The sequence below is a fragment of the Streptomyces sp. NPDC093094 genome (assembly GCF_044754345.1).
Taxonomy (GTDB): domain Bacteria; phylum Actinomycetota; class Actinomycetes; order Streptomycetales; family Streptomycetaceae; genus Streptomyces.
Map to the genome: position 1 here is coordinate 1 of NZ_JBIVOX010000018.1, position 110,237 is coordinate 110,237.

A 110,237-nucleotide genomic window follows, 5' to 3' on the forward strand; every position below is an offset into this window, starting at 1 on the left:
CGTGCGGAGCGCGTTCACGCTCCGCACGACGCCCCCTCGAAGGCGATCGGCCGGCCGGCCGGGCGGCCGGCAGGTCAGGCGGTCAGGACCGCGAGCCCTTCAGGTCCGCCATCCACGCCTCGACCTCGTCGGACCGGCGCGGAAGACCGGCGGACAGGTTCCGGTTGCCGTCCTCCGTCACCAGGATGTCGTCCTCGATGCGCACGCCGATGCCCCGGTACTCCTCGGGCACGGTCAGGTCGTCGGCCTGGAAGTACAGCCCCGGCTCCACGGTCAGGCACATGCCCGGCTCCAGCGTGCCGTCGACGTAGCTCTCCACGCGTGCGGCGGCGCAGTCGTGGACGTCCATGCCGAGCATGTGGCCGGTGCCGTGCAGCGTCCACCGCCGCTGGAGCCCCAGCTCCAGCACCCGCTCGACCGGACCCTCGACGAGCCCCCACTCGACGAGCTTCTCGGTGAGCACCCGCTGGGCCGCGTCGTGGAAGTCCCGGTACTTCCCGCCCGGCTTCACCGCGGCGATACCGGCCTCCTGGGCCTCGTACACCGCGTCGTAGATCTTCTTCTGGATCTCGGTGTAGCGGCCGTTGATCGGCAGGGTCCGCGTGACGTCGGCGGTGTAGTACGTGTGCGTCTCGACACCCGCGTCGAGCAGCAGCAGGTCGCCGGAGCGCACGGGGCCGTCGTTGCGCACCCAGTGCAGTGTGCAGGCGTGCGGGCCGGCGGCGCAGATGGAGCCGTAGCCGATGTCGTTGCCCTCCACGCGGGCGCGCAGGAAGAACGTGCCCTCGATGTACCGCTCGGAGGTGGCCTCGGCCTTGTCGAGGACCTTCACCACGTCCTCGAAGCCGCGCACGGTGGAGTCGACGGCCTTCTGCAGCTCGCCGATCTCGAACTCGTCCTTGACCAGTCGCGCCTCGGAGAGGAAGACCCGCAGCTCCTCGTCGCGCTCGGCGGTGACCTTGTCGGTCAGGGCGGCCTCGACGCCGGCGTCGTAGCCGCGCACGACGCGGACCGGGCCGGTGGCCTCGCGGAGCCTGTCGGCCAGCTCGCGCACGTCGGAGGCCGGGATGCCGTACAGCTTCCCCGCCTCGGTGAGGGAGTGACGGCGGCCGACCCACAGCTCGCCCTGGCCGGAGAGCCAGAACTCGCCGTTCTCGCGGTCGGAGCGCGGCAGCAGGTACACGGTCGCCTCGTGGCCCTCGCCCGCGGGCTCCAGGACCAGGACGCCGTCCTCGGTCTGGTTGCCGGTGAGGTAGGCGTACTCGACGGACGCGCGGAAGGCGTACTCGGTGTCGTTCGAGCGGGTCTTCAGGTTGCCCGCAGGGATCACCAGACGCTCGCCGGGGAAACGCGCGGACAGCGCGGCGCGGCGGGCGGCGGTCTCGGCGGCCTGCGGGATCGGCTGCAGGTCGTGCAGCTCGGTGTCGGCCCAGCCGGACTTCATGTTCTCGGCGAGCTCGTCGGACACGCCCGGATACAGGCCGTTCTTGCGCTGCTTGATCGGCTCTTCCTCAGAGTTTTCCGGGCCCGCTGCGGTAGCAGCTTCGGGCACAGCCGGGAGCTCTTCGGTCACGGTCATCCTCCTTGGACACGGCACTGGACCCCCTCCATCGTACGGTCGTACGGAAGGGGGCCCAGGGCGGAAGGACCTCTTACATGCAGTGCAGGGGGCGTCACTCGAAGCGGGCCGCCATCAGCACCACGTCCTCCTCGCTGTCGGCGGCGTCCAGCCCGTCCGGCAGCACCGTGCGCAGCACGTGGTCGAGGAGCGCCTCGGGGTCGCGGCGCAGCGCGCGGGGGGTTCCCGCGGCGGCCGCGTGCAGCCGGGCGAAGGCGCGGTCGATGGGTTCGCCGGTGCGGTGCAGCAGCCCGTCGGTGTAGAGCAGAACCGTCTCTCCTTCGTCCGCCTGGATCTCCACGCTGGGCGCCTCCCAGCAGGCGAGCATGCCCAGCGGCGCCGACACGGACGTCTCGGCGAACTCCGTGCGCCGCTCGCCGATCAGCAGCGGCGGGCAGTGTCCGGCCCCGGCGAGGGTGAGCTTGCGCAGCGCGGGTTCGCAGTAGGCGAACAGGGCGGTGGCGGAGCGGGCGGGCTCGGTCAGCCGGAGCAGCAGCTCCAGGTCGGACAGGACGGCGACCGGGTCCTCGCCCTCCATCACGGCGTACGCCCGCAGGGAGGCGCGCAGCCGGCCCATCGCGGCGACCGCGCTCGGCCCGGACCCGGTGACCGAGCCGACGGCGAGACCCAGCGCGGCGGCGGGCAGCGGCAGGGCGTCGTACCAGTCGCCTCCGCCGCGGGCGCAGGTGCGGTGCCGGGCGGCGAGCTGGACGCCGGTGACGCGGGGGAGCCGGGAGGGGAGCAGCTCCTCGGACATGGTGGCCATGCACGCGCGGGTGCGCTCGACCTCCAGCACCCGGGCGAGGTGCTCGGTGGCGTAGCGGGCGTAGAGGCCGACGAGGTGGCGCTGGCGCTCGACGGGCTCCGCGGGCTCGTCGTACAGCCACACCGCGGCACCGAGGCGGCCGGCCGCCTCGGTGGACAGGGGGAGCGCGTAGCTGGCGGCGAAGCCCAGGCGGTGGGCCACCTCGCGGTGGCGGGGGTCGAGGCCGTCCTCGGAGAGCAGATCGGAGCGCACGATTCCGGCCACGCCGCCGGGCAGTCCCGCGGTGGTGTCGAGGAGCTCGCCGTAGGGGAGGGAGCCGCGCGGCACCGTCTCGATGTGGCCGAGGTCGGCCTGCCCGAGCCCGAGGCCGACGGTGGTGCGGGGGCCGAGCCCGTCGCCGGGTTCCAGGACGACGAGACCGCGCCGGGCGCCCACCAGGGCGCCTCCGGCGCGCAGCAGTTCCTGGAGGGCGTCGGCCAGGGAGTCCGTGCGGACGAGACGCTCGGTGAGTTCGTGGAGGGTCGTGAGGTCGGACACCCAGCCCGCGAGGCGGTCCTGGAGCAGTGCACCGGCGTCCGCGGTGACCGGGGAGACGTCAGGTGCGGCGGGTGCGGGCGCGACAGTGTGTGCGGGTGAGGGAACCGTTGAATCGATTCCGGCCACTTTCGGAGGGTGGGGGGCGTTCATGGCGTCCGGCTTTCCGACCGGTGCGTTTTGCTCAGAAGCATCGCGAACCCCCATGTCATTCTGCGCCGCTAGCGGTGTCTCCACATGTACACGCACTCGTGAGGGGATGTCCAGCATTGTCCTGCGGGGATTCCTGGTGTCCATGAGGTTTCCGGGAAGGGTGGACGTTCCTCTTGAGGAAAGGCAAAGTTGGCTTAAAACAGCCTCGGTCGGCGCCCCTCTGCGGTCGACTGGGCTTGCTCGACGGAGCGTCACAGCGGTCGTGATGGGTACGTACTCGGTGAAGGCCAGGGGTGGTTGGGGCCACCCGGAACCTGGCGGCGGACCCGGGCGTCTTAGCCACCGACGACCGTGCCCCATCCTCCCGTGGTGGAGGCGGAGAGAAGTACGCGGAACGGCAAACGCCATACTTCGCCACCCCACGCCACGCACGTGCTGCGGACAGAACGAGTACGACGAGCGCGGCAAGCACGGTGAGTACGGACAGAACGGCAGGCCCGGCCATGACGGCCGGCCGCCTGCATCGGCCGTCTACACGGCCGAGGCCCGACACTCGATCCGTAGGGGAGATCCCCGCGTTTCTCGCAGGGGTGTGATGCGCCAGCAGGTACGCACAGTGCAGTGATCGACACATGGTGTGATGTGGTCCACGGTGTTGCCGGCGTGCAACGGAAAGGAACGAGCGCTCATGCGCGAGATCCTCGGAAGGCGACGCAGGCTCCTGTCCAGGCGCGGTGGCGGGAAGCCTGAGCTGATCGGCGCGGCCCTGACCTTCGCGACCCAGTGGCAGTGGCCCGTGCTCCCCGGTGTGGCGGCCGACGCGCAGGCACGTTCGCGCTGCGGCTGTCCCGACCCCGAGTGCACGGTGCCCGGTGCCCACCCCTTCGACCCGGGCCTGCTCACCGCCACCACCGACGAGCGCATGGTGCGCTGGTGGTGGACGAACCGGCCGGCCGCCCCGATCGTGCTGGCCACCGGCGGCACGGCCCCCTGCGCGGTCAGTCTCCCCGCGCCGGCCGCCGCGCGCGCCCTGGAGGCCCTCGACCGCACCGGCATGCGCCTCGGCCCGGTCGTCGCCTCTCCCGCCCGCTGGTCGATCCTCGTACGGCCCTACGGGATGGAGCAGTTGGGCGAACTGCTCTACACCAAGGACTTCGTCCCCGGCTCCCTGCGCTTCCACGGCGAGGGCGGCTACCTCGCCCTCCCCCCGTCCGCGACCGGTCAGGGCGCCATCCGCTGGGAGCGGGCGCCGCTGCCCGGCTCGGCCTCGCCCTGGGTCCCCGACGTGGAGGCCGTGGTCGACGCCGTCGTGGACGCCCTCACTCGTACGGGTGTGAGCGCGCCCGAGTTGTAGGGGTGTCGGGCGCGCGCGGAACCGGGCGCCCGTTTCCGCTGGTTATCGTCCCCTGCATGAACCTTCGTCTCCTCGCCCTCGCGGGCGTCGCGGCATGCGCGATCGCGCTGCCGCTGGCCGTGGCGTCCGCGGGCCCCGCGGACGACGGGGAGCGCATGATCGTACGGCTGCCCGCGCCCGGGCCCGGCCCGTCCCGCCTGCTCCGGACCGGTGCGGCCGACGAGGACGACGAGACCGACGCCAAGGGGCCGTCCGCCGGACCGCCCCGGCCGCCCGGCGGGCCCGGTTCGCACGAGCGGGCCGGTGCCCCGCTGCTGCTCGGCCTGGGCGCGGCCACCGCCGCCCGCTGCGGACCCGAACTCAGTTCTCCCGAGGGCGTGGAGGCGCAGACCTGTGTACTGACCCAGGGCGAGGACACCTGGGCACGCACCTACTACCGCAACGCCACCGGTGAGACGCTCCAGGCCGTGCTGAGCCTCATGGGGCCGGAGGGGCGCACGGTGCAGATGCGCTGCGCGGTCGGGGCGGGCGACGAGCCGGCCTCCTGCGAGACACCCCGCGAGCGCACTCTCGGGGAGGCGATCCGATATACCGCGGTCGCGGAATTCGCGGGCGTGCGGCCGGACGGACCGCTGATGCTGCGATCGGGAAGCAATCCCTAGATCCTGTCCGGCGGGCCGCGGCGCCGAGGCGCGGGATCCGGCCCTGTCGGCCAAATCCCCTCTGCTCGCGGCGAGTTGACGGGCGGCCGCGTTCCGTGCGCAGGGCCGCAGACACGAAGACCCGGTTGCTGGCGACGGGGGATGCACCAGCAACCGGGCTACTGGAACGGTAACAAGAGATCGGCTGTTCGCAAATTCGATCTCTGGTTTTCCTCGGCTATTCGGACACCGATCGACCTTTTCTCGAGCGGGAGTTGTGATCGAGGTCCGCCGGGAGCCGTGAGGGCGGGGCGGCTGACCGACCGGTCAGCCGCCCCGCCCTCACAGCGGGTGTCAGCTGAGCGTGACCTGTCGGTTGGTGAGTCCGCCCCGTGCGCGGCGCTCGTCCGCCGTGAGCGGCGCGTCCGTCGCGAGGGCCGCGGCGAGGCGCTCGGCGAACTCGGCGGCCGGCTTCTCCACGTCCTGTGCGCCGACCTCGCTCGGCAGGTCCCAGACCGGGACCGTGAGCCCGTGAGCACGGAAGGAACCGACGAGACGGGTGCCCTCACCGAGGCTGGAGCGGCCCGCGGCGTGCAGCCGCGCGAGCGCGTCCAGAAGCTGCTCCTCGGGATGCGGCATGACCCACCGCAGATGGTTCTTCTCCGGCGTCTCGCACCAGTACGCCGCGTCCACGCCGGTGAGCTTCACGGTGGGGATGGCGGCGGCGTTGGCCCGCTCCAGGGACGCGGTCACGTCCGGCGTGGCGTTCTCCGAGTCCGGCACCCAGAACTCGAAACCGCTGTGCACCTCCGGCTCGAACGGGGCCTCGGGGTCCAGCAGGTCCTGGAGGCGCGGCCCCTCGGCCGGGGCGCGACGGCCCTGCACCGGGGTGCCCGGCTCGGCGTCCAGCGCGCGCCGCAGGGTGTCGGCCAGGTCGCGGCTGATGTCGCCCGACGACGTGTCGTTCTGCAGGCCGAGCAGCACCGAGCCGTCGTCACGGCGCAGCGCGGGCCAGGCCATCGGCAGCACGGTGGCCAGCCGGACCGAGGGGACGCCCTCGGGCAGGCCGCCCTTGAGGGTCAGCTCCACCGTGGCGGCCGGCACCAGCTCGCGCAGCGCCACCCAGTCGCACTCGCCCGGCAGGCTCTCGAACGGGCGGTGCACCAGCTCGGTCGCGGCGTGCGACGCGGCCCGGCCGTGACACGCCTTGTAGCGGCGGCCGCTGCCGCACGGGCAGGGCTCGCGGGCGCCGACGACCGGGATCTCTCCGTCGGTGATCTGCTGCGGCTTGGCCTTCGTCTGGGGTCGCTTCTTGGCCATCGTGGGGTCTCCCGGTTACGGCTCGTCTCGTACGGGCGCGAGCCTAGCCGTTCGAGCCATGAGCGACGCGACCCTGTGGACGACGGAGGGTCGTCGGACCGATCCTCCCGCCGAGCGGGTGAGCCGCGAGCGCCCCGGCCCGGGCCGGCCCGCCCCGGCTCAGTCCAGATCGTCGAAGACGTCCCCGAAGTCCAGGTCCACGATGGCCGAGACCGACGGGGCTGTGACGCGCGTAGCGAAGTCGTCGCGGCGCCGGGCGGCAGCCCGGTCGTGAACGCTCTCGTGGACCACGACCCACACGGTGACCTCGCCGCGGGCGTCGTCCCGCACCCCCCAGTCGTCGGCGAGCGCGGTGATGATGTTCAGCCCCCGGCCGCCGTGGGCGGTGACCGACGGGGTGGCGGGAGCCGGGCGGGTCGGTCCGCCGCCGTCCGTCACCTCCACGACGAGCCGGCCGCCCGGGTCCACGCGCCATGAGGCCCGGACGTCACCGTCTCCGGCCAGGGCGCCCCCCAGTGGCCGGCCGTGTTTGCACGCGTTGCTCAAGAGCTCGGAAAGGATGAGCACGGCGTCGTCGATGACCGTCTCCGCGACGCCGCCGCTGCGCAGCTGCGCGCGCATCCGGTGCCGTGCTTCCCCCACGCCCGCAGGGCCATGGGGTACGGCCATGCTCGACGACGTGGGCACCTCCTGTGCCACCACCAACGCCACCCCCGAGACCTCCTTCGCCCCACGCCACGGTGTGAATGCCCTCTTGGCCTGTACCGGAAACCGGCCAATGCGGTTCCGGTGACGCATTCGCAACGACCGGACACGGAGCGAACGCGCCGGTGCACTCCCTGTGATCACAAAGGGGGTGAAGGTGCTCTGACCAGGCGAGAACGGACCGTCCGAGGGGGGTGCGACGGACGGCCGAGAACCGACCCGGGGCCGGGGGGGAGGGGGTCAGCGGCCCAGGAGCCGGGCCACCGCGAGCGGCCGGTTGGTGATGATGGCGTCGACGCCCAGACGCAGGCAGAGCTCCACGTCCTCGGGCTCGTTCACGGTCCACACGTGCACCTGGTGGCCGGCCCGCTTCAGCCGTTCCACATAGGCGGGGTGGCTGCGCACGATCCGGATGGAGGGGCCCGCGATGCGCACTCCGGCGGGCAGCCGGCCGTCGCGCAGCCGGGGCGAGACGAACTGCATGAGGTAGACCGTCGGCAGGGTCGGCGCCGCGGTCCTGACGCGGTGCAGCGAGCGCGCCGAGAAGCTCATCACACGCACCGGGGACTCCTCGGGCGCGGCGGGGGAGTGCAGTCCGAACCTCTTCAGCAGGAGCAGCAGCCGCTCCTCGACCTGCCCCGCCCAGCGCGTGGGGTGCTTGGTCTCGATCGCCAGCTCCACCCGGCGCCCGGCGTCGGCGACGAGTTCGAGCAGCCGCTCCAGCGTGAGCACCGAGGTGTCCGCCGGGTCCTCGGGTCTGGCCTCCCAGTCGGGCTCCTCCTGGCCCCGCTTCCAGGAGCCGAAGTCGAGGGCGGCGAGGTCGGCCAGTTCCAGCGCGGACACCGCTCCGCGGCCGTTGGACGTACGGTTGACGCGGCGGTCGTGCACACATACGAGGTGCCCGTCCGCGGTCAGCCGCACATCGCATTCGAGGGCGTCCGCGCCGTCCTCGATCGCCTTCCTGTACGCGGCGAGGGTGTGCTCCGGGGCGTCCTCGGAGGCGCCGCGGTGGGCGACGACCTGGATGTGGTGCTGCCGTGCGTGGGTCACCGCGTCATGGTGCCACCGTCAGGGGGTATCCGTGACGTCCGAGTGGCGTCCCGGCCGCCTCCGGGATGCGTCCTATATGCGAAGAACATCCTATATAAAGGATGACCCCGGACCCACAGGCACCGCTTATGGCGCTCTGACGGCCGGTGGGAAAAGCTGGCGGCATACAAAAACGCCCCTGCGCAGCGACGACAGCCGTGGATCGAGGAGAGAAGCTGTGAGCACCGAGAACGAGGGCACCGAGGTTCCCCCGGCCCCGTCCGCACCTCCCGTGCCGGTGGACACTTCCGCGTCCTCCCCCCGGACGCCCGAGCACGCCGTCCCGGCAGCGCCTGCGGCCCAGCCGGCCCCGGCCGCCCCGCAGCCCCCGGCGTACGGCGCGGCCGCCTCCGGCCAGGAGCGGGACCCCGGGGCCACCCTCGGGTACGGTGCCCCGGCCCCGCAGCCCGGACCCGCCGGGCAGAGCGCACCCGACGCGGCCTGGCCGCCCCCGCCGGCGCCGGCGGCCACGCCCGCCTACGGCGGCGGGTACGGCGGCGGCCAGGGCGGCGCCCACGGTGGCGGAGGCTTCGACGGCGGTCACGGCGGCGGGGACCCCGTCCCGGCCTGGGGCGACTCCTATCAGGCCGGACAGCCCCCCGTTCCGAAGCAGCGGCGCGGCCGCGGCGGGATGCTCGCGGGCGTGCTGGTCGCCGCGCTGGTCGCGGGCGGCCTGGGCGGCGGGCTCGGCTACACGCTCGCGAAGAACGACGACCGGACCAGTTCCACCACGGTCTCGGCCGCGGACAGCGGCGGCGACCTCAAGCGCGACCCGGGCACCGTGGCGGGCGTCGCGGCCCGGGCGCTGCCGAGCACGGTCACCATCGAGGCCGAGTCCAGCAGCGGCGAGGGCGGCACCGGCACCGGCTTCGTCTTCGACACCGAGGGTCACATCGTCACCAACAACCACGTGGTGGCCGACGCGGTCGACGGCGGCAAGCTGGCGGCGACGTTCCCCGACGGCAAGAAGTACGACGCCGAGGTGGTCGGCCACGCCCAGGGCTACGACGTGGCGGTCATCAAGCTCAAGAACGCCCCCTCGGACCTGAAGCCGCTCACCCTCGGCAACTCCGACGACGTGGCCGTCGGCGACTCCACGATCGCCATCGGCGCCCCCTTCGGTCTGTCCAACACCGTCACGACCGGCATCATCAGCGCCAAGAACCGCCCGGTCGCCTCCAGTGACGGCTCCGGCAGCCAGGCTTCCTACATGAGCGCCCTGCAGACCGACGCCTCCATCAACCCGGGCAACTCCGGCGGTCCGCTGCTGGACGCCAAGGGCAACGTCATCGGCATCAACTCCGCGATCCAGTCCAGCAGCAACGGCGGCTTCGGCGGCTCCGGCCAGTCCGGGTCCATCGGCCTGGGCTTCGCGATCCCGATCAACCAGGCCGAGTACGTCGCCAAGCAGCTGATCAAGAGCGGCAAGCCCGTCTACGCCAAGATCGGCGCGTCCGTCTCCCTGGAGGGCACCACCGGCGGAGCGAAGATCACCGACACCGGCGCGGGCGGCGCCGACCCCGTCGAGGCGGGCGGCCCCGCCGCCAAGGCCGGCCTCAAGCCGGGCGACGTCATCACCAAGCTCGACGACCATGTCATCGACTCCGGTCCCACCCTCATCGGTGAGATCTGGACCCACCAGCCCGGCGACAAGGTCACCATCACCTACGAGCGCGGCGGCAGGACCGACACCGTCGAACTGACGCTGGGTTCTCGAACGGGCGACAACTGACCCCCGCCCGGACAGGACGACCCGTTACTCTTGTCCCCGCGCCGCCCGCCGGACCGTGGGCGACGCGGGGAGGCGTGCCCGAGCGGCCGAAGGGAACGGTCTTGAAAACCGTCGTGGCAGCGATGTCACCGTGGGTTCAAATCCCACCGCCTCCGCGTAGAGAGCAGTGAGAACGGCCCCTGACCAGGTAAATCGGTCGGGGGTCGTTCTCATGTGCGCTGTCCGTCAGTCACCGTGGTTCCCCGTCGGTTACCGGTCGATCGGGCACGGCAGGGGCATGTACCTGCTGATCCGAAGTCGTATCGGGAGCGTGCAACATCTGTCAGAGCCCCGCCCATCTGGGCACGTAGGGCGCGCGGATACGGCACGCTTGTGACCCGTTGCTGGCGCTCTTTACAGGCGGAGTCCTCTGGTGAAGTTACAAGACATCGTCCCAGTCGTCGTAGCGTTCATCACGCTGGCTGGAGTCCTTGCTCAACTGCGACGCAGACGTCCCAAGATCAGGGAAAGCGTCAGGCATGATGCGGAACTACTTGCCCTCCTTCCTGAGGAGAGCGAGGGGAGACGAATCCTCCAAGATCACATCGACAATGCGATCCGAATGATGGTCCAGGTCGAGGATCACAAGACGATTAATCCCGGTGGAGCCTTCGGCGCTGCGTCCATGTTCGCGATCGGTGCGGGGGGCCTGGTTGCCTTGTATGTGTGGGCACCCTTCGATGCCTGGTGGTGGTGGGTGTTCGTTTGCCAGGCCGGTATGGCGGTCCTTGGTGGCGTTCTGGGCGTCGTTGACGAACTGACCCCGAAGCACCGCGACATCAGAGGGCGACCCTTGCAGCTCCGGAACCGTTGATCGTGCGGTACTTCTGATTGGGGCACTTTGCCAAGTCGGCTACAGATGGCCGATCGACGGCATCATGCCTTCACCACCACCCACCCCAGCTCCCATCCCGTCCGCCGTCGACCCACACACCGTGGAGCGGACGTGGTTCATGGCGTCCAGGTGGAGCGCGCCACTGTACGAACGACCTGGACGCCATGGGCCGCGTCTGCTCGGCTCTGCCTGGGTCGGCGGTGGACGGGATGGGAGCCCCCACGCACGCCACTACGTGCCCGCGGCCGGGTTCGGCGCCCCTCCCACCCGGTGCCGGCCGATCCCCCGCCGGAGGCATTGTCCTGATCAGGGGCCGCAATGTGTGGGTGATCGACTCAGGGCCGTTGGCCCTATCCACACGTGGGCGTGCGTCGGCGCAGCGTGCGCGGAGCGGGCCGAAGGCAGGAGCGCAGCGCGCAGCGGAGCCGGGAGCGCGCCCGGCGGAGCGGAGCGCAGCCGGGGCTTGATGAGGTAGAGAAACCTGTAACAACCCTGCTCAGCCGAGAGCGTCGGTCCGCTCGGCAAGAGCCCTCAGCTCGTCGGATGCGGCTCGCCCGGCGACGAGAATCAGTTCCCTGATGACATCCCGCGCCGCGATGTGCGTGTGGATCATTTCCGGGGCCAGTTCCTCGGCTGCCAGTAGACAGCTCAGGGCATCGCCGAAGTGCCGCCGCTGAGCATGGGCTCGCCCCAGGTCCATGAGCAGCCGTGCTTGCCGTTCGATCGACATGCTGCTGGCGTCGAGCCGTTCACCGATGTCCAGGGCCTCGCCCGCATCGCCTAGATCTACAGCCGTCGAGACGGCCTGGATCTCGACGTTGGTGGGCCCGAACTCCAGGTTGAAGTCGTTGCGGTCTTCGCCGAGTCGCTCTGCGACCTCTCGGGCCTGGCCGATCTGCTCACGGGCGGCAGACCGCTCCCCGGCTCGGGCGTGCACGAGAGCCAGCATGAGGTGCAGGGAACCCAGCACAGATAGGTGCTGAGGCTCTGGCTCGTGATCTCGTACGTAGCTCTGGAGCGCGTTGACGGCGGTAGCTGTGGCGTGTTCGGCCTGGTCGAGATGCTTGAGCCGTACGAATGCATGGGCGAGCCGGTAGATACCAGCGAAGACCCCGAGGGACTCGCCGGAAAGCTCGGCCTCTCGGATCGCGCGGTCTGCTGCGACCCATGCGGCGTCAGCTTCGTTCTGCCGCACGAATGCGGCCGCGAGGGCCTGGTATGTACGTGCGGTCAGACCGTGCAACTCGGCGCGGTACTCCGGCGGAGCCGTGCGGGTAGCTCGCTCAAGCCGTGGCACGAGCGGTCCAAGAGCGGCGCTAAGTTCGGCGAACTGATCGGTGTGCGTAAGGTCCCAGATCCGTGCGGTTGCTTCGCGTAGATCGTCCATCGTGCTCGCCCGGAAGTCCTCGCGCGGACTGAGCAGGATGTCGACTGCGGGATGACCCGACAGGACGAGTCGGGCCTGATCAAGGTCGTTGGTTTCGGCCTGGGCTGCTGGCTCTTGCTCGGCGGGTAGTGGTGCATCCGGTTGAAGAACCTGGAGCGGCACGCCAAGGCCATCGGCAAGCAGGCGAAGCACGTCGAGGCGGTTGACGGGTTGGATTCCTCGCTCCACCTGAGAAAGCCAGCTCGACGTGCGTCCGATCGCCGCAGCTAGTTCGCCCTGGGTCAAGCCGCGCTGCTTCCGCAGCTCGGCCACTCGCGCGCCGAAGACGCGCCGCTCCTCGGAACTCACTGCCTGCCAGCCACCTTCCCTGCGATCGCGTCGAGGAACGTCACCTCGACCCCGGAAAGGTACTGCTCGCGCTCGGCGAGGAAGTGCTTGGTGTGGGTCTGCGCCTCGTGCTCATCGAACGCAGCACGGTCGGCATACAGCTCGTAGAAGACCCGCACCAGCGGCTCGCCCTCGGGTGTGTGGGTGACGTAGGTCAGTGTGCCGGGCTCGCTGGACTTGATGCCCTCCAGCGTGCGGGCGCACAGGTCGTCGAACTCCCCTGCGGCTTTCTCGTCGCGCAGCGTGAAGCGGACGACCAGGCCGAATCCCTCGCTCATGTGCACTCCCCTCTCAGTCGCAGACAGTCTCGCAGGACTTCAGAGTTCCTGCGAGTAGCAGAATTCCTTGACTCGCAGATTTTCTGTGAGTACGGTCGTAGTGAAGCTGCTACCTGGCGTGCCGGGTGGCTAACTGCTGCGTCGAGGAGACGAGTTCATGCCGTCCTTCAAGATCGATCTTTCGTCTGCTGTGGTGTTCGTGGCGACCGCGCCGACGCCGAAGCTGGCGAACGCGAAGACCGGTGAGCGTGCGATGGACCGGGAGACAAGTGCGCCGCTGTCGACGGTGGGTCTGCTGGTCTCGGACGAGGGGGAGGGGAACCTCTACCAGGTGACCATCCCGGAGACGGGCTACCCGGAGGGCCTGGCGCCGGGCATGCCGGTGCGGGTGGTCGGGCTCAAGGCCCGTGACTGGGAGAACGAGTTCAACGGCCAGAAGCGCCACGGCATCTCGTTCCGCGCGGTCGCAATCACCGCGGTGGCCTGACATGCCGGACGTGACGATGATGCTGGAGGCCACGGGCGCGTTAGGCGCCGCGGGTGGTCTCGGCTACGCGAAGCACCGGGCGCCGCGGGTGTACTGGTCGCTGGTCGGGCTGCCTGCCGTCGTGGGCCGGCTCACCTTCACCTACCGGGCGACCATGGATGTGTGCGGGCTGACGGTGCAGCCCTCCCGGCTGCGGGCATTCATGACCCGCAACGTCGCCCGCCGGGAAGTCCAGCCGGTGCCCCCGCGCATCCGCCGGATCCGCGGCACCTCGACCGGGCTGCGGGTGACCCTGCGGCTCCCCGCCGGACTGGAGCCCGCGGACGTGATCGCCTCCTCGGAGCGGCTGCGTCACGCCTGGGGTGTGCACTCGGTGACCGTGGTGGAGACCCGGCCGGGCTTCGTCGAACTGCGCATGACCGGCTACGACGTACTGCGCCGGGTCCGTATGCCCCGCCGGGCCACCCCGCACGACATGGTGGTGCCGGTCGCACTGCGGGAGGACGGGACCGCGTTCGAGCGGGACTACCGCAAGGCACCGATGGCGCTCACCCTGGGCGCGAACGCCTCCGGCAAGTCCATGTACCAGCGCAACCTGATCAAGGGACTCGCCCGGCTCCCGGTGGCCCTGGCGGGTATCGACTGCAAGCGCGGGGTGGAACAGTCCGCCTTCGCGCCCCGCCTGTCGGCGCTGGCCACCACGCCCGATGATGCCGCCTCGCTGCTGGCGGTGCTGGTCGCGGAGATGGAAGACCGCTTCGACCTGCTCAGCGCGCATGGCGTCTCCGACGTGTGGGAGCTGCCCGAGCACCTGCGGCCGGTCCCGGTTGTGGTCCTGGTCGACGAGGTGGCAGAGCTGTTCCTGATCTCCTCCCGCAAGGACGAGGAACGGCGGGAGCGGATCGTCACCGCGCTGATCCGCCTCGCGCAGATGGCCCGGGCGGCCGGGATCTACCTGGAGATCTGCGGCCAGCGCTTCGGCTCCGACCTCGGCAAGGGCGCCACCATGCTGCGCGCCCAGCTCACCGGCCGGGTCGTGCACCGCGTCAACGACAAGCAGACCGCTGAAATGGGCCTCGCCGACGTCGCCCCCGACGCCGTCCAGGTCGCGACCCTGATCCCGATGGAACGCCCCGGCACCGCCGTCGCCGCGGACTCCTCCGGTGGCTGGTCGAAGATCCGCACCCCGCACACCACCCGCGACGAAGTCATCGCCATCTGCCGGGAACACGCTCACCTCGTCCCCGGCCTCCCGGCCCTGGACCCCTTCCGCCCGCCCGTGCCCGCTGAGCCGTCGGCGCCGGTCCCCTCGCTGCTCAAGCCCTTCCCGGCCACCGACTAGCAACCCCTCATAACCCGGTCGGCGCGGCCGTCTCCGCGCCGGGTCCCTACCCCCGCCATGCCGAAATCGAAAAGGAGTGCGCCGTGACCGTCGTCCCGTTCCCCGACTCCGTTCCGGACCGGACCCCGGAGCCGTACGACCCGCTGGAGTCCGCCCTGCTGTCCGCGTTGAACAACGCGCCGGAGGCCATGGACGCCTACCGCGACGAGCCCGCCGAAGCCTCTGACGCCAACTCCCCGTGGGCCTGGTGATCTCCATGGCCGAACGGAAGACCACCCGCCGCCGCAAGCCCGCACCGAAACCGTGCCCGGACTGCCGGGCCGGACAGACCTCGGAGTCCTTCCGGGTCGGCGGCCGCCGCAAGCACATCAGCAACGACCGGCAGGAAGCCCTCTGCCTGACCTGCCTCGGCACCGGCCACGCCCCCGACTGAACCCCGCCAGGGCCGGGCGGCCAGACACCGCTCCCCGCCCGCCCCTGGCCCAACCACCCCCGGAAGGGAGGTGCCCCATGTCCCGCTCGCTCCGTCCGGACGCCGTCCTCATCCAGGCCGTCATTGCCGGTGCGCTGTCCTTCGCACACCTGCATGACCTGGCTGCCGCGGCCGGGCAGTCCGGATGGAAGGCATGGGCCTACCCCGTCTCCGTCGACCTGCTGCTGGTCGCCGCCTGGCGCCGACTGCGGACCGCCCGCCGTGACCGCTCGGCCTGGACCTGGTTCGTGATCGCCCTCGCGGCCTCGCTCGGCGCGAACATCGCCACCGCCGGACTCCTCGACCTGCACCAGGTGCCGTCCTGGCTGCGGATCCTCGTCGCGGGCTGGCCCGCGCTGGCCTTCCTCGGCGGAACGCTCCTGGTCCACACCCCCGCCGAACTGCCCGTTCCTGCACAGCCTGTGCGTGAGCCGGCCCCCGTGACAGAGATCGAGTTGGACCGCACCGACACCCCGGAGCCCTTGCCGGAGCTGGACCCCGCACCACCACCTCGGCCGGTGTCCGCCCCGGTGGTTCCGGCCGCGTTGCTGGACCACGCCCGGAAGATCGCCGACGCACACCGTGCCGCCACCGGCACCGAGATGCCCGCGGATGCGCTGGCGGCCCGGCTGGGTCTGCCCGCCGACATGACCGCAGCCATCGCCGCGCAACTCCAACCCGCCTGACCCGAAACGAGGTTCGCTCGTGAGTGCCTTCCGCCGCTTCCGCGACCGCATCCGCATTGGCCCCGTGGAGGTCGCCACGTACTACGACGGCCGGGGCCGCGACAAGCACACCGCGGCCTGCACCGCCCCCGGCTGCGGCTTCTCCGGCGACTACCACGACCGCGCCGGTGCCGAACTCGCCGCCCGCGCCCACCGCTGCAAGTCCTAGAAGGGATCTGGCCGTGGACGTTCCGCTCTGGCTCGCCCTGCTCGCCGTCGGATGGCTCGGCGTCAAGCTCGCCCGCCCGCCCTGGTGGCTGGTCGCCGTGCTCCTCCTCGGCGGCTACCTCGTCGCCGACAGCTTCCTCAGCCCCGCCCTCAACACCGTCGTCAAGTAGCCCCGAAGGGACACCGATCATGCTCACCCCGAAGTACCCGCCGCACGACACCGCACCGCCCGCGGCCACCGCCGCCCCGACCGGCAAGAGCCCGGCCCCCGCCGTTCCCGCCCCGACCCCGATCGCCACCCGGCCCACCGTGCAGCTCACCCCGGGCAGCGCGCTCGCCCTCGCGGCCGGTGGCGGCGCGGTCGTCCTCGTCGTCGGCGCGGTCCTGGTCTCGCTCCTGCTGGCCGTGGCCATCACCGGCGTCTCCATCGCCGTGGTCGCCGTCGTGCTCCGCCTCCTGGTCAAAGACCTCCACAAGGAGCGGTGACCGACATGGACACTCACGTGATCGCGGCCGGGTTACCGGCCCTGGGCTGGGCCGTGCACGGCGGCATGCTCCTGCGCCGCCTCGGCTCCGCCCGCCGTGACCCGCTGACCGGCCTGCACACCCGCGCCGGATGGACCACCCGCGCCAAATACCTGATCGCCAGGCACCCCCACGCTGTCGTGGTCCTGGTCGACTTGGACGACTTCAAGGCCATCAACGACACCCACGGCCACGCCGCCGGGGACACCGTGCTCACCGCGACCGCCCGCCGCCTCACCGACTGGTGCGGACGCCACGGGATCGCCGCCCGCCTTGGTGGAGACGAGTTCGTCGCCATCGTCACCGACCCCCACCGCACCCCGGGTCTTCCCGCCCTGCGGATCGCCCTGAACCGGCCCGTCCAGCACAACGGCCACGTCCTGCCGGTGGCGGCGTCGGTCGGCCACTGCCACCGAGGACGGCTCCTGGTACCGACCCTCACCGACGCCCTGTCGGCCGCCGACGCCGCGATGTACGCGGACAAGGGCCACGGCAGGCGCAACACCCGCCACTGACCACAAAGGAGATCACGTCCATGGGCATCTTCCGCCGCAAGAGCGACCCCGAACCCGCCCGCAACGAGCAGATGGTCGAACTCGGCCGCGACTACGCCATCGCACGGCGCCACCGCGACACCAAGGCCATGAACCGGATCATGCGTCAGATCGGTACCGACAAGGACGTCACCGACCTGAGCGACTTCCGCGAAGGCCAGGAGTCCTACGACTCCATCCCGCCCATCCCGCGCGGCCGCAACCGCCGCCGCTGACGGCCCCGGGGCGGCTCTCTCGCCAAAGACCGCCGCCCCGGCGCCTTCCCTCCACTTCCAGATCCAACGGACCCGAAAGGGAAGCCTCATCATGCCCCAGCACGCCCCCAAGACGCGCGTCTGCCGCGACTGCGACGGCTTCGCCACCGCCGCCATCACCACCGGCCTGCGCCACACCGACGGCACCCGCGCCACCCTCCACGTGCCCTGCCCGGCCTGCCAGGGCACCGGCCACACCCTGCCCGCCGCCTACACCCGCGCCGGGCGGTGAGCCTTGTGGCCCTCCTCGACTGGCGCTCGCCCGAGCACTACGACCACACCGGCGACAAGCCGTGCGTGATCTGCACCAAGCCCACCCCGCTGCGTTCCGACCGCGGCAAGCCCGTCCACAAGGTCTGCGCCGAGCAGTGGATCGACGCGCACCCGCCCAAGGAGGAGCAGCGTTGACCCACTCCGCCACCGCGGCGGGCCTGGACCCGGCCACCCTCGCTGACGTGCTGAGGCTGGCCGGGTCCACCGGCTTCGGCCGCATCCAAGAGCAGATCCGCCGCACGGGAGGATGCGCCGACCCGATCCACCTCCAGGGCGCCACCGTCACCCGCGACCGCGCCACCGGCCAGGTCCTGCACTCCTACTCCACCGACACCGAGCCCGGCGGGCGTCTGCGGATCGCCTGCGGCAACCGGCGTGCCTCGCGCTGCCCGGCCTGCGCCTGGACCTACGCAGGCGACACCTACCACCTCATCCGCGCCGGACTCACCGGCGACCCCGACAAGGGCACCCCCCACACCATCCGGGATCACCCGCGGGTCTTCGCCACCCTCACCGCACCCTCGTTCGGCCCCGTCCACAACCGCCCCGGAAACCGGCCCTGCGCCTGCGGCACCCGCCACCCCGACGACGCCCCCGAACTCGGCACCCCGCTCGACCCCGACACCTACGACTACGCGGGCGCCGTGCTGTGGAACAACTACGCCTCTGACCTGTGGCGATACTTCACGATCTACCTGCGCCGGGAGATCGCCAAGAGGGCCGGCCTCACCCAGAAGGAAGCCCACGAAGCCTCGCGCGTCGCCTTCGGCAAGGTAGCCGAGTACCAGAAACGCGGCGCGATCCACTTCCACGCTGTGATCCGCTTCGACGGCCCTGAGGGACCCGAATCGCGGCCCCCGGCCTGGGCCACTCTCGACCTGCTTACCGACGCAATCCGAGCGGCCCGTGCCCGCGTCGCCGTTGACGTGCCCAAGGCCGGAGACCAACCGGCGCGCGTCCTGCGCTGGGGCAGCCAGCTCGACATCCGCCCCATCCGCGCGTTCGGCGACGGTGAAGAGATCAGCGAACAGGCCGTGGCCTCCTACGTCGCCAAGTACGCCACCAAGGCCGCCGAGACCACCGGCACCGTCGACCGCCGCATCGGCAACAAGGAAGCCCTCGCGTTACTCGGTGTGCCGGACCATCCCGCCCGGCTCATCGCGGCCTGCCTCGACCTGCACCCGCTCTACCCGGACCGCAAGCTCCGCGACTGGGCCCACATGCTCGGCTTCCGCGGCCACTTCTCCACCAAGTCCCGCCACTACTCCACCACCCTCGGCGCCCTCCGCCAGACCCGCGCCGACTACCGCGCCGCCCAGCAGCGCCAAGCCCTCGGCCTGCCCGACCCCGACGACCCGGAGGCCACCACGCTCACCCTCGCCCACTGGACCTACGCCGGACACGGCCACACCCCCGGCGAATCCTGGCTTGCCGCCAACACGCGCCGGGAGATCGAGCACAACCGTGAGATCGCCCGCGAAGTCCGGGCCGACCTGGAAGCACGCGAGACAGCGGGAGCGTGGTGATCGTGGATCGACTCCTCAGCGTGGAACAGGTCGCCGAGCGTCTTGGTACGACCGTGCGCTTCCCTCGACGCCTCATCGAAGAACGTCGCATCACCTTCGTGAGGGTTGGTCGGCACGTCCGCATCCCGGAGAGCGCCGTCGACGCGTACGTGACCGCCAACACCGTGCAACCGATCGCCCTGCGACCGACGGGCCTCAGGAGGGTGGCCTGATGGCTGGCAAGCGCAAGTCCCGCCGGAACTTTGGCCGTGTTCGCAAGCTGCCCTCAGGTCGCTTCCAAGCCCGGTACCCAGGGCCTGACGGCGTGCTCCGCCCTGCTGACCGGACCTTCGCCACCTCAACGGATGCCGACCGCTGGCTGATGAGGAAGCGCATCGAGATCGAGGAAGGGCGCTGGCTCGACCCGACTGAGGGACAGGCAACCGTGCGCGACTGGTCGGCCCGGTGGCTCGCGGCCGTCTCCCCGCAGCTCAAGCACAAGACGCAGGCGTCGTATCGCTCTCTGATCAACTCGCTGATCAATCCGGCGCTCGGTGATCGTGAGCTGTCCAGCCTGCGACCGATCACCATCTCTGAGTGGGTCGGCGGGATGAGTAGCAAGGGCCTCAGTGCCTCACGGATTCGGCAGGCGTACCGGGTGCTGTCACAGGTCATGCGGGCGGCCGTCGACAACGACATGATCGCGCAAACGCCGTGCCGGGGCGTGAAGCTGCCGCGGATGCCGCAGACGGAGCCGCACATCCTCACCCCGCTCGAAGCCTCGCGGATCGTGCAGAGCGCTGCCAAGCCACATGATCTGCTGATCGCACTGCTCGCCTACGCGGGCCTGCGAGTTGGCGAGGCGTTCGCCCTTCGGCGCGTGGACATCGACGTCTCGGGCGGCTTCGTCCTGGTCGACGAGAACCTGGCCGAAGCCAACGGTACCTTGGTCTTCGACACCCCGAAGACGCATCAGAAGCGACTCCTTCGGATCGGCCCGGCGCTCGGCAAGCGGCTCGCTCGGCACCTGGAGACTCTGCCCGGTGGAGACGACGAGCTGCTGTTCACGACGCCCGCGGGCAAGCCGCTGCGCTACAACCAGTGGCGCAAGGCGTACTTCGACCCCGCTGTGTCGGCGGCCGGGCTGACCGACGTCACCCCGCACGATCTTCGGGCGTCCCACGGTACTTGGGTCGCCGACAGGTACGGCGTGATGACCGCCGCTCACCGGCTCGGCCACTCGAACGCGAGCGTCACGACCCGGCACTACGCCCGGCCGGTTGCCGGTCGCGATGAGCAGGTCGCTGAGGCATCGGACTCCTGGCTCGACGGGCACGAGCATGCCCCTGGGGCACGTAGCGGGCACGAAGACGGTGACGATGGCTCCGCCGGGGTTCTTGCACCGGCCTGACCTGCGGCGGACCGGTCAGGCAGCCTGACGGCCGAAAGGTCTTGAAAACCGTCGTGGCAGCGATGTCACCGTGGGTTCAAATCCCACCGCCTCCGCGCAGGTCATGAGCATTGCAGGTCGGAAGGGGTGCCTCTCGCCGAGAGGCACCCCTTCCACGTGCCTTCCGCTGCCGGCGGCGGGTCAGGTGCGGGCGCCGGCGGCCGGGTCGTGCAGGCAGAGCGCGATGTTCCGCACCGCGGCGGTGAGTTCCTCGATCACCCGGGCCGCCTGCTCGGCGTTGTGGAAGGCCGGGCGCCCGGCCAGCGACAGGCCCAGTTTCTCCGCGGCCTGGAGGGCCTGCCCGGCGCCCTCGGCGGGAGAGAGGGGGCCGGGGGCGGCCGTCTCGGCCGCGAGAGGCGGTTCCGGCACGGCGGCAGGCCGGCCCGCCGCGACCGCCACGGGCGCGTCGGAGACCGACGGCGCACCCGGGACCGACGGCGTACCGCAGACCACGGGCATCGGCTCGGGGGCGGCCGGCGTCGAGGGGCCGGTCGGGACGGAAGGTCCGGCCGACATGGAGGAGCCGGTCGGCATCGAAGGGCCGGCAGGCATCGCGCCGCTGTGCGCCTCCCCCCGGTACCGGTCGAACGAGACGTGGAAGGCGTCGGAGTCACCGGTCATGGAGACGCGGTCCTCGTTCTCCGGCCTCGGCGGTGCGACCGGCAGGGGGTACGGGTTGCGGGAGGTGTGCTCGGCGTGCGGGGCCAGGTCCGGCGCGTTGCGGGTCCGGGGCAGCACGAAGTGCTCGAAACCCGGGAACGCCAGGGCGGCGGAGTGCGCGGCGGGACGCGGGCTGTACTCGGTCTGCCACTGCATGCGGTAACAGTCGACCTGGTCGGCGCAGGCGGCGCGGGCGTGGAAGACCGCCGTGTCCTCCCCCAGGGGCGGGTACCAGAGGTTCGGCCCCGGGAAGCGCACGGTCCGCACCCGCGGCCTGATCGGCTCGGCGCACCCCATGCAGCAGCCCTCCGGCACCATGAGCGGGATGCCGCCGTTCTGCTCGGGCCAGCGAGGGCCGCCCTCCCAGCGGTACTCCCCGTGACGGCAGGGCGGCAGCTCGCCGCAGGCACGGCAGACGGCGTAGTGCTCCGGGAGGACCTGCCAGTCGTGGCTGGCGGGGGCGCACCAGTGCTTCGGCGTGGACCGGGGAAGGTTCTCGTTGCGCAGGACGAGGATCACCGGGCGCTTGTAGAACTCGGCCCGCTCGGGAGCGGGTTTGACCCCCTGGTCGTTGGCCCGGCGCAGTTCGTTGGCGTGCCACCACAGCTCCACGTGGTCGCGCCATGCCTTCTCGTAGATGTCCGGCCACCGGTCGCCGGCATAGCTGTTGATCTCCAGGATCCGCCACGCCTGCCGGTCTAGTACCACGATGGAGCCGGCCCGCAGCCGCATGTGCGTTCCGTTGTCACCCTCGTCCGGCCAGTCGTGCCGGCCGATACGAGTGGGCTGGTCTGGGTGCCACCTGCGAGCCTGCATGTCATGCTCCTCGGCACGAAACTTCATAGTTTCAACTGGGCCAGTTGGTGACATTCTGAACAATCAGGACGTTTACCTCGGTGTAGACACGCGCACACCGTTGACCGAAGACGCTCGGAAACGCTTTTCCCGCGACACCGATTCCTTCGGAAACACCCATGGATGCGGGCTTTTTCGGCCCTCGGGGCATCACCGGACCCCGGCGTCCCGCGGAGCACGGAACAGCGACCCCGTACCCTCGCGTCCTGTCTCGAAGCCCACCGTACGGGTGATGACGCTTCGGTGGACGCACCCCGTACGTGTGTATTGCCCCGTGTCTCCCGTCACCGGACGCCGCGCGGAGACGCGTACGCGGGATCCCGGGCCCGTGTCCGAACCGCCCCGGTACGGGCGAGCCCTCAGTACGTGGCCCAGTAGACGTAGCAGGTGAACCCGAATCCGGCGCTGCCCCGGGCCTTTGCCCACGCGCCGGCGTCCGCGTACTGCCTGTCGCTCGCATCGCCGGTGATCGCCATGGCCGAGTGGTACAGGCTCGGGTGCGTGTAGTGGGAGTGACAGCCCTTCAGGAGTCCGTCGACCTCCGTGCCGTAGCTCCAGGTCCCGCCGCCCACCTGGACGACGTCGAGGGGGGCGGCCGTTCTTCCGGCGGGGTCGGCGTCGATGGCGACCATCCCCCATTCCCTGGGATTCCCGAGGAAGTCGGGGGCGCTCGGCCCGGGGTCGGACGCCGCCGCGCCCGCCGGTGCCGTGAGAGCGCCGACGGCCAGGACGGTGCTCATGACGGCGAGAGCGAAGGGCCTGCCGAGGTTCTTCATGAAGCCGGCCATCTCCTTCTGGTCTCCCCGGGGTGCGGCCGGGTGAGGGGCACGGACTCGGGGAACGGCGTTCGGTCGGAGACGTTATGCCCGGTACACATGTGTGAGGTGTCGCCTGTTCGGGTCACGAGGGGGTGCGCCGGGGCCCGGGCCGCCCTTCGCAGTGCGCCGTTCTCCCGCCCGTCGGCACGACGGGGTCCCGTGACACCGGTCCGGGATCCGTGACGGGCTCGTCCCGGCTCTGTGACGCCCGGCTTCTCCCTGTTCCGGCAGGTCGGGGCCGTTGCCACGGTCCCTCCCACCCGACGCGGCCGGGCGGCCGCGCCGGAGACAGGGGGACGAGACGATGAACACCCGACGCCGCCGCAGACACGCCGCCGTCGTCCTCACGGCTGTGGCGCTCGGTGCCGTGCTGACCGGATGCAAGGGGGACGAGGGCAGGGCGCGGGGCGCCGGCCCGGCGGATCCGGGGCCCGCGGCCGAGGCCGGTGCGACACCGGGCGGCACCTCCGCGCCGACCGGCACCCCCGCACCGCCGAGCGGCACCGGAGGCGGAGCGGGAAGTGCCGCCGGGGGCGGAACCGGAAGCGGCACCGGAAAGGGCGAGGGGCCCGGCGGCGCGAAGCCGGGCGCTCCGGCCGGGCCGGCCACCACCCCGCCGGCCGGAGCCGGGGCCGCCGGCTGTGTCTCCGGGCCCCCGGTCCCCGACGACTACGACCCCGACGAGTTCGCCCTCTACGGCTACGAGGAACTCGCGGGCGTCACCGACAAGGTGAACCTGATCGTCCGGCACGGTGCGTGGGGCTGCCCCGGGCCGGACACCGACGGGGCCCCCTTCGTGGTCTCCGGCGAGGAGTCCCGCTGGGCCCTCGGCCAGGGCGCGTACGTCACCGCGACCAACCCGGTCGTGGAGAGCACGGAGAACCGGCGGATCGGGGTCCAGGAACTGCTCGACTGGCTCGACGCCCACCCCGGCTCCGGCCTGGTCTTCCGGTACGAGACCGGCGACGACGAGGCGGTGCACCGCCTCGACGAGGTCTTCACCCCGTAGGGGCCGGGCCCTGCGGGCCCCGCGTCCACGTCATCCGCTCCGCCGAGGCGAGCGTCGCCCGCGCCTCCCGTTCCGTCAGCCCCGTCGCGCACGCCGCGTCCGTCAGGGCGTCGGCGAGCGCGGGCCCGATGCCGTTCTCGTAGGCGCGGCACGCCGCCCAGAAGAGGCGGGTGTTGCGCTGGCCCCGGTGCGCGGCCAGGACGAACTGGATCAGTCCCCGGCCGTGTCCGTCCCCGGCGGCCGCCGCCGGACGGGCTGTCGCCGCGGTGTCCGTCGCCGAGGCGCGCGGGGGCGGCAGCAGCAGCCGCAGCAGGGCCGACGGGCAGGGCGCCGACGGCAGCAGGGCCGTGCCGGGCGCGGCCGTGTACACCCCGTGGTCCGTCCGGGAGCCGGGGCCGACCAGGTAGCCGCCCGCGCCGCGGATGTCGATGCCCGGGGCGAGGCGGCCCGCGGAGTTGGGGACGACGACGTCGGGCGGGCCGGTGAGCCAGAGATGGCGGCCGCCGGACGGGGTGAGCACGACGACGGTCGGCGGGATCGTGAACCGGTGGCGCAGGGACAGCTCGCGCAGGGCGCCCGGCGCGTCCGTGCCGGACTTGGTGTCCAGGTCGACGCCGACGAGATGGTGCGGCGGCAGACCGCAGGCGATGCCGTAGCCGGTGGCCCAGGGCGCGGCGGCGAAGAGGGCCCGGACGCGGGCGGGGTCGGTGGAGGCGTCGTGCACGCCGTGCCCGAAGCGTCCGCACTCGCCGCGGCAGGGCGGGCCCGCCGGGACGGTGCGGCCACGGTGCGGCGAGGGCAGGGCCGGGAGCTTGGTGCGGGACAGGGGGACGACTGCCAGTCCGCGTTCCGCGGCCGACAGCGCGTGTGCGAGGGCCAGCGTGGTGGCCTGCCGGTCGATGGTGGCCATGACCCCATGTTCGTACGAATGTTCGAAGAAGGGAAGAGCGGGTCGGTGCGGCGCGCCCGGGGCGACGAGAACGGCCGGAACGCATCGGAACGCGCCGGAACGCGCCGGAACGCCTCCCCTCCCGCGATGCTCGGCGCGGAGTCGCCCGAACGGCCCTGACCTGCGGCTTCACCGACAGAAAAGGTGCCGAAAGGGGTTTATCGACTTGTCATCACGCTTGAGGGCGAATCGGTGCTTCCGGGGCGGTTCGCCGGTGATCCGCTGGGCAGCTCTGGACTCGCGACGTCGAGCAGGACGCCGGGACGGTCGGCCGACTGCCCCGGCGGAAGCCGTACTTCACGCGCCGAAGGCCCCCGGCGGCCGGTGCGCATCCGTTCTGGAGGACATACACATGGCAAGCATCCGTACCGTCCGCGTCGTCGCCGCCGTCTCCGCTCTGCCGCTCGCGGCCGTCCTCTTCTCGGGCGTCGCGGCGGCGGACGACGGCGCGTTCGCGGACAACGGATCGAGCGCGGCCGTCACCCACGCGTCCCAGGGCGTCATCGGCAGCGGCGTCGGTGGCGGCAACAGCGGCAACTCGTCCACCACGCAGCAGCAGGCGATCGGTTCCGGCACCTCGAACCAGAGCAACACGGCCCAGGCCGACGGCTCGGCCTTCACCGCGGTCAACCAGGGCAACGGCAACGTGGCCGTCGGCTTCACGCCGCCGTGGTGGTGAGGTGAGGAGGGGGCGGCGTCCGGCCCGCCGCCCCCAAGTCCCTTGTGCCGGGCTCTCTGTGTGGGGGGCGGTGACTGCGCGGCGGTGCTCCGGTGCCGCCGCGCGGCCGTGTTCTTGACACCGCACCGTATCTGACGGACAGTCAGAAACCGTCGGGTGCAAGGCTCCGGTACGGGAGGAGGCGTGTCGTGACCGACGACCTGGCCGCGCGGCTGACGGCCTACGAGGGGCGGCCCGCCGTCGCCGGGGCCACCGGGAAGGACCCCGTGAACGCGCCGATGATCCGGCACTGGTGCGAGGCCCTCGGCGACACCCACCCCGCCTACACCGGACCCGACGCCGTCGCCCCGCCCGCCATGCTCCAGGTGTGGACGATGGGCGGGCTCGGCGGCCACGACCGGCGCACCGACGCCTACCAGGAACTCCTCGCCCTGCTCGACGCGGCCGGCTGCACCGCCGTCGTCGCCACCGACTGCGAGCAGGAGTACCTGCGCCCGCTGCGGCCCGGTGACCCGATCACCTTCGACACCGTGATCGAGTCGGTCACCGGTCCCAAGTCGACCCGGCTCGGGCGGGGCTGGTTCCTCACCACCCGTACCGACATCCGCGCGGACGGCCGCCTCGCGGGCGTCCACCGCCTCCGCATCCTCAAGTACGCGCCGCACCGCCCGGCCCGCGCCCCGGGCGAGCGCCGCCCGCGCCCGGTCGTCAACCGCGACAACGCCGGGTACTGGGAGGGCGTCGGCCGCCACGAACTGCTCGTGCAGCGCTGCACGGCCTGCCGCGCCCTGCGGCTGCCCTGGCTGCCGGGCTGCCCGGACTGCGGCTCGCCCGGCTGGGACACCGTCCGGGCGAGCGGTGAGGGGACCGTCTTCAGCTACGTCGTGCTGCACCATCCGCCCTTCCCGGCCTTCGCCCCGCCGTACGCGGTCGGTCTGATCGAGCTGGCCGAGGGCGTCCGGATCGTCGCGGACGTGGTGGGGGTGCCGTACGACGCGGTGCGCGTCGGGATGCCGGTGCGGCTGGAGTTCCTGGCCTGCGACGAGGAGCTCACCGTGCCGGTGTTCCGGGTGCGGGAGGCGGCGGCATGAGGGCCGGGTACCGGCTGCCTCCGCTGGACATCGAGGTGACCCGCACACTGATCGTCGCCGGGGCCCTGGCCTCGCGCGACTACCAGGACGTCCACCATGACCCGGAGGCCGCCCGACGCGGCGGCGCGCCCGACGTCTTCATGAACATCCTCACCACGAACGGCCTGGTCGGCCGCTATGTCACCGATGCCTTCGGACCCACTTCCGTGCTGCGAAGGCTCGCGCTGCGGCTCGGCACGCCCAGTCACCCCGGCGACACCCTGCGGCTGGCCGGCACGGTCGAGAAGAGCGAGGGCCGCCGCGCCGTCGTCCGGGTGACCGGGGACAACGCCGTCGGGCGGCATGTCACGGCCACCGTGGAGGTGAGCTGGTGAGCGCCCGCGCGAGGGCGGCGATCGCCGGTATCGGCGCGACCGTGTTCTCCAAGGACTCCGGGCGCAGCGAGCTGCGGCTGGCCGCGGAGGCGGTGCGGGCGGCGCTGGCGGACGCGGGGCTGACCCCCGCCGACGTCGACGGCCTGGTCACCTTCACCATGGACACCAGCCCCGAGATCACCGTGGCCCAGGCGTGCGGGATGGGTGAGCTGTCCTTCTTCTCCCGGGTCCACTACGGCGGCGGCGCGGCCTGCGCGACCGTGGGGCAGGCGGCGATGGCGGTCGCGACGGGCGCGGCCGAGGTGGTCGTCTGCTACCGCGCCTTCAACGAGCGCTCCGGCCGCCGCTTCGGGTCCGGCGTACGCCACCGGGAGCCGACCGCGGAGGGCGCGGCGCTGGGCTGGGTGATGCCGGCCGGGCTGCTCACCCCGGCGTCCTGGGTGGCGATGGCCGCGCGGCGCTATCTGCACGTGCACGGGCTGACCCCGGAGGCGTTCGGGCCGGTGGCGGTCACCGCACGCCGTCATGCGGCCGTCAACCCGGCCGCCCATTTCCACGGCCGGCCCATCACCCTCGCCGACCACGCCGCCTCGCGCTGGATCGCCGAGCCGCTGCGGCTGCTCGACTGCTGCCAGGAGACCGACGGCGGACAGGCCCTGGTCGTCACCACCCTCGACCGCGCCCGCGGCCTGCCCCGTCCGCCGGCTGTGATCGCGGCCGCGGCCCAGGGCGCGGGCCGGGCCCAGGAACAGATGACGGGTTTCCACCGGGGGGACCTGACCGGGCTCCCCGAGGCGGAGGCCGTGGCCCGCCGGCTGTGGGCCACGACGGGGCTCGGGCCGCAGGACATCGATGTGGGGATCCTCTACGACCACTTCACCCCGTTCGTGCTCATGCAACTGGAGGCGTACGGGTTCTGCGGGCCGGGCGACGCCGCCGCGTTCGTCGCCGAGGAGCGGCTGCCGCTGAACACCCACGGCGGCCAGCTCGGCGAGGCGTATCTGCACGGCATGAACGGGATCGCGGAGGCGGTGCGGCAACTGCGCGGCACCTCGGTGAACCAGGTGGCAGGGGCGGAACGGGTGCTGGTGACGGCGGGTACGGGGGTGCCGACGTCGGGCCTGGTGCTCACGGCGGACACCTGAGCGGCACGGGCCCTGCGCCGGGCCTCCGCCGTCCCGGCGCCCGGGCCTCCGCCGTCCCTGCGGCCGGGCCTCCGCCGTCCCTGCGGCCGGGCCTCCGCCGTCCCTGCGGCCGGGCCTCCGCCGTCCCTGCGGCCGGGCTGGCACCGGCTCCGGGGCCGGACCGCCGCCGGCCGTGTGCCCGGGCCGCCGAAGCGCGCGGCGGCGGGCGAACCCTCAGGGCGGACCCTGAGCCCACCCGTACGACGTCTCCACCCCTCGTCCACCTTCAGGAGGTGTACCCGGCACCACCCCTACAACCTGAGGGGGACCGCGCTTCGGGACCTGCGGCCGATCCGCGCGCCCGGCCGCGCTCCTAGCGTGGACGACATGACCACACTCGTCTGCACCAGCGCCCCGGAGACCGCCGGACCGGCGGGGCGGGCGCTGCCGTACACGACGTACCCGTCGTTCTCCTCCTACGTCAGGGCCCGCCGCCCCGTGCTGCTGCGCACCGCGCGGTCGCTGACGTCGAACGCGAACGACGCCGAGGATCTGCTGCAGACCGCGCTGACGAAGACGTACGTCGCCTGGGAGCGCATCGAGGACCACCGCGCGCTCGACGGCTACGTCCGCCGCGCTCTGCTGAACACCCGCACCTCGCAGTGGCGCAAGCGCAAGGTGGACGAGTTCACCTGCGACGAGCTGCCCGAGCCGGAGCCGTCGGCCGGCCAGGCCGACACCGCCGAGCGGCAGGCGCTGCACGACGCGATGTGGCGGGCGATCCTGAAGCTGCCGGCCCGCCAGCGGGCGATGGTCGTGCTGCGCTACTACGAGGACCTCAGCGAGGCCCAGACGGCTCAGGTCCTCGGTGTCTCGGTGGGCACCGTGAAGTCGGCGGTCTCACGGGCTCTGGGCAAGCTGCGCGAGGACCCTGAGCTGGGCCTCACCCGCTGACCGCGGCCCGCCCGCCGGCCCCTCGGGGCCCCTTCCGGCACGGTCCCGGGAGGCCGTTCGTGCCCGACGTCACCTGATCGATCATTACTCCCTAGTGACATACCGCGTGGTATGTGCGCAGAATCAGCGCATCCCTTACCGCCGCGTAGGCAATGTCGCCCCGGGAGGACGCCGTGCTGAGCACCATGCAGGACGTACCGCTGCTGATCTCAAGGATCCTGACCCATGGGTCCACGATCCACGGGACATCGCAGGTGACCACCTGGACCGGCGAGGCCGAGCCGCACCGCCGCTCCTACGCGGACGTCGGCGCCCGCGCGGCGCAGCTGGCGCACGCCCTGCGCGAGGACCTCGGGGTGAGCGGCGACGACCGGGTCGCGACCCTGATGTGGAACAACGCCGAGCACGTCGAGGCGTACTTCGCGATCCCCTCCATGGGCGCGGTCCTGCACACCCTCAACCTCCGCCTGCCCGCCGAGCAGCTGGCCTGGATCGTCGACCACGCCGCCGACAGGGTCGTCATCGCCAACGGCTCCCTGCTGCCGCTGCTGGCCCCGCTGCTGCCGCACCTGAAGACGGTCGAGCACGTCGTCGTCTCCGGCCCCGGCGACCGCTCCCTCCTCGACGGCGCGACCGCGCAGGTGCACGAGTACGAGGACCTGATCGCGGGCAAGCCGGACACCTACGACTGGCCGGAGCTGGACGAACGCCAGGCCGCCGCCATGTGCTACACCTCCGGCACCACGGGCGACCCCAAGGGCGTGGTCTACTCCCACCGCTCCATCTACCTGCACTCCATGCAGGTCAACATGACCGAGTCCATGGGTCTGACCGACCAGGACACCTCCCTGGTGGTGGTCCCGCAGTTCCACGTCAACGCCTGGGGCCTGCCGCACGCCACCTTCATGACCGGCGTCAACATGCTGATGCCGGACCGCTTCCTCCAGCCGGCCCCGCTCGCCGAGATGATCGAGACGCAGAAGCCGACCCACGCCGCCGCCGTCCCCACCATCTGGCAGGGCCTGCTCGGCGAGCTGACCGCCCGGCCGCGTGACGTGTCCACCCTCGGCCAGGTCACCATCGGCGGCTCGGCCTGTCCGCCCTCGCTCATGGAGGCGTTCGACCGGCTCGGCATGCGCGTCTGCCACGCCTGGGGCATGACCGAGACCTCGCCGCTCGGCACGGTCGCCCGTCCGCCGGCCCACGCGGCCGGCACCGACGAGGAGTTCGCCTACCGCCTCACCCAGGGCCGCTTCCCGTCGGGCGTCGAGGCCCGGCTCACCGGCCCCGGCGGCGAGCGCCTGCCCTGGGACGGCGAGTCGGCGGGCGAGCTGGAGGTCCGCGGCCCGTGGATCGCGGGTGCCTACTACAACGGCCCCGACGCCGAACCCCTGCGCCCCGCCGACAAGTTCAGCGAGGACGGCTGGCTGAAGACCGGCGACGTCGGCATCATCTCCGCCGACGGCTTCCTGACCCTGACGGACCGCGCCAAGGACGTCATCAAGTCCGGCGGCGAGTGGATCAGCTCGGTGGAACTGGAGAACGCCCTCATGGCCCACCCGGAGGTCGCCGAGGCCGCCGTCGTCGCCGTCCCCGACGACAAGTGGGGTGAGCGCCCGCTGGCCACGGTCGTCCTCACGGAGGGCGCCACCGCCGACTTCGAGAGCCTGCGCACCTTCCTCGCCGACCAGCGCGGCATCGCCAAGTGGCAGCTCCCGGAGCGCTGGACGGTGATCGAGTCGGTGCCGAAGACGTCCGTCGGGAAGTTCGACAAGAAGGTCCTGCGCCGCCAGTACGCCGAGGGCGGCCTGGACGTCACCAACCTCGCCTGACACCGCCGTACGACGAAGCAGCCCCTGGCGCGATGCCAGGGGCTGCTTCGTCCTCCTGCGGCGGTCAGTTGGTGCCGATCCGCGCGAGCAGGTCCACGATCCGCGCCTGCACCTCGTCGCTGGTCGACCGCTCGGCGAGGAACAGCACCGTCTCCCCCGACGCCAGCCGCGGCAGGTCCACCGGGTCCACGGCGGCCGTGTAGACCACCAGCGGGGTGCGGTTGAGCTGCCCGTTCGCGCGCAGCCAGTCCACGATCCCGGCCTGGTGCCGGAGCACCTGCATCAGATCCATCACCACGAGGTTCGGCCGGAACTGCCCCGCCAGCGCCACCGCGTCGGCGTCGCTCGCGGCCCGCGCCACCTGCATGCCGCGCCGCTCCAGCGTCGCCGTCAGCGCCAGCGCGATCTCCGCGTGCTCCTCGATCAGCAGCACCCGCGGCGGATGCTGCTCGCTGTCCCGCGGCGCCAGCGCCTTCAGCAGCACGGCGGGATCGGCGCCGTACGCCGCCTCGCGCGTGGCCTGTCCGAGCCCGGCCGTCACCATGACCGGCACCTCGGCGGCGACGGCCGCCTGCCGCAGCGACTGGAGCGCCGTACGGGTGATCGGCCCGGTCAGCGGGTCGACGAACAGCGCGGCCGGGAACGCCGCGATCTGCGCGTCCACCTCCTCGCGCGAGTGCACGACGACCGGCCGGTACCCGCGGTCGCTGAGCGCCTGCTGGGTGTTGACGTCCGGCGCGGGCCACACCAGCAGCCGCCGCGGGTTGTCCAGCGGTTCCGGCGGCAGTTCGTCGTCCATCGGCTGCGGCCGCGGCGTGTCCGCGACCTCCACCGCACCGCCGGGACCGTCCAGCGGCTCGGGCCCCTCGGCGGCGTTCTCGTCCGGTGCGCCTATGGCGTACGACCGTCCGGCGCCCTCGGACGCCTGCGCGGCGGGCAGCGGCTGACCGGCCTGGGCGGGCTGTGCGGCGGGCGCGGGCTGCGCGGCCGGCTGTGCCGTGCCCGGCTGCCCGCCGGACGGCTGCGGCCGCGCCGGCTGCTCCGGGCGTACGGCGCCGGGGTCAGGGGGCGTGCCCAGCTTGCGGCGCCGTCCGGAGCCGCCCGGCTGGTGCGGGGCGGGCGTGGCCGACGGCAGGGGCTGCGGCTGCTGCACCTGCTCCGCCTGCCGGGCGAACGGCACGCCCTGCCCCAGGGTGCGCACGCTTATGGCACGGCCCTGCGTCGTGTTCGAGTCCGTCGGCGCCACCGCCTCGGCGGGCAGCGGCTGCGCCCCGGCGGGCCGGGCCGCGGGAGCCCCGGCGACGGGGACACCCGCGGCGGGCGTGCCCTGCGCGGGGGCCTCCGCGGGAAGGGGCGCGGCGGCCGGGAGGGGCTGGGCCGGGGTGGGCTGCGCCTGGGCGGCGGCGGGCTGGGCGGTGGCCGGCTGAGCCGCCGGTGCCTGTCCGGGCGCGGCCTGCTGGGCCGGGACGGTCTGCGCGGGGGCGAGCTGCGCCCCGTGGCCGTGCGTGCCCTGGACGGGGACGCCCTGCGCCGGAGGCAGCGGGAGCGCCTCCCCGTGGGTGCCCTGGGCCGGCACGGTGACCTGGCCCGCCGTGCCGTCCTGCTGGACCGGGACGCCCTGGACCGGGACGCCCTGGGCGGGCGTGCCCGCGGCCTCGGCGGACGGCGGGGCCACGGCACGGCGGCGGCGTCCGGTGGGCGCGGTCGTGGGGTGGGGCTGCGGCGGGGTGTGGTCGGCGGCCTGGTCGTGCGGGACCGCGTCATGACGGCCGCCGTGGTCCTCGGGGGCCGCGTCCACGGGCGGCGCCTGCGCCGGGACCAGAACGGCGGCGGGCACGGGAGCGCCGGGCATCGGGGCGACCGGTACGGGAGCGCCGGGCGCAGCGGCACCGGGCACGGGAACACCCTGACCGCCCTGACCGCCCTGCGCGTTCGCTGCGGTCGCCACGTTCGGCACGGCCTGACCGTCCGCGCCGGCGCCCGGCCGGTCCGCGTCCGCGCCCGGCCGGTCCGCGTCCGTGTCGTCGTCCGCGTCCGCGTCCGCGGGCGGCAGCGCGAAAACGGTACGGGGAGCCGACTCCTGCGCGGTCGCCCGCTCCTGCGCGGCGGCGAGAGCACGGCGGCGGCGCCCGGAGGGCTGCCCGTCGGCGACCGGCTCCAGCGCCGCGGCCTCGGCGGACGGCCCGGCGACGGCCGGGGGCAGCGCGGGCGGCAGGGCGTTCTGCTCGGCCGCACGGCGGGCCCGCCGCCCCGTCGGCGCGGGCACACCCTGCGGCGGAACGGTCCCGCCGAGCCCGGACCCCACGGCCGCGGTCCCCGCGGCATGCTCGTCGGCGGTCAGGACGGCGCCCTCGGCGACCCCGCTCACCGCGACGGCCGCACCCGGGACCCCGGTGGCGACGCCGTCGGCGACCGGGTTCCCGTCGGGCCCGCCCGCACCGGGGACGGCGTCGTCCGCACCCACGGCGGCGGTGCCGGCTCCGTCGTCCGCGCCGCCCGCGTTCTCCGCCGGCCGTCCGCGGCGGCGGCCCGTGCCGCCGGAGGCCGGAGCCGGCTCGGCGGGCTCCAGCGCGGCGACCGCCTGCCGCTGCGGTTCGTCGCCCTCGGCGGCATCGGCAGCGCGCCGGCGCCGCCGGCCCGTCGGTGTGACGGCCTCCGCCTCGGCGTCGGCCCGGGCCGGGAGGTCACCGTCCAGGAAGGCGTCGGTGGAGGCCCGCCGGGCCCGCCGCCGTCCGCCTCCCGGGGCCGGTCCGGCCGGGAGCTCCGCCGGGGCGTGCGCGAGCTGCGCCGGGCCGGCCGCCACGGCGCCCGCCCCGCTGCCGATCGGCACCTCCAGGACGTAGGCGTTGCCGCTCATCCCCGGCACCTCGTGCGTCTGCAGCACACCGCCGTGCGCCCGGACGATCCCGCGCACGATCGGCTGGTGCACCGGGTCTCCCCCGGTGTACGGGCCGCGCACCTCGATGCGGACGACCTCGCCGCGCTGCGCCGCCGCGACGACGACGGTGTTGTCCATGTAGCCGCCCGCGGACACCGGCGCGTTGCCCGTGGCGTCGACGCCTGCGACGTCGGCGACCAGGTGGGCCAGCGCGGTGGCCAGCAGGACCGGGTCGACCTCGGCCTCGATGGGCGGCGCGTGCACGGCGAACTGCACCCGCCCGGGCCCGACGAGCTCGACGGCTCCGTCGACCCCGGAGGCGACGACGGAGTCGAGCATCACCTTCGTACGGGAGATCCCGGTGCCGCCGGCGTCCAGGTGCTGGTAGCCGAGGACGTTGTCGATCAGGGTGGTGATGCGGGAGTAGCCCGCGGACAGATGGTGGAGGACCTGGTTGGCCTCGGGCCACAGCTGCCCGGCGTCGTCGGCGGCGAGCGCGGCGAGCTCGCGGCGCAGCTCGTCCAGCGGCCCGCGCAGGGACTGTCCGAGCAGGGTCAGCAGCTGCTCGTGCCGTCCGGCGAGCGCCTCGTGACGGTCCTTCTCGCGCTCGGCGAGGGCGGCGTACCGGTCCTCACCGGCCGCCAGCTCCTCCTGGTGCGCCTCCTGCAGCTCCTCCAGCTCGGCCACATGCTTCTGGCGCAGTGCGGTCAGGTCGGAGGCGTGCTCCTCGGACAGCCGCTCCAGTTCCTCGGCGTGGGCCCGCTCGACGGCGGTCTTCTCCTCGGCGAGCTCGTCGTAGGGGCGGCGGTCGGCGAAGGTCATGACGGCGCCGACGAGCTGGTCGCCGTCGCGCACGGGCGCCGTGGTGAGGTCGACCGAGACCTTGTCGCCGGCCTTGGACCACAGCACCTGGCCGCGCACCCGGTGCTTGCGCCCGGAGCGCAGGGTGTCGGCGAGCGGCGACTCGTCGTACGGGAAGGGCGAGCCGTCGGCGCGCGAGTGCAGGACGAGGGTGTGCAGCTCCTTGGCGCCCAGGTCGCTGGCCCGGTAGCCCAGTATCTGCGCGGCGGCCGGGTTGACCAGGACGATCCGGCCGTCGGTGTCGGTGCCGACGACGCCCTCCGACGCGGCGCGCAGGATCATCTCGGTCTGCCGCTGCGAGCGGGCCAGCTCGGCCTCGGTGTCGACGGTACCGGTCAGGTCGCGCACGACGAGCATCAGCAGTTCGTCGGCGGCGTAGCCGTAACCGTCGTACGCCTGCTGTCCGTTCTCCAGGTTCGCGCTGGTGACCTCGACCGGGAACTCGGTGCCGTCGGTGCGGCGCGCGACCATCCGCGTGGGGCGGGTGCGGGCGCGCGGGTCGACATGGTCGGGGCGGCGCATGGAGCCGGGAATCAGTTTGGAGTCGAACTCCGGAAGGAGATCGAGCAGCCCGCGCCCGACGAGTGCCGTGCCCGGCGTCTCGAACGCCTCCAACGCGATCATGTTCGCGTTGACGACGGTCCCGTTGGCGTTGACCAGGAGCAACGCATCGGGCAGAGCGTCGAGTATGGCTGCGAGGCGAGCAGCGCCTCGGGATGGCCTGCTGCTCACGAGACGCTTCCTCCCTGTTTACCGCATCTTGCCGACCGCTCGGCCATCCTGCCGATGGGCTCGCGGGGTGTCACGCGAGGGAGTCTAAGGGCTCCGGTTGCGGTCGCGACGCCCGATGCGAGAGACATCGCACGACCCGGGGACCCGCGGGGACGGCTCCCGCACCGCCCGGTCACGACACCCCCACGGCGTGACTACGGCACCCCCACGGCGTGACTACGGCACCCCCACCGCCTCTCCCTGCCGCCTCCACCCGGCGCCCACGGGGCTCACCGGCCGGTCGCGGGCAGCAGCGGCACGAACCGTTCCCACCGGTCGGTCTCGCACCCGTCGGTGCGGTCGAAGCGGGCGTCGACGGGCCGGCCGGCCCAGGTGCCGGTGACATGGGCGGTGGCCGGGCCGCCGTAGAGCATCGTGCAGACGCTGCCGTCGGGCACGGGCGCGAAGGGGTCCTCGCCCCACCGGGTCCGGCGTTCCACCGCCCGGCAGGCACCGGCGGGGTCGGGATGGCTGCCGCCGCTCGGGCCGCAGCGGAGCTCGTACGTCCCGTCGGCGCCGCCGCCCGCGTCCCGGACGGTGACGGTGAGACGGCCGCCGGGCGGGTCCCCGCCGATCACCGGCGGGACGGACGGGGAGGGGACGGCGCCCGCGTGGGAGGCGGCGGCCACGGGCGCGGCGGACAGCGAGCCGGCCGCGGCGAGACAGGCGCCTGCGGCGACGGCGAGCCGCCGCAGGGAGCCGGAGGTGACGTAGGACATGTGCTGCCCAACGCGCCCGGCGCCCGGACGTTGCGCCCGGCGGCCCGCCGGGTCCGGCTCGCGGACCTTTCGAGGTCATCGGCCACGCGGGGCGCGAACCCCTTTGCCCTGCGGCCCGCCCGCCTAGTACCGTGGGAGCCGATTGGTGACACGACGCTCGACTGTGTCATCATCTGCACGCACCGTTCGCGCTCGCGCGGAGGGTTGTGCTGGAGGCGTCGCCTAGTCCGGTCTATGGCGCCGCACTGCTAATGCGGTTTGGGTCTTAAAGCCCATCGAGGGTTCAAATCCCTCCGCCTCCGCCCTTTGCCCAGGGAGTCCCGTCGTATGCGACCGGACTCCCTGAGGTTTTTCCCGGGCCTTTCCGGCCGCTCGTGCCGTGGGAACGGCGAACCCGCCGGCCGCCCGTCGTGAACGGGCGGGCCCGGCGGGGCCGGCGGGGTTCGGGTCAGCTGGGGCGGGCGGAGCTGATCGCGTTCTTGAAGGTGGCGGAGGCGTTGCCGGAGTAGCCGGCGGGGATGTAGCCGGCCGTGCCGGAGTAGTCGGCGCCGGTGTAGACCGTCCACTGGCTGACGTCCATGTTGTGGTACGACGCCGAGTTGTTGTTGACGCTCTGGCCCGAGCCGTTGCAGGAGCCCTTGAAGACGTCGCCGCTGAAGTTGGCGTCGGCGTAGAAGATGTCGAAGACGCAGCCACCTTCGTCCGAATTGTAGTAGAAACCCATCTCCCACTGGGTCAGCAGGCCGTTCTTCTCGGTGACGGCGGCGGCGGGACCGGCGGCCAGCAGGGTCATGCCGGCGGCGGCCGAGAGGGCGCCGAGGGTGATGCCCATGCGGGAGCGGTTGATGCTGAACACGGATTCCCCTTTTTTCATGGACGCGTCATGTCTGGCCGCGTCCTCCGTGGTGGTGTGTGTCTATCTGTCCGCGCCGGTCAGCGAACCAGGACGGCCGCACGCTTCATGCGGTCCTCCTGCTGCTTCCCGGCGAGTTCGAGGGTCGCGGCGTACCGGGCGACGAGCCGCTTCTGGAAGGCGCTCTGGACCGCGTACCGGACGCCGACGAGGTTGACCTTCTTCTTGCAGGCCACGTCCGCCTTCGCGGCGGCCCGCGCGGCGGGCCCCGACGGGTCCTCCTCCAGCCCGAGCTGCCGGACGGCCTTCATCGGGTCGGAGGCGGCCTCGTGGCCGGCCTTCCTCATGCAGGCGGCCCACTCCGCGTCGTTGCGCCGCACGCGCGGGTCGGCCTCGCTCTGCGTCTTCGACCTGGCTTTGAGTTCGAAGACGAACATGATGTCGACGCTGTCGGCCGTCGGCGCGTACAGCTTGAGGTACGACTCCCGGTTGCAGCCGCCGACGGGAACGGCCCGGCCCCCCGCCTTGCGGGCGCTGCCGCCCTCGCGTTCGGCCTCTTCCTGGCTCGCCGGCATCGACGCCGGGTCGGTCTGCTCGCCGTAGAGGGTGAGCAGCCCCTCCTCGGAGAGCTCCTTCCCGGCGGGCCGCGGCCGGCCGTCCGTCTGCGCGCCGGGGTCGCTGTACCCGTGCTCCGCCGCCTCCTTCGCCTCCACGACCCCGTAGACACGGGAGTTGAGCGGGCGCGGGGTGCTCGCCCCGCGCTCGGGCGGCACGTAGGCGAAGCCGTGGCGTGCCATGCAGCGCACGGCGAGTTCGTCCTGGGCGCGTTCGAGGAGGTTCTGGTCGGCGGGCCGGCGGTCGTACGCGTCGAGGGGGAAGACGAGGGCGGCGGTGCCGGACAGGACCGGTATCTCCCCGAGGGCCGGCGGACTCGCGACGGCGGGGCGGCCGCGGTCCGCGGGGGCGGCGGCCCTGTCCCCGTCGCCCTCTCCGCAGCCGGCGAGGAGAGCCACTCCCACACCCAGCCCGAGCGCACGGCGCAGGTGTACGGACCGGCGAGTGGGGCGTACGGCGGGCATGCGTGTCCTTCGACCGGGAGTGGGGGGCGCCAAGCAATGATCATCTAAGAGTGGAGGCCGAGGTTCTGTCCACTGCCGCGAGGTCCCGCACCGCCCGGACCCACCCCCCCGGCGGCGCCGTTCGCACCCCCGGTTCCCCGGTGGCGGCCCAAGACCCCTCATCAGGCGTTTACGCAGGTCAGAAGAGGTATGCCCAATGGATTTCACATGTCGGCGGCAGTCATGTAATGTTCTTCCTGTCGCCGCGAGCGGGCCGAAAGGGCCGGGAGCGGAGGCGGAAAACAGAAGACAAGCACTCGTAGCTTAACGGATAGAGCATCTGACTACGGATCAGAAGGTTGCAGGTTCGAATCCTGCCGAGTGCACATCGGCCAGAGGCCCCGGAGAGATCCGGGGCCTCTGGCGTTCGCCCGTTCTCTCAGCGGGAGTCGGCCGCCCGAAGGCCGGTTCCCGGCGGCGCGGGAAGGACCGCCGCGAGCAGGGCGGCGAGGGCGGTGGTCGCGGCGAGGCTGCCCAGCAGGACCATGCCCACGCCGACCACGTAGAGACCGCTGGAGTCGTCCGACCAGTCGACGAACGCGGAGACGGCCAGTCCCAGGGAGACACCGAGCACGGCGGCCTCCAGGTGACGGCGGGCGACCGCCCAGACGAACGGGACCAGCACGGTCACCACCAGCCCGATCACCTGCCACGCCTCGTAGGGGCCCGTCGTCGAGCCGTCCGGGTGCACGTCCCGCTCCTGGTCCCAGCCCAGCCACGCGGCCCACGCCCCGGCGGCCGGTGCGGCCAGCGCGAGAACCGACAGGAGTTGGTGGAGCGGCTTCGGTCGTCGTCTTTCCATGTCTCCAGCGTCCCGGCTCGAACGGAGGGCGGCCAGCGCGCACCTACTCAGTTCCGCCCGAGTACTTCACCCCGGGTGCCCGGTCCTCGCGGGGGTGATGCCGCCGAATCGGTCCGGCTGTCACCTGACGGGTGAACGTGCTTGCGATGCGGGGCGGTCGAGGCCGTGGCGTCTCCGGCTTCCCGGGAGGAGGTGATGCTCGGTGTACGCGCAGGCGGAGCAGGCGCGGGTGCAGAGTTCCGTGGACGGCGCCCTGCAGCGGATCGCGGGCACCCTCGACCGGGTCGCCGAGCGGTTCGAGGCGCCGGAGCCGCGCGGCCGTGCGGGTCTCGCCGTCACCCCGCAGGGCCTGCCGGCCGGCGGGCGAGGAACCTGGTCGTGACGGAGGACGTGCACGCCGTGGCCGCCTGCCTCGCGCCGGCGCTCGCGCGGTCCGAGGCGCTGTCAGTGCGAGGTCGTACTCTCACGGGTGATGGGACAGGCGTGGAAGTGCTCGGGGCTGCGGTGGTCGGCGGACGGGCCTGTGCTCGTGTGGGACGGAGGGCGCAGGAGTCCGCTGACCTGGGGGAAGCGCGTGGCCTTCGGGGTCGTGGACGGGGGTGTGCGCATCTGTGTGGGGGCCAGAGGGCATGCCTGCCCGGTGCGGGCGGTCGTGCCGGGGCGCGGTACCGGCGCGCGGTGCGAGGAGTGCGCCCGGCTCGACCGGGCCCACTCCGTGGCCGCGGACACCCTCGCGGACGATCCGCGGCCGTACCACGTCTATCTGGCGTGGTTCGGGCCCGGCCGGGTCAAGGTCGGCATCACCGCGCTGGAGCGGGGCCCGGCGCGGCTGCTGGAGCAGGGCGCCGTCTGCTTCAGCTGGCTCGGTGCGGGCCCGCTGATGGCCGCCCGGCGCACGGAGGAACTGCTGCGGGCCGCGCTGCGCGTGCCGGACCGGATCCCGTACGCCGAGAAGCGTGCGGTACGGGCCGTCCTGCCGCGGACCGAGGCGGAGAGGTCCGCCGAGATCGCGGATCTGCACGCCCGCGCCCTCGCGCTGAACACCTGGCCGGAGTCCCTGGCCCGCGAGCCCTTCCGGGCCGTCGACCATGTCGGTGTGTTCGGCCTCCGGGACGCGCCGCCGGCCGTCGGCGCGGTGGGCGAACTGGTCGCCGGGGGCGTGGTCGGCGGTGAGCTGGTGGCAGCCGCCGGCCCGGATCTGCACCTGGCCACCACCTCCGGCGTGCTCGTGCTCGACACCCGTCTGATGAGCGGCTGGGACCTGGTCCCGGCCGGGGCGGGCGACGAAGTCACCCTGCCGGTGAGGGAGTTCAAGGCGCCTCCGCAGGACGGACTGTTCCAGCTCCCGGCCCCGCTTTCGCCCCCGGCCTCCTGAGTGGTGTGCCGTCCCGGCCGGCAGACCCGTCCGGACCCGCCCAACCGGCCCCGGAACCCAGGGAGTTCCTGAGAGACACCTGTGGGTTTCTAAGGGAAATCACAGACATGGGAAAGACTGCTCTCAGAGGATCCCGACAAGGTGGTCGCATGACCACGACCTCGCCCCAGGGGCGCACCGAACTGCTGAGGCCGGACGGGAGCCCCGTCCGCGTGCTGGTGGTGGACGACGAGCAGTCGATCACCGAGCTGCTGTCCATGGCCCTGCGCTACGAGGGCTGGCAGATCCGGAGCGCGGGCGACGGCCAGGGAGCCGTGCGGACCGCGCGGGAGTTCCGGCCCGACGCCGTCGTCCTGGACATGATGCTGCCCGACATGGACGGTCTGGCCGTCCTCGGCCGGCTGCGCCGGGAACTGCCCGACGTGCCGGTGCTCTTCCTCACCGCGAAGGACGCCGTGGAGGACCGGATCGCCGGGCTCACCGCGGGCGGCGACGACTACGTCACCAAGCCCTTCTCCCTCGAAGAGGTCGTCGCCCGGCTGCGCGGGCTCATCCGTCGCTCCGGCGCCGCCGACCGCCGCTCCGACTCCGTCCTCGTCGTCGGCGACCTCACCCTCGACGAGGACAGCCACGAGGTCACCCGCGGCGGCGACGGCATCCACCTCACCGCCACCGAGTTCGAGCTGCTGCGCTTCCTGATGCGCAACCCGCGGCGCGTCCTCAGCAAGGCGCAGATCCTCGACCGCGTCTGGTCGTACGATTTCGGCGGGCAGGCCAACGTCGTCGAGCTGTACATCTCGTATCTGCGCCGGAAGATCGACGCCGGGCGTGAGCCGATGATCCACACCCGGCGCGGCGCCGGTTATCTGATCAAGCCCGCCGCGTCATGACCGGGCGGCGGCGGACGCGTCCGCGGCGGCGCCGGGCAGGGCAGCCGCGCACCCTGCGGACGCGGCTCGTCGTCGCGTCACTGGTGCTGATCGCCGTCGTGTGCGCGGTGATCGGCACGGTCACCACCCTCGCGCTGCGGTCCCATCTCTACGACCAGCTCGACGGGCAGCTCACCGAGGCGGCCCAGCGGGCCAGCGGGTTCGCCAAGCCGCCCGGCGACGCCCCGGACCCCGGCCGGCTCCCTCTGAGCCCGGGCGATTTCGTCATGCGCGGCCCCCAGCCCGCCGGCACGGTCATGGCGCAGGTCCGCGGCGGCCTGATCACGGACGCCAGGATCGGCGCGAAGTCCGACGACGGCACCGACATCAGCGGCATGGTCGCCGAGGAGCTGACGCAGGCCCAGCAGACCGCGCTGAACTCCGTCGCGCAGGACGGCCGGAAGCACACGGCCGACCTGCCGGGCCTCGGCACCTACCGCGTCGAGTACCGCGACAGCGCCGACGGCACCCGCAGCTACTACGTCGCCCTCCCGACCGCGGAGGTCGGCCGGACCCTCAGCACCCTCGTCCTCATCGAGGCCAGTGTCACCGCGGCGGCCCTGGTGGCCGCGGGCATCGCCGGGACCGTCATCGTCGGTGTGGCCACCCGCCCCCTGCGCAGGGTCGCCGCGACCGCCACCCGGGTCTCCGAACTCCCCCTGCACAGCGGCGAGGTGAACCTCGACGAGCGCGTGCCCGAGGCGGAGTGCGACCCGCACACCGAGGTCGGCCGGGTCGGCGCCGCGCTCAACCGGATGCTCGACCACGTCCACGGCGCCCTGCACTCCCGCCAGGAGAGCGAGACGCGGGTACGGCAGTTCGTCGCCGACGCCAGCCATGAGCTGCGCACCCCGCTCGCCTCCATCCGCGGCTACGCCGAACTGACCCGGCGCGGCCGCGAGGAGGTCGGCCCCGACACCCGGCACGCGCTCGGCCGGATCGAGTCCGAGGCGGGGCGGATGACCCTGCTGGTGGAAGATCTGCTGCTGCTCGCCCGGCTGGACGCGGGGCGGCCGCTCCAGTTCGAGGAGACCGACCTCGTCCCGCTCGTCGTCGACACCGTCAGCGACGCCCGGGCCGCCGGGCGCGACCACGGCTGGCGGCTGGAGCTGCCCGACGAGCCCGCCCCGGTCGCCGCCGACGCGGCCCGGCTCCAGCAGGTGCTGGTCAACCTGCTGGCCAACGCCCGCACCCACACCCCGCCCGGTACGACCGTCACCGCGCGGGTGCGGCACGCCGGGCCGTGGCTGTGCGTGGACGTCCACGACGACGGGCCGGGCATTCCGTCCGGGCTGCTCCCGCATGTCTTCGAGCGGTTCGCGCGCGGCGACTCCTCACGGTCGAGGGCGTCCGGCTCGACGGGTCTGGGGCTCGCCATCGTGCAGGCCGTCGCGGCCGCGCACGGCGGTGCCGTGACCGTGGAGAGCGGGCCCGGGCGGACCGTGTTCACGGTCCGTCTGCCTGCGCTCGCCGTGCGGAAACCGCAGGCCGAAACGGAACTTCGGTCAATCCCACAGGTGGGGCACAGCGTCACCACATGGGCGGAACAGGGCGTCTGACGACAGTCGTCGTCATGCGAACCGACTCTTCTCCCGGCACCTTGCCGGCGCGGGAGCACCTCCCGGCCGCGGCAGCCGGTACGCCTGTCCTGGACGTGGTGATTCCCGTCTACAACGAGGAGAAGGACCTCGGGCCGTGCGTGCTGCGACTGCACGGCCATCTGGCCCGTACCTTCCCCTACCCGTTCCGGATCACCGTCGCGGACAACGCCTCCACGGACGGCACCCCGCATGTCGCGGAACGGCTGGCGGCCCGGATCCCCGAGGTCCGCTCGGTGCGGCTGGAGCAGAAGGGGCGGGGCCGGGCGCTGGGGGCCGTGTGGTCGGCGTCCGAGGCGCCGGTCCTCGCCTACATGGACGTGGACCTGTCCACCGACCTCAACGCGCTGCTGCCGCTGGTGGCGCCGCTGATCTCCGGTCACTCCGACCTGGCCATCGGCTCCCGGCTCAGCCGCAGTTCGAGGGTGGTGCGCGGGGCCAGGCGGGAGTTCATCAGCCGCTCCTACAACCTCATCCTGCGCGGCTCGCTCCAGGCCCGTTTCTCCGACGCCCAGTGCGGGTTCAAGGCGATCCGCCGCGATGTGGCGCGGGTGCTGCTGCCGCTGGTGGAGGACACCGGCTGGTTCTTCGACACCGAGATGCTGGTGCTCGCCGAGCGCGCGGGGCTGCGGATCCACGAGGTCCCGGTGGACTGGGTCGACGACCCCGACTCCACCGTCCACATCGTGCGGACGGCCACCGAGGATCTGCGGGGTGTCTTGCGGGTCGGCAAGGCCCTGGCGAGCGGCTCGCTGCCGCTGGACCGGCTCACCCGGCCGTTCGGCGACGACCCCCGCGACCGTGAACTGGCCGACGTCCCCGGGGGACTGGCCCGCCAGCTCGTCGGGTTCTGCGTGGTCGGCGGTCTGTCCACCCTGCTCTACCTCCTTCTCTACACCGGCTTCCGCGCCTTCACCGGCTCCCAGGCCGCCAACGCGCTCGCGCTGCTGCTGTCCGCGGTCGCCAACACGGCCGCCAACCGGCGTCTCACCTTCGGGGTGCGCGGCCGGGCCGGTGCCGTGCGGCATCAGGCGCAGGGCCTGGTGGTCCTCGGCATCGGACTCGCGCTGACCAGCGGCTCGCTCGCCGCCCTGAGCGCGGCGAACGCCGACCCCGCGCACTCCACCGAGCTGGCGGTCCTGATCGCCGCCAACCTCGCGGCGACCGTGCTGCGCTTCCTGCTCTTCCGGGCGTGGGTGTTCCCCGACCGCCCGCACGGCTCCTATCCCCAGGGGGAATCCCGATGACAGCCCAGCTGGACCAGACGCCCGTGTGGGCGCCGCCCGCCGGGTCGGCCGGCCCGTCCTTCCCGCGACGCCTGTGGCGCGGCCGCCCCGAGGACCACCCCCGGGTCCGGCCGGCCCTGCTCGGCCTGCTGCTGGTGATGGGCGCGCTGTACACGTGGAACCTGACGGCGTCCGGATACGCCAACTCCTTCTACTCCGCGGCCGTACAGGCGGGCAGCGAGTCGTGGAAGGCGATGTTCTTCGGCTCGCTGGACGCGGCGGGCGCCATCACCGTCGACAAGCCCCCGGCCTCGCTGTGGCCGATGGCGCTGTCGGTGCGGATCTTCGGCCTGAACTCCTTCGCGATCCTCTTCCCGCAGGTGCTGATGGCGGTCGCCACGGCCGCCGTGCTCTACGCCGCCGTCCGCCGCCGCTTCGACGCGACGGCGGGTCTGCTGACCGTGGCGGTGTTCGCGCTGACGCCCGTCGCGGCGCTGATGTTCCGCTTCAACAACCCGGACGCGGCCCTCGCGCTGCTGATGGCCGTCGCCGTGCACTGCACGCTGCGTGCGCTGGAGCAGGCACGGACGAAGTGGCTGCTGTGGGCGGGGGCCGCGATCGGTCTGGCGTTCCTGGTGAAGACGCTCCAGGCGTTCCTGATCCTGCCGGTGCTGGCCGCCGTGTACGTGGCGCTCGCGCCGGCGCCGCTGCGGAAGCGGGTCGGACAGGTGCTGCTGGCCGGGCTCGCGACGGTCGTGGCCGGCGGCTGGTGGGTGGCGGTCGTCGAACTGTGGCCGGCCTCCTCGCGGCCGTACATCGGCGGATCGCAGAACAACAGCTTCCTGGAGCTGACCTTCGGCTACAACGGGCTCGGCCGGATCAACGGCGAGGAGACCGGAAGCGTCGGCGGCGGTGGCGGTGGCCAGGGCGGCGGCTGGGGCGAGACCGGCTGGGACCGTATGTTCAGCGCGAACATCGGGGGCCAGATCTCCTGGCTGATCCCGGCCGCGCTGATCCTGCTGGCCGCCGCGCTGTGGCTGACCCGCAAGGCCCCGCGCACGGACACCGCCCGGGCCGCCTTCCTGCTGTGGGGCGGCTCGCTGCTGATCACCATGGTGGTCTTCAGCTATATGCAGGGGATCTTCCACGAGTACTACACCGTCGCCCTCGCCCCCTATGTCGCGCCGCTGATCGGGATGGGCGCCGCGGTGCTGTGGGAGGAGCGGGCCCGGGCCCGGGCCTCGCTCGCACTGGCCGCCGCGACGACGGCGACCGCGGCCTGGGGGTACGTCCTGCTCGACCGCTCCTCCGGCTATCAGCCCTGGCTGAAGTGGCTGGTTCTCGTCGGAGGTCTGGCCGCCGCGCTGGGGCTGGTCTTCGTCGCCGGGCTCGGACGCCGGCTCACCCAGGGGGTGGTGGGCCTGGCGCTCGTCGCCGCGCTCGCGGGTCCGACGGCGTACACGCTGACCACGCTGGGCGAGGGGCACAGCGGTTCGATCGTCACGGCCGGTCCGGCCGTCGCGGGCGGCCGCGGAGGGCCGGGCGGCGGCGGAATGCCGGGCGGCTTCCCGGGCGGCGGCCTCCCGGGCCGGAACGACGGCCAGAGCCGGCAGGGCGGCCAGAACCAGCAGGGCGGTCAGGGCGGCGGAGGCGGCGCCATGGGCCTGCCCCCCACCGGCGGCCTCGGCGGCGGCTTCCCCGGCCAGAACGGCCAGAACGGCCAGAATCAGCAGAACGGCCAGAACCAGCAGGGCGGCCAGGGTGTGCCCGGCCTCCCCGGCGGCACGCGGGGCGAGGGCGGCGGCCCCGGCGGCGCGGGCGGCCTCCTCGACGGCGCGGACGTCAGCGACGAGGCCAGGAAGCTCCTGGAGACCGACGCCGGCAGCTACACCTGGGCCGCCGCGGCGATCGGCGCCCAGAACGCGGCCGGCTACCAGCTCGCCACCGGCGAGCCCGTGATGGCGGTCGGCGGCTTCAACGGCACGGACCCGTCCCCGACGCTCGCCGAGTTCAAGAAGTACGTGACGGACGGCAGGATCCACTACTTCGTCGCCGGAGGCGGCATGGGCGGCATGGGCGGCGGCCGCGGCGGCGGGTCGAGCGCGTCCTCCCAGATCACCGAATGGGTCGAGGCCACCTTCAAGGAGGTCACGGTCGGTTCGGCCACCTTCTACGACCTCACGCAGGAGGCGAGCGGCAGCTGACAAAACCTGTTGTACACCGTAGAAGGACTCTTCTACGGTGTACAACCATGTCTACCGTCCCCCAGAGCCAGGACCCGACCCGGAGCCAGGACCAGGGCCATCCCCGGCGCTGGCTGATCCTCGGCGTCATCTGCCTCGCCCAGCTCACGGTGCTGCTCGACAACACCGTCCTGAACGTGGCGATCCCCTCCCTCACCGTGGAGCTGGACGCGACCACCTCCGACATCCAGTGGATGATCAACGCGTACTCGCTCGTCCAGTCCGGCCTGCTGCTCACCGCGGGCGGCGCCGCCGACCGCTACGGCCGCAAGAAGCTGCTGACCGCGGGCCTCGCCCTGTTCGGCATCGGCTCGCTGGCGGCCGGACTCGCCGACACGGCAGGGCAGTTGGTCGCCGCGCGGGCCGGGATGGGCATCGGCGGCGCGCTGCTGCTGACCACGACCCTCGCGGTGGCGATGCAGATCTTCGCCCCCGAGGAGCAGCCCAGGGCGATCGGCGTCTGGAGCGCGGTCAACGCGCTCGGCTTCGCCTGCGGCCCGCTGATCGGCGGCCTCATGCTCGACCACTTCTGGTGGGGCGCGATCTTCCTGGTCAACCTGCCGGTGGCGGCGCTGGGCCTGGCCGCGGTCGTCGCCCTGGTCCCCGAGTCGAAGAACCCGCAGGGGGACCGCCCCGATCTGCCGGGCGCGCTGCTCTCCACCGTCGGCATGGCCTCGCTGGTCTTCGCGATCATCTCCGGCCCGGGGCACGGATGGACGTCCGGCCGGGTGCTCGCCGCCGCGGGCACGGCGGCCGTGGTGCTCGGGGCGTTCGCGTACTGGGAGAACCGCGTCCCGCACCCCATGCTCGATCTGCACTTCTTCCGCGACCGGCGGTTCACGGGCGCCGTCGCCGGCGCGGTGCTGATCACCTTCGGCATGGGCGGGGCGCTGTTCCTGCTCACCCAGCATCTTCAGTTCGTCCTCGGATACGGCCCCCTGGAGGCGGGCCTGCGGACGGCTCCGCTGGCCCTGGCCGTGGTGGTGCTGAACTTCTCCGGACTGTCGGCGAAGTGGACGACGGCCCTGGGCACCCCGGTGTCCATCGCACTGGGCATGGCGCTGATGTCGGGCGGACTGGTCTCGATCGCGCTGGCCCCGGGCGGCTACGCCGGGACGCTGGCCGGGCTGCTGCTCATCGGGGCCGGCTGCGCGGTGGCCAACCCGGCGATGGCGCACGCGATCATGAGCGCGATCCCCCGGGAGAAGGCCGGGGCCGGGGCCGGGATCAACGGGACGCTCGCCGAGTTCGGGAACGGACTCGGGGTCGCGGTCCTCGGCGCGGTCCTCGCGGCGGGAGGTGCCGCGCCCTCCTCCGCACGGGAGTTCTCCGACGGGGTGTCGAGCAGCCTGTTCGTGGGTGCGGCGGCCGTGCTGCTCGGCGGGGTCCTCGCGGCCGCGTTGCTGCGCCGGGCGGAGAGGGCAGACTCGGAGATGGCCGTCGCCCGCTGAGCGGGGCGCGACGCCGCCTAGCATCGTGAGTGGTGACCGGAGTCGAGAAGAAGGTGCGCCGATGGTGAAGGCTGCCGAAGGGCGGACCAGTGTCTGGCTGGAGGAGAAGACACGGCGCGGGAAGCAGGGGGCCACGGGCCAGCCCTCGGGCCTGGACCGGGGCCGCATCACCGAGGCGACCGTTCGGCTGCTGGACACCGGCGGTCTGGCGAAGTTCTCCATGCGCCGGCTCGCGGCCGAGCTGAACGTGACCGCGATGTCCGTCTACTGGTACGTCGACACCAAGGACGACCTCCTCGAACTCGCCCTCGACCAGGTCTACGGCCGGCTGCGGCTGCCCGACCCGGAGAGCGGGGAGGACTGGCGGAAGCAACTGCGCGCGCTGGCCACGGAGTACCGCGGGCTGCTGGTGCGCCACCCCTGGCTGTCCCCGCTCGCCGGACGGTATCTGAACATCGGGCCGAACTCGCTCGCGTTCTCCCGCACGGTCCAGCGCGTCATCGGCGGGGCGGGCCTTCCCGCCCGCGGGGTGACCGGCGCGATCTCGGCCGTCTTCCAGTTCGTGTACGGCTACGGCACGATCGAGGGCCAGTTCCTGTCACAGGTCCAGGCGTCCGGGATGACCCCGGACCAGTACTACGCGCAGTCCATGAGCGCCGTCAGCGAGGCCCCGGGCACCGCCGAGGTGCTGGAGGAGGCCCGGGCCTCCATGGAGGCCCGCGGCGGCGACACCGTGGCCGAGATGCTCGACCGTGACTTCGGCTTCGCCCTGGACCTGCTGGTCGCGGGCATCGAAGCCATGGTCGAGCGCGGCTGACCGGGCGTCAGGTGCTGCGTCAGTTGCTCCAGTACAGGTACTTCCAGACGCCGTAGGTGGTGGAGTTCACCGAGTCGCCGGAGGAGCCGTTGATGTACGCGGAGCGCATCCGGGCGCGGATGCCGGCCTCGCCGGGGGCGCCGAGGGAGACGGCGGACCGTCCGGCGGTGCCGAGGGCGAAGTACTCGGAGTCCAGGGGGTGCCAGTCGCCCTGGTAGTAGACCTGGAGGTCGAAGCGCTGCCGGCGGCCGGGGTAGTAGGTCATGGTGGTGGTGAGCAGCGGGTCGGTGTTCTTGTGGAACCAGTGGTACGTGGTGGAGCCGATCTTGCCCGTGCGGTAGTGGCGGGAGACGGCGGTGGAGACGCGGACCTTGGCGTAGGCGGTGACCTTGAGGGTGCGCGGCTTGTAGCGGGAGTCGCCCTTGAAGACGGCGTAGACGGTGGTGTCGCGGGCCATGTCGACGGTGGCGGCGAGGTTGCCGGAGGAGTTGACGGTGCCGGAGCGGATCAGCCGCTTGGGGCGGTCGGTGCCGAAGGGGTCGGCCCAGATCTCGACCTTGCGGTTCTTGTACGTCGTGCCCAGGTGGGCGGTGAAGCGGACGTCGGCGCCGTAGCCGTAGACCTTGCCGTTGTTGTTCAGGGTCAGGGCGGGCGTGGCGCGGGAGACGGCGACCTTGTCGGAGGCGCTCGCGGCCGTGTGCGCGCTGTCGCCCGCGTAGGACACCTTGTAGGTGACGGTGCCGCCGGAGTACGGGGTGTCGGAGAAGGAGTAGGTGCCGTCCGCCTTCACCGTGACCGCGGGCAGGGTCCTGCCGTTCGGGCTCTCCAGGTCGGTGCGGGTGACCGACAGCTTGATCCCGGCGGGCAGCGGGACCGTCGCCGAGATCCTGCCGGTGACGGCGAGCTTCTTGGCACGGGGAGCGCTGGTCGGCGCGTTCACCGTCAGGGCGGGCACGTTCAGCGTCGGCTGCGTCAGCGGCTTGAGCGTCCAGCCGGTGCCGCCCTGGACGACGGCGAAGATCCGGGAGGCGTCCGGGGCCCAGGTCACCTCCGCGGCGGGCTGCGTGCCGGTGCTGTACGTGCGCAGCGGACGCGTGGCGTTCGGCCGGTAGACGGCCACCTTGGTGCCCGCGACCTGGGCGACCAGACCGCCGGCGCCGACATCGGCCTTGTGCCCGGCCGGGTAGGCACCGGCCTTGGTGAAGGTGCCGTTCGCGAAGGCGTCCCGGTCGGTGCCGTTGACGAGCACCTGGTCGGCCCCCGGGACGAGGTCGATGTCCCCGACGCCGTTGTTCAGGGCGTACGAGGCGTCGTGCCAGGCGGTCACCTTCGCCGTGCCGCTCGACACGTCGAGGAGGGCCAGGGTGCCGGTGGAGTCCCCGGTCTCGCCGACGGCCAGCAGGCCCGGCCGCAGCGGGTCGGTGTCCAGCAGGGCCTGCCCCCACAGTCCGGAGCCCGTTCCCTCGGCCGGGAGCTGGGCCAGTGCGACCGGGTCGGTGCCGCTGGCCGGGTCCGCCGCCGGGTCCACCGAGCCCAGGTCGCCGTCCCACTGGTCGCCGTAGCTGAACCAGACCTTGCCGGCGGAGAAGGCCAGGTGGCGCGGGCCGGTGTCGGTGGCCACGGGGTAGCGGGCCTTGACGTCGAGCGTGGCCGCGTCGAGGGCGACGACCTCGTGGCTGCTCGGTACGGCCGCGTACAGGGTGAGGCCGTCGTCGGACAGCGCCAGGTCGCTGACGTCGCCGAAGCCGGTGCCGGTGTCGACGAGAGTGCCGTTGTGGTCGGTGGCCAGGATCCGCCCGTTGGCGGCGTCGCCCACGAAGACACGCTCGGCTCCCACGGCGAGGCCGCTGGGACTGCTGAGAACGGCGGTCGCGGCCGACGCGGAGCCGGCCGTGGTGACGACGGTCAGCGCCGCCGAGCTGAAGAGGACCGCGAGCGCCGTCGCGGTCGAGATGCTGCGCGTACGCACAGTGCTGAGTACCCCCACGAGGAAACCCGGCCAGGGGCCGGGAGATGTCGAGAGCGCCGCGCGGCACCCGGACGCGCGTGCCTGGAGGCGGCGGCGTGCGGGGCGCGGCTGCTGGGGGCAGCGTATGACATGCCTGTGACAGTTGAGAACGCAGTTTCCGGCCGGACGGGTGTGACGTCGGACGGCGGGTGCCGCCCCGTGGCATGGGCCGGTGCCGCTGCCGAGGCGGGCGAGGTCCAGGTCGACCGGCCGTTGCTCCTCGGTGCCGGGTGAAGAGGGACCGGCCCGCGGCGGGCGCGCACCGCCGCTCGGAGTGCGCGCCCGCCACGGGCCGGAGCCGGGTCCTACTCGCCGGGGTGGGCGAGTCCGGCGTCGTGGCCGTCGACGCCGGTGCCGCTGAGGAGGATGTCGTACGCCACCGGCTCGTCCTGCACGACCACCGTGGACACCTGCGGCTGGAAGCCGTCGGCCGCGGTGATCAGGACGTACGATCCGGCGCCCGGCGTGTCCACCGCGTAGGAGCCGTCGGCCTGGGCGACCGAGCGGCCCAGCCGGCGGCCGGACAGCGAGATCAGGGTGACGGCGGCCTGCGGGACGGGAGCGTCCTCCGCCCCGCGGACGAGACCGTGGACAGGGATTCCGCCGGCGACGGGCCCGTCAGCGGCGACGTCGGCCACGGCCTCGGGCTGCGGGGCGCCGGCCTCGGCGAGGGCGGTCTGCGACACGGTGGCCGCGGCGCGGGCCGTCTCCTGCGCGGTGGCCGTCGCGGCCGGGGTCTCCCCGTTCGCCGAGGCGGCCGCCTGGGCCAGCGCGCCGCTGGTGCGCAGCGGCACCTCCTTGATGAACAGGGTGACCAGGAAGGCGAGGAAGGCGATCGGGGCGACGTAGAGGAAGACGTCGGCGATGCCGTGCCCGTAGGCGCTCTCCAGCCAGGTGCGGACCGGTGCGGGCAGCAGGTCCATGTCGGGGATCTGCCCGGAGCCCGCGGCCTTCGCGGCGGCGGCCTGCTCCTGGGGGCTGAGCGTGCCGATGGTGTCGGTGGCGTAGTGGCTGATCCGGGTGGTCATCACCGAGCCGAGCGCCGAGACGCCCACCGCGCCGCCGAGGGAGCGGAAGAAGGTGACGACCGAGCTGGCGGCACCGAGCTCGTGCGGGGCGACCTGGTTCTGCGTGGAGAGGACCAGGTTCTGCATCATCATGCCGACGCCGAGGCCGAGGACCGCCATGAACAGGGCGATCTTCCAGTAGTCGGTGTTGTAGCGCATGGTGCCCAGCAGACCGAGGCCCGCCGTCAGCAGCACACCGCCGCTGACCAGCCACGCCTTCCACTTTCCGGTCTTGGTGATGATCTGGCCGGAGACCGTGGAGGACACGAACAGGCCGGCGATCATCGGGATCGTCATGACGCCGGACATGGTCGGCGACTTGTCCCGGGCCAGCTGGAAGTACTGGCTGAAGAACACGGTTCCGGCGAACATCGCGATGCCGACGAACAGCGAGGCGACCGATGCCAGCGTGATGGTGCGGTTGCGGAACAGGTGCAGCGGGATGATCGGCTCGGCGGCCTTCGTCTCGACGAGGAGGAAGACCAGGGCGAGCGCCAGCGCGCCGCCGACCATCGTGTACGTCTGCCAGGACAGCCACGCGTACTTGTCGTCCGCGAAGGTGACCCAGATCAGCAGCAGGCTGACGGCCGCGGTGATGAAGAGGGCGCCGGCCCAGTCGACCTTCACCTTGCGGCGGGTCTCCGGCAGGTGCAGCGTCTTCTGCAGCACCACGAGCGCGATCAGCGCGAACGGCACACCGACGTACAGGCACCAGCGCCAGCCGAGCCACTCGGTGTCGGTGATGACACCGCCGACGAGCGGGCCGCCGACCGTCGCGACGGCGAACGTCGCGCCGAGGTAGCCGGAGTAACGGCCGCGCTCCCGCGGGGAGATCATCGCGGCCATGATGATCTGCGCCAGCGCGGTCAGACCGCCGGCGCCGAGACCCTGGATCACCCGGGCGCCGATCAGCATGCCGGAGTTCTGGGCGAGACCGGCGACGACCGAGCCGACGATGTAGATGACCAGGGCCATCTGCACCAGTGCCTTCTTGCTCACCAGGTCGGCGAGCTTGCCCCACAGCGGGGTGGAGGCGGTCATCGACAGCAGCGCCGCGGTGACGACCCAGGTGTAGGCGCTCTGGCCGCCGCCGAGATCCTTGATGATCTCGGGCAGGGCGTTGGAGACGATGGTCGAGGACAGGATGGCGGCGAACATGCCGAGCAGCAGCCCGGAGAGCGCCTCCATGATCTGCCGGTGGGACATCGCCCCGCCGTCGGAGGAGCCTCCCCCGTGCCTGGCGTGGGCCCGCACACCGGCTGGTGTGGTCGTTGCCATGGGCTTCCTTCTCTTACTTCGCTTCTGCGGGTGTACGGGTGGTCTGGTGGACGTCGGGTGCGGCGGGCCCGGTGAACGCGACCCGGCAGTCGCCGAAGCTGTCGCGCAGCCGGGTCATGAGCCGGATGAGCTGGCCGACCTCGTCGTCGGACCAGTCGCCGAGCCGGGTGGCGAGCAGCTGCGTGGTCCGCCGGGACAGCTCGTCCATCTGCGCGCGGCCCGCGGGCGTCAGGCGCAGGAGGCGCGAGCGTTTGTCCGCCGGGTCGGGGGACCGCTCGATCCAGCCCCGCGCGGCGACGTGCGCGACGTGGCGGCTGGTCACCGACATGTCCACGGACAGCAGTTCGGCGAGCCGGCTCATCCGGATGTCCCCGTGCCGGTCCAGCAGCGTCAGCACGGCCGCGGAGCCGGCCGGGCAGTCGGCGGGCAGGATCCGCGCCATGCCCCGCTTCACGGCGCCGACGGCACTGAGCTGGCGGGCGAGTTCCTCGTACAGTCCCTGCTCGGCCATGACACCTCCCGATTCGTTGCTTAGGGCAACCATAGAAAAAGATGGTTGCCGCAGGCAAACTAAATCGGGTTTCCAGGTCATAAAAACTTGGCAAAGGCAAGTACTGCGCCCGTAAACCTCGGGCCGAGGCCCCCGCGAGCACCCGGCGAACAGATCAGCGGACCGCCCCGCCGCCCCGGACGACACCGACGACGATCGGCCTGCGGCCCACCGGCGGACAGCCGCGACGGCGGACCGGTGGAACTGCCGGGAGGGTGGCCGCGACGGGGATTCGACGGTGCTGCCGACGGGGACGCGTGGCCGTGGTGGCCGGCCTGCGGCCCACCGGCGGACAGCTTGCGACGGCAGCCGGCCGATGGGCCGCCGGAGGCGGGGCAGCCGGCCGATGGGCCGCCGGGGGAACAGGGTGCGGGGGCGCGGCGCTGCCCGGCGCTCAGCCGGCCACCCATGGGCTGCGCGTCGTACCGGGCCGAGGGCCGGGCCCGCGCCGGGCCCGCATTCCCGGCCCGTCCCCCACCACCGGCCCCGGCCTCACCCGTGTCCTCGGCCCTGCTCCCACCCCGACCCCGCCCCGCAGGGGCCCCGCACTTGGGCCGCCACCTCACATTCGCTAGGCTCCCGGCCCATGGCCAACACCCAGAACCCGCAGGGCAACCACGACCCCGCAGGCAGCACCCAGATGTTCCGCGCGTTCGTCGACGAGGCTCCGCCGGCCGCCGGCCCGCAGGCGTCCTCCGGCCCGCGCGTCGGTCTGATCATCGGCGTCGTCGTCGCGATCGCGGTCGTCGCGGCCGTCGCCTGGCTCGCGCTGAAGTAACGCTGCGCACGGGCGGCCCCCGGGCCGCCCGTCAGCCGCTCGGTCCCGCTCCACGGAGACGTCCCGTGTCTTTACGTGCGTCCCGAGCGGCACCCGCCACGCCTCCACGCGCACCTCCCGCGTCCGCTCCGCCCGTGTCCCGCAGCGGTCGGCACCGGCAGCACCGTCGAGGGGAACCGGCGTCACCCCGCAGCCCGCCGGGCACCGCGCCCGGACGCACGACGGCCGCCGACGCGCCCATCAGGACGCACCGACGGCCATGAGTCGTACGCGGACCGTGCACCGCATGCATCACATCTGCCGAGGCCCCTCGAAGCATCGCGCCATGGTGCCTGACGCTTCGTCATCCATGAAGCCTCGCGCGGTCACGGAACCGCTCAGTCCGAGATCAGCCCGTCCCGCAGCTGCGCCAGGGTGCGCGTCAGCAGGCGCGAGACGTGCATCTGGGAGATGCCGACCTCCTCGCCGATCTGCGACTGGGTCATGTTCGCGAAGAACCGCAGCATGATGATCCGCCGCTCACGGGGCGGGAGTTTGGCCAGCAGCGGCTTGAGCGACTCGCGGTACTCCACCCCCTCCAGCGCGGTGTCCTCGTAGCCGAGGCGGTCGGCGAGCGAGCCCTCGCCGCCGTCGTCCTCGGGGGCCGGGGAGTCGAGGGAGGAGGCGGTGTAGGCGTTGCCGACCGCGAGGCCGTCGACCACGTCCTCCTCGGACACGCCCAGCACGGCGGCGAGTTCGGCGACCGTGGGCGAGCGGTCCAGCTTCTGGGAGAGCTCGTCGCTGGCCTTCGTCAGCGCCAGCCGCAGCTCCTGCAGGCGCCGCGGCACCCGCACCGACCACGAGGTGTCCCGGAAGAACCGCTTGATCTCACCGACGACCGTCGGCATCGCGAACGTCGGGAACTCCACGCCGCGTTCGCAGTCGAAGCGGTCGATCGCCTTGATCAGGCCGATGGTGCCGACCTGGACGATGTCCTCCATCGGCTCGTTGCGCGAGCGGAACCGCGCGGCGGCGTAGCGGACGAGGGGAAGGTTGAGCTCGATCAGGGTGTCCCGGACGTACGCGCGTTCGGGACTGTCCTCGTCGAGGGCGGCGAGCCGCAGGAACAGGGAGCGGGAGAGGGTGCGGGTGTCGATGTCCCCCGAGGCCGGCGGGGCCGGGACGGAGACGGCCGGAAGGTCCTGGGCCGGCGCGGCCACCAGGGCCGCAGCGTCGTCGAACGCGGCGTCGGGCGCGGACTCGCTCTTCGTGAGCGTGAGCACCTTCGAGCTGCCCTTGTCTGCGGACATGCCACCCCCTTTGGGTCGCGGACGGTCGCGGCCGGCTGCTCGTGTCGAGTAGCTCAGCCCTCACCTGAATACCGGAGCCGGAGCCACGGCAAACGCGCTTCCGGAAGAATGTCACATGTCGGCAACACGCTGTAGTGACATGTCGACATGCGAGATACGAATCCGCCCTGGAAACAGGGGGTGTGACGGCTTTTCAGCGCGTTTTCCACGCGGAGGAAGCCGATGGACGATTCGCTCCCGCAGGTTATGGATCGCGCACGCGTTCCATATGTTTCCGCGCGCCTCCCCGTGCGCCCCGTGCGCCTTCCTGTGCCGCGGCGGAGCGGGCCCGGCGCGACGGCCGGACACCCCCGCCGGGGCGTCGCGGAACGGCGGGGACGTCCGGCTCTATGCCTCGATGCGGTTGGCCGTCCGCAGCCGCTGGAAGCTGCGCGCCAGCAGCCGGGAGACATGCATCTGGGAGACGCCGAGCTCTGCGCTGATCTGCGACTGGGTGAGGTTGCTGTAGTAGCGCAGCAGCAGAATGCGCTGCTCGCGCTCGGGGAGCTGCACCAGCAGATGCCGCACCATGTCCCGGTGCTCCACGCCGTCCAGCGCGGGATCCTCGTAGCCGAGGCGGTCCAGCAGGCCGGGCAGGCCGTCGCCCTCCTGGGCGGCTTCGAGGGAGGTCGCGTGGTACGAGCGGCCCGCCTCGATGCACGACAGCACCTCCTCCTCCGAGATGCGCAGCCGCTCGGCGATCTCGGCGGTGGTCGGCGTGCGCCCGAAGGCCGTCGTCAGGTCCTCGGTCGCGCTGTTGACCTGCACCCACAGCTCGTGGAGCCGGCGCGGGACATGGACCGTGCGGACGTTGTCGCGGAAGTAGCGCTTGATCTCGCCGACGACGGTCGGCATCGCGAAGGTCGGGAACTGCACGCCCCGGTCCGGGTCGAAGCGGTCGATGGCGTTGATGAGCCCGATGGTGCCGACCTGGACCACGTCCTCCATCGGTTCGTTGCGGGAACGGAAGCGGCCGGCCGCGTAGCGTACGAGCGGGAGGTTGGCCTCGATGAGCGCCCCGCGCACCCGGTCGTGCTCCGGTGTGCCCGGCCGGAGGTCCTTGAGCTGGGCGAAGAGGACCTGCGTCAGCGCTCTGGTGTCCGCTCCCCGGCTGCGCTGCGGAGCGGCCGGGGCGGGAGCCTCTTCCTGGGGCGGCGCAGTACTGGCCGACACGGTCAACGCCACCTCTTCATCGGTCAACTCATCCGTCAAAAGCGGTCATAGCATCACAAGACATGCCCACTGTGTGCAAGCACCGCATAACTCCGTGTTGAGGGAGAGTTGGGGACCAGGACGCACAGCGGCCCCGCACCGAACGGTGCGGGGCCGCTGCGGGGCCGGGCGGCCGGGGTCAGAACTCGTAGTCGGCGATCACCCACGTGGCGAACTCCCGCCACAGGGCCACGCCCGCCTGGTGCGCGGGGTGCTCGACGTAGCGGCGCAGCGCCTCGGCGTCCTCGAACGCGGAGTTGATCGCGAAGTCGTAGGCGATGGGGCGGTCGCTGAGGTTCCAGCCCAGCTCCCAGTGGCGCAGCTCGGCGATCTGGCCGTCGAGGGCGCGGAATGCCTTCTCACCCTCCACGACGCGCGGGTCGTCGCGGCCGACGCCCTCGTCGAGCTTGAAGAGGACCAGATGGCGGATCATGACTCACCTCCGTTGGCGACCCAGGTCATGAAGTCGCCGATGGCCTTCGCGGCGTCCGATATGCCCTCGAACCCTATCTGGACGTAGTCGGCCGCCTTGGCCGGGTCCGTGATGATCAAGTACAGGACGAAGACCACGAGTACATAGACGGCGATCTTCTTCGCATTCACCGCCACCGCGGCCTCCCCAGTCGCCTGTAGTGGCCCACGGGCCCCCTGTGCACCGGCGGCGAGTGTAACTTCAGGCATTCTTCGAGGACCAACGGCCCGTGGGCCAGGGCCTTCCGGCACGGTCGCGGCGCGGGGCGCGGACGGCAGGATGGGGGCGTGCCCCGGCGGGGTCCGGCAGGAGTCCGCGGGGGAGGGGCCGGCCCCCACTGCGGGGCGCGCGCCGGATGCATCCCCCGTCGCCGGAGCGTGCTCGAGGGCCGGCCCGGAACGCACGAAGGGCCCCGTCCTGCGACGGGGCCCTTCTCGAAGCGGTAGCGGAGGGATTTGAACCCTCGGTGACTTGCGCCACACTCGCTTTCGAGGCGAGCTCCTTCGGCCGCTCGGACACGCTACCGAGGGAGACCTTACAGCACGTCGGCCCCAGGTCTGAAATCCGTATCCGCCGGGACGGGAGAGTACGGATCCGCCGGGACGAGGGACAAGGATCCGGCGGACCGGGGAGCCGTGTCCGGGCGACGAGGGCGGAGCTCAGCGGGACCGGAAGAACTCCGTGAGCTGCCGGGCGCACTCCTCCGCGAGCACGCCCTCGATCACCTCGGGCCGGTGGTTGAGCCGCCGGTCCCGTACGACGTCCCAGAGCGACCCGGCGGCGCCCGCCTTGTCGTCGCGGGCGCCGTAGACGACCCGGTCGACGCGGGAGAGGACGATCGCGCCCGCACACATCGTGCACGGCTCCAGCGTGACCACGAGCGTGCAGCCGGCCAGCCGCCACTCGCCGAGCCTCGCGGCGGCACGCCGGACGGCGAGCACCTCGGCGTGGGCCGTCGGGTCGCCGCCGGCCTCACGCTCGTTGTGGCCGGCGGCCAGCACCGTCGTCCCGTCCGGGGCCAGCACGACCGCCCCGACGGGCACGTCCCCGCCCCGGACGGCCAGTTCGGCCTCCGCCAGGGCCAGACGCATCGCGGCCCGCCAGGGATCGCGCACCGGGTCGGCCGTGCCGCCCGTGTCCTCGCCGGTCAGCGGACGGTCTCCAGGACCTCCCCGGCGCCGAGGGCGTGGGCGATCTCGCCGAGGGCGTCCTCGGCGAGTGCCTTCAGCTCCTTCTCGGTGATGCCGAGGTCGTCCAGGACCGCCGCGTCGCCCACCGGGCCGTGCGGTACGGCCTCGGCGGAGGCCGCGGCCCCGTCGTCGGAGTCCTCGTCGTCACCGTCCTCGGTGCCGTCGAGGTCGAGGGCGTCGAGGTCGTCCTCGTCGCCGGGCTCCCGGCCGAGCAGTTCGTCGGTGAGCAGGATCTCGCCGTACGAACTGCGCGCGGCGGCCGCGGCGTCCGAGACGTAGATCCGGGGGTCGTCCTCACCGTCGAAGCGGACGACGCCGAACCAGGCGTCCTCCTGCTCGATCAGGACGAGGACCGTGTCGTCGTCGGGGGAGACCTCCCGGGCCAGGTCGGCCAGATCCGACAGGGTCTCCACATCGTCGAGCTCCGTGTCGCTCGCTTCCCACCCGTCTTCGGTGCGCGCGAGCAGTGCGGCGAAGTACACCGTGACTCTCCCACTGGTCAGAGGCGTGCCGGTTGGGGTTCCCCCCGGCGGAGGTGTGCGGGCGGGGAGAGCTCGGGCTCCGAGCCCCACCCACTCGGAATCGTGGCAGAAACAAGGCGTCCAGGGGACGTCTTCGGCTCCCTGTGTCCGGCAGTTTCGACCGCGTGCCCGCGATCGGCCCACCGGCGCGCTCGTCGCCGCCACCAGCGGATCGTACGCGGGTTTCGGTCCGGCCCACGCACTCCCGCCCCGCTCAACACCCCTGACGGGCGCGGATCTTCCCGTTCCGCTGTGATCTTGCCGACCCTCGGTTCTCTACCAGCGGAAGGTCCGCATGCGCATGGCGTGGCGCAGCCGGGCGGCCTTGGCCCGCCGCGGCTGGACCCGGTCGCGCAGTTCGCGGGCCTCGGCGAGTTCGCGCAGGAACAGGGCGCGTCGGCGGCGCCGCTCGGCGTCCGTCTCGGGCGCGTCGCCGCCCGCGCCGCCGGTTATGCCTTCGTCGGCGTCGGCACGGCGGGCGCGTGCCTCGCGCCCGCGGCGTCCGTCGCGGTCAGGCAGGTCTGGCATCGGCTCACCACCCCGGTCCGTCCGTCCCTCCCACCTTCCCCCGGCCGGGCGGTTTGACGCCAGCGCGCGGCGACAGGCGGCGCGGCTAATGTTGTGGACATGCGTCTCCACGTCGTCGACCACCCTCTGGTCGCCCACAAGCTCACCACGCTGCGCGACCAGCGCACCGACTCCGCGACCTTCCGGCGTCTCGCCGACGAACTGGTCACCCTGCTCGCCTACGAGGCCACCCGCGACGTGCGCACCGAGCAGGTCGACATCGACACGCCGGTCGCCCGGACCACCGGGGTCAAGCTCTCCCACCCGCGCCCGCTGGTCGTGCCGATCCTGCGTGCGGGTCTCGGCATGCTGGAGGGCATGGTCCGGCTGCTGCCGACCGCCGAGGTCGGCTTCATGGGCATGATCCGCGACGAGGAGACGCTCCAGGCGTCCACGTACGCCACGCGGATGCCGGAGGACCTCTCCGGGCGGCAGGTGTACGTGCTGGACCCGATGCTCGCCACCGGCGGCACGCTGGTCGCGGCGATCCAGGAGCTGATCAAGCGGGGTGCCGACGATGTGACCGCCGTCGTGCTGCTCGCGGCGCCCGAGGGCGTCGAGGTGATGGAGCGCGAGCTGGCGGGGGCGCCGGTGACCGTGGTGACCGCGTCGGTGGACGAGCGGCTCAACGAGCACGGGTACATCGTGCCGGGGCTCGGTGACGCGGGTGACCGGATGTACGGGGCCGCGGAGTAGCCGTCCGCTCGCCGCGGGGCCGCCGCCCGCGCGCGGCTGAGGCGCCGTGGCGGCCGCGGCCGCCCGTGCGCCGGGGCCCGCGCGCCGGCCGCCGCCCCGCGCCCTGGAGGGCGCTTCTCAGCAGTTCTTCTTCTTCGTGGCGGGCGTCGGCTCGGGTGCGGCCAGTGCGGCCAGTGCCCGGTCGGCGTCCGCCTTCGCCGTCAGGGTGCGGAACCTGTCGCCGATGATCAGGTCGAGGGTCGCGCCCTTGCGGGCCGCCTCGGTGCGGTGCTCGGCGCCGGTGAGCTGGGCGGCGAGGACCGTCAGCGAGGTGTTCCGGGCGGAGGCGGGGCCGAGCAGCAGGCCGGTGCCCTTGACCTTCTTGTCGTACTGCGCGGCCGCGTTGCCGACGTCACCGATGCGGAAGCCGCGTTTCTTCAGCTCGTCCGCGGTCTGCTTGGCCAGGCCCTGGCGGGTCGTGGCGTTGAAGACGTTGACGGTGATCAGCCGGGGTGCGGGCAGCCGCTCGGCCACGCGGGGGGTGGGGCTCGCCCCGGCGGCGCAGTCGGCCGCCGAGCCGGCCGCGCTGGCCCTGTCACCGTCGCCGCCGGAGAAGACGTCGATGAGCTGCAGCGTGCCCCAGCCGGCCGTGCCGAGGACGGCGACGGAGGCGACGACCGCGAGGGCGATCCTGCCCCGTCGGCGGGGGCGGCGCATTCGCGGGTATTTGTCCCCCGTGATCCGGTACTGGCCGCCCATGCCGGGGGGAGTCAGCATGCTCATGGGCGCAGCGTAGTGCGACTGAGCGGCGATGCCTACTAGATGATCATTCGACATCGCGCCGTCCAACCCGAAAGGTCCAACGAGCGGCCCGCGGGTGGTGTCAGTCCAGCTCCAGCACGCGCGCGTGCAGCACCTGGCGCTGCTGGAGCGCGGCGCGGACGGCGCGGTGCAGGCCGTCCTCCAGATAGAGGTCGCCCTGCCACTTCACGACGTGTGCGAACAGATCGCCGTAGAAGGTGGAGTCCTCGGCGAGGAGGGTCTCCAGGTCGAGCTGCTGCTTGGTCGTCACGAGCTGATCGAGGCGGACCGGGCGCGGCGCGACGTCCGCCCACTGCCGGGTGCTCTCCCGGCCGTGGTCGGGGTACGGCCTGCCGTTTCCGATGCGCTTGAAGATCACACGGAAAGCCTACCGGTCAAGCCCTTCCGGGCGCAGCCATGGAGGCGGAGTGCGGCGCCGGAAAAGATGCCGCGAACCGGGGTGAACCGGAACAGGGAGCCGAGATGAACGGTCGCGGGACCGCCGCGCGGGAGGCTCGGGGCAGTGCGCAGGCCCTGCCGTCCGAGGCTCCGGAGACCGCTTCCGGGTACGCCTTCACCGGTCCCGCCCCGCACCGGCCGCGGGCGCCGGCCCCGGTCCGGTGCCGCGAGGGCGGGGCGGAGCCGAAAGGACACCGGCGGCCCGCCCGCGGCCGCGGCGGGGGTGATCCGCCGGCCGCCTGCGAGGCGCAGGGCAGGGGGACTTGTCCGGGGAGCCGGAGTCCGGCACGGCCGGGTTCCCGCGCACGGCTTCCGGCGGACGCGGCGTCGCGCCGGTGCCGTCCGCCGCGCGGGACGGACCGCGGCTGTTCTCCGCGTTCCTGGCGTGGCTGCCGGCCGGCCTCTTCCACGGTCTGCCGGAGACCGGCGACGCCGGCAGGCCCGGGCCGGTGTCCTTCTCCGGCCGGGCGCGTCCGCGGTCCGGCGGGGCCCCGAAGGCGTTCCTCGGCGCCGTCACGCAGACCGTGCGGCCGATTCGCCCGAAAGGGGTCGGCGTGTTCTTCGTGACGCAGACCGCGAAGGACGCTCTCCCGGCGTCCCGGCCCGCTCTCCCGGCGTCCCGGCCCGGTCTCCTGGCGTCCCGGCCCGGTCTCCCGGCGTCCCGGCCCGCGGTCTCCCGGCGTCCCGGCCCGCGGTCTCCCGGCGTCCCGGCCCCCGGTCTCCCGGCGTCCCGGCCCGGCTCGGCCGCCGCGTCCGGCTCGGCCGCCGCGTCCGGCTCGGCCGCCGCGTCCGGCTCGGCCGCCGCGTCCGGCACGCGCCGCGCGTCCGGCACGCGCCGCGCGTCCGGCACGCGCCGCGCGTCCGGCACGCGCCGGTCGCCGCGTCCCGGCCGCGCACGCCCGAGTCCCTGCCGGGGCCGGCCGGCCCCGCCGGGCCGGACCGGGCGGTGACGGGTCCGCCGCCGGACGTTGTGCACAGGCTGTGGACCGGGAGCAGGAGGAACGGCCCGCCGGGACCCCGGAGCACCCGGGCGGGAGGCGGCCGGACGGCCGGGGCGAGGGGTCTCGGCGCATCCGGAAGGAGAGACGGCGGAGCCGGAGGACGGGCCGTCGGCGGGGGAGCGGGCCGTCGGCGGCTCCGTGTGCAGGTCCCCGGCCCGCTCGACCGGCACACGGCCGGGGTGGGAGATCACCCGTTCGGTCTTCCACAGGCCCGCCGCGGAAGGTGAGCGCCGGGCGCCCGCGGGGACACCCGGCTCGGCTGCTCGGCTCAGCGTTCTTCGTGTTCCTTCGCCGTGCCGGCCGGCTCGGGGCGTTTCGCCTCCGGCTTCGGTGCGCAGCGGGCGGCCTCGGCGCGCAGCAGGGCGCGCAGGACCGCGTAGGGGTCCGTGGGCATGGTGGTGCTCCTCGGGTCGTGACGGACAGGGCTGGGGCAGGGCTCTGTCAGCAGCGCAGGACCACGGTGCGCACGGCGTCCGGGCCGTACGACGGGAGCGGGAGCGGGGGCGCCGGGAGCGGGCGGCGGGCGGGGGCACCGGGGGCGGGGTGCCGGGCCGGTGCGGGGCGCAGGGGCGCGGCGGCCCGGCGCGGCGGCCGCAGGGCCGTGTCCAGGACGTCGTGCTCGAAGCACTCCCCGGGCACGGCGAGGGCCGGTGCCGTCAGGCTCGCCGCGGGGTGGGCGCCCGGCAGCAGCAGGACGAGCAGCAGTGCGAGAACCCGCGGCCAGGCACGGCCGCCTCGTCGTCCCGCAGTGGCGCTCATCACCGATGCTGTGCCCGGCGCGGGCCCCGCGGTCAGCACACCGGGGCCGAGATCCGCCCGCTCGGACCACACGTGCGTACCGCACGCGCGGGTCACCGGGAGCGGGGGACCTGCCGGGCGCGGTGGCGGATCACCAGCGCCGTGACGATCTCCACGACGCCGACCGCGACCAGCCAGACACCGCCGACGAGGGTGAGCACCGCGAGCGACTCGAAGGGCGCGTCGATCAGCACCACACCGCCGACGAACGTGACGATCCCGAGGAAGATCTGCCAGCCGCGGGCCGGCATGGAGCTGTCGGAGGCCGCGGCGAGTGTCTGGGTGACGCCGCGGATCAGCCAGCCGATGCCGATCCACAGGGCCAGCAGCAGGATCGACTGCATCGGGCCGCGGAAGCAGAACAGGCCCAGCAGCAGCGACAGGGCGCCGCTGACGAAGGCCAGCACGCGCAGCGAGGTCGTGCGGTGTGTGCCGAAGGCGGACGCCAGCTGGAGGACGCCGCTGACGACGAGGTAGACGCCGAAGAGGATGCCGACCGCGAACAGCGAGGCGTCCGGCCAGACCAGGACGAGGACGCCCAGCACCAGCGAGGCGATGCCGGTGACGAGGACGACGTGCCAGGCGGACCGCGACAGGACGCGCAGCGGGCCCTCGAAAGGAGGCTCGGGCTCATGGGGCGTCCGGCGCGGGGGCGCGGTGCCGCCGTGGACGCCGCGGTCGTCGTGATCCGGACCCCAGGGGGAGCCGCTCGGTGCCTCGGTCATGCTTCATGCTTCGACCGCCGTACGGCACCGCGCCACCCGGCGGAGTCCGTCCCGGTGACCGCCCGCCGCCGGCCCGGCCGGATGCCGCCTCAGCCCCTCCTCGCCGGCCTGAGCGCCTTCGCCGCCGTCCTCCTCCCCCGCTGGTGCGCGCGCACCTCGGCCGGAGAGGCCGGTCCCGTGAGGCCGGGGACGGGGCGGACGGAGTCCGGCTCGCCGTACACGTCCGCGGCCTCGCTCCGGCCGGCCGGCTGCACGCCGAGCCGCCTGCCGAACAGGGCGAGGAAGATCTGGGCCCGCTGCCTGCCGAAACCGGGCAGGTCCTCCAGCCGGCGCAGCAGCTCGCGGCTGTCGTCGACCCCCTTCCAGACCAGCTCGGCGTCGCCGTCGTAGTGCTCGACGAGGTACCGGCACAGCTGCTGGACGCGCTGGGCCATGGATCCCGGGTAGCGGTGCACCGCCGGCTTCTCCGACAGCAGCGCGGCGAAGTCCTCCGGGTCCTGGGCGGCGATGTCGTGCGCGTCCAGGTCGTCGGCGCCGAGCCGGTCGGCGACGGTCCTCGGTCCTTTGAACGCCCGCTCCGTCGGGACCTGCTGGTCCAGCAGCATTCCGACCAGCGCGGCGAGCGGACTGCGGCCGAGCAGCGCGTCGGCCCGGGGGTCCTGTGCGAGGTGGAGTGTGACGTCCATCACCCGATCATCCCTCCGTGCGCCTCGGCTCTCCACGCGAGACGCGGATGAATACAAGTGCCCCCACCCTGCCTGCGAAGGCGACCGGCGGGGTCGCGTACGATGCCCCGCACATACTTAGGCAAGGCTTACCTAAAGCATGAAGGGGTCGAGGGTGACCACCGAGATCTACCGAGACACGTGGGGCATCCCGCATCTGCGTGCCGACAGCGCCCTCGCGCTCGCCCGCGCCCAGGGCCTGGTCACCGCCCGCGACCGTGCCTGGCAGGTCGAGGTCGAGCGGCACCGCGCCCAGGGCACCACCGCCGCCTTCCTCGGCCCCGAGGCCGTCGGCTGGGACGTGTTCGCCCGCCGGCTGCGCCTCGCCGACACCGCCCGCCGCTGCTACGCCCACCTGGAGCGCACCGCCCCGGAGAGCGCCCGGTGGGTGCGCGCCTACGCCGACGGCGTCACCGAGGGCCTCGCGCGGACGACCGCGCCCGAGTTCACGCGGACCGGCCTCGCCCCCGGCCGCTGGGAGCCCTGGACGCCGCTGGCGATCTGGCTCACCGCGCACATCCCGTTCGCCGGCTTCCCCTCCAAGATCTGGCGCGACCTGCTCGGCCGCAGCCTCGGCCCGGACGCCGTCGCCCTGTTCGCCACCGACGGACCCGGAACCAGCGGCAGCAACGCCTGGCTGCTCTCCGGGGAACGCACCGTCACCGGACAGGCCCTGCTGGCCGGCGACCCCCACCGCTACATCGAGGACCCCGGCGTCTACCAGCAGATCCGCCTCGCCTGCGACGAGTTCGACGTCGTCGGGCTCGCCGTCCCCGGCGTCCCCGGCATCGCCCACTTCGGCCACACCGGCACCGTCGCCTGGGCCGTCACCCACGCCATGGCCGACTGCCAGGACCTCTACCGCGAGCGGCTGCGCCGCACCGGCGCCGGTGTCGAGGCGCTCGGCCCGGACGGACAGTGGCACCGCGCCGCCACCCACACCGAGACCGTCGAGGTCGCCGGCGAGGAACCGGTGCGGATCGAGATCGTCGAGACCGGACGGGGACCCGTCGTCGCCGGCGGCCCCGAGGGCCTCGACGACGGCACCCCGCTCGCCCTCAGCCTGCGCTACGCCGCCCGCGTCACCGGCGACCTGGGCTTCGCCGCCCTGCTGCCGCTGCTGCGCTCGCGCACGGTGGCCGACGTCGACCACGCCGCCGGCCTGTGGGCCGAACCCGTCAACGTCCTCCAGGCCGCCGACACCCTCGGCGGCACCCTGCACCGGGTCGCCGGCCGGGTCCCGGTGCGCTCCGAGGCCAACCGGGCCGGGATCGTCGACGCCTGGGAGCCCGGCCACGACTGGCGGGGCTGGCACGAGATGCCCCGCGCCGGTCTCACCGACGGCGTCGCCGTCATGGCCAACGCCCGCGGCCTCGCCGGCCCGCTCGGCGTCGAGTTCGCCCCCCGCCACCGCGCCGACCGCATCGCCGCGCTGCTCTCCGAGAAGGACACCTGGGCCCCCGCCGACCTGCCGGCGATCCACATGGACACCCACCTCGCCTCGGCGGCCGCCCTCCTCGACCGGATCGCGGAACTGGAGGAGCCCCTCGGCCCCCGGGCCGCCGGCCTGCGCGAGCGGCTGCTGCGCTGGGACCGCCGGATGGACGCCGGCAGCCGGGACGCCGCCGCCTACGCCGCCGTGCGCACCCGCGTCGTACGGGCCCTCGCCGCCCAGCCCGTGTTCGCGCCGCTCGCCGAGCCGCCCGCCCACTCCGAGGTCCTGCTGCCCTGGCTCGCCCTCCTCCCGCGGGTCGGGTTCGCCCTGGAGAACCTGCTCCGGGCCGACGACCTCCACGGCATCGACCGCCCCGCGATCGTCCGCCGGGCCCTGGAGGACACCGCCGCCGAAGCGTCCGAGGCCGTGTGGGGCGACACCCACCGTCTCGCCCCCTGGCGCGCCCTGCCCGGCACCTCGTACGACGAACCGGGTCTGTCCGGCGACCACGACTGCGTGCTGTGCACCACGGCCGTCCCCGGCGTCACCGACCTCGCCGCCCGGGCCCCCGCCGCCCGGTTCGTGTGGGACCTCGCCGACCGCGAGAACAGCCTCTGGATCGTGCCCTTCGGCGCGAGCGGTGTCCCCGGCTCGCCCCACCACCGCGACCAGCTGCCGCTGTGGCTCGCGGGAGAACTCGCCCCGGTCGTCACCGGCTGGGACCGCCTGGAGAAGGAGACCGATGTCTGACCCGTACACCTCCCGCAGAGCCGTCCACGAGCAGGAGGTCGACGGTTTCGGCACCGTCCGGATCCTGCCGCTCGACGTGGCCGCCGACACCCCGGCCGTCCACGGCTGGGTCCGCGAGGAACGCGCCTCCTTCTGGGGCATGGAGGACCTCACCGAGGACCAGGTCGCCGGCATCTACGGCCACATGGACACGCTCGACACGCACCACGCCTTCCTGCTGGTGCGCGACGGCGAGCCCGTCGGCCTGCTCCAGACCTACGAGCCCGAGGCCGACCGCGTCAGCGAGTGCTACGACGTCCGCCCCGGCGACATCGGCGTCCATCTGCTGCTCGCCCCCGCCGGTCCCGGCGGAGCCCGGCCCGGCTGGACCGGCGCACTGGCCCGGGTCATCACCTCGTACGTCATGGTCACCCTCGACCGGCGGCGGGTCGTCGTCGACCCCGACGTCCGCAACGAGAAGGCCGTCGCCCTCTTCCAGCGGCTGGGCTTCGAGCCCGGACCCGCCGTGGTGCTGCCCGAGGTCGACCTGCCGGACGTGCACCTCCCCGAGAAGAAGGCCCAACTCGCCTTCCTCACCCGGCGGTAGCCTTCCCGGCATGACGCCGCAGGAACTGGTCGACCGCTACGGCCTGGAGCCGATCCCCCGTGAGGGCGGCCGGTTCCGCCGCACCTGGACAGGGCCCGAGCGGTCCGACGGCCGCCCGGAGGGCACGGCGATCGTCGCCCTGCTCACGGCGGAGGACTACTCGGCCCTGCACCGCCTGAAGTCCGACGAGATCTGGCACTTCTACCTCGGCGACCCGCTCACCCTGCTGCTCCTCTCCCCGGACGGCACCACCCGCTCCGCCGTCCTGGGCCCGGATCTCGGCCGCGGCCAGCAGCCCCAGCTGGCCGTACCGGCCGGCACCTGGATGGGCGGCCGGGTCGCCGAGGGCGGCGCCTGGACGTTCTTCGGCTGCACGACGACACCCGGGTTCACCTACGAGGACTACGAGCACGGCGTCGCGGCCGACCTGGCGGCGCGCTACCCCGGCGAGGCGGCCCGGATCATGACACTGTGCCGGCCATGAACACGCGGCGGCACGGACTCCTGCACGGCCGCACCGCCCTGGTCACCGGCGCGGGCGGCGGCATCGGACGCGGCATCGCGCTGCGGTTCGCCGAGGAGGGAGCGGCGGTCGCCCTCCACTGCCGGACGTCGCTGCGGCAGGCCCGGGAGACGGCCGCGCTCGTCCGGGAGTCGGGCGGCCGGGCCGCCGTCCTCACCGCCGAACTCACCGACGAGTCCGCGTGCTCCCGGCTCGTGCGCGAGGCCGCGGAATGGGGCGGCCGCCTCGACGCGCTGGTCAACAACGCCGCCGTACAGCCCGTGCAGGCCCTGCCCGGGATGCCGGCACGGGCCTGGCGCGAGGTCGTCGACACCAACCTCACCGCGGTGTTCGCCTGCACCCAGGAGGCCGCCCGGATCATGCGGGACCAGGACGGGGGCGGCTCGGTGACCCACATCGCCTCGATCGAGGCCCACCGCCCGGCGCCCGGCCACGCCCACTACGGCGCCTCCAAGGCCGCGGTCGTGGCGCACGCCCGCGCGGCCGCCCTGGAGTACGGCGGGTCCGGCATCCGCGTCAACACCGTCTCCCCCGGCCTCGTCGACCGCGAGGGCCTCGCCGACGACTGGCCGGACGGCGTCGCCCGCTGGCGGCAGGCCGCGCCCCTGCGCCGCCTGGGCCGCCCGCAGGACATCGGCGACGCCTGCGTCTTCCTCGCCTCCCCGCTCGCCTCCTGGATCACCGGCCAGGACCTGACCGTCGACGGAGGAGTGTCCGCCCGGCCAGGATGGTGAGCACAACGCAGCCGGGATCCGTATACGCCCGGAAGGGCGAGTCCAGGCGGAGGTACGACGTGCGACGACCGCGGCATGCACTGCTGCTCGGCATCCTGCTGCTCGGCTTCCTGTTCGGCACCGCGGCCCCCGCCTCCGCACACGCCGCCCTGAGCTCCACCACCCCCGGCGACGCCGCCGTCGTCGACACCGCCCCCCGGGAACTGACGCTCACCTTCACCGAGTCCGTCGCCCTGCTGGAGGGGTCGGTCCGCGTGATCGACCCGGACAACCACCGCCTGGAGACCGAGGAACCCCGCCACGACCCCGGCACGGACCGCACCGTCCGCCTCCCGCTCCCCGGCGGCCTGGGCGACGGCACCTACACCGTGGCCTGGCGGGTCGTCTCCGCCGACAGCCACCCCGTCTCCGGCGCCTTCACCTTCTCGGTCGGCGAGCCCACCCCCACCGCCGCCGTCCAGAGCGCCGCACCGCTCGAACACCCCGTCACCACCACCCTGCAGAACACCGCCCGCTACCTCGCCTATCTCGCCGCGGCCCTGCTCCTCGGCACGGCCGTGTTCGCCGCCGCCTGCCGTCCGCGCGACCCGGCCCGGCTGCGCCCGCTGCTGCTCACCGGCTGGTGGACCCTCCTCGGGACCACCCTCGCCCTGCTGCTCCTGCGCGCCCCCTACGAGGCGGGCACCTCCCCGGTGACCGCCCTCGACCCCGACGCCCTCGGCCGCACCCTCACCGGCCGGCCGGGCACGGCCCTGCTCGCCCGGCTGGCCCTGCTCGCGGCGGCGGCCCTGTTCCTGCGCCTCCAGGCACGCCGCGGACGGCGCACCCCCGTGGCGCACGCCACCGGCGCGGCCCTCGCCGTCGGACTGGCACTGACCTGGGCCACCGCCGAGCACGCGTCCGCCGGTATCCAGGTGCCTGCCGCGATCGTCTCCGCCGTGCTGCATCTGCTGGCCATGTCCGTGTGGCTCGGCGGCCTCGCCGCGCTGCTGCGGAGCACCCCCTCGGCCGAGTCGGCCGCCCGGTTCTCCCGGATCGCCTTCGCCTGTGTGACCGTGCTCGTGGTCACCGGCGTCTACCAGTCCTGGCGCGGCCTCGGCTCCCTCGACGCGCTCACCGGCACCTCGTACGGCCGGATCCTGCTGGCCAAGCTGGCCGCCGTCGCCGTGCTGCTCGCCGCGGCGGGCCTCTCCCGGCGCTGGACGGCCCGCCTGACGACCGTGACGACCGTAGGGACGACACAGGAGGCCGCGACGACGGCGGCCGCGGAGACGAAGGCGGCGGAGACGAAGGCGACGGCACGTGTTCCGGAGCGTGTGGCGGAGACGGTCGGCGGGCCCGCGGCGGCCGGCCCCCCGCCCGCACCGGGGACCGGGTCCGCACCGGAGACGGGGTCCGCACCGGAGACCGGCCCCGAGCCCGAGCCCGAGTCCGCCTCCGCTGCCGTGGAACCCGCGGGTCTGCGCCGGTCCGTCCTCGTCGAGGCGGCCGTCGGGGTGCTCGTGCTGGTGATCACCACCGTGCTGACCGCCACCCTCCCCGGCCGCGCCGCCGCCGAGGCGGCGCAGGCGGCCGCGTCCGCCGCGCCCGAGACCGTGACCTCCACCGTGACCGTCCCCTTCGACGTGGGCACCCCGGGCGGACACGGCAAGGTCCAGGTGTCGCTGGACCCCGCGCGGGTCGGCGCCAACTCCGTCCAGGCGGTCGTCTTCGGCCCGGACGGCGGCTTCGCCACCGTCCCCGAGCTGCGGATGAGCTTCACCCTGCCCGACCAGGACGTCGGCCCGATCGACGCCCGGCTGAAGGACCGCGGCGGCTACTGGGGCACCGACTCCCTCACGCTCCCCCTGCCCGGCACCTGGACCATGAAGGTCACCGTCCGGGTCACGGAGATCGACCAGGTGACCGAGACGAGGACCGTCCGCGTTGGACGCTGAGAGGGTCAGCCGAACGGATGACCCCACCGGGCCGGACCAGGGGAACAATGGAGGTGTTTCCCCAGTTCAGCGCAGTCCGGAAGGCGTGTGATGACCGTGGTGGAGGACCGGGACGACACCCGCACCCTCGCCGTCGTCATGCACACGGCCTTCTTCGTGCTGCTGGCCGCCTCCCTGACCCGCTACCTCGTACGGCACGCCGACGAGCCCCGCACCCCCTGGGTCGTCGCCCTGTCGGTGCTGCTCGCCGCGCTCTACCTGCTGGGACCGGCCCTCGGCACCACGCTCACCGCGCGGCGGCTCCTGTGGCTCGGCGCGGTCGTGGCCGCCTGGGCGGTGCTGGTGGTGACGGCGCCCAGCTTCGCCTGGTGCGCGGTCCCGCTGTTCTACACCGGCCTGCGCACCCTGCCGGCCCGCGCCGCCGTGACGCTGGTGGCGCTGCTCACGGCCCTGACCGTCGCGGCCCAGCTGCAACTGGCCGGCTGGGCGGACCCCAACGTGCTGCTCGCGCCGCCCGCCGTCGCCGCCGTGGCCACGGCCGTCTTCGTGGTGATGGAACGGCAGACCGCCCGGCAGCGCGTCCTCATCGACGACCTGGTCCGCACCCGCCGCGAACTGGCCGCGACCGAGCGCCGTGAGGGCACCCTCGCCGAGCGCGAGCGGCTCGCCCGGGAGATCCACGACACCCTCGCCCAGGGCCTGTCCAGCCAGCGCATGCTGCTCCAGGCCGCCGACCGGGTGTGGGAGAGAGCCCCGGACACCGCCCGCGGCCATGTCCGCACCGCCGCCTCCATCGCCGAGAGCAACCTCGCCGAGGCCCGCCGCTTCGTGCACGACCTCACCCCCGCCGACCTCGCCGGTGCAGCGGGGCTGCCCGAGGCGCTGCGGTCGGTCGCCGAGCGGGAGAGCGGGGCGGGGCTGAGGGTGCGCGTCCACACCGAGGGCACGGTCCCCGGCCTGGCCGCCCCCGTGGAGTCCGCGCTGCTGCGGATCGCCCAGGGCGCCCTGGCCAACGTACGGGAGCACGCGCACGCCACTACGGCCACTCTCACCCTGACCTGCCTGGACGACCAGATCGTGCTGGACGTGGCCGACGACGGGAGCGGCTTCGACCCGAGGGCCGTCACCGCCGGGCCGTCCACCGCCCGCGGCCACGGCCTGCCCGCCATCCGCGCCCGGCTGCGCCGGCTCGGCGGCACGCTCACCGTCGAATCCGCCCCAGGCGAGGGCACCGTCCTGTCCGCAGCGATCCCCCTGGAGCCGAAATGACCCGCATCCTCGTCTGCGACGACCACGTCGTGGTCCGCGCGGGCCTGCTCGCCCTGCTCGCCAGCGCCCCGGACATCGAGGTCGTCGGCGAGGCGGGCAGCGGCGAGGAGGCGATCGCGCTGACCCGCAGGCTCGACCCGGACGTGGTGCTCATGGACCTCCAGCTCGGCGAGGGCATCGACGGCGTGGAGACCACCCGCCGTATCGTCGCCGCCCGCACCGGCGACCGGCCCCATGTCCTCGTCCTGACCACCTACGACACCGACGCCGACATCACCCGCGCCATCGAGGCCGGCGCCACCGGCTATCTGCTGAAGGCCGAACGGCCGGAGGAGCTGTTCGCCGCCGTCCACGCCGCCGCCGAGGGCCGCACCGCGCTGTCCGCGCCCGTCGCGGGCCGGGTCATGGCCCGGATGCGCAGCCCCCGGCCCGCCCTCACGCCCCGCGAGCGCGACATCCTCGCCCAGCTCGCCCAGGGCCTGCCCAACCGCGAGATCGCCCGCGCGCTCTTCATCAGCGAGGCCACGGTCAAGACGCACCTGCGCCGCATCTACGACAAGCTCGGCGTCGACACCCGCGCGGGCGCCGTCTCCGTGGCCAAGGAACAGCGCCTGGTGCCCTGAACCGGCGCGGGCCCGTGACGCCGCGGGTCGGAGCACCGCGACACCGAGCGGCCGCCGCCCCGCGGGCAGCCGCCGTGTGCGGCCCGGCGCCAGGTCGACGACCGTGAGCCGTCCCAGAAGCCGTCGCGCGTGAAACCGCCGGTGACGTGGGCGCCACGGCCGTCCCGGGACACGGCGACGTCCTCGTGCGGTCCGTCCGGCGGATGCACCCGCTCGCGCCCGTCAGGCGTACGGACCGCCGGCGAGGGCCCCCGGCCGACGGCCGGATCGACGGAACCGGTGCCCGCCACCGGCAGCGTCCCGCCGGGGGTGACGGCCGCTCCGCGCCGGTGGGTGTCCGCGGTCATGCGCTCGACCGCCGTACGGCCGGTGCGCGGATCCGGCACGACCGGCCGCTCGCCCTCGAACGGCAGCAGCAGCCGCCCGTCCGACGGCCGTACGGCGGCGGAGACGTCCACGCCGAAGGGGCGCCGGCCTACGGGAACCGTCCGCACGACCTCGCGGGCGGCGGTGTCGACGGGCGCTCCTTCCGGTGCCTTTCGGGCGCGTCCCGGCAGTACGGCTCTGGTCATGGCCGTCCTCCGCGCGCGCGGAGCCGGGCCCACCGAGGGGGCGGGCCCGGCCACGGGTCACCTGGCGAGCGAGGCGGCACCGGCCCGGGCGTACTTCTCGTCGAGGCCGCCGGACGGGGCGCCCGCGACACCGATGCCCGCGACCGGGGCGCCCTCGGCGGTGACGGGCACGCCGCCGCCGAGGAAGAGGGTGCCGGGGATGTCCTTCAGGTTCGGCGCCTGCTCCAGGCGCTCGGCCAGCTCGGAGGTGGGGGCGTTCCAGGAGACGGCGGTGAACGCCTTGCGCTCGGCGGACTCGTAGGACTGCGGGCCGGCGCCGTCGCCGCGCAGGATGACGATCGTGTTGCCGTTGCGGTCGACGACGGCGACCGAGACGCGCCGGCCCTCCTTCTCGGCGGCGTCCAGCGCGGCCTGCGCGGCCTCGGTGGCGGCGTCGACCGTCAGGTGCGTGGAGGTGGTGGTGCCGCTCTGCGCGACGGCGACCGGCGCTGCGGCCTTGGGGGCGTCGGCGGCGTTGGCCGCGACCGTGCCGAAGGCGCCCGCGGCGAGGGCCGCGACCACGGCGCCGCCCGCGAGAACGCGGGCGCGGGTGGACAGGTGCTTCTTGCGAGCGTGCTGCATGGCGGGGGAGCCCTTCGTGTGTGCCTCGTGCCTGACACGGCCGTCGGCGGTCCTTCGCTCGGCCTGTCGTCGGCCTCGCCTCGCTTCGATCCTCGGCCCGCCACGGGCTCCGGCCGGTCGGCGGAGAGGCTCGGCACGGGGCACGGAACGGCTGACGGAGGGGTCGTCCGTTCGGCTGAGGAAAGGGCGGTGACCTGCGCGAACGGCCAAGGCCCGAAGTCTCGCCGCCGGCTGTCGCCCCTGCGCCCGGCAGTGCTTCGTCGGCGCGGTGATCCGGTCCTGGTCCGCCTGACCGTCCAGCCCGGCGAGGGGACCGTCAGGACACAGCTCGCAGAGGCCGCCCCGCCACCGGCGCTCCCGGACGCGACGGCCGCACAACGTCGAAGGGCCCCGCTGCAAGCAGCGGGGCCCTTCGACAAAGTGCCCGGTGAGGCACTGGCGGAGGATACGAGATTCGAACTCGTGAGGGGTTGCCCCCAACACGCTTTCCAACTGTGGTGGCGCCCCGCGGGGCCGCGTACAGGGCCGTTCACCTGCGTTCATGGGCGGCTGGTCGCCGGAGCGGCTACGGGCTTCGGTCCCGTATGAACGCCCGCGAACGGCGCTGAATGAGACGGAAACTGAGACGGACGGCGGGACCCGGCTCGCTAGCATCTGCGCTGTTGAAGGGGGAGTCATGGCACTGGTCCGCAAGGGATCACGACGGATCGTTGTCGAAGGCACGGCCTACCGCTGGCGGCTGCGAGGCAGACCGACGTACTTCCAGGGCCTGGCCTGGTCGCCGTGCACGTTCGCGGTCGAGCATGCGGACACCCTCGGCAAGACGCTCGTGGTCACCACCGACCAGCCGCATCCGAGCAACTGGATCGGTCACGAGGCTGAGCCGGTATTGCCGTCCCGCGTTGCCGCGGCTGTGCGAGTTGCCCTGCGTCAGGGTTGGACTCCGACGGTGCCGGGCTCCGCGTTCCATCTCGACCAGTCCGCCGGCTTCACAGCTTCGCTTTGACGCGGGGAGCACCGCCTTAGGAGAGCGGCTGGTGGATCACACCGCTGAGCTGGGGCTTCGATACCTGGCCCAGCTGCCGAGAACCCGACCGCGGGACACCTCCGTTGACCGTGGCTGACCCCTGCATCTGGCACGGCAGTGGCACGAACCTCAGCCGACGACAGCCAGCCACGACGGCGGGTGCGCCGACCGACCACGCACGCGTGTGCCTCGCGGCACCCCCCACCGGCCTCAGCCACGCTGGTAATGGCGTCGACCAGAGCAAGTACCGACGGCCAGCCCGTCGGGACGGAGCCTGAGCTCTCGGCTTGAGAAACCGCGATCATTTGCGGCGAATGCGGCCGGGGTTGCGCTCACGACCGTTCCTCACCAGATCTGTGCCGTTTATTCCAGGACATTGTCGGCAATTTGACGCCACTTCACGCGATGTTCATGACGTGTGCTGCTGCGCAGTGGGCCCCGCCCCGGGCCAATTCGTGCCATGTTCAGGCAGGCTTCTGGAATGCTCCAATACTGCACCAACAACAGCACTATGCCAAGCTGATTCGCTGCGATTCTTTTCGTCCTCCAGCCCTTGCAATAGCAGCGTTACGCACGACTGTATGGCAAGGTCAGCCGAGTAGTGGCTAATGTTGCAGAATTCTACAACCTTGCTATCAGTCTCATCGTTCCAAAAGAGAGTGCGTCGCGCTAGTTCGAGGTCGCTATCGGAATAGTGTATATTTTCATATTCATGCTGGCTTTTAAGGGCACTCCCCCATGCCCCCTCCTCGATGCACGCCAAAACGCAAGATTCCACGAAGCGACTAAAGCTAACGTCGAACTCCTTGGCTGCGGCCGCCACCCATTTCATGTATTGCTTGTCCCAGGTGACCACTCGCCTCACGTTGACGGAAGCTTCCCACTCAACTATTTCAAGTTTGCCCTGCCGGTTCATTCACGCCTCCCATTGTCATGCGGTCCCGTGTAGCATACGGATAAAGAATGCGATCGGACAGCAATCCAAGACTGGTCAGGTTAAAGAATCCAGGACCCTGCTCACTAGCCACCATCGGCAGATGGAGACGTGGCTTAAACGTCTCAACGGACAGGTCAGGCCCAATTTTCCCCCTGAGCCTCCTACTGTCCCCGCCGTCCATCCGCACGTCTAGCCGCTGCAGGATTTCTTGATCCACCAAGCTGAGCCACCAGCAGTCATCGAACCCTGTGGCCACGATTACTCGATCATAATGCTCACTTTGAGCTCGATCTCTGAGATACACAAAGACCCCTAGATCGCTATCCTCGTCGGCAACCTCCAACCCCGACACTGTGCCACCCACCGTCTCGACATTCTCCACAACGTTCAAAATCCTCTTTGCTTCAGAGTCGAAAACTCCATTCGTTGTGTGTTCGAGAAATTTTTTCTTACTTTCAGGACCAAATGCTTGCCATGCCTTAGGGTCAGAATAGTGGCGGTTCTCGTCGAAGCTTTCACCTCGAGAATAAATGACGCCGTCTGGCGTTATTATCTCGATGCGGAAATGCTTCCCAATCTGAGTGAGCGCTACGGCGATTGAGGAAGCGGCGCCGCCTGCGCCCACCACGGCTATCCGGGCCCCATCTCTGAGGGAATCGAAGCCAGCAAGGTGGTGCCAGAAGTTTTTAGCGTCAATGATAGCCGGGCTGCGGTCTACAGAAAAGTCATATCCATCGAGCAGGACTTCCCCAGGTCCCGTTATCACTAGGCCTTCCCCGAGCTCGACAACTTCCCCGTCTTCACGTGTGTCAACTTCCACTTTCCATTTGCCGTCAGATATTGATATGCTTTTCACTGTGCCGTGAAGTACGTCTGCTTCCGATTTTTTTGCAACCCAGCCTAGATAGGCGGCCCACCGCCAAAGTGCTGGCGGAGCTAGTCCACGGTCCACCCAAAGTGAAAACTCTGCAGTATCCGCCCCTCTTTTGTCTACAAGAAATGCTTGCCAGCTGTAGGACAGCATTTCGGAATCGATGTCCCTGTTCCTGTCGCCCCAATCCGTAGAGTGATACGGAAATCCCACATCCTTGAGTGGAGATGTCGCTAGCGACTGCTCGCCGTTAGTGTAAATAGACTGCTTTCCAGACCAATTTGCCCCAATTGTTCCGCGCTCGATAAGTCGCACCTTCAGGCTGGCGACTCTCAGCTTAGACAACACTTTCGCCTTCGCGGCAATTGCCACTCCTTTTGGGCCGGCCCCTATCACCAATACGCGAGGTTCGTCAGATTCCATGAGTATCTCCAGAATGACTTAAACGTGTCGCGCGTGGCCATAGGTGGCGCCGACAGGTTTTCGAGGGGGCCCTGAAATGCTGCCACCCCGAGTAGTTGCTAAGTTATAGTGGGGTCATTCCGGCTTATCGGTGTTCGCTGCAAGTGCATGATATTAGGAACAGCCCACTCTGCGGGGGACGTTGACGATGTCCGGGTCAACGCCACATCCCCGTACATGCACAACTCTGCTCCTATGATTCTAGGACTGGATCACACCGATTGCACCTCGGCATCCCCTGACATCCGAGCTTGATCAATTGTTCATACGCCTGGGCTGCGATCCGATTTTGGGACGCCGGATGCGCGGCACACCCAGGCGTGGAGCCGAGTACCTCAGCCGCGATGGATTCCCTTTTCTCGGAGGTAGGCCCAGATGCTCAGTGCGCGGCTCGGGCGCTGGCCGGGCTGGAGCGGGGCGGAGACAGGAGCGCAGGCCCGGCCGGGGGCCGGGCCGCGCGCGGGGAGCGGAGCGAGCCGCCTTGAACCAGTAGAGAAGGTTGTAGCTCAGCAGCTGGGGGCGCTGATGCTCTCAGATCGGTCGTCAGAACGGCGGCTCTTCGCCGCATCCTTGGATCGTGGCTGCGTCGGAACCCTGCGGTGAGCTGTCCGGCGGTAGGTCGGTGTCGCAGAACAGGAAGGGATTACGCTGGCCCTGCAACCCTGAGGAGTTCTCGCCCCACGCGTTGAGTGCATCAATGGCGCGCTCGCGGTGCTGCCACCGCCCGCTGGTTCCGAGAACCTGTCGGATCGCGGGCACCAATGCTGCCCGGTGGCGCAGCAGCCTGGGGTCGTCCAGGAGTGGGATGCAGGCTAGGAGCGCCGCTTCGGCTACAGAGCGGTCGGCGTCGTGGGCATATGCGAAGGCTGCTGTGAAGAGCAGCGGTCGAATCTCACGTACGGCGACCGCTGGCGGATATTCGTCGAGCGGGAACCCGTGCTCTTGGCCCATAGCGTCAGCTGCGTCGGTGACTTCGTTCGCTACCGATGCGATCCAGAGCAGTAGTTCGGCTCGCATGCAGTCCGAGGTGACTCGGTAGTCCTTGTCGATCGGGCGCAGCGTCCTCGTGTCAGGCAGGATGGCGGACACGTAGAGCGCCGTGGGTGGTGTCGCTTCGTACAGCGTGTTCTGGTGGTGCAGGACGTCGTGAAGGTTGTTGAGCGCTCTCGTCCTCACAGCCTGGTCGGGATCCAGGAGCGCAACCAACGTTTGAGGTGCCTCTATGGCTGGCCCGTAGGCATGCTGCAACCCTGCCCAGTCGGTTCGGGTGAGCGTGTCCTGTGGGTCGGGTAGATCATTGCCGAACTGGGGCTCGTGGTCGCTTCTCATGTGATCCGCCACAACGGCCAGGCGTACTGCTCCGGGCGGCGGTTGATGAGCAACTGACGCAGGGCGTCGCGTTGTGTGCCGTCGAGGTTCAGAACCTCGGTGAGGCGGCGGAACGTCGTGTGCGTGATTCCGCGGCTGCGGGCCTCGGCCTCGAACTGGGCGAGTCGGGGTAGCAGCGTCTCGGGTGCGAGATTCGTTGGCCGCTGTCCCTTAAGCCATAGGGCCTTGTTGCGCTCGTAGTCGATTTCCGAGAAGCCGCACACTTCACGGCTCAGCGCCTCGACCTGGTCCAGAGTGGTGGTCGCCATGATGGCTCGGGCCAACTCGTTGCGGCTCAGAGCCTCGTCCAGGTCGACCTCGTGGACGGTGGTGCCCTCATCGGTCAGTGGGATCGGGAGGCCGGCGTCTCGGACCTCGCACGTGCCTCGTACGCCGCGGGCTGTCGCTGCGAGCATCCCCGTTGCTTCGGAGGGGTGCCATTCCAGGACCGGGCTGATCGAGTCCACGTCCTTCGCTGTGAAGGTGTGGACGAGGGGGCCGAGCAAGGGGCGCACATCTTTGAGCGGGAGTTCACCGTCGAGGCCAGGGCCTGCGATCAGCAGACGGATCGGCGCGTTCATCTGGGCGCATGCCGCCAGAGTGAGGGCGTCGGCCAAAGGGCTCTTCAGGGTTGGCTCGTTGCCGAGGGCCAGCGCGTCTCCGCCGACGTCCAGGAGGTCGATCGTGGTCGGCTCCAGGTGGCCGATCAGCTCTTCGAGCTGGAGGGTGACGCCTTCCGCACCCCGCCGTGTATCGATCAACGCGAACGATTGCGGGAGCTCTGCCGCGAGGCGTGGCAGCGTGGAGCCGGCTGGGGCGATCGGGCGGGCTTCCGCCGGCACCATCCAGACGGACGGGGTGATCGGTTCGAGGCCGGTGAAGTCGTCGGGGCTTCGGGGGCCCGGTACCGGGTCGATCAGTAGCCGGTCCCACGCGTACGTGAGGATCACGGCTCGGTCCTCGGCGCCGTACAGAGCGGCGTCAAGCATTGCGGCGGCGACAGCGTCGCCCCCTCCTCCTGCTGCGACGATCAACCGCGTCATGGGCCCAAGAGTACGGGGTCCGCTGTTGACTACTCACCCTATAGTGGCTAGAGGCCATAGCCACTTTGCCCGCTTTCTGCGGGTAGGACGAGGAGGGCACATGCCGCAGATCGAGGAGGCTCAGCCGAAGTATCTCCAGATCGCGTACTTCATCCGCGATCAGATCCTTCGGGGTGACCTGCGGGCGGGGGACGAGGTGCCGTCGGAACGGCAACTGGCCTCGGACTGGAAGGTGTCCAGGCCCACAGCCGCGCGGGCCTTGGAGGCGCTGAGTCATCAGGGGCTTGTCGAGAAGCGGCAAGGGTCCGGCACGTACGTGCGGAGCCTCGAAGTGAACCGGCGTGCGCGGGAGTTGTACGGGCGGGCGCGACAGACCGGGAAGATCTACACGGCCGGTGAGTACGCGGTCATCACCTCCGCCGGCTGGCTTGAGGCCCCTGACCACGTTGCTGAGGCGCTCGGCCTGATCAAGGACCGGCGGGCCGTGCACCGCCGCCGCGTGACCAACAACCAGGACGGGCCGATCACGCTCTCCACCTCATGGTTCGCCCCGGACGTCGGGCAGCGTGCGCCCAAGCTCCTGGAGCCCGAGCGGATCCAGGAGGGCACCCTGATGTACGTCGAGAAGATGACCGGCCGCCAGGGGAGTTACGCCGAAGACCGCATGTGCGCAAGGAGCGCCACCGAGGAAGAGGCAGCGGACCTCCAACTCGCCCCCGATTCGGCTGTCCTCGTCGTTCACCACGTCGTCTTCGACCTCCAGGACCGGCCGTTGGAGTTCGCCGAAGCCACGTACCCGCCGCACCGCTGGGCGTTCGAGCAGGGCTACCCGCTCGGCTGACGGTTTGCCAGTTGCGGCGAACCGCTTGCGCGGCACAAGTGGCTAATGCCACTATCCAGAAAGTGGCTAAGGCCACTTACTGGAAGGGGGCACGGCGTGACGAGTCAGCGACCGGATCAAGGCGCGCACTTACCTTGCCGGGGATGCCGTGGGCGGGGCTGGAAGCGCGTGGGATCGCGTACGAGCCTCGCCCTCGCCGTCACTGCCGACCGCGCCCGTGCCACGTCGAAGCGGCGCTGCCTCGACTGCGACGGCAGCGGCAAGGAGTGAGCGTCGGATGGCTTACATGCTCGACCGCTACCCCTGCGAGGACTCTCCGCGGCTCGGAGCGATGACCTTGCACCCCTCTCCGGAGTCCGTGCCTCGCGCCCGGCGCTGGTTCCGGAAGTTCATCGCCCCGTACAACCCGGCCTGCTCGGTCGACGACTGCGTACTGATGATCTCTGAACTCGTCACCAACGCGATTCGGTACGGGCAGGCCGACGACCCCTGGCGCGTGCGGGTGGAGTGGTTCCGGGACGGGACCTCGCTCCGGGTCGAAGTGCACAACCCTGGATTCCCGGCGAACGTGCGGCTCAGGCGGCCCGATGCCGGCGATGCGCATGGACGGGGGCTCTTACTCGTCGACTCGATCGCCGAATCATGGCACTCCGGGCCCAGCCGCTTTGGTGGGACGGTCGTCTCTTTCGTGGTCGCAGACGCCTGGCCCACCTGAAGATTGCCCCACTCTATGGGATCAACAGTCGCGCGTAGCGCTAGTCTGGTTGACCAGTTGACTTGGCTAATCTCGACGGGCGGCGGCGTTCATGGCGTATGAAGTGGAGGCGCCGAAGTACGTACGCCTCGCGCAGACCATTCAGGGCCGCATCGAGGACGGTACGTACGCGCCCGGCAGCCGCGTGCCCAGCGAGAACCAGTTGGTGCAGGCATTCGGGATGTCCCGGCCGACCGTCGTCCGTGCTCTGGAACTGCTGAAGCGTGACGGCTGGCTTGAGTCGCGTCAGGGTTACGGCACGATCGTGCGCGGTCGGCCGGCGGTCGTGGAGCAGAAGGACCGCCGGGGGAGTGAAGTGCTCGCGCGGGACGAGTCGCAAGACGGTGGCAGGCTCGTCGAAGTGGGGCAAGTGCCTGTTCCGCCGCGCGTCGCTTCCGCGCTAGGGCTGCCCAAGCATGCACAGGTCCTCATGCGTCGGTTCTTGGTCGAGGCGGACGGGGAACCGTTCGAGCTGGTCTCGTCGTACTTCCCCGTCGGCCTGGTCGAAGGCACCGACCTGCTGAGGTCCGAACCCCTGGCCGGCGGCACCCGCGCGCATCTGGAGTCGCGGAAGAAGGTCCGCTTCGACCATGTCAGCGAACGTGTCTCCGCCCGTCTGCCTGAGCGGTCGGAAGCGGGGCTGCTGGAGCTCCCGGACGGCGTGCCCGTGTTGAGTGTCCTGGTCATCGCGCGTGACGCTTCCGGGCAGGCGTTGCAGGTCTCTGACGTGCTGCTTCCGGCCGATCGGCAGGAACTGGAAGACAACTACCGTCTGAACTAGGCCCTGACTGGGGCCAGTTCGGCATCCATCTCACTTGACAAGTCAACTTGGCATCTCTAACTTCCAACTTGCTAAGTCAACCTGTCAGGTGATGGGTTGATCGAACTCTGAAGGAGACAGTTCTGTGCGTGTGATCCGCGTTGACGCCTCGACCGCCACGATCCTGCTCACCGAAGCGCCGGCGCCGAAGGTGCGCGACCGGCAGACCGGCGAGATCGCGAAGGATGCCGTGAGCGGCGAGGCACTGATGACCATCGGCGTCGTCTACATCGACGAGGGCGAGTCGTCGCTGATCCAGGTCACCATCCCGGAGAGCGGTGTGACGGACGGCCTGACCGTCGGCGCTCCGGTCTCGCTGCCGGGGCTCGTCGCCCGCCCCTGGCAGAGCGTGTTCAACGGGCAGCAGCGGCACGGCATCGCCTACCGGGCCACGGCCGTCATGCCCGGCGCCTTCCAGATGGCTCAGGCGGGCTGATCGGCATGACCGACCTGGTGACGTTGGCCGAGCTGGGCGCACCGCTCGCCGCGACAGGCGGCGCGGTCTACGCCCGACACGCCCACCCCGCGGTGTACTGGTCCACGGTCGGGCTGCCGCTCTCGGTCGCCCGGCTGCTGGCCTCGTACTCGTCGACCATGGACGCGTGCGGACTGACCGTGGAGCCGTCCCGCTGGCGGGCCCTGGCCGTCCGGGCCGCCACCCGGCGGGAGGTCCGGCCCGTTCCTCCGCGTCGCGGAGTGATCCGGCCCAACTCGACCGGCCTGCGGGTACGGCTGCGCCTCGCCCCTGGCCAGGAATCGGCGGACGTAGCGGCCTCGGCCGAACGACTGCGGCACGCCTGGGGCGTTCACGCCGTCTACGTCCGGGACGTCAAGCCCGGTGTCGTCGAACTGCGGCTCGTCGGCTACGACGTCTTACGCAAGGTGCGCATGCCTCGCCGCGTCGACAGCGGGCTTCTGCGAGTGCCCGTCGCTCTGCGGGAGGACGCGACCGCGTTCGTCCGCGACTACCGCGCCGTGCCGCATGAACTCGTCCTCGGCGCCACGCTGTCCGGCAAGTCCATGTACCTGCGCCACCTCATCACCGGCCTCGCGGCCCAACCCGTCGCCCTCGTCGGCATCGACTGCAAGCGCGGCGTTGAACTGGCGCCCTTCGCCCCGCGGCTCTCCGCGCTGGCGACCGACCCCGACGAAGCGGCCGAGTTGCTGCCGGTCCTTGTCAAGGAGATGGAGGACCGGTACGACCTGATCAAGGCCCGGCAGGGCATCGCGCCCGGCACCCTGGACGAGGAGATCACCTCGGACGTCTGGGGCCTGCCCGAGAACGAGCGCCCCGCTCCCATCGTGCTGTTCGTCGACGAGGTGGCGGAACTCTTCCTCGTCGCCACCCGCAAGGACGAGGAACGCCGCGACGAGATGGTCACCCACCTCATCCGCCTCGCCCAGCTCGGCCGCGCGGCCGGCATCTACCTGGAAGTCTGCGGTCAGCGTTTCGGCGCCGAACTCGGCAAAGGCGCCACCATGCTCCGGGCCCAGTTGACCGGCCGCGTGTGCCACCGGGTCAACGACGAAGCCTCCGCCAAGATGGCGCTCGGCGACATCGCGCCCGAAGCGGTCTACGCGGCCTGCTCGATCGCCCCTGAGCTGCCCGGCCTCGCCGTCGCCGGGGATACCTCCGGCGGCTGGTCCCGCATCCGCACCCCTTACCTGTCGCTCGCCGACGCTGCGGCCACCTGCCGCGAATCGGCTCACCTCGCCCCGGACGTACCGGCGCTCGCGCCCTTCCGGCGCTACGTCCCGCCCGTGCCCGTAGCGGCCTCCGAGACAGTTGTCGCTCCCCGCTCGGTCACCGAGTAGCTCCACCCCGAACCCCTGGCCGGCGCGGCCGTCCCGCGCCACGTCCCTACCCCGCCATGCCCGCACCGGAGAGGAACGCACATGACCGCCTCCATGGCCTTCTATGCGGACGGCAACACGATCGTCCGCCTCAACCAGTACGGCACGGTCCGAACCCCGATCCTCACCCTCGACGGTGAGGGCCACTCCTTGAGCGTGTCGGTCTTCGACCGAGTGCCCCTCGACGAGCACCTGGCGTTCGCCCGTGAGCTGTCCGCGGCGTGTGCCGACTACGTCAGGGCCCTGGAGACCTACGCCGCCGCCCTGCCGGACGGTGAGACGGATCGGGTCGAGAGGCCGTGATGCGGCTGCCCGTCCGCGTGGACGCCGTACTCGTCCAAGCCCTGATCGCCGCCGCGCTGTCCTTCGCCCACCTTCACGACCTGGCCGCTGCTGCGGGACAGGACGGATGGAAGGCGTGGGCCTACCCGGTCTCCGTCGACCTGCTGTTGGTGGCGGCCTGGCGGCGGCTGCGCGCCGGTGGGCCGAAAGCGTCCGGGTGGTGCTGGTTCCTCGTCGCGCTGGCCGCGTCCCTCGGCGCCAACGTCGCCACGGCCGGGCTGCTCGACCTCGACGCCGTACCGGCCTTGCTGCGCATCCTCGTCGCCGGATGGCCCGCGGTCGCCTTCCTCGGCGGCACGCTCCTCGCCCACGGCTCGGCAGAAGAGCCCGCGGCGGCCCCGGTGCCCGTGCCCGAACCGCCCGCCGTTGAAGCGGCCCCCGAACCGCCCCCGCCGCCCGTCACCCCCGTCCCGCCCGCCCTCGTCGCGCATGCCCGCAAGGTCGCCGACGACCACCACGCCCGGACCGGAACCCCCATCGACACCCCGACCCTTCGCGCCCGGCTCGGTGTTCCGCTGCCGCTCGCCGAAGTGATCGCCGCCCAACTCATCTGAACTCAGGAGTCCTTCCGCACATGCGCCCGTCCACGCTCCGCGCACTCAACCGCGCCGCCGAGCTGACCCGCCAGAACCGCCTCACCGAAGCAATGCTCATCGCCGAACCCGTGATCCTCACCGCCGACGAGTACGAGGGTGACGAGATCAAACAGTGGCTGCTCGACCACGTCGCCGACTTCACCGGCACGAACGACCCCGACTCCCAGGAGCTGCCCTGATGCCCGCCAGCCCCCGCTTCCGCCGCCTCGTGCGCATCGGTCCCGTCCAGGTCGGCACGTACTACGACGGCCGGGGCCGCGAGAAGCACGCCGCCGTCTGCACGGCTCCGCGCTGCGGCTTCTCCGCCGACTACGACAGCCGCACCGCCGCCGAACTCGCCGCCCGTACCCACCGCTGCCGCGTCCGCTGAGGAGAACCGGTGACCGTCTCGCTCCCGCTCGTCTTCGTCCTGGGCGTCATCGCCTGGGCTGCGATCAAGTTCCTCGGTGTCCGTCTCTGGGCCGCCGTCGTGATCGCGCTGTTCGGCTTCTGGCTCTCGCACACCGTCCTCGCCCCCGCGATCGAGTCCGGCACCCGCACTGGGGTCGGGGTCGTCAACGGAACCGACAAATGACAAGGAGATCCGCCGTGCTGTTCCGCCCGCAGCTCCCCGAAGCTCCACACCCGCCCACCGTCATCACCGCGCAGCACCAGGCACCCGTGCGCCTCGCCGCCCGCCCGTTGACCCCCTACCTGGGCGTGGTCGCCGCCGTGGCCGTCTTCGGGATCGTCCTCACCGCGCTCCTGGCGGCCGTCGCCGTCACGGCCGTGTCCGTCGCCATCGCCGCCGTGGTCCTGCGCTCCCTCGTCACGGGTGCCAACAGGCGCTGACCGGCCGCCGGGGCGGCAACACGCCGCCAAGCATCCGCCGCCCCGGAGCCGTTCCTCCCAACCACCGAAACAGCCGAAAGGGACTCCCATCCTCACGCACTCGACCCCGCCCCCGCTGGCGGAGCTGAGCACCCTCGCCGCCCTCGGCACCATGCCCGCCCTTGCCCGACAACTCGCGGGCCTCGGCGGCTGCACCCACCCCGTCCGCCTCGACGGCCACCGCACCGAGTACGCCGTCAACACCACGACCGGCGAGATCGGCAACGTGGTCCACCGCCTCGACTCGACGGCCCTCCCCGCCGGTCACCTGCTGGTCCGCTGCAACAACCGCCGCGCGACCCGATGCCCCGCGTGCGCCGAGACCTACCGTCGCGACACCTACCACCTGATCACCGCCGGACTCCGTGGCGGCAAGGGCACCCCCGACCGGGTCTCCACCCACCCCCGCGTCTTCGCCACCTTCACCGCCCCCGGCTTCGGCCCGGTTCACAACCGCCGCACCGACGGCCGCCCCTGCCGCTGCGGCACTCACCACGACCAGGACGACACCGCCCTCGGCACACCACTCGACCCCGACACCTACGACTACGAAACGGCCGTCCTCTGGAACGCCCACGCGGGCATGCTCTGGCGGCGCTTCTCCATCTACCTCCGCCGGGAGATCGCCAAGCGCGCCGGCCTCACCCAACGCACCTTCCGCAACCACGCCCGCGTCTCCTTCGCCAAGGTCGCCGAGTACCAGAAACGCGGCGCCGTCCACTTTCACGCGGTCATCCGCCTCGACGGCCCGGAAGGCGGAGACACCACGCCCCCGGCCTGGGCCACGGCCGAGCTGCTCACCGACGCGATCCGAGCAGCCGCGATCGCCGCCCGCATCGATGGCCCGGAGATCGACGGCCGGGCACCCACCTTCGCGTTCGGCCGTCAGCTCGACGTCCGCCCGATCCGCTCCGCCAACTTCGACGGCGGCCAGGAGCTGACCGAGCGGGCCGTAGCGGCGTACATCGCCAAGTACGCCACCAAGGGCGCCGAGACGGCGACCGGAACCCTCGACCGGCCGATCCGCTTCCTCGCAGAGCTGGCCCAGGCCCGGATCACCGAACACGCACGCCGCATGATCCGCACGGCCTGGACCCTCGGCGCCCGCAAGGACCTCGAACACCTCCGCTTACGGGCCTGGGCCCACATGCTCGGCTTCCGCGGCCACTTCTCCACCAAGTCCCGCCGCTACTCCACCACCCTCGGCGCCCTCCGCACCGCCCGCGCCGACTGGCGCCGCGCCCAGACGGCTCCGCCCGTCCCGCAGAGCGGCGAACCCACGCTCGTCCTCGCCCACTGGGTCTTCGCCGGTACGGGCCTCAGCGCTGCCGAGACCTGGCTTGCCACAACCCTCGACCCCGCCCCCGGAACGGAAGGAGAACCAACCCGTGGCTGAGCCCCGCGTCGCCGCCCCCGAGACCCCCGACTCGTCCTTGGTCCTCCTGACGGTGGAGGAAGCTGCCCGCCGACTCCGCATCGGCCGTACGACGTGCTTCCGGCTCGTCCTGGCCGGAGAGATCGAGTCCGTCACGGTCGGGAGGCTCCGCCGAGTGCCCGTCGACGCTTTATCCGCCTACGTGGCCAAGCTGCGCCACCGACCGGCCCACGCGGCCTGAGAGGGACGTCATGGCAGAGCAGAAGCGCACCCGGCAGCCCAACGGGGCTTCGACGATCTACCTCGGCAAGGACGGCAAATGGCACGGTCGGGTGACGGTGGGAGTCCGTGATGACGGCAAGCCCGACCGCCGCCACATCGAGCGCAAGACGAAGGCCGAGGTGACCAAGGCCGTCCGGGAGATGGAACGGGCGCGGGACGACAAGAAGCTCAGGAAACCGGGCCAGAGCTGGACGCTCCAAGCCTGGCTTGAGCACTGGGTCGAGAACATCGCCAAGCCGTACGTCTCCGAGAACACGTACGACGGCTACGAGGTCGACGTACGCGTTCACCTGGTTCCCGGCCTGGGTGCTCACAAGCTCGACAAGCTGGAGCCCGAACACCTGGAGCGCTTCTACCGGAGGATGCAGGAGGCCGGGAGCTCCGCCGGCACGGCCCATCACGTCCACCGCACGATCCGGGTCGCCCTCGGTGAGGCCAAGCGGCGCGGGCACGTCGTCACCAACCCGGCGGAGATCGCCAAGGCTCCGCGGCTCGAAGAGGAGGACATCGAGCCGTACACGATCGAGGAGGTTCAGAGCCTGCTCGTGGAGGCTGCCAAGCTCCGCAACAGTGCCCGGTGGGTCGTCGCCCTGGCGCTCGGACTCCGCCAGGGCGAGGCGCTCGGGCTCCACTGGGAAGATGTCGACCTCGACGCGGGATACGTCCGCATCCGTAAGAACCGGCTTCGGCCCAAGTACGCCCACGGCTGCGGAGACGACCCGTGCGGCCGGAAGGCCGGCTACTGCCCGAAGAAGCAGCAGACCCGCCGCGAGCACAAGTCGACCAAGTCACGCGCCGGTCGCCGCACGATCGGTCTGCCCGATCCGCTGATCAAGCTTCTCCGTCAGCACCAGGAGGAGCAGAAGAAGGAGCGGATGGCGGCTGGTGCCGACTGGGAGGGCAAGGGGTACGTCTTCGCCTCACCGACCGGCGGCCCCCTCAGCCCGAACACCGACTTCCACATCTGGAAGCGACTGCTGCGGGACGCGGGTGTACGGGACGGCCGTCTCCATGACGCTCGCCACACCGCCGCGACCGTTCTCCTGATCCTCGGCGTCCCGGACGTCGTGGTCGACGCGATCATGGGCTGGGAGCCCGGGGGAGCGGCCCGTATGCGCGCCCGGTACATGCACGTGACTGGGACGCTGCTGCGGAAGGTGGCCCAGCAAGTGGGCGACGCGCTCTGGGAGCTGCCGAAGACGAACTGAGACGGAAAGTGAGACGGACAACGACGAAGGGCCCCACCGCGAACGGTGGGGCCCTTCGACATCGTGCCCGGTGAGGCACTGGCGGAGGATACGAGATTCGAACTCGTGAGGGGTTGCCCCCAACACGCTTTCCAAGCGTGCGCCCTAGGCCTCTAGGCGAATCCTCCGGTGGGAACATTACATGACCGAGAGGTGTGCTCGCGAACCCGTTCCCGCCGGTCGGCACCGGGTACTGCCCGCCGGTCGGCATCGGGTACTGTGGGCGCAGCCCCTCACGCGGCGCTATCTGACTGAACTCCCCCAGGGCCGGAAGGCAGCAAGGGTAGGTCGGCTCTGGCGGGTGCGTGGGGGGCGCTTGCGTTCCCGGGTCCTGCGGGCGGTCCGCTTTGTCAGTGGGCGCCTATAACCTCGTACGCGTGTCGTCTCTCGCGCTGTACCGCCGCTATCGCCCGGAGTCGTTCGCCGAGGTCATCGGGCAGGAACACGTAACCGACCCGTTGCAGCAGGCGCTGCGTAACAACCGGGTCAATCACGCGTACCTGTTCAGCGGTCCGCGCGGCTGCGGCAAGACGACCAGTGCGCGGATCCTCGCCCGCTGCCTCAACTGTGAGCAGGGTCCCACCCCCACACCGTGCGGGGAGTGCGACTCCTGCCGCGACCTCGCGAGGAACGGCCCGGGGTCCATCGACGTCATCGAGATCGACGCCGCGTCCCACGGTGGTGTGGACGACGCCCGTGACCTGCGCGAGAAGGCGTTCTTCGGGCCCGCCCGCAGCCGGTACAAGATCTACATCATCGACGAGGCCCACATGGTCACGTCGGCCGGCTTCAACGCCCTGCTCAAGGTCGTCGAGGAGCCCCCGGAGCATCTGAAGTTCATCTTCGCCACGACCGAGCCCGAGAAGGTCATCGGCACCATCCGGTCGCGGACCCATCACTACCCCTTCCGGCTCGTCCCGCCGGGCACCCTGCGGGACTACCTGGGCGAGGTGTGCGGCAAGGAGGACATCCCCGTCGAGGAGGGCGTGCTCCCGCTCGTCGTGCGGTCCGGCGCCGGCTCGGTGCGTGACTCCATGTCCGTCATGGACCAGCTCCTCGCCGGCGCGGGCGAGCAGGGCGTGACGTACGCCATGGCCACGTCCCTGCTCGGCTACACCGAGGGCTCTCTCCTCGACTCCGTCGTCGAGGCGTTCGCCACCGGGGACGGGGCGGCCGCCTTCGAGGTCGTCGACCGGGTGATCGAAGGGGGCAACGACCCCCGCCGCTTCGTGGCCGACCTGCTGGAGCGGCTGCGTGACCTGGTCATCCTCGCCGCCGTCCCCGACGCCGCCGAGAAGGGCCTCATCGACGCTCCGGCGGATGCCGTCGAGCGCATGCTCGCCCAGGCCGGCACCTTCGGCGCGGCCGAGCTGAGCCGCGCCGCCGACCTGGTCAACGAGGGCCTGACCGAGATGCGCGGCGCCACCTCCCCGCGACTCCAGCTGGAACTGATCTGCGCGCGGGTGATGCTGCCCACCGCCTACGGCGACGAGCGGTCCGTCATGGCCCGCCTGGACCGCCTGGAGCGCGGCGTCGGCTTCTCCGCCGGCGCGGCGGCGGCGGGCATGCCCGCCCTGGGGTACGTCCCCGGACCCGACGCCCATGCCGCCCCGTACGCCGAGCCCGTCCCGCCGGGCGGCGGAGCGGCGGCGGCCCGCGCGGCGGTCCGCGGCGGCGCGGGCGCCCCCGCACCTGCCCCGGCGCCCACGCCCCCCGTGGCTCCTCCTGCCTCTGCGGCGCCCCCGGCCCCCGCCGTCGCGGCACCCCCGCAGGCCGAGCCCGCTCCGGCTCCCGCCGCCGAGCACGGCGCCGCGGCCCAGGCGGCGCCCGGCCCCGCGGCGCCCCCGGCTCCCGGCGCCTGGCCCGCGGCCGCCTCCGCCGGCGGAGGCCGGCGCCCCGGCGGCTGGCCCACCGCGGCGGCCCCCGGCGGCGGCCCCCGGCCCGCTGCGGCACCCGCACCCGCACCCGTCGCCTCCGCACCCCGGGCCACCGCGCCCGCCGCCTCCCCGGCCCCTGCCGCGGGCATGCCCCCGGCCCCGGTGCCCGGCGGTCTCGACCCGCGCTCGCTGTGGCCGAACATCCTGGAGGCCGTCAAGAACCGCCGCCGTTTCACCTGGATCCTGCTGAGCCAGAACGCGCAGGTCACGGGCTTCGACGGCACCACTCTCCAGATCGGCTTCGCCAGCGCCGGAGCCCGCGACAACTTCGCGGGCAGCGGCAGCGAGGACGTGCTGCGCCAGGCGCTGGCCGAGCAGTTCAGCGTCCACTGGAAGATCGAGGCGGTCATCGACCCCTCCGGCGGGTCCGCACCCGCCCCGTCCGGCCCCGCCGGCTTCGGCGGCGGTGGCTACGGCACCCAGCCCCCGGCCGGCCGGCCCTCCGGCGGCCACGGCTCCCCGGCGGCCCCCTCCGGCCACGGCGGAGCCACCGCCGTCCAGGCCGCCGCCGCGCCCCAGGCCGCCTCCGCCCCGGCGGCACGGCCCGCACCGGCTCCGGCACCCGCCGGGCGGCCCGCCGCCCCGGAACCCGTGCCGGTCGCCCCCGAGGACGACATCCCCGAGGACGACGACCCCGACCTCGACGAGTCGGCCCTCTCCGGCAAGGAACTCCTCGTGCGCGAACTGGGTGCCACGGTGATGGAGGAGTTCACCAACGAGTAGCCCGGGTCCCGAGCCCCGGTCGGCGCTCCCCGGCCCCGGACCGGCATCGGCCCCGGACCGGGTCCGGCCCCGGACTGGGTCCGGCTCCGGACTGGGCCCTGCCCCGGCCCTGCCCCGGCCCTGCCCCGGCCCCGGCCCTGCCCCGGCCCCGGACTGGGACCTGCCCTGGTCGGCGCTCCCCGGCCCCGGACCGGGCCTGAGCCCTGGTCGGCGCTCCCCGGCCCCGGACCGGGCCTGAGCCCCGGTCGGCGCTCCCAGGCCCCGGTCGGCGCTCCCCGGCCCCGGATCGGGCCTGAGCCCTGGTCGGCACTCCCCGGCCCCGGACCGGGCCCGAGCCCCGGCCGGCGCTCCCCGGCCCCGGACCGGGACCTGCCCCGGACCGGGACCGGACCCGTTTCCGGCCCGGCTCTGGTAGGAACCCACAACACGCCCGCCGCCACTCCTTCGGAAGCCCGCACAAAGGCACCACCCGCCGTCCGGTTAGGCTGACCCCGTGAAGGTCCTCGTCATCGGCAGCGGCGCCCGCGAACACGCCCTGTGCCGCTCCCTGTCCCTCGACCCCGCCGTCACGGCGCTGCACTGCGCCCCCGGCAACGCCGGCATCGCCGAGGTCGCCGAGCTGCACCGGGTCGACGCCCTGGACGGCGCCGCCGTGGCCGCGCTGGCCGCAGAGCTCGGCGCCGAGCTGGTCGTCGTCGGCCCGGAGGCGCCTCTGGTCGCCGGTGTCGCCGACGCCGTGCGCGAGGCGGGCATCCCGGTCTTCGGCCCCTCCGGGGAGGCCGCGCAGCTGGAGGGCTCCAAGGCATTCGCCAAGGACGTCATGGCGGCGGCGGGCGTCCCGACGGCCCGCTCGTACGTCTGCACCACCGCCGAGGAGGCCGAGGAGGCCCTCGACGCCTTCGGTGCCCCCTACGTCGTCAAGGACGACGGCCTCGCCGCCGGCAAGGGCGTCGTCGTCACCTCCGATCTGCAGGCCGCCAGGGAGCACGCCGCCGCGTGCGAGCGGGTCGTCATCGAGGAGTTCCTCGACGGCCCGGAGGTCTCCCTCTTCGCGATCACCGACGGCGAGACGGTCGTCCCGCTCCAGCCCGCGCAGGACTTCAAGCGCGCGCTCGACGGCGACGAGGGCCCGAACACCGGCGGCATGGGCGCCTACTCCCCGCTGCCCTGGGCCGACCCGAAGCTGGTCGCGGAGGTCCTGGAGACCGTCCTGCAGCCCACCGTCGACGAGCTGCGCCGCCGCGGCACCCCCTTCTCCGGCCTGCTCTACGCCGGTCTGGCGATCACGAGCCGCGGTGTCCGGGTCATCGAGTTCAACGCCCGTTTCGGCGACCCCGAGACGCAGGTCGTGCTGGCCCGCCTGAGGACGCCGCTCGCCGGTGTCCTGCTGGCCGCCGCGAACGGCACCCTCGACGACCTGGAGCCCCTGCGCTGGAGCGACGACGCGGCCGTCACGGTCGTCGTCGCCTCGCACAACTACCCCGGCACCCCGCGCACCGGCGACCCCATCACCGGTCTGGACGAGGTCGCCGCCCAGGACGCCCCGCACGCCTACGTGCTGCACGCCGGCACCCGGCACGAGGGCGACGCCGTCGTCAGCGCCGGCGGCCGTGTCCTGTCCGTCACGGCGACCGGCGGGGACCTGACCGAGGCCCGCGACCGTGCCTACCGGGCCGTCGCGCGCATCGGCCTCGACGGCTCCCAGCACCGCACGGACATCGCGGCGAAGGCCGCGGGCGCGTAACGCGTCCGGCATCCGCCCGGTGCTCCGCCGCGGCACCGATGAACCCTTCAGGCCCCGGATCCGTCTCTGGATCCGGGGCCTGATCCTTGCCCTGTGTCCCCCACCTCTCCCCAGAGGCATTCCATCGAGTGACCGATCCTCCATCCGGCTGACGGGGGCCCGAGGCCCAACTATGGTGCGGCGCAAGCGTTCCGGCACTTGGCCCACCGGCATTGCGATGTCGGTGGCGGGTGCCACAGTGGGGGAGTGAGCAACACCAGGAAAGCCCCAGGACAGCAGCGAGGGGGTGTGGTCCGGTCGTGACGGGCATGGGTGTGGAGGCAGGTGCGCAGGCCGCTCGGGCACGGGCGCTGGCCGTGCTGCGGGTGCGCGGCCGTGCGCTGGCCGTCGCCCTGCTGCCGGCGGCGGCCGCGGTGATCCTGCTGGCCGGTGGTGCCACGGACCATTTCGTGGGCCCCGGCTGGGACACCGCCCGCTGGGCGGTCTCGGTGCTCGCCGCCGTGGTGCTGCTCGCGGCCGGTGCCGTGGCCCTGGTCGTCGCCCGGGCCCGCCCCGCCCTCAGCCCGACCGTCCCGATCGCCGAGACGGCGGCCCCGGACCTGTACCGGCTGGTGCGCGATCTGGCCGACCGCCTCGACGTCCCGGCGCCCTCGGCGATAGCGCTCACCCCCGACTGCGACAGCTGGCTGGAGGACCGCACCCATCCGGCGCACGGTCCGCCCGCCTCGGCCGGCCGTGACGGGACGGCGGACGCACGCCGGGTCTCCCGCCGTCCGCCCGAGGCGCCCGTCCTGGTGATCGGCTCGCCGTTCCTGTGGTGGATGCGGGTGGGAGAGCTGCGCGCGGTCCTCGCCCCGGTCGTCGCCGGTACGGGACCGTCGGCGCACCCCGACATAGCGGCCGCCCGGCGTTTCGTCCGGGGCCTGGACGCCGCCCTGGCCGTCTCCTCGGCACCGGCGCGCGGGCCCCTGCCCCGCCTGCTGCGGAGAGGGATCGGCCGGGTGGCCCGGCTGCTGCTGCGGGGCTGCCGGCAGCACGCGGTGGAGATGGAGCGGGGGGTGGCCGCCGCCGCGGCCGAGCGTGCACAGGCCGTGGACTACGGCCTGCGGATCGTCGCCCAGGAACAGGTGGGTCTCGCCTACGCGGGCTGGGACCGGCTGCTGACCCGGGTGGCGCTGCCCGCCTGGCGCATGGGCCGCTGGCCCGCGCGCCTGGACGCGGGCGTGGTGTCCGCCCTCACCGAGCTGTCCCGCCGCGACCGGCTGGCCGAGGGTTTCGCGTCCCGGCTGGGCGAGCGCCCCGCCTGCGATCTGCTGGAGGAGCCCGGCGCGGTCGACGAGGCCGCCTCGCTGCTGGCCGCCCGTCTCTTCCACGGGGGTCCTGCCGAGGCGGGGCCCGACTGGTCCCCGGTGGAGTGGCAGGAGTACCCGGAGGAGGTCGTCGACCGCAAGTGGCGCACCGACGCCGCCCGCCTCCACCGTGTCCTGGACACGCTCGGCGTCCGCCGCGGCGGCCCCCACGCCGGGGGCCCGACCCTGGCCAGAGTCCTGGACCATCTGACGGCCCCGCCCCCTCCCGGAGCCACCGCCGGCGACGAGAAGCCTTCGCGCAAGGACGACGCCGGCCTCCGCACGGCCGCCGACGCGGACATCCGCACGGCCACCGGCGCCCGCACAGGCGGCCTCTCCGACGGCACAGGCTCCCGCGCCGGCCTCGGCATCGAGGACCCGGAGCCCGACCCCCGCTGCGGAGCCCTGGCCGAGGGCCTGTCCGCCGAGCTGGCCCGTGAGGAGCGAGAGGCCCGTCCCGCGGCCGGGACCGGCGCCCGCAACGCCCTCTGGGACGACGACCTGCCTCTCTTCCCGCTCCAGCCTCCGCGCACCCCCAGGGAGCTCCTGGCCGACCACATCACCGCGATGGTCTGCTGCGCCGCCATGGACACCGCGGGCGCGACGCCCGGCCTGGACTGGCTGGACGGCCCCTCGCTCCTGGTCGACGGCGAGCGCACCGCCGATCTGGCCCCGAAGGTCCTCACCCTCCTGGAGGACGGCGACCCCGCCCCCCTGCGCGGCTGGCTGGTCCGGGTGGGGATACGCCCGGAGAAGCCGGTCCGGCTCGTCTGACCCGGCGCACCAGGACCGGAGCAGATACTTCCACTTTCGGTCAATCGAAGACGAACAGTGACGGGATCCATGCGCAATGTGATGTGCTGGGACCGGTCGCGCACATGGCAAGAGCACACGACATAGGACAGCCGCGTGCGCCCGCAGCAACTCACCCGTACCCGCACCACAGACCGACCAGTCCGCCGGACGACACCCCGAACGCCGCACGGCGGACCGACACGCGGGGCCCGAGGGAGGGGAGCCACCATGGGACCGGAGCACATCCGCCGCTGGGAGTCGGGCGCGCTCGCCCACGCGGTGACGGACCCCTTCGGCCAGGGCCCCGTCCCCTGGCTGCGCGGCAGCGAGACCTACTTCGACGACACCGGCCAGGTCGTCCCCTGGTACGTGGACCCGGTTCCCGGCGAGGGCGCCACCGGGGTCCCCGTCCCGCGCGGCGCACCGGGCCCGGCCGGATCACCCCGCTCCGCCGACGACGTACACCGCCAGATCAAGGGATTCGTCTCCACCGGCGCGGTCGCCCCCGGCGAGGCCCTCGACTTCCACATCACCGTCGACCCGCCGCAGGAGTTCGGTGTCGACGTCTACCGCATAGGCCACTACGGGGGCGACGGCGCGGCCAAGATCACCACCAGCCCCCGTCTGTCCGGCATCGTCCAGCCCCCTCCGCTGACCGCCGACCGCACGGTCTCCTGCCACCACTGGTGGCTGTCCTGGCGCCTCCAGGTCCCGTCGTACTGGAGCAGCGGCGCGTACGTCGCCGTGCTGACCACCGCCGACGGCTACCGCTCGCACATCCCCTTCACCGTCCGCGACGACCGTCCGGCGGACCTGCTGCTGCTCCTGCCCGACATCACCTGGCAGGCGTACAACCTCTACCCGGAGGACGGCCGCACCGGCGCGAGTCTCTACCACGCCTGGGACGAGCAGGGCCGGCTGCTCGGCGAGGCCGACGCGGCCACGACCGTGTCCTTCGACCGCCCCTACGCCGGTGCGGGCCTGCCCCTGCACGTGGGCCACGCCTACGACTTCATCCGCTGGGCCGAGCGCTACGGCTACGACCTCGCCTACGCCGACGCCCGCGACCTGCACTCCGGCCGCGTCGACCCCACCCGCTACCGGGGCCTGGTCTTCCCCGGCCACGACGAGTACTGGTCAATCCCGATGCGCCGCGCCGTGGAGGGGGCCCGCGACAGCGGCACCTCCCTGGTCCTGCTGTCCGCCAACACCATGTACTGGCAGGTGGAGTTGGGGCCTTCCCCGTCGGGCGTGCCCGACCGGCTGCTGACCTGCCGCAAGCGCAGGGGGCCGGGCAGGCCGGTGCTGTGGCGGGAGCTCGGCCGTCCCGAGCAGCAGGTGGCGGGCATCCAGTACGCGGGCCGGGTCCCCGAACCGCACCCGCTGATCGTCCGCAACGCCTCTCACTGGCTGTGGGAGGCGACCGGCGCGCACGAGGGCGACGAGATCGAGGGCCTGGTGGCGGGCGAGGCCGACCGCTACTTCCCGCGCATCCCGCTGCCCCGGCACGAGGAGCGGGTCCTGCTCGCCCACTCCCCGTACACCGACGCCGACGGCGTCCGCCGCCACCAGGAGACGTCCCTGTACCGGGCGCCCTCCGGGGCGTGGGTCTTCGCGTCCGGAACGTTCGCCTGGTCGCCGGCCCTGGACCGCCCGGGGCACGTCGACCCCCGTGTCCAGCGGGCCACCGCCAATCTTCTGGACCGCATCTGCAAACGTGACTGACCCCGCCGCCCGTGATCCGCCCCGACGGCGGACCCTGTGTCCGTGCCCGCCTCCCCGATACGGGAGAATCGAGCCACTTGGACAGAACCACGGGGAGGAACCGTGTCCGGATTCGTCGAGAAGCCCGAGCCGATGCAGGTCCCGGGCCTGGTGCATCTGCACACCGGCAAGGTGCGCGACCTGTACCGGAACGAGGCGGGCGACCTCGTGATGGTCGCCAGCGACCGCATGTCCGCCTACGACTGGGTGCTGCCCACCGAGATCCCCGACAAGGGCCGTGTCCTCACCCAGCTGTCGCTGTGGTGGTTCGACCAGCTGCGGGACATCGCCCCCCACCATGTGATCAGCACCGAACTGCCCGAGGGCGCCCCCGCCGACTGGGCGGGACGCACCCTGATCTGCAAGTCGCTCCAGATGGTCCCGGTGGAGTGCGTGGCCCGCGGCTACCTCACCGGCTCCGGACTCGTCGAGTACGACGCGTCCCGCACGGTCTGCGGCCTCGCCCTGCCCGAGGGCCTGTCCGACGGCTCCGAGCTGCCCGCCCCGATCTTCACCCCGGCCACCAAGGCCGCCGTCGGCGAGCACGACGAGAACGTCTCCTACGAGGAGGTCGCCCGCCAGGTCGGCGCCGACACCGCCGCCCTGCTGCGCCGGACGACCCTCGACGTCTACGCCCGCGCCCGCGACATCGCCCGCGACCGCGGGATCATCCTCGCGGACACCAAGTTCGAGTTCGGCTTCGAGGGCGAGACCCTCGTCCTCGCCGACGAGGTCCTCACCCCCGACTCCTCCCGCTTCTGGCCGGCCGACCGCTGGCAGCCGGGCCGCGCGCAGCCGTCGTACGACAAGCAGTTCGTGCGCGACTGGCTGACGTCGGCGGAGTCCGGCTGGGACCGCAGGAGCGAGCAGCCCCCGCCGCCGCTGCCGGAGCAGGTCGTGGAGGCGACCCGCGCCAAGTACATCGAGGCGTACGAGCGTCTGACGGGCGTGAGCTGGGCGTGAGGTGAGCGGCCCCCGGGACACCGGGGGCCGCCGCACGCCGGACCGGCCATGTGCGGCCCCGGACACGAAGAAACCCCCGGCCGATGACCGGGGGTTTTTCTGGAGCGGACGACGAGGCTCGAACTCGCGACCTCAACCTTGGCAAGGTTGCGCTCTACCAACTGAGCTACGTCCGCATGCGCCGTGGCGCGAGAGCCACTATACCCAACCTCGCTCCCGTGCGAGACGCACTGCCGTATGCCGGTTCTCCGCACCGAGTTTCGTGACGGCCGAGGAGAGGTAGTTGCGGACGGTCCCCTGGGACAGCGCGGCCCGCTCGGCGATCTCCGCGACGGGTGCCCCGTCGGCCGCGAGCTCCAGCACCTCCGCCTCCCGCGCCGTCAGCGGGGAGTCCCCGGAGGCGATCGCGTCGGCCGCCAACTCGGGGTCGACGTAGCGGTTTCCGGCGTGCACCGTGCGGATGATCTCGGCGAGCCGCCGGGCGCTGACGGTCTTGGGCACGAACCCCCGCACACCCGCCGCGAGCGCCCGTTTCAGATGCCCGGGCCGCCCGTGGCTGGTCACGATCAGCACCTTGCAGCCGGGCAGTTCGGCCAGCAGCGATGTGGCGACCTTCACACCGTCAGCACCCGGCATCTGGAGGTCCAGCACGGCGACGTCGGGTGTGTGCGCCAGTGCCATCGCCAGCGCCTCGGGCCCGGTGGCGGCCTCCGCGACGACCTGGAGGTCGTCCTCCAGGGCCAGCAGCGCGGCCAGGGCGCCCCGGATGAGGTGCTCGTCGTCGGCGAGCAGCAGACGCAGCGGAGCGGTCACGCCGTGACCCCGCTCGCCCCGGAACGGGCCAGCGGCACCCTGGCCACCACCCGGAACTCGTTCTTCCCGGCCGGTCCCGCCTCCAGCGTCCCGTCCACCGCGGCCAGCCGTTCGCGCAGTCCGGCCAGCCCCGATCCGCCCCGGCCCGGAGCGGGTCCGGCCTGCCCCGATCCGTCCCGTTCCGGAGCGGGTCCGGCCACGCCGTCGTTCTCCACCGTCAGCACCACATGCCCCTCGGTCATCCGCAGTCCCACCGCACACCGTCCGGCGTCGCCGTGCCGCAGCACATTGGTCGTCGCCTCCCGCACCACCCAGCCGAGCGCCGACTGCACCTCGCCGGGCAGCCCGTCGGTCTCCCCGGTCACCTCGCAGTCGATGCCGGCCGCCGTCAGCACACCTCTGGCCCCCGCCAGTTCGGCCCCGAGGTCGGCCTCCCGGTAGCCCCGTACGACATCGCGCACCTCGCGCTGCGACTCCTGCGCGATCCGCTGCACCTCGACCATCTGCTCCACGGCCTCGGGCCGCTCGCGCCGCGCCAGTTGCACGGCCAGTTCGCTCTTGAGGGCGATCACCGCGAGATTGCGCCCCAGGACGTCGTGCAGATCCCGCCCGAACCGCAGCCGCTCCTCGGCGACCGCGAGCCGCGCCCGGGTCTCGCGGGCGGCGTCGAGCTCGTAGACGGCTTTCAGCAGCCAGACGGAGAAGACCGAGGTGAAGGCGAGGAACGCGCTGCCGAGCAGCACCACCAGCGCGATCGCCGCCGCCGCCGGGCCGGGCATCCCCAGCGGCCAGGCGACCGCGCCGGCCCCCGCGGCGAAGCCGCCCACGATCGCGAGCACCCGCCGGCGGTCCCGGACGCCGAGCGCGAGCGTGCCCGCCCCGAAGACGAGGACGCCTCCGAAGACCGCTCCCGCCGCGGCCTCCGTGTCCGCCCCGTCGGGCCCGTGCTCGGCGAGCACGACAGCGGCCACGGCGACCGCCGCGGTCACGCAGGCGCACACCCACAGCAGCCGTACCGGCTGTTCCCGCTGTCCACGGGTCCAGTCCAGCGCCCGTGACGCGGTCACCACGGAGACACCCGCATGTCCGCACACCGCCAGCATCAGCCAGACCGCGAGCCCGGTCTCCGCCTGGGCGAAGGCCGGCAGGCCGATCGAGAGAACCTCGATCACGCTGAAGAAGTGGAACGACCAGCGCGTGTACGTCTCGACCTTCGCCGGTGTGCTCTTGCGCCGCCACCAGCCCCCCGCCCCGCGCATACGCCTGTCCCCCGCCCCGCGCATACGCCCGTCCCCCGTCCGCTCATCGCCGCGGCTCCCAGCGGAACCACCGCCGTACAGCAAACACCGCGATCACGGTCCAGGCCAGCGCGGTCGCACAGGCGCCCAGGGCCTCGTAGCCGGACAGCTGTCCGGTCCAGCCGCCGCGCACCAGCGTGATCACCGGGCTCAGCGGCAGCAGCTCGAACACCGAGGCCACCCGGTCGGGCGCCAGCTCCAGCGGGATCATGACCCCCGAGCCGATCATCGACACCATCACCAGCGGCAGCGCCGTGGCCTGCGCGCTCTCCACCGTCCGGGTGAAACCCGCGGTGACCGCGGCCAGCGCCGCGCACAGCACCAGCCCCAGCAGCAGCCCCAGTACGGCGAGCGGGGCCGCCTCCGGCGCCGGCACGTCGAGCAGCGCCGTGCAGCCCGCGACCAGCACCAGCGACTGGACCAGCCCCGTGACGACCGCCGGCAGCGACGTCCCGGCCAGGATCTCCGGGTCCGTCAGTTCCCCGGTGCGCAGCCGCTTCAGCACGAGTTCCTCGCGCCGTCCCACGAAGACGCTGACGAGCGCCGAGTACACGGCGAACAGCAGCGAGAACCCGATGGCTCCGGGCAGCAGCACCAGCCCCACGCTGAGCCCGTTCTCCGCGAGGTCCATGTCCTCGACGACCGTCCGCGCGCTGAACGGCAGCACCAGCGGCACGACGAGCGCCCCCACGAGCATGCCCCTGCTGCGCCCGAACAGCGTCAGCTCGGCCCGTCCCAGCGCCGTGATCCGACGGGCCGCCGTGCTCGTGGCGGCCCGCTTCCCGGCCCGCCCCCCGGCCGGTTCCCCCGCCCGGTCCCCCGTGGTCCGCTCCACCGTCGTGCTCATACCGCGACCTCCTCACGGCCGTCCGCGGACCGGGTCCGCTCCGCCTCCCGGGCGATCCCCAGGAACGCCTCCTCCAGCGAGGCCGCCCGCACGTCCAGCCCGTGCAGCTCGACCCCCGCCCCCTCGGCCCACACCAGCAGCCGGGTCGCCGCCCGCTGGAGCTCACGGGTGCGCAGCCGGACGACGCCGCCGTCCACGCTGTGCCCGCTCACCCCCAGCTCGCCGAGCGGCGGCAGATCGCCGAGGAAGTACCCCTCGGGCAGCCGGAAGGAGATGTGGGAGGGCTGCGCCTCGGTCACCTCGGCGGGTGTCCCCGTGGCCGCGATCCGCCCGTGGTGCAGGATCGCCAGCCGGTCGGCGAGATCCGCGGCCTCCTCCAGGTAGTGCGTGGTCAGCAGCACGGTCGTACCGGCGTCCCGCAGTTCCCGGACCAGCTCCCAGGTGTCCTGGCGCCCCTCCGCGTCCAGCCCGGTCGTCGGCTCGTCGAGGAACAGCACCTCCGGATCGCCCAGCAGCGCCAGTGCCAGGTCGAGGCGTCTGCGCTCCCCGCCCGACAGCTGCTTGACCCGTACGCCCGTCCGGCGGGAGAGCCCGACCCGCTCCAGCACCTCGGCCGGCGGCCGGGCCCCGCTGACGCAGCCGGCCCACATACGGGCGGTCTCGGCGACGGTCAGCTCCGAGGGGAACCCGCCCTCCTGGAGCATGACGCCCGTCCGCGGCCGTACGGCGGCCCGCTCGGTGTGGGGGTCGTGGCCGAGGACACGCACCCGGCCTCCGCTGGGTCCGGCCAGTCCCTCCAGCAGTTCGACGGTGGACGTCTTGCCCGCCCCGTTCGTGCCCAGCAGGGCGAAGATCTCCCCGCGTGCCACGTGGAACGTGATGCCGCGGACCGCTTCGAACCCGCCCCCGTACACACGCCGCAGGTCGGTGACCTCGATCACGTGCTCTGTCGTGTTCATGGATTCAGCATCCCGGCGCCCGGCCGGTGACGGCAGTGCGCGCTGTCACCGGTCCCCATGACAAATGTCAGACCCGGAAGGACACGAACGAAAGGACGTGAACCCGAGGGGTACGAAGCGGAAGGACGTGAGCCGGAAGGACGCGAACCCGGAGAACACGAAAAAGCCCCGGTCCCTGAGGACCGGGGCTTTTCTCCCGAGCGGACGACGAGGCTCGAACTCGCGACCTCAACCTTGGCAAGGTTGCGCTCTACCAACTGAGCTACGTCCGCATTGCCTCCGACCGGCTCTCACCGATCGGCGCGAGCACCAGCCTACCCGATCCACCGGAGTGGTCGTGACGGCGATGCAGAGCGGGTGACAGGAATTGCACACTGCGCCTTCCCCCTGGAAGGGGGATGTTCTACTACTGAACTACACCCGCATGCCCCTGCGAGCTGGGCTTTTCGGCCCCGCCTCGCTGGCGTGCTCCAGACTCTAGCTGATCAGCGGGGGTGCTGTGCAAGTCCGTTCCCCCGCGGGGTGCCCGCCCGGCCCCGGGCGGGGCCGGCGGTGCGGTGCCGGACCCGGCCCCGCACCGGCCGGTCACCCGGCTCACTGCGCTTCGGCGAACGCCTCGTAGACCTTCTTGGGGATGCGGCCGCGCGCGGGCACGTCCATCTTGTTCGCCTGGGCCCAGGCGCGTACCGCCGCCGGGTCGGGCGCGACCTCCGTCTGCCGGAAGGCCCGGCCCGACTTCGACCGCTTGCGGCCGGCCTCCACGTACGGCGCGAGCGCCTTACGCAGTTTCTCGGCATTGGATTCATTCAGGTCGATCTCGTACGACTTGCCGTCGAGTCCGAAGGCGATCGTTTCCGCCGCTTCCGAGCCGTCGATGTCGTCGAAGAGCGTGACCACGACCTTCTGCGCCACGAATATCGGTCCCTTCGTACGGCCGCCGATGCAGACTTCCAGCTGCGGCGACGTGCCGAGTGTCGGCTATTGCCAATTCATTTGTACAGTGCCCGGCAATGCAAAGTGAAGCCCGACTAAATCTCTCCGCGTGTCCGTGCGCAATAGGTATCGCGGACGGAACGGCGATCTTTCCCGGAACTTTTCCCGAACACGGCCCTTCGATACCTGATCGTGATGGCGGTCACGTAGGTTCCTACGACTCTACTCGCGTAGAAATTTTGTGCGGGTAGTCTGAAGGAACCTGCTCAGCACCACACACCGGGAGTGCCAGTGGCACGCGTCGTAGTCGACGTCATGCTCAAGCCGGAGATCCTCGACCCCCAGGGCCAGGCGGTGCAGCGCGCACTGCCGCGGCTGGGTTTCGAAGGCATCTCGGACGTCCGTCAGGGAAAGCGATTCGAACTGGAAGTTGACGGGCCGGTCGACGAGGCCGCGCTCGCCCGCATCCACGATCTTGCGGAATCCTTCCTCGCCAACACCGTGATCGAGGACTTCACCGTCAAGGTCGAGGAAGTCGCGGAGGCCGCGAAGTGACCGCTCGTATCGGCGTCGTCACTTTTCCCGGAAGTCTCGACGACCGGGACACCCAGCGCGCGATCCGCCTCGCGGGCGCCGAACCGGTCGCCCTGTGGCACAAGGACAAGGACCTCAAGCAGGTCGACGCCGTGGTGCTGCCCGGCGGATTCTCCTACGGCGACTATCTGCGGGCCGGGGCCATCTCCCGGTTCTCGCCGGTGATGGAGACGGTGATCGAGCAGGCGAAGGCCGGTCTGCCGGTCCTCGGCATCTGCAACGGCTTCCAGGTCCTCACCGAGGCCCACCTGCTGCCCGGCGGCATGCTCGGCAACGACCACCTGCACTTCATCTGCCGCGACCAGAAGCTGCGGGTGGAGAACGCGGACACGGCCTGGACCAGCGACTACGAGGCGGGGCAGGAGATCCACATCCCGCTGAAGAACATGGACGGCCGCTACGTCGCCGACCGGTACACGCTGGACAAGCTGGAGGCCGAGGGCCGGGTCGCGTTCCGGTACGTCGACTTCAACCCGAACGGCTCGCTCAACGACATCGCCGGCATCACCAACGAGGCCGGCAACGTGGTGGGTCTGATGCCGCACCCGGAGCACGCCGTGGAGCCGCTGATCGGCACCGGCCGCACCGACGGCCTCCCCTTCTTCACCTCGATCCTCAAGAAGCTGGTCACCGCATGAGCCGCACGCCTCTGGACACGGTCGAGAACGCGGCCGCGACCCCCGACGTCGAGCTGCCCTGGGCCGAACTCGGTCTGAAGAAGGACGAGTACGAGCGCGTGGTCGAGATCCTCGGCCGCCGGCCCACCGGCGCCGAGCTCGCCATGTACTCGGTCATGTGGTCCGAGCACTGCTCGTACAAGTCCTCCAAGGTCCACCTCCGCCAGTTCGGCGAGAAGGCCCCCGAGTCCGAGGCGATGCTCGTCGGCATCGGCGAGAACGCCGGTGTCGTCGACGTCGGCCAGGGCTACGCGGTCACCTTCAAGGTCGAGTCGCACAACCACCCGTCGTACGTCGAGCCCTACCAGGGCGCGGCCACCGGCGTCGGCGGCATCGTGCGCGACATCATCGCCATGGGCGCCCGCCCGGTCGCGGTCGTGGACCCGCTGCGTTTCGGCGCGGCCGACCACCCCGACACCAAGCGCGTCCTGCCCGGCGTCGTCGCCGGCATCGGCGGCTACGGCAACTGCCTGGGCCTGCCCAACATCGGCGGCGAGGTCGTCTTCGACGCCTGCTACCAGGGCAACCCGCTGGTCAACGCCGGTGCCATCGGCGTGATGCGGCACGAGGACATCCACCTCGCCAAGGCGTCCGGCGCCGGCAACAAGGTCATCCTCTACGGGGCCCGCACCGGCGGCGACGGCATCGGCGGCGCCTCCATCCTGGCCTCCGAGACCTTCGACGACGCCAAGCCGTCGAAGCGCCCGGCCGTCCAGGTCGGCGACCCCTTCCAGGAGAAGCTCCTCATCGAGTGCACCCTGGAGGCGTTCGCCGAGAAGCTCGTCGTCGGCATCCAGGACCTGGGCGCCGCGGGTCTGTCCTGCGCGACCAGCGAGCTGGCGTCCAACGGCTCCGGCGGCATGCGCGTCACCCTGGACGACGTACCCCTGCGCGACTCCACGCTCTCGCCCGAGGAGATCCTCATGAGCGAGTCGCAGGAACGCATGTGCGCGGTCGTCGAGCCGGAGAAGGTCGACCGCTTCCTCGCGATCTGCGAGAAGTGGGACGTCATCGCCACCGTCATCGGTGAGGTCACCGACGGCGACCGCCTGGAGATCTTCTGGCACGGCGGCAAGATCGTCGACGTCGACCCGCGCACGGTCGCCCACGACGGCCCCGTCTACGAGCGCCCCTACGCCCGCCCCTCCTGGCAGGACGAGCTCCAGGCGGACGACGCGAACAAGCTGCCCCGCCCGGCGACGAGCGAGGAGCTGAAGGACCAGGTCCTGAAGCTGGTCGCGTCCCCCAACCAGGCGTCCAAGAAGTGGATCACGTCCCAGTACGACCACTTCGTGCAGGGCAACACCGTCCTCGCCCAGCCCGAGGACTCCGGCATGATCCGCATCGACGAGGAGACCGGCCTCGGCGTCGCCATCGCCACGGACGGCAACGGCCGCTACGCCAAGCTCGACCCGTACACGGGCGCGCAGCTGGCCCTGGCGGAGGCGTACCGCAACGTGGCGACGACGGGCGCCAAGCCCCTCGCCGTGTCGGACTGCCTCAACTTCGGCTCGCCCGAGGACCCGGCGGTCATGTGGCAGTTCGCGGAGGCCGTGCGCGGTCTGGCGGACGCCTGCCTCCAGCTCGGCACCCCGGTGACCGGCGGCAACGTCTCGCTCTACAACCAGACGGGCGAGGCCGCCATCCACCCGACGCCGGTCGTCGCCGTCCTCGGCGTGATCGACGACGTGGCCCGCCGCACCCCGGTCGCCTTCCAGGAGGAGGGCCACCTCCTCTACCTGCTCGGCGACACCCGCGAGGAGTTCGGCGGCTCGGCCTGGTCCCAGGTCGTCCACGACCACCTCGGCGGACTGCCCCCGAAGGTGGACCTGGAGCGCGAGCGGCTGCTCGGCGAGATCCTGATCTCGGCCTCCCGCGACGGCATGATCGACTCCGCGCACGACCTCTCCGACGGCGGCCTGGTCCAGGCGGTCGTGGAGTCGGCGCTGCTCGGCGGCAAGGGTGCCCGTCTGGTCGTCCCCGACGGCCTGGACGCGTTCACCTTCCTCTTCTCCGAGTCGGCCGGCCGCGCGGTCGTGGCCGTCCCCCGCTCGGAGGAGGTCCGCTTCAACGACATGTGCGGCGCCCGGGGTCTGCCCGTCACCCGCATCGGTGTCGTCGACGGCGACTCGGTCGACGTCCAGGGCGAGTTCACCCTCCCCCTGGCCGAGCTGCGCGAGGCGCACGAGAACACCATCCCGGCGCTGCTGAAGTAGGCCGCGCCGGTACGGCACCGAAGGCCCCGCCCGTTTCCTCACGGGCGGGGCCCTTCGTGTCCCCGGCCCGGCATAGGCTCGCCCCATGCCGGCCAAGAAGCGCACCCGCAGCTACGACCCCGTCAAGATCCGTGCCGCCGTGTCCGCCCAGTTCGGGCATGTGCGTCAGGCGGTCGGCGCCCTGAGCCCGGATCAACTCGAGCTGCCCACCCGGCTGGACGGCTGGACCGTACGGGACCTGGTCGCGCACCTCACCCTGACGGTCGCCGCCGTCGGCCGGGCCCTGGAGCGGCCCGAGCCGCCGAAGGCCGGCATCGCGCTGCTCGACTACCCGTCCGTGACCGCCCCGTTCGCCGAGGCCGTCGCCGACGGCACCCGGCAGCTGGCCGCCGCCACCCCCGACCTCGACGCGCTCTGCGCCCGCACCGAGGAGGACCTCACCCGGCGGCTCGCCGACGCCGACGGCAGCCGTGTGGTCGACATCCGGGCCGGCGGCATGACCCTCACCGACTTCCTGGTCACCCGCGCGCTCGAACTCGTCGTCCACACCGACGACCTCAACGCCGCCGTGCCCGGCCCGGACATCCCGTACGACAAGCAGGCCCTGGCCGCGACCACCCGTCTGCTGGCCGACGCGCTCGCCGCGAAGGCGCCCGGCGGGGCGACCGAGGTACGGATCCCGCCCTACGCCGTGGTGCAGTGCGTGGAGGGTCCCCGCCACACCCGCGGCACCCCGCCGAACGTCGTCGAGACCGACCCCCTGACCTGGATCCGCCTGGCCACAGGCCGACTGACCTGGTCCGACGCCCGGGAGGCCGCCCTGGTGAGCGCGAGCGGGGAACGAGCGGACCTGAGCGGGCTGCTGCCGCTGATGGCCTGAGACCGTCCGGGGAACCGATCGCGGGTCCCTCCCGTCCCACCGGCATGGACAAGCAGCGACTGACCCTCGCGGCCCTCACTCTCATCCCGCTCGTCGCCGCCTGCGGCACCGACACGTCCGGTGGTGACGCCGTGGGGGCCGGGCCGGCCCTCACCGGTGTGCACTGGGCCGTCACGGACGTCACCGTCGACGGCACCACCAGCCGGGCCCCCGACACCGCCCGTCTGCACATCGCCGCGGACGGCACCGCCGACGGCAACCTCGGCTGCAACGGCTTCAGCTCCGACACCGACCTCGACGGCGACCACGTCGTCTTCCGGCAGCTCGGCGCCACCGAGATGGCCTGCACGGGCGTTCCGGCCGGTTTCGAGCAGACCCTCGCCGACACCCTCACCGACGGCAGCCTCACCGCCCGGGTGAAGGACGGCCGGCTCACCCTGACCACCGCCGACGGCGACCGTGTCCGCCTCACCGAGGAGAAGCCCGCCCCGCTGTCCGGCACCACCTGGACGGTCACCGACCCGGCCTCCGACGGCCGTGCCCGCCTCACCTTCGACACCTCCGAGGAGACCCTCTCGGGAAGTCTCGGCTGCAACAGGGTGAACGCCGACGCGACCGTACGCGACGGCCGTATCACGCTGGGCACGTTCGCCACCACCCGAATGGTGTGCGAAGGCTCACTCATGAAGACCGAACAGGCCCTCCAGCGCATTCTCGACGGCACCGTCGACTACCGGATCGATCACCGTACCCTCACTCTGACCAGCGAAAACGGCGAGAAGGTGACCGCCGTCGCCGCACGGTGATCCATTACCGGCGGGTATCCCCAATTCGGACCAGTGGTCGATCTCGCCTACACTCGGAGCCGTGCCACGTGGTGACGGTCGACTCAATCACGATCTGCTCCCCGGCGAGAAAGGCCCCCAGGACGCGTGTGGCGTCTTCGGTGTCTGGGCTCCGGGTGAAGAGGTCGCAAAGCTCACGTACTTCGGGCTCTACGCCCTCCAGCATCGGGGCCAGGAATCCGCGGGAATCGCGGTCAGCAACGGCTCCCAGATCCTCGTCTTCAAGGACATGGGCCTCGTGTCCCAGGTCTTCGACGAGACCTCTCTCGGTTCGCTCCAGGGTCATATCGCGGTCGGACACGCCCGCTACTCGACCACCGGCGCCTCCGTGTGGGAGAACGCCCAGCCGACGTTCCGCGCCACCGCGCACGGTTCGATCGCGCTCGGCCACAACGGCAACCTCGTCAACACGGCCCAGCTGGCCGAGATGGTCGCCGCCCTGCCGAACGACAACAACAGCCGCTCCACCCGCGTGGCTGCCACCAACGACACCGACCTGCTGACCGCGCTCCTCGCGGCCCAGGTCGACGAGGACGGCAAGCCGCTCACCATCGAGCAGGCAGCCCACCAGGTCCTGCCGAAGGTCCGGGGCGCGTTCTCGCTCGTCTTCATGGACGAGCACACCCTCTACGCAGGCCGTGACCCGCAGGGCATCCGCCCGCTGGTCCTCGGCCGGCTGGAGCGCGGCTGGGTCGTCGCCTCCGAGTCCGCCGCTCTGGACATCTGCGGCGCCAGCTATGTGCGCGAGATAGAGCCGGGCGAGTTCATCGCGATCGACGAGAACGGCCTGCGCACCTCCCGCTTCGCGGAAGCGAAGCCCAAGGGCTGTGTCTTCGAGTACGTGTACCTGGCCCGCCCCGACACCGACATCGCCGGCCGCAACGTGTACCTCTCCCGCGTGGAGATGGGCCGCAAGCTCGCCGCCGAAGCACCCGTCGAGGCCGACCTGGTCATAGCGACCCCGGAGTCCGGCACCCCGGCCGCCATCGGCTACGCCGAGGCCAGCGGCATCCCCTTCGGCGCGGGCCTGGTGAAGAACGCCTATGTGGGCCGCACCTTCATCCAGCCCTCCCAGACGATCCGCCAGCTCGGCATCCGTCTGAAGCTGAACCCGCTGAAGGAAGTCATCAAGGGCAAGCGCCTGGTCGTCGTCGACGACTCCATCGTGCGCGGCAACACCCAGCGGGCCCTGGTCCGCATGCTGCGCGAGGCGGGCGCCGCCGAGGTCCACATCAGGATCTCCTCCCCGCCCGTGAAGTGGCCCTGCTTCTTCGGCATCGACTTCGCCACCCGCGCCGAGCTCATCGCCAACGGCATGACCATCGACGAGATCGGCACCTCGCTGGGCGCCGACTCCCTGGCGTACATCTCCATCGACGGCATGATCGAGGCGACCACCATCGCCAAGCCGAACCTGTGCCGCGCCTGCTTCGACGGCGAGTACCCGATGGAGCTGCCCGACCCGGAGCTGCTCGGCAAGCAGCTGCTGGAGACCGAGCTGGCCGCCGGCCCGGCCGCCACGGCCGCGGCCGACGCGATCCGCCGCCCGTAAGCCCCGTATCTCTCAACCCGAAAGATCCCAGGCAATGTCTGAGACAACTACTGGTGCTTCCTACGCGGCGGCCGGAGTCGACATCGAGGCGGGCGACCGCGCGGTCGAGCTGATGAAGGAGTGGGTCAGGAAGACGCAGCGCCCCGAGGTCCTCGGCGGCCTCGGCGGTTTCGCCGGCCTCTTCGACGCCTCCGCCCTCAAGCGCTACGAGCGTCCGCTGCTCGCCTCCGCCACCGACGGCGTCGGCACCAAGGTCGACATCGCGCGTCAGATGGGTGTCTACGACACCATCGGCCACGACCTGGTCGCGATGGTCATGGACGACATCGTGGTGTGCGGCGCCGAGCCGCTGTTCATGACCGACTACATCTGCGTCGGCAAGGTCCACCCCGAGCGGGTCGCCGCGATCGTCAAGGGCATCGCCGAGGGCTGTGTGCTGGCCGGCTGCGCCCTGGTGGGCGGCGAGACGGCCGAGCACCCGGGCCTGCTGGGCCCGGACGACTTCGACGTCGCGGGCGCCGGCACCGGTGTCGTGGAGGCCGACCGGCTGCTGGGCCCGGATCGCATCCGCACGGGTGACGCCGTGATCGCCATGGCGTCCTCCGGCCTTCACTCCAACGGGTACTCCCTGGTCCGGCACGTCCTGCTGAAGCAGGCGGGCCTCGCCCTGGACTCCCGGATCGAGGAGCTCGGCCGCACCCTCGGAGAGGAGCTGCTGGAGCCCACCAAGATCTACTCGCTGGACTGTCTGGCCCTCACCCGCACCACCGAGGTCCACGCCTTCAGCCATGTCACCGGCGGCGGTCTCGCGGCCAACCTGGCCCGGGTGATCCCGGACACGCTGCACGCGACCGTGGACCGCACCACCTGGACCC

General features: G+C 72.3%; 112 protein-coding genes, 8 tRNA genes, 1 other RNA gene and 1 pseudogene (1 of these 122 running past the window's edge). 75 read left to right on the plus strand and 47 right to left on the minus strand.

Features of this window, described 5'->3' with window-relative positions:
* Positions 1-82: 82 nt before the first annotated feature.
* Positions 83-1,579, minus strand: a complete 1,497-nt coding sequence (locus tag ACIQGV_RS30775) for an aminopeptidase P family protein (RefSeq protein ID WP_402500191.1) — start codon at positions 1,577-1,579, stop codon at positions 83-85.
* Positions 1,580-1,673: 94 nt separating this feature from the next.
* Positions 1,674-3,188 (minus strand): PP2C family protein-serine/threonine phosphatase, encoded by a 1,515-nt coding sequence (locus ACIQGV_RS30780; RefSeq protein WP_402500504.1) that lies wholly within the window; start codon positions 3,186-3,188, stop codon positions 1,674-1,676.
* A 571-nt stretch (positions 3,189-3,759) separates the two neighbouring features.
* Between ACIQGV_RS30780 and ACIQGV_RS30785 the strand changes: the two genes are divergently transcribed.
* Positions 3,760-4,425: a bifunctional DNA primase/polymerase gene (locus ACIQGV_RS30785; RefSeq protein ID WP_402500193.1), complete on the plus strand. Its 666-nt coding sequence runs from the start codon at positions 3,760-3,762 to the stop codon at positions 4,423-4,425.
* Positions 4,426-4,481: 56 nt separating this feature from the next.
* A complete protein-coding gene (locus ACIQGV_RS30790) occupies positions 4,482-5,087 on the plus strand; it encodes a hypothetical protein (RefSeq protein WP_402500196.1) in 606 nt (201 codons plus the stop codon).
* A 333-nt stretch (positions 5,088-5,420) separates the two neighbouring features.
* Here the strand turns inward: ACIQGV_RS30790 and ACIQGV_RS30795 are convergent, their stop codons facing one another.
* The 3 genes from ACIQGV_RS30795 to ACIQGV_RS30805 form a co-directional block, all read right to left on the minus strand.
* A complete protein-coding gene (locus ACIQGV_RS30795) occupies positions 5,421-6,386 on the minus strand; it encodes a DUF5926 family protein (RefSeq protein WP_402500198.1) in 966 nt (321 codons plus the stop codon).
* Positions 6,387-6,545: 159 nt separating this feature from the next.
* Complete coding sequence (locus ACIQGV_RS30800; RefSeq protein WP_402500200.1) at positions 6,546-7,184, minus strand: ATP-binding protein; 639 nt, start codon at positions 7,182-7,184, stop codon at positions 6,546-6,548.
* A 147-nt stretch (positions 7,185-7,331) separates the two neighbouring features.
* Positions 7,332-8,141, minus strand: coding sequence for a glycerophosphodiester phosphodiesterase (locus ACIQGV_RS30805; RefSeq protein WP_402500202.1), 810 nt, complete (start codon positions 8,139-8,141; stop codon positions 7,332-7,334).
* 217 nt (positions 8,142-8,358) lie between these two features.
* Here ACIQGV_RS30805 and ACIQGV_RS30810 point away from each other — a divergent pair, with 217 nt between their 5' ends.
* From ACIQGV_RS30810 to ACIQGV_RS30820, 3 genes are all read left to right on the plus strand, one after another.
* Complete coding sequence (locus ACIQGV_RS30810; protein WP_402500204.1) at positions 8,359-9,912, plus strand: S1C family serine protease; 1,554 nt, start codon at positions 8,359-8,361, stop codon at positions 9,910-9,912.
* Positions 9,913-9,980: 68 nt separating this feature from the next.
* Positions 9,981-10,067: transfer RNA gene (locus ACIQGV_RS30815), tRNA-Ser, on the plus strand.
* Positions 10,068-10,324: 257 nt separating this feature from the next.
* Positions 10,325-10,765, plus strand: a complete 441-nt coding sequence (locus ACIQGV_RS30820; protein ID WP_402500206.1) for a hypothetical protein — start codon at positions 10,325-10,327, stop codon at positions 10,763-10,765.
* Positions 10,766-11,282: 517 nt separating this feature from the next.
* On the opposite strand, the gene ACIQGV_RS30825 is transcribed toward ACIQGV_RS30820, so the two are convergent.
* Entirely contained in the window at positions 11,283-12,521 is a 1,239-nt protein-coding gene (locus ACIQGV_RS30825) for a helix-turn-helix domain-containing protein (protein ID WP_402500208.1), read from the minus strand.
* A complete protein-coding gene (locus ACIQGV_RS30830) occupies positions 12,518-12,838 on the minus strand; it encodes a putative quinol monooxygenase (RefSeq protein WP_402500210.1) in 321 nt (106 codons plus the stop codon). Before ACIQGV_RS30830 ends, ACIQGV_RS30825 begins: the two co-directional genes overlap by 4 nt.
* A 157-nt stretch (positions 12,839-12,995) precedes the next feature.
* On the opposite strand from ACIQGV_RS30830, the gene ACIQGV_RS30835 reads away from it, so the two are divergent.
* The 15 genes from ACIQGV_RS30835 to ACIQGV_RS30905 all read left to right on the plus strand — a co-directional run bounded on the left by ACIQGV_RS30835 (position 12,996) and on the right by ACIQGV_RS30905 (position 20,554).
* A complete protein-coding gene (locus tag ACIQGV_RS30835; RefSeq protein WP_402500212.1) occupies positions 12,996-13,325 on the plus strand; it encodes a hypothetical protein in 330 nt (109 codons plus the stop codon).
* A gap of 1 nt (position 13,326) precedes the next feature.
* On the plus strand, positions 13,327-14,667 hold the full coding sequence (locus ACIQGV_RS30840) for an FtsK/SpoIIIE domain-containing protein (protein WP_402500215.1): 1,341 nt from the start codon (positions 13,327-13,329) through the stop codon (positions 14,665-14,667).
* Positions 14,668-14,750: 83 nt separating this feature from the next.
* The gene (locus tag ACIQGV_RS30845; RefSeq protein WP_402500218.1) at positions 14,751-14,918 is read left to right on the plus strand and encodes a hypothetical protein; all 168 of its coding nucleotides are present in this window, start codon (positions 14,751-14,753) and stop codon (positions 14,916-14,918) included.
* Positions 14,919-14,923: 5 nt separating this feature from the next.
* Entirely contained in the window at positions 14,924-15,100 is a 177-nt protein-coding gene (locus ACIQGV_RS30850) for a hypothetical protein (RefSeq protein WP_402500220.1), read from the plus strand.
* Positions 15,101-15,177: 77 nt separating this feature from the next.
* Entirely contained in the window at positions 15,178-15,825 is a 648-nt protein-coding gene (locus tag ACIQGV_RS30855; RefSeq protein WP_402500222.1) for a DUF2637 domain-containing protein, read from the plus strand.
* A gap of 19 nt (positions 15,826-15,844) precedes the next feature.
* Positions 15,845-16,033, plus strand: coding sequence for a mobile element transfer protein (locus ACIQGV_RS30860; protein WP_402500224.1), 189 nt, complete (start codon positions 15,845-15,847; stop codon positions 16,031-16,033).
* A gap of 13 nt (positions 16,034-16,046) precedes the next feature.
* Complete coding sequence (locus tag ACIQGV_RS30865) at positions 16,047-16,202, plus strand: hypothetical protein (protein WP_402500226.1); 156 nt, start codon at positions 16,047-16,049, stop codon at positions 16,200-16,202.
* 19 nt (positions 16,203-16,221) lie between these two features.
* Entirely contained in the window at positions 16,222-16,518 is a 297-nt protein-coding gene (locus tag ACIQGV_RS30870) for a SpdD protein (protein WP_402500229.1), read from the plus strand.
* Positions 16,519-16,523: 5 nt separating this feature from the next.
* Entirely contained in the window at positions 16,524-17,072 is a 549-nt protein-coding gene (locus tag ACIQGV_RS30875) for a GGDEF domain-containing protein (protein WP_402500231.1), read from the plus strand.
* Between the two features lie 20 nt (positions 17,073-17,092).
* Entirely contained in the window at positions 17,093-17,326 is a 234-nt protein-coding gene (locus ACIQGV_RS30880; RefSeq protein WP_402500233.1) for a hypothetical protein, read from the plus strand.
* 91 nt (positions 17,327-17,417) lie between these two features.
* Positions 17,418-17,597: a hypothetical protein gene (locus ACIQGV_RS30885; RefSeq protein WP_402500236.1), complete on the plus strand. Its 180-nt coding sequence runs from the start codon at positions 17,418-17,420 to the stop codon at positions 17,595-17,597.
* The gene (locus ACIQGV_RS30890; RefSeq protein WP_402500524.1) at positions 17,594-17,773 is read left to right on the plus strand and encodes a hypothetical protein; all 180 of its coding nucleotides are present in this window, start codon (positions 17,594-17,596) and stop codon (positions 17,771-17,773) included. The genes ACIQGV_RS30885 and ACIQGV_RS30890 overlap by 4 nt, the downstream gene beginning before the upstream one ends.
* The gene (gene repSA, locus ACIQGV_RS30895; RefSeq protein ID WP_402500239.1) at positions 17,770-19,164 is read left to right on the plus strand and encodes a replication initiator protein RepSA; all 1,395 of its coding nucleotides are present in this window, start codon (positions 17,770-17,772) and stop codon (positions 19,162-19,164) included. The genes ACIQGV_RS30890 and repSA overlap by 4 nt, the downstream gene beginning before the upstream one ends.
* A complete protein-coding gene (locus ACIQGV_RS30900) occupies positions 19,164-19,376 on the plus strand; it encodes a helix-turn-helix domain-containing protein (RefSeq protein ID WP_402500508.1) in 213 nt (70 codons plus the stop codon). The genes repSA and ACIQGV_RS30900 overlap by 1 nt, the downstream gene beginning before the upstream one ends.
* Positions 19,376-20,554, plus strand: a complete 1,179-nt coding sequence (locus ACIQGV_RS30905) for a tyrosine-type recombinase/integrase (RefSeq protein WP_402500241.1) — start codon at positions 19,376-19,378, stop codon at positions 20,552-20,554. Before ACIQGV_RS30900 ends, ACIQGV_RS30905 begins: the two co-directional genes overlap by 1 nt.
* Positions 20,555-20,734: 180 nt before the next feature.
* Here ACIQGV_RS30905 and ACIQGV_RS30910 read toward each other — a convergent pair whose 3' ends face one another.
* On the minus strand, positions 20,735-22,069 hold the full coding sequence (locus ACIQGV_RS30910) for a hypothetical protein (protein WP_402500244.1): 1,335 nt from the start codon (positions 22,067-22,069) through the stop codon (positions 20,735-20,737).
* Between the two features lie 398 nt (positions 22,070-22,467).
* Positions 22,468-22,896: a lactococcin 972 family bacteriocin gene (locus ACIQGV_RS30915; RefSeq protein WP_402500247.1), complete on the minus strand. Its 429-nt coding sequence runs from the start codon at positions 22,894-22,896 to the stop codon at positions 22,468-22,470.
* Positions 22,897-23,230: 334 nt separating this feature from the next.
* Here ACIQGV_RS30915 and ACIQGV_RS30920 point away from each other — a divergent pair, with 334 nt between their 5' ends.
* Positions 23,231-23,935: a hypothetical protein gene (locus ACIQGV_RS30920; RefSeq protein WP_402500249.1), complete on the plus strand. Its 705-nt coding sequence runs from the start codon at positions 23,231-23,233 to the stop codon at positions 23,933-23,935.
* On the opposite strand, the gene ACIQGV_RS30925 is transcribed toward ACIQGV_RS30920, so the two are convergent.
* Positions 23,925-24,845: a bifunctional DNA primase/polymerase gene (locus ACIQGV_RS30925; RefSeq protein WP_402500251.1), complete on the minus strand. Its 921-nt coding sequence runs from the start codon at positions 24,843-24,845 to the stop codon at positions 23,925-23,927. The two genes, ACIQGV_RS30920 and ACIQGV_RS30925, sit on opposite strands and share 11 nt — an antisense overlap.
* A gap of 391 nt (positions 24,846-25,236) precedes the next feature.
* On the opposite strand from ACIQGV_RS30925, the gene ACIQGV_RS30930 reads away from it, so the two are divergent.
* From ACIQGV_RS30930 to ACIQGV_RS30955, 6 genes are all read left to right on the plus strand, one after another.
* Positions 25,237-25,563: a hypothetical protein gene (locus ACIQGV_RS30930; protein ID WP_402500253.1), complete on the plus strand. Its 327-nt coding sequence runs from the start codon at positions 25,237-25,239 to the stop codon at positions 25,561-25,563.
* 188 nt (positions 25,564-25,751) lie between these two features.
* On the plus strand, positions 25,752-26,654 hold the full coding sequence (locus ACIQGV_RS30935) for a bifunctional MaoC family dehydratase N-terminal/OB-fold nucleic acid binding domain-containing protein (protein WP_402500256.1): 903 nt from the start codon (positions 25,752-25,754) through the stop codon (positions 26,652-26,654).
* On the plus strand, positions 26,651-27,028 hold the full coding sequence (locus tag ACIQGV_RS30940; protein ID WP_402500259.1) for a MaoC/PaaZ C-terminal domain-containing protein: 378 nt from the start codon (positions 26,651-26,653) through the stop codon (positions 27,026-27,028). The genes ACIQGV_RS30935 and ACIQGV_RS30940 overlap by 4 nt, the downstream gene beginning before the upstream one ends.
* Entirely contained in the window at positions 27,025-28,173 is a 1,149-nt protein-coding gene (locus ACIQGV_RS30945) for a lipid-transfer protein (protein ID WP_402500261.1), read from the plus strand. The genes ACIQGV_RS30940 and ACIQGV_RS30945 overlap by 4 nt, the downstream gene beginning before the upstream one ends.
* 366 nt (positions 28,174-28,539) lie before the next feature.
* Complete coding sequence (locus ACIQGV_RS30950; protein WP_402500264.1) at positions 28,540-29,106, plus strand: SigE family RNA polymerase sigma factor; 567 nt, start codon at positions 28,540-28,542, stop codon at positions 29,104-29,106.
* Positions 29,107-29,258: 152 nt separating this feature from the next.
* Positions 29,259-30,938 (plus strand): long-chain fatty acid--CoA ligase, encoded by a 1,680-nt coding sequence (locus ACIQGV_RS30955; RefSeq protein WP_402500266.1) that lies wholly within the window; start codon positions 29,259-29,261, stop codon positions 30,936-30,938.
* Positions 30,939-31,002: 64 nt separating this feature from the next.
* On the opposite strand, the gene ACIQGV_RS30960 is transcribed toward ACIQGV_RS30955, so the two are convergent.
* The gene (locus tag ACIQGV_RS30960) at positions 31,003-35,409 is read right to left on the minus strand and encodes a PAS domain-containing protein (protein ID WP_402500268.1); all 4,407 of its coding nucleotides are present in this window, start codon (positions 35,407-35,409) and stop codon (positions 31,003-31,005) included.
* A gap of 269 nt (positions 35,410-35,678) precedes the next feature.
* Positions 35,679-36,167 (minus strand): SSI family serine proteinase inhibitor, encoded by a 489-nt coding sequence (locus tag ACIQGV_RS30965; RefSeq protein ID WP_402500270.1) that lies wholly within the window; start codon positions 36,165-36,167, stop codon positions 35,679-35,681.
* A 211-nt stretch (positions 36,168-36,378) separates the two neighbouring features.
* Between ACIQGV_RS30965 and ACIQGV_RS30970 the strand changes: the two genes are divergently transcribed.
* Positions 36,379-36,469, plus strand: a tRNA-Ser gene (locus ACIQGV_RS30970).
* A 146-nt stretch (positions 36,470-36,615) separates the two neighbouring features.
* Here ACIQGV_RS30970 and ACIQGV_RS30975 read toward each other — a convergent pair.
* Complete coding sequence (locus ACIQGV_RS30975) at positions 36,616-37,023, minus strand: peptidase inhibitor family I36 protein (RefSeq protein WP_402500272.1); 408 nt, start codon at positions 37,021-37,023, stop codon at positions 36,616-36,618.
* A gap of 77 nt (positions 37,024-37,100) precedes the next feature.
* Entirely contained in the window at positions 37,101-38,099 is a 999-nt protein-coding gene (locus ACIQGV_RS30980) for a hypothetical protein (protein WP_402500274.1), read from the minus strand.
* 292 nt (positions 38,100-38,391) lie between these two features.
* Here ACIQGV_RS30980 and ACIQGV_RS30985 point away from each other — a divergent pair.
* Positions 38,392-38,464 (plus strand) — tRNA-Arg (locus ACIQGV_RS30985).
* 53 nt (positions 38,465-38,517) lie between these two features.
* On the opposite strand, the gene ACIQGV_RS30990 is transcribed toward ACIQGV_RS30985, so the two are convergent.
* Positions 38,518-38,940 carry a hypothetical protein gene (locus ACIQGV_RS30990; RefSeq protein ID WP_402500276.1) on the minus strand — a complete coding sequence of 141 codons (423 nt, stop codon included), beginning with the start codon at positions 38,938-38,940 and terminating at the stop codon, positions 38,518-38,520.
* Between the two features lie 202 nt (positions 38,941-39,142).
* On the opposite strand from ACIQGV_RS30990, the gene ACIQGV_RS30995 reads away from it, so the two are divergent.
* From ACIQGV_RS30995 to ACIQGV_RS31030, 8 genes are all read left to right on the plus strand, one after another.
* Entirely contained in the window at positions 39,143-39,322 is a 180-nt protein-coding gene (locus ACIQGV_RS30995) for a hypothetical protein (protein ID WP_402500278.1), read from the plus strand.
* 90 nt (positions 39,323-39,412) lie between these two features.
* Complete coding sequence (locus tag ACIQGV_RS31000; protein ID WP_402500280.1) at positions 39,413-40,315, plus strand: DUF2797 domain-containing protein; 903 nt, start codon at positions 39,413-39,415, stop codon at positions 40,313-40,315.
* 149 nt (positions 40,316-40,464) lie between these two features.
* Positions 40,465-41,205: a response regulator transcription factor gene (locus tag ACIQGV_RS31005; RefSeq protein ID WP_402500283.1), complete on the plus strand. Its 741-nt coding sequence runs from the start codon at positions 40,465-40,467 to the stop codon at positions 41,203-41,205.
* Positions 41,202-42,803 (plus strand): ATP-binding protein, encoded by a 1,602-nt coding sequence (locus ACIQGV_RS31010; protein ID WP_402500285.1) that lies wholly within the window; start codon positions 41,202-41,204, stop codon positions 42,801-42,803. The genes ACIQGV_RS31005 and ACIQGV_RS31010 overlap by 4 nt, the downstream gene beginning before the upstream one ends.
* Before the next feature lie 14 nt (positions 42,804-42,817).
* The gene (locus ACIQGV_RS31015; RefSeq protein ID WP_402500288.1) at positions 42,818-44,089 is read left to right on the plus strand and encodes a glycosyltransferase; all 1,272 of its coding nucleotides are present in this window, start codon (positions 42,818-42,820) and stop codon (positions 44,087-44,089) included.
* Entirely contained in the window at positions 44,086-46,272 is a 2,187-nt protein-coding gene (locus ACIQGV_RS31020) for an ArnT family glycosyltransferase (protein WP_402500290.1), read from the plus strand. The genes ACIQGV_RS31015 and ACIQGV_RS31020 overlap by 4 nt, the downstream gene beginning before the upstream one ends.
* A gap of 47 nt (positions 46,273-46,319) precedes the next feature.
* A complete protein-coding gene (locus ACIQGV_RS31025; protein ID WP_402500292.1) occupies positions 46,320-47,762 on the plus strand; it encodes an MFS transporter in 1,443 nt (480 codons plus the stop codon).
* Between the two features lie 61 nt (positions 47,763-47,823).
* On the plus strand, positions 47,824-48,579 hold the full coding sequence (locus ACIQGV_RS31030) for a TetR/AcrR family transcriptional regulator (RefSeq protein ID WP_402500294.1): 756 nt from the start codon (positions 47,824-47,826) through the stop codon (positions 48,577-48,579).
* A gap of 19 nt (positions 48,580-48,598) precedes the next feature.
* Here ACIQGV_RS31030 and ACIQGV_RS31035 read toward each other — a convergent pair whose 3' ends face one another.
* From ACIQGV_RS31035 to ACIQGV_RS31045, 3 genes and pseudogenes are all read right to left on the minus strand, one after another.
* A complete protein-coding gene (locus ACIQGV_RS31035) occupies positions 48,599-50,548 on the minus strand; it encodes an Ig-like domain repeat protein (protein ID WP_402500296.1) in 1,950 nt (649 codons plus the stop codon).
* Between the two features lie 389 nt (positions 50,549-50,937).
* Positions 50,938-52,932, minus strand: a pseudogene (locus ACIQGV_RS31040) (MFS transporter); the annotation flags it as partial.
* Between the two features lie 13 nt (positions 52,933-52,945).
* On the minus strand, positions 52,946-53,443 hold the full coding sequence (locus tag ACIQGV_RS31045) for a MarR family winged helix-turn-helix transcriptional regulator (protein ID WP_402500298.1): 498 nt from the start codon (positions 53,441-53,443) through the stop codon (positions 52,946-52,948).
* 625 nt (positions 53,444-54,068) lie between these two features.
* On the opposite strand from ACIQGV_RS31045, the gene ACIQGV_RS31050 reads away from it, so the two are divergent.
* Positions 54,069-54,260 carry a hypothetical protein gene (locus ACIQGV_RS31050; protein ID WP_402500300.1) on the plus strand — a complete coding sequence of 64 codons (192 nt, stop codon included), beginning with the start codon at positions 54,069-54,071 and terminating at the stop codon, positions 54,258-54,260.
* A 377-nt stretch (positions 54,261-54,637) separates the two neighbouring features.
* Here the strand turns inward: ACIQGV_RS31050 and ACIQGV_RS31055 are convergent, their stop codons facing one another.
* The 8 genes from ACIQGV_RS31055 to ACIQGV_RS31090 all read right to left on the minus strand — a co-directional run bounded on the left by ACIQGV_RS31055 (position 54,638) and on the right by ACIQGV_RS31090 (position 59,511).
* A complete protein-coding gene (locus ACIQGV_RS31055; RefSeq protein WP_402500302.1) occupies positions 54,638-55,549 on the minus strand; it encodes an RNA polymerase sigma factor SigF in 912 nt (303 codons plus the stop codon).
* 387 nt (positions 55,550-55,936) lie between these two features.
* On the minus strand, positions 55,937-56,800 hold the full coding sequence (locus ACIQGV_RS31060; RefSeq protein ID WP_402500305.1) for an RNA polymerase sigma factor SigF: 864 nt from the start codon (positions 56,798-56,800) through the stop codon (positions 55,937-55,939).
* Between the two features lie 139 nt (positions 56,801-56,939).
* Positions 56,940-57,233, minus strand: a complete 294-nt coding sequence (locus tag ACIQGV_RS31065; RefSeq protein WP_402500308.1) for a Dabb family protein — start codon at positions 57,231-57,233, stop codon at positions 56,940-56,942.
* Positions 57,230-57,409 carry a hypothetical protein gene (locus tag ACIQGV_RS31070; protein WP_402500310.1) on the minus strand — a complete coding sequence of 60 codons (180 nt, stop codon included), beginning with the start codon at positions 57,407-57,409 and terminating at the stop codon, positions 57,230-57,232. Before ACIQGV_RS31070 ends, ACIQGV_RS31065 begins: the two co-directional genes overlap by 4 nt.
* A gap of 303 nt (positions 57,410-57,712) precedes the next feature.
* Positions 57,713-57,797: transfer RNA gene (locus ACIQGV_RS31075), tRNA-Ser, on the minus strand.
* Positions 57,798-57,931: 134 nt separating this feature from the next.
* Entirely contained in the window at positions 57,932-58,363 is a 432-nt protein-coding gene (gene tadA, locus ACIQGV_RS31080) for a tRNA adenosine(34) deaminase TadA (RefSeq protein WP_402500510.1), read from the minus strand.
* 56 nt (positions 58,364-58,419) lie between these two features.
* Positions 58,420-58,944 (minus strand): hypothetical protein, encoded by a 525-nt coding sequence (locus ACIQGV_RS31085; RefSeq protein WP_402500312.1) that lies wholly within the window; start codon positions 58,942-58,944, stop codon positions 58,420-58,422.
* A gap of 315 nt (positions 58,945-59,259) precedes the next feature.
* Positions 59,260-59,511 (minus strand): hypothetical protein, encoded by a 252-nt coding sequence (locus ACIQGV_RS31090; protein ID WP_402500314.1) that lies wholly within the window; start codon positions 59,509-59,511, stop codon positions 59,260-59,262.
* 99 nt (positions 59,512-59,610) lie between these two features.
* Here ACIQGV_RS31090 and upp point away from each other — a divergent pair, with 99 nt between their 5' ends.
* Positions 59,611-60,246, plus strand: a complete 636-nt coding sequence (upp, locus tag ACIQGV_RS31095) for a uracil phosphoribosyltransferase (RefSeq protein ID WP_402500317.1) — start codon at positions 59,611-59,613, stop codon at positions 60,244-60,246.
* Positions 60,247-60,363: 117 nt separating this feature from the next.
* On the opposite strand, the gene ACIQGV_RS31100 is transcribed toward upp, so the two are convergent.
* Positions 60,364-60,984, minus strand: a complete 621-nt coding sequence (locus tag ACIQGV_RS31100; RefSeq protein ID WP_402500512.1) for a LytR C-terminal domain-containing protein — start codon at positions 60,982-60,984, stop codon at positions 60,364-60,366.
* A gap of 124 nt (positions 60,985-61,108) precedes the next feature.
* Positions 61,109-61,405, minus strand: coding sequence for a type II toxin-antitoxin system VapB family antitoxin (locus tag ACIQGV_RS31105; RefSeq protein WP_004943146.1), 297 nt, complete (start codon positions 61,403-61,405; stop codon positions 61,109-61,111).
* Between the two features lie 319 nt (positions 61,406-61,724).
* Between ACIQGV_RS31105 and ACIQGV_RS31110 the strand changes: the two genes are divergently transcribed.
* Positions 61,725-62,435, plus strand: coding sequence for a helicase HerA-like domain-containing protein (locus tag ACIQGV_RS31110; protein WP_402500514.1), 711 nt, complete (start codon positions 61,725-61,727; stop codon positions 62,433-62,435).
* A gap of 319 nt (positions 62,436-62,754) precedes the next feature.
* Here the strand turns inward: ACIQGV_RS31110 and ACIQGV_RS31115 are convergent, their stop codons facing one another.
* The 4 genes from ACIQGV_RS31115 to ACIQGV_RS31130 form a co-directional block, all read right to left on the minus strand.
* Positions 62,755-62,880 carry a hypothetical protein gene (locus ACIQGV_RS31115; RefSeq protein WP_402500320.1) on the minus strand — a complete coding sequence of 42 codons (126 nt, stop codon included), beginning with the start codon at positions 62,878-62,880 and terminating at the stop codon, positions 62,755-62,757.
* 47 nt (positions 62,881-62,927) lie between these two features.
* Positions 62,928-63,245: a hypothetical protein gene (locus tag ACIQGV_RS31120; RefSeq protein WP_402500323.1), complete on the minus strand. Its 318-nt coding sequence runs from the start codon at positions 63,243-63,245 to the stop codon at positions 62,928-62,930.
* 92 nt (positions 63,246-63,337) lie between these two features.
* Positions 63,338-64,009 carry an HdeD family acid-resistance protein gene (locus ACIQGV_RS31125; protein WP_402500325.1) on the minus strand — a complete coding sequence of 224 codons (672 nt, stop codon included), beginning with the start codon at positions 64,007-64,009 and terminating at the stop codon, positions 63,338-63,340.
* A gap of 89 nt (positions 64,010-64,098) precedes the next feature.
* A complete protein-coding gene (locus ACIQGV_RS31130; RefSeq protein ID WP_402500328.1) occupies positions 64,099-64,695 on the minus strand; it encodes an HhH-GPD-type base excision DNA repair protein in 597 nt (198 codons plus the stop codon).
* A 154-nt stretch (positions 64,696-64,849) separates the two neighbouring features.
* Between ACIQGV_RS31130 and ACIQGV_RS31135 the strand changes: the two genes are divergently transcribed.
* The 7 genes from ACIQGV_RS31135 to ACIQGV_RS31165 all read left to right on the plus strand — a co-directional run bounded on the left by ACIQGV_RS31135 (position 64,850) and on the right by ACIQGV_RS31165 (position 72,591).
* A complete protein-coding gene (locus ACIQGV_RS31135; RefSeq protein ID WP_402500331.1) occupies positions 64,850-66,919 on the plus strand; it encodes a penicillin acylase family protein in 2,070 nt (689 codons plus the stop codon).
* Complete coding sequence (locus tag ACIQGV_RS31140) at positions 66,912-67,505, plus strand: GNAT family N-acetyltransferase (protein WP_402500334.1); 594 nt, start codon at positions 66,912-66,914, stop codon at positions 67,503-67,505. Before ACIQGV_RS31135 ends, ACIQGV_RS31140 begins: the two co-directional genes overlap by 8 nt.
* Before the next feature lie 10 nt (positions 67,506-67,515).
* Positions 67,516-67,989 carry a cupin domain-containing protein gene (locus ACIQGV_RS31145; protein ID WP_402500336.1) on the plus strand — a complete coding sequence of 158 codons (474 nt, stop codon included), beginning with the start codon at positions 67,516-67,518 and terminating at the stop codon, positions 67,987-67,989.
* Positions 67,986-68,762, plus strand: coding sequence for an SDR family NAD(P)-dependent oxidoreductase (locus ACIQGV_RS31150; protein WP_402500338.1), 777 nt, complete (start codon positions 67,986-67,988; stop codon positions 68,760-68,762). Before ACIQGV_RS31145 ends, ACIQGV_RS31150 begins: the two co-directional genes overlap by 4 nt.
* Positions 68,763-68,842: 80 nt before the next feature.
* The gene (locus ACIQGV_RS31155) at positions 68,843-70,699 is read left to right on the plus strand and encodes a copper resistance CopC/CopD family protein (protein WP_402500516.1); all 1,857 of its coding nucleotides are present in this window, start codon (positions 68,843-68,845) and stop codon (positions 70,697-70,699) included.
* 90 nt (positions 70,700-70,789) lie between these two features.
* Positions 70,790-71,968 (plus strand): sensor histidine kinase, encoded by a 1,179-nt coding sequence (locus ACIQGV_RS31160; RefSeq protein ID WP_402500341.1) that lies wholly within the window; start codon positions 70,790-70,792, stop codon positions 71,966-71,968.
* A complete protein-coding gene (locus tag ACIQGV_RS31165) occupies positions 71,965-72,591 on the plus strand; it encodes a response regulator (RefSeq protein WP_402500344.1) in 627 nt (208 codons plus the stop codon). Before ACIQGV_RS31160 ends, ACIQGV_RS31165 begins: the two co-directional genes overlap by 4 nt.
* Here ACIQGV_RS31165 and ACIQGV_RS31170 read toward each other — a convergent pair.
* Together ACIQGV_RS31170 and ACIQGV_RS31175 are read right to left on the minus strand one after the other, a co-directional pair.
* Positions 72,519-73,163, minus strand: coding sequence for a hypothetical protein (locus tag ACIQGV_RS31170; protein WP_402500347.1), 645 nt, complete (start codon positions 73,161-73,163; stop codon positions 72,519-72,521). The two genes, ACIQGV_RS31165 and ACIQGV_RS31170, sit on opposite strands and share 73 nt — an antisense overlap.
* 57 nt (positions 73,164-73,220) lie before the next feature.
* A complete protein-coding gene (locus ACIQGV_RS31175) occupies positions 73,221-73,784 on the minus strand; it encodes a heme-binding protein (protein ID WP_402500350.1) in 564 nt (187 codons plus the stop codon).
* 676 nt (positions 73,785-74,460) lie between these two features.
* Here ACIQGV_RS31175 and ACIQGV_RS31180 point away from each other — a divergent pair.
* Complete coding sequence (locus ACIQGV_RS31180; RefSeq protein WP_402500353.1) at positions 74,461-74,790, plus strand: hypothetical protein; 330 nt, start codon at positions 74,461-74,463, stop codon at positions 74,788-74,790.
* A gap of 430 nt (positions 74,791-75,220) precedes the next feature.
* On the opposite strand, the gene ACIQGV_RS31185 is transcribed toward ACIQGV_RS31180, so the two are convergent.
* The 4 genes from ACIQGV_RS31185 to ACIQGV_RS31200 form a co-directional block, all read right to left on the minus strand.
* A complete protein-coding gene (locus tag ACIQGV_RS31185) occupies positions 75,221-75,727 on the minus strand; it encodes a hypothetical protein (protein ID WP_402500356.1) in 507 nt (168 codons plus the stop codon).
* A complete protein-coding gene (locus ACIQGV_RS31190; RefSeq protein WP_402500359.1) occupies positions 75,705-77,042 on the minus strand; it encodes a hypothetical protein in 1,338 nt (445 codons plus the stop codon). Before ACIQGV_RS31190 ends, ACIQGV_RS31185 begins: the two co-directional genes overlap by 23 nt.
* A 582-nt stretch (positions 77,043-77,624) precedes the next feature.
* Positions 77,625-78,410, minus strand: coding sequence for a hypothetical protein (locus ACIQGV_RS31195; RefSeq protein ID WP_402500362.1), 786 nt, complete (start codon positions 78,408-78,410; stop codon positions 77,625-77,627).
* Positions 78,407-79,492: a DUF1152 domain-containing protein gene (locus ACIQGV_RS31200; protein WP_402500365.1), complete on the minus strand. Its 1,086-nt coding sequence runs from the start codon at positions 79,490-79,492 to the stop codon at positions 78,407-78,409. Before ACIQGV_RS31200 ends, ACIQGV_RS31195 begins: the two co-directional genes overlap by 4 nt.
* Before the next feature lie 100 nt (positions 79,493-79,592).
* Between ACIQGV_RS31200 and ACIQGV_RS31205 the strand changes: the two genes are divergently transcribed.
* From ACIQGV_RS31205 to ACIQGV_RS31270, 14 genes are all read left to right on the plus strand, one after another.
* Positions 79,593-80,333 (plus strand): GntR family transcriptional regulator, encoded by a 741-nt coding sequence (locus ACIQGV_RS31205; protein WP_402500368.1) that lies wholly within the window; start codon positions 79,593-79,595, stop codon positions 80,331-80,333.
* A gap of 277 nt (positions 80,334-80,610) precedes the next feature.
* Positions 80,611-81,048, plus strand: a complete 438-nt coding sequence (locus ACIQGV_RS31210; protein ID WP_402500371.1) for an ATP-binding protein — start codon at positions 80,611-80,613, stop codon at positions 81,046-81,048.
* Between the two features lie 91 nt (positions 81,049-81,139).
* On the plus strand, positions 81,140-81,868 hold the full coding sequence (locus tag ACIQGV_RS31215) for a GntR family transcriptional regulator (protein ID WP_402500374.1): 729 nt from the start codon (positions 81,140-81,142) through the stop codon (positions 81,866-81,868).
* Positions 81,869-81,992: 124 nt separating this feature from the next.
* The gene (locus ACIQGV_RS31220) at positions 81,993-82,343 is read left to right on the plus strand and encodes a hypothetical protein (RefSeq protein WP_402500377.1); all 351 of its coding nucleotides are present in this window, start codon (positions 81,993-81,995) and stop codon (positions 82,341-82,343) included.
* A 5-nt stretch (positions 82,344-82,348) separates the two neighbouring features.
* Positions 82,349-83,722 carry an FtsK/SpoIIIE domain-containing protein gene (locus tag ACIQGV_RS31225; protein WP_402500379.1) on the plus strand — a complete coding sequence of 458 codons (1,374 nt, stop codon included), beginning with the start codon at positions 82,349-82,351 and terminating at the stop codon, positions 83,720-83,722.
* 81 nt (positions 83,723-83,803) lie between these two features.
* Positions 83,804-84,064, plus strand: a complete 261-nt coding sequence (locus ACIQGV_RS31230; protein ID WP_402500381.1) for a hypothetical protein — start codon at positions 83,804-83,806, stop codon at positions 84,062-84,064.
* Positions 84,064-84,657 carry a DUF2637 domain-containing protein gene (locus ACIQGV_RS31235; protein WP_402500384.1) on the plus strand — a complete coding sequence of 198 codons (594 nt, stop codon included), beginning with the start codon at positions 84,064-84,066 and terminating at the stop codon, positions 84,655-84,657. Before ACIQGV_RS31230 ends, ACIQGV_RS31235 begins: the two co-directional genes overlap by 1 nt.
* A 20-nt stretch (positions 84,658-84,677) precedes the next feature.
* The gene (locus ACIQGV_RS31240; protein WP_402500386.1) at positions 84,678-84,878 is read left to right on the plus strand and encodes a hypothetical protein; all 201 of its coding nucleotides are present in this window, start codon (positions 84,678-84,680) and stop codon (positions 84,876-84,878) included.
* Entirely contained in the window at positions 84,878-85,069 is a 192-nt protein-coding gene (locus ACIQGV_RS31245; protein WP_402500389.1) for a mobile element transfer protein, read from the plus strand. Before ACIQGV_RS31240 ends, ACIQGV_RS31245 begins: the two co-directional genes overlap by 1 nt.
* Before the next feature lie 9 nt (positions 85,070-85,078).
* Positions 85,079-85,273: a hypothetical protein gene (locus ACIQGV_RS31250; protein WP_402500391.1), complete on the plus strand. Its 195-nt coding sequence runs from the start codon at positions 85,079-85,081 to the stop codon at positions 85,271-85,273.
* Positions 85,274-85,290: 17 nt separating this feature from the next.
* Positions 85,291-85,530, plus strand: a complete 240-nt coding sequence (locus tag ACIQGV_RS31255; protein WP_402500518.1) for a SpdD protein — start codon at positions 85,291-85,293, stop codon at positions 85,528-85,530.
* Positions 85,531-85,681: 151 nt separating this feature from the next.
* Positions 85,682-86,965, plus strand: coding sequence for a replication initiator (locus tag ACIQGV_RS31260; protein WP_402500394.1), 1,284 nt, complete (start codon positions 85,682-85,684; stop codon positions 86,963-86,965).
* Positions 86,958-87,185 carry an excisionase family DNA-binding protein gene (locus ACIQGV_RS31265; protein ID WP_402500396.1) on the plus strand — a complete coding sequence of 76 codons (228 nt, stop codon included), beginning with the start codon at positions 86,958-86,960 and terminating at the stop codon, positions 87,183-87,185. The genes ACIQGV_RS31260 and ACIQGV_RS31265 overlap by 8 nt, the downstream gene beginning before the upstream one ends.
* Before the next feature lie 10 nt (positions 87,186-87,195).
* Positions 87,196-88,434: a tyrosine-type recombinase/integrase gene (locus tag ACIQGV_RS31270; RefSeq protein ID WP_402500398.1), complete on the plus strand. Its 1,239-nt coding sequence runs from the start codon at positions 87,196-87,198 to the stop codon at positions 88,432-88,434.
* A gap of 79 nt (positions 88,435-88,513) precedes the next feature.
* On the opposite strand, the gene ACIQGV_RS31275 is transcribed toward ACIQGV_RS31270, so the two are convergent.
* Positions 88,514-88,601 (minus strand) — tRNA-Ser (locus ACIQGV_RS31275).
* Between the two features lie 96 nt (positions 88,602-88,697).
* Between ACIQGV_RS31275 and ffs the strand changes: the two genes are divergently transcribed.
* From ffs to ACIQGV_RS31305, 6 genes are all read left to right on the plus strand, one after another.
* Positions 88,698-88,796, plus strand: an RNA gene (ffs, locus tag ACIQGV_RS31280) — signal recognition particle sRNA small type.
* 54 nt (positions 88,797-88,850) lie between these two features.
* Positions 88,851-91,133, plus strand: coding sequence for a DNA polymerase III subunit gamma and tau (locus tag ACIQGV_RS31285; protein ID WP_402500400.1), 2,283 nt, complete (start codon positions 88,851-88,853; stop codon positions 91,131-91,133).
* 493 nt (positions 91,134-91,626) lie between these two features.
* Complete coding sequence (gene purD / locus ACIQGV_RS31290) at positions 91,627-92,877, plus strand: phosphoribosylamine--glycine ligase (RefSeq protein ID WP_402500402.1); 1,251 nt, start codon at positions 91,627-91,629, stop codon at positions 92,875-92,877.
* A gap of 308 nt (positions 92,878-93,185) precedes the next feature.
* Entirely contained in the window at positions 93,186-95,000 is a 1,815-nt protein-coding gene (locus ACIQGV_RS31295; protein ID WP_402500520.1) for a hypothetical protein, read from the plus strand.
* Positions 95,001-95,249: 249 nt separating this feature from the next.
* A complete protein-coding gene (locus ACIQGV_RS31300) occupies positions 95,250-96,746 on the plus strand; it encodes a N,N-dimethylformamidase beta subunit family domain-containing protein (protein ID WP_402500404.1) in 1,497 nt (498 codons plus the stop codon).
* Between the two features lie 102 nt (positions 96,747-96,848).
* Positions 96,849-97,748: a phosphoribosylaminoimidazolesuccinocarboxamide synthase gene (locus tag ACIQGV_RS31305; protein WP_402500406.1), complete on the plus strand. Its 900-nt coding sequence runs from the start codon at positions 96,849-96,851 to the stop codon at positions 97,746-97,748.
* A 100-nt stretch (positions 97,749-97,848) separates the two neighbouring features.
* On the opposite strand, the gene ACIQGV_RS31310 is transcribed toward ACIQGV_RS31305, so the two are convergent.
* The 8 genes from ACIQGV_RS31310 to ACIQGV_RS31345 all read right to left on the minus strand — a co-directional run bounded on the left by ACIQGV_RS31310 (position 97,849) and on the right by ACIQGV_RS31345 (position 102,577).
* A tRNA-Gly gene (locus ACIQGV_RS31310) sits at positions 97,849-97,924 on the minus strand.
* Between the two features lie 22 nt (positions 97,925-97,946).
* Positions 97,947-98,561, minus strand: a complete 615-nt coding sequence (locus ACIQGV_RS31315; protein WP_402500408.1) for a response regulator — start codon at positions 98,559-98,561, stop codon at positions 97,947-97,949.
* Entirely contained in the window at positions 98,558-99,820 is a 1,263-nt protein-coding gene (locus ACIQGV_RS31320; RefSeq protein ID WP_402500410.1) for a histidine kinase, read from the minus strand. The genes ACIQGV_RS31315 and ACIQGV_RS31320 overlap by 4 nt, the downstream gene beginning before the upstream one ends.
* A 43-nt stretch (positions 99,821-99,863) precedes the next feature.
* On the minus strand, positions 99,864-100,706 hold the full coding sequence (locus tag ACIQGV_RS31325; protein WP_402500413.1) for an ABC transporter permease: 843 nt from the start codon (positions 100,704-100,706) through the stop codon (positions 99,864-99,866).
* Positions 100,703-101,665: an ABC transporter ATP-binding protein gene (locus tag ACIQGV_RS31330; RefSeq protein WP_402500415.1), complete on the minus strand. Its 963-nt coding sequence runs from the start codon at positions 101,663-101,665 to the stop codon at positions 100,703-100,705. Before ACIQGV_RS31330 ends, ACIQGV_RS31325 begins: the two co-directional genes overlap by 4 nt.
* 199 nt (positions 101,666-101,864) lie before the next feature.
* A tRNA-Gly gene (locus ACIQGV_RS31335) sits at positions 101,865-101,937 on the minus strand.
* Positions 101,938-102,017: 80 nt separating this feature from the next.
* A tRNA-Gly gene (locus ACIQGV_RS31340) sits at positions 102,018-102,089 on the minus strand.
* Between the two features lie 170 nt (positions 102,090-102,259).
* Positions 102,260-102,577 (minus strand): Lsr2 family protein, encoded by a 318-nt coding sequence (locus tag ACIQGV_RS31345; RefSeq protein ID WP_402500417.1) that lies wholly within the window; start codon positions 102,575-102,577, stop codon positions 102,260-102,262.
* A 312-nt stretch (positions 102,578-102,889) separates the two neighbouring features.
* Here ACIQGV_RS31345 and purS point away from each other — a divergent pair, with 312 nt between their 5' ends.
* The 7 genes from purS to purM form a co-directional block, all read left to right on the plus strand.
* Entirely contained in the window at positions 102,890-103,153 is a 264-nt protein-coding gene (gene purS, locus ACIQGV_RS31350; protein WP_015659417.1) for a phosphoribosylformylglycinamidine synthase subunit PurS, read from the plus strand.
* Positions 103,150-103,830, plus strand: coding sequence for a phosphoribosylformylglycinamidine synthase subunit PurQ (purQ, locus tag ACIQGV_RS31355; protein WP_402500419.1), 681 nt, complete (start codon positions 103,150-103,152; stop codon positions 103,828-103,830). The genes purS and purQ overlap by 4 nt, the downstream gene beginning before the upstream one ends.
* Complete coding sequence (purL, locus tag ACIQGV_RS31360) at positions 103,827-106,085, plus strand: phosphoribosylformylglycinamidine synthase subunit PurL (RefSeq protein WP_402500422.1); 2,259 nt, start codon at positions 103,827-103,829, stop codon at positions 106,083-106,085. The genes purQ and purL overlap by 4 nt, the downstream gene beginning before the upstream one ends.
* A gap of 85 nt (positions 106,086-106,170) precedes the next feature.
* Complete coding sequence (locus ACIQGV_RS31365; RefSeq protein ID WP_402500424.1) at positions 106,171-106,965, plus strand: sterol carrier family protein; 795 nt, start codon at positions 106,171-106,173, stop codon at positions 106,963-106,965.
* 44 nt (positions 106,966-107,009) lie between these two features.
* The gene (locus ACIQGV_RS31370; RefSeq protein ID WP_402500426.1) at positions 107,010-107,771 is read left to right on the plus strand and encodes an META domain-containing protein; all 762 of its coding nucleotides are present in this window, start codon (positions 107,010-107,012) and stop codon (positions 107,769-107,771) included.
* A gap of 61 nt (positions 107,772-107,832) precedes the next feature.
* Complete coding sequence (gene purF / locus ACIQGV_RS31375) at positions 107,833-109,362, plus strand: amidophosphoribosyltransferase (RefSeq protein ID WP_402500428.1); 1,530 nt, start codon at positions 107,833-107,835, stop codon at positions 109,360-109,362.
* Positions 109,363-109,396: 34 nt separating this feature from the next.
* Positions 109,397-110,237 carry the 5' portion of a phosphoribosylformylglycinamidine cyclo-ligase gene (purM, locus tag ACIQGV_RS31380; RefSeq protein WP_402500431.1) on the plus strand. Its footprint extends 230 nt past the window's final position, so the window shows 841 of its 1,071 coding nt (coding positions 1-841); the start codon lies at positions 109,397-109,399; the stop codon falls past the right edge of the window.

Excerpts from the sequence above, each read along its gene's own strand:
- ACIQGV_RS30775 (WP_402500191.1), bottom strand. The coding sequence starts at position 1,579 with ATGACCGTGACCGAAGAGCTCCCGGCTGTGCCCGAAGCTGCTACCGCA.
- ACIQGV_RS30780 (WP_402500504.1), bottom strand. The coding sequence starts at position 3,188 with ATGCTGGACATCCCCTCACGAGTGCGTGTACATGTGGAGACACCGCTA.
- ACIQGV_RS30785 (WP_402500193.1), top strand. The coding sequence starts at position 3,760 with ATGCGCGAGATCCTCGGAAGGCGACGCAGGCTCCTGTCCAGGCGCGGT.
- ACIQGV_RS30790 (WP_402500196.1), top strand. The coding sequence starts at position 4,482 with ATGAACCTTCGTCTCCTCGCCCTCGCGGGCGTCGCGGCATGCGCGATC.
- ACIQGV_RS30795 (WP_402500198.1), bottom strand. The coding sequence starts at position 6,386 with ATGGCCAAGAAGCGACCCCAGACGAAGGCCAAGCCGCAGCAGATCACC.
- ACIQGV_RS30800 (WP_402500200.1), bottom strand. The coding sequence starts at position 7,184 with ATGCGTCACCGGAACCGCATTGGCCGGTTTCCGGTACAGGCCAAGAGG.
- ACIQGV_RS30830 (WP_402500210.1), bottom strand. The coding sequence starts at position 12,838 with ATGAGCGAGGGATTCGGCCTGGTCGTCCGCTTCACGCTGCGCGACGAG.
- ACIQGV_RS30835 (WP_402500212.1), top strand. The coding sequence starts at position 12,996 with ATGCCGTCCTTCAAGATCGATCTTTCGTCTGCTGTGGTGTTCGTGGCG.
- ACIQGV_RS30840 (WP_402500215.1), top strand. The coding sequence starts at position 13,327 with ATGCCGGACGTGACGATGATGCTGGAGGCCACGGGCGCGTTAGGCGCC.
- ACIQGV_RS30850 (WP_402500220.1), top strand. The coding sequence starts at position 14,924 with ATGGCCGAACGGAAGACCACCCGCCGCCGCAAGCCCGCACCGAAACCG.
- ACIQGV_RS30855 (WP_402500222.1), top strand. The coding sequence starts at position 15,178 with ATGTCCCGCTCGCTCCGTCCGGACGCCGTCCTCATCCAGGCCGTCATT.
- ACIQGV_RS30870 (WP_402500229.1), top strand. The coding sequence starts at position 16,222 with ATGCTCACCCCGAAGTACCCGCCGCACGACACCGCACCGCCCGCGGCC.
- ACIQGV_RS30875 (WP_402500231.1), top strand. The coding sequence starts at position 16,524 with ATGGACACTCACGTGATCGCGGCCGGGTTACCGGCCCTGGGCTGGGCC.
- ACIQGV_RS30880 (WP_402500233.1), top strand. The coding sequence starts at position 17,093 with ATGGGCATCTTCCGCCGCAAGAGCGACCCCGAACCCGCCCGCAACGAG.
- ACIQGV_RS30885 (WP_402500236.1), top strand. The coding sequence starts at position 17,418 with ATGCCCCAGCACGCCCCCAAGACGCGCGTCTGCCGCGACTGCGACGGC.
- ACIQGV_RS30905 (WP_402500241.1), top strand. The coding sequence starts at position 19,376 with ATGGCTGGCAAGCGCAAGTCCCGCCGGAACTTTGGCCGTGTTCGCAAG.
- ACIQGV_RS30910 (WP_402500244.1), bottom strand. The coding sequence starts at position 22,069 with ATGCAGGCTCGCAGGTGGCACCCAGACCAGCCCACTCGTATCGGCCGG.
- ACIQGV_RS30915 (WP_402500247.1), bottom strand. The coding sequence starts at position 22,896 with ATGGCCGGCTTCATGAAGAACCTCGGCAGGCCCTTCGCTCTCGCCGTC.
- ACIQGV_RS30920 (WP_402500249.1), top strand. The coding sequence starts at position 23,231 with ATGAACACCCGACGCCGCCGCAGACACGCCGCCGTCGTCCTCACGGCT.
- ACIQGV_RS30925 (WP_402500251.1), bottom strand. The coding sequence starts at position 24,845 with ATGGCCACCATCGACCGGCAGGCCACCACGCTGGCCCTCGCACACGCG.
- ACIQGV_RS30930 (WP_402500253.1), top strand. The coding sequence starts at position 25,237 with ATGGCAAGCATCCGTACCGTCCGCGTCGTCGCCGCCGTCTCCGCTCTG.
- ACIQGV_RS30940 (WP_402500259.1), top strand. The coding sequence starts at position 26,651 with ATGAGGGCCGGGTACCGGCTGCCTCCGCTGGACATCGAGGTGACCCGC.
- ACIQGV_RS30950 (WP_402500264.1), top strand. The coding sequence starts at position 28,540 with ATGACCACACTCGTCTGCACCAGCGCCCCGGAGACCGCCGGACCGGCG.
- ACIQGV_RS30955 (WP_402500266.1), top strand. The coding sequence starts at position 29,259 with ATGTCGCCCCGGGAGGACGCCGTGCTGAGCACCATGCAGGACGTACCG.
- ACIQGV_RS30965 (WP_402500270.1), bottom strand. The coding sequence starts at position 36,167 with ATGTCCTACGTCACCTCCGGCTCCCTGCGGCGGCTCGCCGTCGCCGCA.
- ACIQGV_RS30980 (WP_402500274.1), bottom strand. The coding sequence starts at position 38,099 with ATGCCCGCCGTACGCCCCACTCGCCGGTCCGTACACCTGCGCCGTGCG.
- ACIQGV_RS30990 (WP_402500276.1), bottom strand. The coding sequence starts at position 38,940 with ATGGAAAGACGACGACCGAAGCCGCTCCACCAACTCCTGTCGGTTCTC.
- ACIQGV_RS31000 (WP_402500280.1), top strand. The coding sequence starts at position 39,413 with ATGGGACAGGCGTGGAAGTGCTCGGGGCTGCGGTGGTCGGCGGACGGG.
- ACIQGV_RS31005 (WP_402500283.1), top strand. The coding sequence starts at position 40,465 with ATGACCACGACCTCGCCCCAGGGGCGCACCGAACTGCTGAGGCCGGAC.
- ACIQGV_RS31010 (WP_402500285.1), top strand. The coding sequence starts at position 41,202 with ATGACCGGGCGGCGGCGGACGCGTCCGCGGCGGCGCCGGGCAGGGCAG.
- ACIQGV_RS31015 (WP_402500288.1), top strand. The coding sequence starts at position 42,818 with ATGCGAACCGACTCTTCTCCCGGCACCTTGCCGGCGCGGGAGCACCTC.
- ACIQGV_RS31020 (WP_402500290.1), top strand. The coding sequence starts at position 44,086 with ATGACAGCCCAGCTGGACCAGACGCCCGTGTGGGCGCCGCCCGCCGGG.
- ACIQGV_RS31025 (WP_402500292.1), top strand. The coding sequence starts at position 46,320 with ATGTCTACCGTCCCCCAGAGCCAGGACCCGACCCGGAGCCAGGACCAG.
- ACIQGV_RS31030 (WP_402500294.1), top strand. The coding sequence starts at position 47,824 with ATGGTGAAGGCTGCCGAAGGGCGGACCAGTGTCTGGCTGGAGGAGAAG.
- ACIQGV_RS31045 (WP_402500298.1), bottom strand. The coding sequence starts at position 53,443 with ATGGCCGAGCAGGGACTGTACGAGGAACTCGCCCGCCAGCTCAGTGCC.
- ACIQGV_RS31050 (WP_402500300.1), top strand. The coding sequence starts at position 54,069 with ATGGCCAACACCCAGAACCCGCAGGGCAACCACGACCCCGCAGGCAGC.
- ACIQGV_RS31055 (WP_402500302.1), bottom strand. The coding sequence starts at position 55,549 with ATGTCCGCAGACAAGGGCAGCTCGAAGGTGCTCACGCTCACGAAGAGC.
- ACIQGV_RS31065 (WP_402500308.1), bottom strand. The coding sequence starts at position 57,233 with ATGATCCGCCATCTGGTCCTCTTCAAGCTCGACGAGGGCGTCGGCCGC.
- tadA (WP_402500510.1), bottom strand. The coding sequence starts at position 58,363 with ATGCGTCTGGCCCTGGCGGAGGCCGAACTGGCCGTCCGGGGCGGGGAC.
- ACIQGV_RS31090 (WP_402500314.1), bottom strand. The coding sequence starts at position 59,511 with ATGCCAGACCTGCCTGACCGCGACGGACGCCGCGGGCGCGAGGCACGC.
- upp (WP_402500317.1), top strand. The coding sequence starts at position 59,611 with ATGCGTCTCCACGTCGTCGACCACCCTCTGGTCGCCCACAAGCTCACC.
- ACIQGV_RS31100 (WP_402500512.1), bottom strand. The coding sequence starts at position 60,984 with ATGGGCGGCCAGTACCGGATCACGGGGGACAAATACCCGCGAATGCGC.
- ACIQGV_RS31115 (WP_402500320.1), bottom strand. The coding sequence starts at position 62,880 with ATGCCCACGGACCCCTACGCGGTCCTGCGCGCCCTGCTGCGCGCCGAG.
- ACIQGV_RS31120 (WP_402500323.1), bottom strand. The coding sequence starts at position 63,245 with ATGAGCGCCACTGCGGGACGACGAGGCGGCCGTGCCTGGCCGCGGGTT.
- ACIQGV_RS31125 (WP_402500325.1), bottom strand. The coding sequence starts at position 64,009 with ATGACCGAGGCACCGAGCGGCTCCCCCTGGGGTCCGGATCACGACGAC.
- ACIQGV_RS31130 (WP_402500328.1), bottom strand. The coding sequence starts at position 64,695 with ATGGACGTCACACTCCACCTCGCACAGGACCCCCGGGCCGACGCGCTG.
- ACIQGV_RS31140 (WP_402500334.1), top strand. The coding sequence starts at position 66,912 with ATGTCTGACCCGTACACCTCCCGCAGAGCCGTCCACGAGCAGGAGGTC.
- ACIQGV_RS31145 (WP_402500336.1), top strand. The coding sequence starts at position 67,516 with ATGACGCCGCAGGAACTGGTCGACCGCTACGGCCTGGAGCCGATCCCC.
- ACIQGV_RS31150 (WP_402500338.1), top strand. The coding sequence starts at position 67,986 with ATGAACACGCGGCGGCACGGACTCCTGCACGGCCGCACCGCCCTGGTC.
- ACIQGV_RS31160 (WP_402500341.1), top strand. The coding sequence starts at position 70,790 with ATGACCGTGGTGGAGGACCGGGACGACACCCGCACCCTCGCCGTCGTC.
- ACIQGV_RS31165 (WP_402500344.1), top strand. The coding sequence starts at position 71,965 with ATGACCCGCATCCTCGTCTGCGACGACCACGTCGTGGTCCGCGCGGGC.
- ACIQGV_RS31170 (WP_402500347.1), bottom strand. The coding sequence starts at position 73,163 with ATGACCAGAGCCGTACTGCCGGGACGCGCCCGAAAGGCACCGGAAGGA.
- ACIQGV_RS31175 (WP_402500350.1), bottom strand. The coding sequence starts at position 73,784 with ATGCAGCACGCTCGCAAGAAGCACCTGTCCACCCGCGCCCGCGTTCTC.
- ACIQGV_RS31180 (WP_402500353.1), top strand. The coding sequence starts at position 74,461 with ATGGCACTGGTCCGCAAGGGATCACGACGGATCGTTGTCGAAGGCACG.
- ACIQGV_RS31185 (WP_402500356.1), bottom strand. The coding sequence starts at position 75,727 with ATGAACCGGCAGGGCAAACTTGAAATAGTTGAGTGGGAAGCTTCCGTC.
- ACIQGV_RS31190 (WP_402500359.1), bottom strand. The coding sequence starts at position 77,042 with ATGGAATCTGACGAACCTCGCGTATTGGTGATAGGGGCCGGCCCAAAA.
- ACIQGV_RS31195 (WP_402500362.1), bottom strand. The coding sequence starts at position 78,410 with ATGAGAAGCGACCACGAGCCCCAGTTCGGCAATGATCTACCCGACCCA.
- ACIQGV_RS31200 (WP_402500365.1), bottom strand. The coding sequence starts at position 79,492 with ATGACGCGGTTGATCGTCGCAGCAGGAGGAGGGGGCGACGCTGTCGCC.
- ACIQGV_RS31205 (WP_402500368.1), top strand. The coding sequence starts at position 79,593 with ATGCCGCAGATCGAGGAGGCTCAGCCGAAGTATCTCCAGATCGCGTAC.
- ACIQGV_RS31210 (WP_402500371.1), top strand. The coding sequence starts at position 80,611 with ATGGCTTACATGCTCGACCGCTACCCCTGCGAGGACTCTCCGCGGCTC.
- ACIQGV_RS31215 (WP_402500374.1), top strand. The coding sequence starts at position 81,140 with ATGGCGTATGAAGTGGAGGCGCCGAAGTACGTACGCCTCGCGCAGACC.
- ACIQGV_RS31225 (WP_402500379.1), top strand. The coding sequence starts at position 82,349 with ATGACCGACCTGGTGACGTTGGCCGAGCTGGGCGCACCGCTCGCCGCG.
- ACIQGV_RS31230 (WP_402500381.1), top strand. The coding sequence starts at position 83,804 with ATGACCGCCTCCATGGCCTTCTATGCGGACGGCAACACGATCGTCCGC.
- ACIQGV_RS31235 (WP_402500384.1), top strand. The coding sequence starts at position 84,064 with ATGCGGCTGCCCGTCCGCGTGGACGCCGTACTCGTCCAAGCCCTGATC.
- ACIQGV_RS31240 (WP_402500386.1), top strand. The coding sequence starts at position 84,678 with ATGCGCCCGTCCACGCTCCGCGCACTCAACCGCGCCGCCGAGCTGACC.
- ACIQGV_RS31245 (WP_402500389.1), top strand. The coding sequence starts at position 84,878 with ATGCCCGCCAGCCCCCGCTTCCGCCGCCTCGTGCGCATCGGTCCCGTC.
- ACIQGV_RS31260 (WP_402500394.1), top strand. The coding sequence starts at position 85,682 with ATGCCCGCCCTTGCCCGACAACTCGCGGGCCTCGGCGGCTGCACCCAC.
- ACIQGV_RS31270 (WP_402500398.1), top strand. The coding sequence starts at position 87,196 with ATGGCAGAGCAGAAGCGCACCCGGCAGCCCAACGGGGCTTCGACGATC.
- ACIQGV_RS31295 (WP_402500520.1), top strand. The coding sequence starts at position 93,186 with ATGGGTGTGGAGGCAGGTGCGCAGGCCGCTCGGGCACGGGCGCTGGCC.
- ACIQGV_RS31300 (WP_402500404.1), top strand. The coding sequence starts at position 95,250 with ATGGGACCGGAGCACATCCGCCGCTGGGAGTCGGGCGCGCTCGCCCAC.
- ACIQGV_RS31320 (WP_402500410.1), bottom strand. The coding sequence starts at position 99,820 with ATGCGCGGGGCGGGGGGCTGGTGGCGGCGCAAGAGCACACCGGCGAAG.
- ACIQGV_RS31325 (WP_402500413.1), bottom strand. The coding sequence starts at position 100,706 with ATGAGCACGACGGTGGAGCGGACCACGGGGGACCGGGCGGGGGAACCG.
- ACIQGV_RS31330 (WP_402500415.1), bottom strand. The coding sequence starts at position 101,665 with ATGAACACGACAGAGCACGTGATCGAGGTCACCGACCTGCGGCGTGTG.
- purL (WP_402500422.1), top strand. The coding sequence starts at position 103,827 with ATGAGCCGCACGCCTCTGGACACGGTCGAGAACGCGGCCGCGACCCCC.
- ACIQGV_RS31365 (WP_402500424.1), top strand. The coding sequence starts at position 106,171 with ATGCCGGCCAAGAAGCGCACCCGCAGCTACGACCCCGTCAAGATCCGT.
- ACIQGV_RS31370 (WP_402500426.1), top strand. The coding sequence starts at position 107,010 with ATGGACAAGCAGCGACTGACCCTCGCGGCCCTCACTCTCATCCCGCTC.